Consider the following 113,885-nt stretch of genomic DNA (forward strand, 5'->3'; position numbering starts at 1 on the left):
GCATCCTGATGGAACCGTCGCGCGCCCTTGATCTTGCATCTGCGATAGAGGCAGCGTGGCCTATTCTGACCGGAGAGGCCGCCAGAGCCGCCATCCGCAAGGATTTCTCGACGAGGTCCCATACGGAGCCAGCGATGGTGCGCGCCTATTCCGAGGCCCTGGCCGCGCTTTAGAAATATCGCTCGGTTCAATCGAGCGCCTTGATCATGAGGTCGACGAATCGCTCTGGAGAATGCGTGTCACGTCTCGCAGCGATTGTGCGCCCGATGTACCGATAAAGCTCGGGATCATCCATCACCCGGCAAAGCGCATCGCCAAAGGCTGTCGCATCGACAGCTCGAGCAAGAACGCCGGTTTCACCATCTTCGATCTGTTCCCGCAGGCCACCGACGGGCGTCGCCACGACCGGCATGGCAGCTCCCAAGGCCATCGCAGCAATCCCCGATTGGCTCGCCTCGACATGGGAAAGCATCAACAGATGATGCGAAGATAGTGCTTTTGCCATCTCCTCGTCGCCGACCCAGCGATTGATGATATTTGCCCCCATCGCTGTCAGCTCGGCCTGCTCCGCCGCGAGATCTCCCTCGCCCATGACCGTAAGGGATATGCGCCGCCCTTGTGCGTTCAGGCGCTTCAACGCAGCGACGAGGAGAGGCAAGCCCTTGTAGGCCATGATGCGCCCGAGAAAGAGCACGCGCCAAGGCTCTCCCAAAGCCGGAGGTGGCAGATAAGACCGTGGCTCGCCGAGAACCGGGTGGAATAGCGTGACGTTGCGCGACGGATCGAGTCGACCAGCCTCGATGGCGTGTCTGCCGACAGAATCGCTCAGCGTGAAAACCTGGTCTGCAACAGCAATATCGCGCATGAGCAGGGGATGGGCCAGACCACGGTGGTCTCCCGGATGCCGCTGGGCATCGTGCAAGATAGTACAGTAGCGTGCCCCGGCAGCACGCAAGGCCGGCGCGATAGCCCACGACCAGACATGAGGCATCAGGGTTACAACATGCGTGATCCCCTCTTGCTTCACGCGCTGTGCGAGTTCCCGGCCAATCGAGCGCGCACGCCAGAACTGAAGCGCGCCAAGGCCGCGACGGAATGTATCAACGGGGATAAGACGCTCGCCCAAGTCGGCGAACTGCGCAAAATCGACGTTCTCACGAGAGACCGCAAGAAGTGCCTTGTGATCCGCGCGCTGAAGGAAGGCTCTAGTGATGGCAGAGGTGAAAGGAAACAATCCTTGCCGGCCAAGATAGATCAGCAGCACGGTCTTGGTTTGGGAAGCGACCCTCATGCGCATCTCTTGAGCCTATGGATGTTTCACGTGCGGAAAGAGCCCGACCGTCGCATGCCGACGAAGCCGCGATGTATCATGCTGCCTTATGCGAGATCGGGTTGCTAAGGAACCGATTGCCGCAAGTTTCCTCGTCCCTGTTCTGGACAACGCAATCGGTAAGCCTGCCCGCAATCCGGCATCTGTCTCGCTCCCGCAGGCGCCCCTGCGAACCGGAACATTCCCGCGACGGGAAAGACCACCTCCCCGATCGACTGATCCATCTTCATCACAGATTGCTTGGCGCCGGGGAAATCCATTCCCCAGGGCTCGCCGCATGCGCTCTGCGCCTGCAATCAATCCGGTTCGGAAAGTCCGCGCGCATTGGTGCTTTGCCAGCGCCAGGCATCAGCACACATTTCCGAAAGCGTACGACGCGCCTTCCACCCGAGCAGTTGTTCCGCCTGTGATGGATCCGCCCAGCATTCGGCAACGTCACCCGGACGACGATCGACAATCTCATAGGGGATCGTTCGACCGCTCGCACACTCGAACGCCCGAACCATCTCCAGAACCGATGAACCCTGACCGGTTCCGAGATTGATCGGGACGGCTCCGGACACGCGAGCAAGATAGTGAAGTGCCGCGGTATGGCCTTCCGCAAGGTCCATGACGTGGATGTAATCTCGAATTCCGGTGCCGTCCGGCGTCGGATAGTCGCCCCCAAAGACCGAGAGCACCTTCCGTTGGCCGGTAGCCACTTGTGCGACATAGGGCATCAGGTTGTTGGGTGTACCTTTCGGATCCTCGCCGATGAGCCCGCTTTCGTGGGCGCCGACTGGATTGAAATAGCGAAGCATCACGATCCGCCAGTTTGGATCCGCCCTCGCGCAATCTTCCAGGATCTGCTCTCCGAACAATTTGGTACGGCCATAGGGGTTCGTCGCGTGACGGGTCGCATTCTCACGTAATGGAATGCTCTCCGGCTCTCCATAGACAGTAGCAGAAGAGGAGAAAATCACTCTGAGCACACCGAAATGGTGCATTGCCGAAAGAAGATTAGTCATGCCGTTTATATTATTGTCATAATACTCAAGGGGTCTCGCGACCGAATCCCCGACGGCCTTCAATGCGGCGAAATGTATGACCGCCGTAATCGAATGAGCCTCGAAGACCCGTTCGATATCAGAACGATTGCGGACATCACCCTCGAACAAAGCCAAGCGATGGCCGGTGATGCGTTGAATTCGCTCAGCTATATTGCGGTTTGAGTTCGAAAAATTATCGATGACGACAGGCTCAAATCCGGAGGCCAGCAACGATATGCAGCAATGCGCTCCAATATACCCTGCTCCACCGGTAACCAATATTTTCGTCATCCGCAATCGGCTCCACTATCAATCAAAGCCTTGGGAGCATTTGATTATCCCATGACTGCCGTCCCGTGCGCGATGAACGCAAGCGGCAAGCGCAGCTACTTACAAGCCGACGCCGCCGTCAAGATAGTGCCGAATGCTGGCTTCAATGGCCCAAAATGCGTGCTCCGCTGGCCGAGCCCCATGCGGCAGGTGTCATGACCACCCCGACCGCCAGACCGCGAACTTCGCCTTAGTCTCCGCATTGGCCGGATAAAGTCCGAAAATGGTCTCGCCGGCGCGGACACGTTCTTCGACGAAATCTTCATAGGCCGTCTGCTCATAGGCCTCCTCAGCGATCTCATTGGCGAGATGGGCCGGGATCACGCAGACGCCCTCACCGTCCCCGACCACGATGTCACCGGGGAACACCGGCACATCGCCGCAACCGATCGGCACGTTGATATCGGCCGCGTGGTGGCGGATCAGATTGGTGGGGGCACTCGGCCGGTTGTGAAAGGCCGGGAATGGCATCTGGGCGATGTCGGGCGAATCCCGGAAGCCGCCATCAGTGACGACGCCGGCAACGCCCCGCTGCATCAACCGCGAGACCAGAATGCCGCCAGCCGATGCCGCACGCGCATCTTTGCGGCTGTCGATCACCATGACATGGCCGGCCGGACAGGCCTCGACCGCTTTGCGCTGCGGATGCTCGATATCGGCGAAGACGCCGAGATGGTCGAGATCCTCGCGCGCCGGGATGTAGCGCAACGTATAGGCCTCGCCGACCATCCGAGGTGCCGCGGTTCCGAGCGGCCGCACGTCCTGGATGAAAACATTGCGGAAGCCACGCTTGAACAAAGCAGTCGTCAGCGTAGCGCTGGAGACGCGCTTCAGCCTTTCGCGATTTTCAGGGGTCAGCACAGACGTCATCAGAAGGTGATCCTCATTCACTCAAAGGAGGCGGCATACGACGCAGTTGATCGCCGCCCCGGGTCGCACCGCACCGCCGCGCAGCCCCGGGTTGGCGCCCTTGCTCAGAACACGGCGATCGCGATTCACTCGATCTTTACGTTCGCCTTCTGCGCGACCTCGGCCCAGCGCTTAGTTTCGGCGGCGATATGGGCGGTGAAATCGGCCTGGTTCGAGCCGACCGGGTCGACCCCGAGCTTCCTGAGCTGCTCGACCGTCGCGGGCTCGCGCATGATCGCCTGTACCTCGGCAGAGAGCTTGTCGACGATCGGCTTCGGCGTTGCTGCCGGAGCAAAGAAGCCGTGCCAGGAGGTCGCGGCATAGCCGGGAATGAACTCGGCCAGCGCCGGCAGGTCCTTGGCGACGGCCAACCGTTCCGGCGTTGCGGTGGCGAGCGCTCTGATCTTGCCGGCTTCCACATGCGGCCAGGCAATGGTGATGTTGTCGAAGGAAAGCTGGATCTGGCCGGAGAGCAAGTCCTGCGTCACTTGCCCGCTCGAGCGATAGGGCACATGGGCCATGTCGGTACCCGTCGCGACCTTGAACAGCTCCGCCGCCATATGCGTGGAGGTCCCCGCCCCGGACGAGCCGAACGAGTATTTGCCCGGATTCTTTTTCAGCAGCTCGATGAGTTCAGGCACCGACTTCGCCGGCAGGTCGAGATTGACCATCAGGATATTCGGCACGCTCGCCACCTGCGAGATCGGCGCAAAATCCTTGATGTGGTCAAAGGGCATCTTGCTGTAGACGGCCGGGTTGATCGCATGGGTAGAGACCGTGCCCATGGTCAGCGTATAGCCGTCGGCCGGCGCCCTCGCGACAGCCGCGACACCGGTATTGCCGCCTGCCCCCGCCCGATTTTCGACGATGAACTTGCCATTGAGCCGCACAGCCAGCCGCTCGGCCAGGATTCGGCCGAGAAGATCGGTCGTGCCGCCGGCCGCGAAGGGCACCACGATGGTCACGACCTTCGAGGGATAGTCCGCCTGCGCCAGGGCAGCCGGGGCGATCATCAGGCAGGCGGCGGCCATTGCCGCGCGTCGCGTCAAACTCATCAGGTCTTCCTCCCTTATTGCAGCGCCCGCGCAATTCGCGCCGGCTCGACCCTTCTCGGGCTCCTTGCCGCAGGACATAGCACAGCATTTCAGATTTGAAATCTGAAATTTCAGACTTGTTCGGGCTTGATGTTTGTGATGTTTGATGCGGCGATGCAGGGAGGAACGCCGGAGCCCGATCGGGATTTCGGTGCCTCCCCCGCACATGCTGGGACTATGATGACCGAGACCACCACGATCGAGCCCGTCGCCCCTCACCTGCTGCGCTCCTTGCGCGAGCATGTGCATGAGCGTCTGCGTCGGGCGATCGTGGCCGGCAGCTTCCAGAACGGGGAGCGGCTGAACGAGCGTCAGCTCGCCGAAATGCTCGGCGTCAGTACAACCCCGGTGAAGGATGCGATCCGTAAGCTCGAAAGCGAAGGGCTTGTCCGCACAGAGGCACGACGCGGCGTCTTCGTGCTCTTCTCCGCGCGCCAGGCTCTGGAGATGGCGCTTGGCCGCGCCGCAATCGAAAGCGTGATGGCCCATATCGCCGCCAATCGCATCAGCGACGCCGAGATCCGCGACATGTCGCGGCTGATCGACGACATGGCGCACGCGACCGAGCACAGCGCACTCGAGGACCTCGTCAATCTGAACGAGGCTTATCACGGCGCGATCCACCGGATCTCGGGCTGCGCCTATCTGGAGCGCCGGCTGGACGGACAGCGCATGTATGATCACGCCCAGCGCATCGCACTGCTCGGCGAGCAGGACGAACGCCGCCAGGGTTTTGTCGAACACCAGGGAATCTTCGAGGCGCTGGCTGGGCGCAAGCCGCAGCTCGCCGAGCAGCGAATGAGGAGCCACATCGTGCGCTCGGCCAAGAGCCATGTGCGCCAGGTGTTCGGCTCGGATGCGGAGGGATTGGCCTATGACGAATGATCGCTTGCGGACCGCATTACGCGGGATTTCCGGTGTGCATGTCACAGCCTGGAAGGGCGACGGCGAAGCTGACTGGGCCCTGACCGGCCAGATCGTCCGGCACATTGCCGAGGCCGGCATCCACAATATCGTCTCGGCCGGAAATACCGGCGAGTTCTACCCGATGACCACCGACGAGGTTGTCCGCAGCCATGCTGTCGCCGCCGAAGCAGCGGCCGGCAAGGCGCTGGTCACGGCCGGCATCGGCCGCTCCCTTCGCGAGGCGATCGCGACCGGCAAACTCGCAGTTGCGGCCGGTTGCGATGCGGTGATGGTACATCACCCGCTCGATCCCTTTGCCGCGCCGCAATCGCAGGCCGATTACATTCTCGCCATCGCCGAAGCCCTGCCGATACCGGTCGTCGCCTATATCCGCTCCGACGCGATCGGCGTGAAGGACCTCGCCCGTGTCGCGACCCACGCCAATGTCGCCGGAGTGAAGTTCGCATCGGGCAACATGATGCTGCTGGCCGAGTGCGTGCGCGCGACCAAGGGCACCAGCGCGAACTGGATCTGCGGACTGGCCGAGGGTTGGGCTGCGCCCTTCCACGCGCTCGGCGCCCGTGGCTTCACATCAGGGCTGGTGAATGTCGTGCCCGAACGCTCCCTCGCGATCTGGCAGGCGCTGGAGGGCGACGACTATGAACTCGCCCGACGCCTCGTCGACGAGATCGCCGGCTTCGAGACGCTGCGCACCAGATACGGCAACGGCGCCAATGTGACCGTGGTCAAGGAGGCGCTCGGCCTGCTCGGCACGCCGGTCGGCCCCGTGCGCCTGCCCGGACTCCCCGAACTGAACGAGAGCGAGCGCGTCGAGCTGCGCCGTGTCGTCGCCAGTTGGGGCATGCAGCAAGCAGCCGCGGAATAGCCGCAAGCGTCATCGCGGAGCACCCCGACCAGGCGTGCATCCCGCATTGCCGCCAGCGGACCGCTTCGCGACGCGCGCAACGGCGGTCAGGACCACAAGCAAGAAACATCCGAGGAAACACCATGCCCCACCCCCGCAAGACGCCCGAGACGCTGCGCAGCAGGCGCTGGTTCGGCGCCAGCGATCTGCGTTCCTTCGGTCATCGCTCGCGGGCGCTGCAGATGGGCCTCAATCACGAGGAGTTCATGGGCAAGCCGGTCATCGGCATCCTCAACACCTGGTCCGAAATCAACCCCTGCCACACCCATCTGCGCGACCGAGCCGAGGCGGTGAAGCGCGCGGTCTGGGCCGCAGGCGGCTTTCCGGTCGAAATCCCGGTGATGTCGGCCTCAGAGCAGTACCAGAAGCCGACAACGATGCTCTACCGCAACTTCCTGGCGATGGAGGCGGAGGAATCGATCCGCTCCCATCCGCTCGACGGCGCGGTGCTGCTTGGCGGCTGCGACAAGTCCACGCCCGCCCTCGTGATGGGCGCAACCAGCGCCGGCCTGCCCTTCATCTTCGTGCCTGCCGGCCCGATGCTGCGCGGCAACTGGGCCGGCAAGGTGCTGGGCTCCGGCGCGGATGTCTGGAAATACTGGGCCGAGAAGGAAGCCGGCAACATCACAGACGACCAATGGCGCGAGATGGAAAGCGGCATCGCCCGCTCGCACGGCACCTGCATGGTGATGGGTACCGCCGCAACCATGATGAGCCATGCCGAGGTGCTCGGCCTCACATTGCCCGGCGCCTCCGCGATCCCCGCCGCAGATGCCGCCCATCCCCGCATGGCCGCGGCCGCGGGAAAGCGCATCGTCGAAATGGTCTGGGAAGATTTGACGCCCGACCGCATCCTGACCCGCAAGAGCTTTGAGAATGCGCTCACCGTCCATATGGCGGTAGCGGGCTCGACCAATGCGATCATCCACCTGATCGCGATGGCGGGCCGCGCCGGCGTGCCGCTGACACCCGAGGACTTCGACACCTTCTCGCGCACGGTGCCGGTGATCGCCAACCTGCGGCCGTCCGGTGACTTTCTGATGGAGGATTTCTTCTATGCCGGCGGTCTCCCCGCCCTATTGAAACAGCTTGAGAGCAAGCTGCATACCGACGCCATGACAGTGACCGGCAAGTCGCTTGCCGAGACGATCGCGCTCGCAAGGGTCTATGACGACAACGTCATTCGCCCGCTCGACAAGGCCGTCTCGACCGCCAACGGGCTTGCGGTCCTGAAGGGCAATCTTGCGCCCGATGGCTGTGTCATCAAGCCTTCCGCGGCGGAGCCCCGGCTGCTCAAGCATCGCGGCCCGGCTCTGGTTTTCGAGGATTACGACGCGATGATGCGCGCGGTGAACGACGAGGATCTCGAGGTCACCGCCGATCACGTCATGGTGCTGAAGAATTGCGGCCCGGTCGGCGGCCCCGGCATGCCGGAATGGGGCATGCTGCCCATTCCCAAGAAGCTGCTGAAGCAGGGCGTGCGCGACATGCTGCGCATCTCCGACGCGCGCATGTCCGGCACCAGCTACGGCGCCTGCGTGCTCCATGTCGCGCCGGAAGCTTATATCAAGGGGCCTCTCGCCGCGGTTCGGACGGGGGACATCATCGTCGTCGATGTCGAAGCTCGCAGTATCTCCGTCGAGCTTAGCGACGACGAAATCAGCGGTCGACTCGCCACTTGGTCCCCACCCGACCGCAATTATGCTCGCGGCTATGGCCGCATGTCCGCCGCCCATATCCGCCAGGCCGACAAGGGCTGCGATTTCGACTACCTGGAGGGCACGGCCAAGGTGGCGGAACCGGAGATCCACTGAGCGACCTCAGAACGACCGCGGCCGTGGACGCACCAATCCTCACAGGCCAATCCTGCCCTTGGGCCGACCGAGAGCCCAGGGCATTATCGATGCGAGCACCGAAGGCGCCGAAATGGCGTGGCCTGGGCGATGGGGCAGCTGATGACGATCGGATATGACGACACGCTCCCCTTCGACCCACGCCTTGCCTACGAGATGCCGACCAATTCGCAGATCGAGCAGGAGCGTTGGGTCTTCGCCATGTGCAATGGCAGGCGCGGCGGCCGCTTCGCCGAGATCGGCGCTTTCGACGGCGTCCTTCACAGCAACAGCTACTTCCTTGAAACCGAACATGGCTGGAAAGGTGTGGCGGTCGAGCCCAACCCCGAACTCTTTGCGAAGCTCCAGCAGAGCCGCACCGCGATTTGCTTGGAAAAGGCTGTCTATCGCGAGTCTGGCAGGGTCCTTGACTTCGTTGCCTCCCAGGAGATCGGCACCCTCGAGGAGTTCGCCGACAGCGACGGTTATGCCAGGCATCGTCGCCAGGTCGTCGCGGAGAAGGGCCTGATCCAGGTCGAGACCATCACCTTCAACGAGATCGCTGTGATGGGCGATTTCGCGTTAAGCGGCTTCGACTATGTCTCGCTCGATACGGAAGGCTCCGAACTCGATATCCTGCGCAGCATCGATTTGGCTCGCCACCGGATTCCGCTCTTCACCATAGAGCACAATTTCGTCGAGCCGCGCCGGGAGGAGATGCGGCTCCTTCTAGCCCAGGCAGGCTATGATCGGCTCAATATCGGCTTCGACGACTGGTATTTTCACCGGCAGTTCCTCTGCGAACGAAATCACGGCGCCTCGGTGGATCTCGACGGCATCAACCGGTATTTCAAGAGCCTCTACAAGGATTAGATGACATCCCGCCAGGCCAATGGAGCTCCTCCTCCCAGCTTGTGTTGACGGGTTTTCGCAAGTCTGGAACAAGCTCACGCACGAAACAGCCGCCCACGGGTTCGGCGTAAAGCGCGAGTGCAATGTGAATTCGGAAGCCGCGCAGCGCTTCATCGAGCGCACCCATGATCGCTCCTTGACCATCGGCATCATTGGCCTGGGCTATGTGGGCCTTCCACTCGTCTTGGCGGCGCTGCGCAAGGGCTTCAGCGTCATCGGCTTTGACATCGATCGCAACCGCGTCGCGCTGATCAATTCCGGCCAGAGCGACATCAAGCACATCCCGTCCCAGCCCATCGCAGAGGGCATCAGCAGCGGCCGGTTCGCTGCCACGACCGACTTCGATCGGCTGTCCGAGCCGGACGCTCTGCTCATCGCCGTGCCGACGCCGCTGACGCGGCACCGCGAGCCAGACATGTCCTATGTGGTCAAGACGGCAGAGGCGATCGCGCCCCGGTTGCAGCGCAGCCAACTGATCGTGCTGGAATCGACGACCTATCCCGGAACCACAGACCAGGTGATGCGTCCGATCCTGGAAGGCGTATCCGGGCTGGCAAGCGGGCAGGATTTCTTCCTGGCCTACTCGCCTGAACGCGAGGATCCGGGGAACCCCAGCTTCGGCACATCGGATATCCCGAAAGTGGTTGGGGGCGACGGGCCAGATGCCTTGGCAATGGCCGACGCGCTCTACGGCGCACTTGTGGTCAGAACGGTGCCTGTTTCATCACCCGCAACTGCGGAAGCCGTCAAGCTGACCGAGAACATCTTCAGGGCAGTCAATATCGCGCTCGTCAACGAGCTGAAGCAGGTCTACAGCGCGATGGACATCGACATCTGGGAGGTCATCGAGGCGGCGAAGACCAAGCCTTTCGGCTTCATGCCCTTCTATCCGGGCCCAGGCCTCGGTGGCCACTGCATCCCGATCGACCCCTTCTACCTGACGTGGAAGGCGCGCGAATACGACATCACGACGCGCTTCATCGAGCTCGCAGGCCAAGTCAACAGCCATATGCCCTATCTGGTGGTGAACCGCCTGGCGGAGCTGGTCGACACGCAGCGCCACAAGAATTTCAGCGATTCCCGTATCCTCGTGCTCGGCATCGCCTACAAGAAGAATATCGACGACATGCGGGAAAGCCCCGCACTCAAGCTGATTGAGCTGATCGAAAAGCGGGGCGCCCATGTCGAGTTCCACGATCCCCATGTGCCAGTGATCCGGCCGACGCGCGAATACCCGGAGCTGACCGGGAAGAAGGGGATTCCGGTTCTTGATGCGGAAGCACTGGCTGGCTTCGATGCCGTTCTGATCGCGACCGATCACGACATCGTCGACTACGGGCTTCTGGTCGAGCACGCCCAATTGATCGTGGACACGCGCAACGCCTGCGCGCGACACGGGATAAGTGGCGCAAACGTATTCAAGGCGTAACAAGCGAGGCAAACCGGCAGCCGGTCGATCCGGCTCAACGCCCCCCCAAGGCCTTTCTCAACTGCTTCAGCCAGATAGCGTTAGCGAAAGCCGGCTTCAGATCAGCAGGCGGCCGGAGCCCGAGGCATGAAGTACCGCCGGGCCAGCCTCTGGCACGGCGGCTATGACCTATGTTTGGGAAGCGAGGGGCCTTGCCCCTCGCTTCGACGGCCTCACGCCACCTTCGCCACCACAGCCGGCTTTTCCCATTCTTCGCCCCAGATCATCACGGCGTGGCCGGGTGAGACCTCGCGGAACTGGCGGATCGGCGGGACGTAGTCGGGCGCACGCACCGGACTCTTGATTTCGTCGTTCGAGACCGGGCGCTTCTCGAGGCGCCGTGCCGGATCCGGCACAGGCACTGCCGCAAGCAACCTCTTGGTATAGGGGTGTTGCGGATTGCCAAAAATGGCCTCGCGCGGGCCGATCTCGACGATCTCGCCGAGATACATCACCGCCACCCGGTGGCTGACGCGCTCGACCACCGCCATGTCATGCGAGATGAAGAGATAGCCGAGCTTCATCCGCTCCTGCAGTTCGAGCATCAGGTTGATCACCTGCGCCTTGACCGAGACGTCGAGCGCCGAGACCGATTCATCTGCCACGATCAGCCGCGGCTCGACCGCGAGTGCGCGTGCAATGCAGATGCGCTGGCGCTGGCCGCCTGAGAACTCATGCGGGAAGCGGCTCGCCATATCGGGCTGAAGCCCGACGCGGCGCAGCAGCTCGGCGACCTTGTCGCGGGCCTCCGAGCGGGTCGCGAGTTTGTTGATCAGCAGCGGCTCGGCAATCGCCGCGCCGACATTCATGCGCGGGTCGAGGCTGGCGAAGGGGTCCTGGAAGATCATCTGCATGCGCTTGCGCCGGTCGCGCAGGGTCCGCTGGTCGAGCTTCAGCACATCCTCGCCGTCAAGCAGCACCGAGCCGGAGAGCGGCTCGATCAGCCGCATCACCGAACGCCCCGTCGTCGACTTGCCGCAACCCGATTCGCCGACCAGCGCCAGCGTCTCGCCCGCCTGCAGGCTGAAGGAGACGTTCTCGACCGCGTGCACGCGGCCCTTGACGCCGCCGAGCAGCCCTGCGCGGATCTCGAAGCGGGTGGTGAGCCCGCTGACCTCGAGGACCGGCCGCTCGGCATGGGCCACTGTGTCGGACGTCTCGGTCGGAACGTCCGACAGGCCCGTTGCTCGGTCGACGACCGGGAAGCGCATCGGCCGCTTGTGGCCGATCATCGAGCCGAGCTTCGGCACAGCCGAAAGCAACGAGCGGGTATAGGGGTGCGTGGCGCGGGCGAAGATATCCTCGGTGGCCCCGGTCTCCACCGCCTGGCCGTTATACATCACCACCGTGCGGTCGGCGATTTCGGCGACCACGCCCATGTCGTGGGTGATGAAGAGGACGGACATGCCCTCCTCGTCCTGCAGGCTCTTGATGAGCTCGAGGATCTGCGCCTGGATCGTCACGTCGAGCGCTGTCGTCGGCTCGTCCGCGATCAGGAGCTTCGGCTTGCAGGCCAAGGCCATCGCGATCATCACGCGCTGGCGCATGCCGCCGGAGAAGCGGTGCGGGTACTCGTTGAAGCGCGACTTCGCCGCCGGAATACGGACCTTCTCGAGCAGCCGGATCGTCTCGGCCTCGGCCGCACTGCGCGACAGGCCGCGGTGCAGGATCAGCGCCTCGGCGATCTGGAAGCCGATGGTCAGCACCGGATTCAGGCTCGTCATCGGCTCCTGGAAGATCATCGCGACTTCGTTGCCGCGGATATGGCGCATATCGGCATCGGGCAAGGTCAGCAGTTCCTTGCCGCCGAGCTTGATCGAGCCTTCGATCTTGCTCGAGCCGGGCGGTGTCAGCCGCATGATCGAGAGCGCCGTCACGCTCTTGCCGGAGCCTGATTCACCAACGACGGCCACCGTTTCCTTCGGTCCGATATCGAAGGAGACGTCGCGGACCACGGAGCGCCACTGCCCCTCGACACGGAACGAGGTGGTCAGATGCGAAACGGAGAGAATCGGAGAGGTCATGCTGAAGCTTTCCAGTCTTTCCTAGATCACGCGGCGCGGGTCGAGCGCGTCGCGCAAGCCATCGCCAATGAAGTTGATCGAGAGAACGGTGAGGAAGATCGCTGCACCTGGGAACAAGGCCCAGTGCGGGGCGACATCGAGATGATCCTTGGCGTCGAACAGGATCCGCCCCCAGGTCGGGATGTCCGGCGGGAAGCCCAGGCCGAGGAAGGACAGGGTCGATTCGGCGATGATCGCGGACGACACCTCGATGGTGCCGGCAACGATGACCGGTCCCATCGCGTTGGGCAGGATGTGGCTGACGACCTGCCGCCATTTCGTCGCGCCCGACGCACGCGCCGCCTCCACGAACTCCTTCTCGCGCAGCGAGAAGAACTGGGCCCGGACCAGGCGGGCGACGGGCATCCAGCGCAACCCGCCGATGACGACGACGATCAGGACGAAGACGCCGCCCTCAAGCCCGAAAACGGCCTTGAGCTGTTCACGGAACAGATAGATCACCAGCAGCAGCAGCGGCAGCTGCGGCAGCGACAGGAAGAGGTCGGTGACCCACATCAGGAAGGAGTCGACATAGCCGCGCGACATGCCGGCGATCGCCCCGACGACGACGCCGACGAACGTGGCGACCACCATGGCGGCGAGGCCGACGGCGAGCGAGATGCGCCCGCCATAGATCATCCGCGCCAGAATATCCTGGCCGAGATCGTCGGTACCGAACGGATGGCTCCAGGACGGCGTCTGCAGCTGTGCCGCGAAGTCGATATCGTTGATCGCCACAGGCCAGAGCCATGGGCCAATGACGACGCCGAGCACAAGCAGGCCGAGCACGATCGTGCTGATCATTGCCAGGCGGTGTCGGCGGAAGCGGCGCCAGGTCTCGCGCGCTGGCGAGACCGACACGCTCCGCGCCGGCGAGCCGGAAGTCGGCTCAGCGGAAGGAGATACGAGGGTCGAGCCAGCCATAAAGGAGATCCGCAATGAGGTTGAAGAAAACGACGAGGCAGGCGAAGACGAAGGTCACCGCCATGACGACAGGGGTGTCGTTGGCGAGAATCGCCGTGATCAGCAGCGAGCCGATGCCGGGCACCCGGAAGATCTGTTCCGTGACGATGGCGCCGCCGAATACCGCCGGCATCTGCAGCGCGACCAGCGTGACGACCGGGATCAGCGCGTTGCGCGCCACATGCCGGATCGTCACCTTCGTCTCGCTGAGGCCCTTTGCCCGGGCGGTGGTGACATAGTCGAGCCTGACGACGTCGAGCACGGCGGAGCGCACATAGCGCGTATAGGAGGCTGCCTGAAAGAGACCGAGCACCAGGATCGGCATCAGCGCCTGCCGCATCATCTCCCAGTACCAGCGCCAGCCTGTCGCCGCGATATCGGAGCGATAGACGAAGGGCAGCCAGTCCAGCTTGATCGAGAACAGCAGGATGAAGAGCAGGCCGGTGAAGAAGGTCGGCAGCGAGAAACCGACGAAGGCGAGCGTGTTGGCGATCTGGTCGAAGACCGAATAAGGCCGCGTCGCAGCATAGATGCCGACCGGCAGCGCGATCGCAAGCGCCAGCAGCTGCGAGCTGCCAACGACGAAGAGCGTCGTCGGGACCCGCTGCAGGATGAGATCATCGACATTGATTCGGCTGGCGAAAGAAAAGCCCCAGTCGCCTTGGACCATGGCTGTCAGCCAGCGCACATAACGCACCATCACCGGATCATCGATGCCGAACTTCGCGCGCAGCGCCATTCGGACTTCGGGAGGCACATTGGGATTGGTCGCGAGCTCCTCGAACGGGTCGCCAGGCGCCAGCGCAAGAACCGTAAACAGGATCAGGCTGATGCCTAGAAGGCTCGGAATAGCGATGAGCAATCGCCTTATGAGGTAACTCGCCATGTACAGGTCTCTGTCAGCGTGCGGATCGGGACCGTAAACCGGAACCGAAGGATGCAGGGAGCGACGAAGATGCCCCTGCGATGATCCGGCTCCGGCCGGTCAATGAACGGTCGGTACTCCTCCTTAGCGAGAGCGCATTGCGCCTTCGCTAAGGGATTGCCGCTTCTACTAGCTGCGATACCAGCTCGCCAGTCGCCAGACGTCACTGTCCCAGCCGCTATATTTCGGCACTAGGTTGTTGGCCGCCGCAGCGACGCGCGTGCGCGACAGGAGCGGCAGGATGACATTGGCTTCGCAGAAGGCCTCATCGACCTTGATCAGCAGCGCGGCGCGCTTGGCCGGGTCGAGTTCTTTCTGCGCCGCCTTGTAGGCGTCGTCTGCTTCCTTGCTGGCGTAGCGCGAGACGTTGCGGCCGAGCCACTTGTTCTCCTTGTTGGCGATCTCCCAGGAGGTGAACTGGTTCAGGAAGCGCTCCGGATCAGGCTGCGGCTGCGTCGTGGTGTACATCTCCATGTCGCAGTAGAGCTTGGTGTAGGTGTCGGGGTTGGCGACGTCCGAGGAGAAGAACACGGACGCGGTCACCGACTTCAGCTCGAGATCGATGCCGGCGCGCTGGCAGGCCTGCTTGATGATCGCCTGGGTCTTCTGGCGCGGCGCATTGATCGAGGTCTGGAAGACGTATTTCAGCTTCTTGCCATCCTTCTCGCGGATGCCGTCGGCGCCCTTCTTCCAGCCGGCGTCGTCGAGGATCTTGTTGGCCTTCTCGACGCTGAACTCGTATTTTAGCTTCTTCGACTTGAACATTTTCGGCTCGTTGACGAAGCTCGCCGTCGCCGTGCCGCCGCGGCCATAGATGAATTTCTGGATCGAATCGCGGTCGATCAGCAGGTTGATCGCCTGACGCACGGCCGGATCGCTGAGCGTCGGATGCTTGGTCTTGACGCTCGAACGCTCGCCATCGACCTCGGTCCACGGATCCGTCGTGTTGAGGATGATGAACTCGATATTGCCGCTTGGAACCGCCAGCACGCGCCCGCGCCCACCGGTCTCCATGCGCTTGAGGATCTCGTCCTCGACCAGCATGTTCCAGGCATAGTCGAACTCGCCGGTCTGCAGCACGGCGCGCGCCGCCGAGACTGCGTCGCCGCCGCCCTTGACCTCGATCGTGTCGAAATGCGGCTGGTTCTTGACGTGATAATCGGGGTTGCGCTCGCCGGTGACGATGTCACCTGGCTTGAAGTCGACGAACTTGTAGGGGCCGGTGCCGACGGGCTTCAGATTGGCCGGAGCCTCGCGCGACTTGGCCCCCTTGAACTCGCCGAAATGGTGCTTCGGGATGATCATGCCGGCGACGCCGACGAAGGCATCGGCCCAGAACGGCGTTGCCTCGGCGAAAATGACCTTGACGGAGTGATCGTCGACCTTCTCGACCTTGATGTCCTTGTAGGAGCCGGTGGTGTAGGCGGCGGTGGCCGGATCGGCAGCATATTCCCAGTTGAAGACGACGTCGTCAGCGGTGAACGGCTTGCCGTCATGCCATTTGACGCCCTGCTTCAGTTTCCACGTCACCGACTTGCCGTCGGCCGAGAGACCGCCATTCTCCTTGGAAGGGACTTCGGCAGCGAGGCACGGAATGAGATTGCCTTCGGCATCCCAGCCGGCGAGCGGTTCATAGAAGACGCGCGAGGCCTCCTGGTCCTTGGTGCCAGAGGCGAAATGCGGGTTCAGCAGGGTCGGCGCCTGCCAGAGCAGGATCTTCAGCGGCCCGCCGCCACCGGCCTTGGTCGGCTTGTAGTCGTCGACCGGCTGCGCCATCGCGACGCCGTTCCAGGCCAGCATCTGGGTTGCGATCGGTGCGCTCAGTCCCAGCGCCACCATCTTCTGCACGAAGGAGCGCCGCGACTGGCCACCTTCCTTCACATCCGCGATCAAACCTCGCAGGTCGTGTTCGTTCATAAATACCCTCCGCCAATCGGCAACTGACAAAACTCCGGAGGTCTTGCGCCCCCTGCTCTTCCCTCAATCAGCCGCCAGCAAGGCATGTGCCAAAGAGCGCGTCAACCATGCAGCGCAGCGCCTTGCAGTCCCGCTTGGAACTGACTGGACGAGACTCTCCCGGCTTGCTCAAATGCCGAAACCCTTAGAAGCGAGATAAAAATGGACAATCGAAACGACCTCTGGCGCCAGGTTGACGCAAGCAAGGAGCGCTTCATTGCGCTGAGCGAACGGGTCTGGGGCATGCCCGAGGTCTGCTATACCGAAGAGCGCTCCGTGGCCGAACACGTCGCCGAGCTCCGCCACCAGGGCTTTCGAATCACCGAGAACGTCGCCGATATCCCCACCGCCGTCATCGGCGAGGCCGGCGAAGGCGGCCCGGTCATCGCCTTCCTCGGCGAGTATGACGCACTGCCCGGCCTCAGCCAGGAGGCCGGTATTGCCACGCACCAGCCGCTCCAGGATGGCGGGCATGGCCATGGCTGTGGGCATAACCTGCTCGGCTCCGCTGCACTGCTCGCCGCCACCGCGATGAAGAACTGGCTGGCCGAGAACAGGATTCCGGGGCGCGTGCGCTACTATGGCTGCCCGGCCGAGGAAGGCGGCGCAGCCAAGGCCTTCATGGTTCGCTCAGGCGCCTTCGACGACGCCGATGTCGCGATTTCCTGGCACCCGTCGAGCTTCTGGGAGGTCACCCCTCCCCTCTCGCTCGCCAACACGCGGGCCGATTTCATCTTCACCGGCCGCGCCGCCCATGCTGCGGCCTCGCCGCATCTCGGCCGCAGCGCGCTCGACGCCGTCGAGTTGATGAGCGTCGGCGTCAACTACATGCGCGAGCACATGCCAAGCGATGCGCGCGTGCATTACGCGCTGCTTGATACGGGTGGCATCGCCCCCAACGTCGTCCAGGCGCATGCCCGCGTCCGCTACTCGATTCGCGCGCGCGATTTGCCCGGCATGCTCGAGCTCGTCGAACGCGTCCGCAAGATCGCCGAAGGCGCGGCCTTGATGACCGAGACCAAGATGGAGATGCGCATCATCAGCGCTGTCTCGAACGTGGTCGGCAACACCCCGCTCGAAACGGCGATGCACGGCATTCTCGAGGAGCTCGGCGCGCCGCATTTCGACGAGACCGACCGCGCTTTTGCCCGCGATATCCGCTCGACGCTCTCGCCCCAGGAGATCGCTTCCTCCTGGCGCTCGATCGGCCTGCCTGAGACCGACGCTCCGCTGGCCGATTTCGTCGTCCCGCTCGACGCGCCGCGCAATCCAATGATCGGCTCGACGGATGTCGGCGATGTCAGCTGGGTCGTGCCGACGGTTCAAGCTCACGCGCCAACCGTCGCGATCGGCACGCCTTTCCACACCTGGCAGGTGGTGGCGCAGGGCAAGAGCCCGGCCGCGCACAAGGCCATGGTCCAGGTTGCCAAGGCGATGGCAGCGACCGGAGCCGCCGTGCTCTCGGACCCTGCCCTGATGGCTGCGGCAAAGGCTGACCTGAAGACCCGCGTGGGCAAAGACGGCTATGTTTCGCCGCTTCCCGCCGAAGTGAAGCCGCCGCTGAACATGTCGCGCGGCTGAGACAAAAAACAATCCCCAGCCGCCGCTGGCGGCTGGGGACAACTTTCGGATCCAAATCGTAGCGGATGCACGCCGCGACGAACAAGAACCTCAGAGAACCGGAGCGGCCTGCTGGCCCAACTCCTCGGCTGAGGGAATACGGCCGCCCTCGAACCAGTAGGCCGCCGCGGCACGCGACATTGCCGCGCCGTCATGGCCGATTCCGTTCACCGTGATCAACTGCCAGTTGCAGGGCAGCCCGAGCCGGGCCGCCTCGCGCTTGGCGAAGTCGAGCATGAAATGAGCCCGCCCGTAGCGATGCGGCCCCTGAGCCAGCGCCTCGGCCTGCGACGGCAGGTTCGGATCGGCGGTAGCGATGTCCTGGTCTCCCGCGAAAATGATCATCGGATAGGCAAGCCAACGCGCCAGCGCCGCCTGATCCAGTCCGAGCTCACCGAGGCCTTCCGGAAAACTCCTGTCGAGGCAAGGCAATGTATACCAGCCCGGATTGGAGGCCATCGCCGCCTCGAAGGGCTCCGCGCCTTGCGTCGCCAGCATCCGATGGACGAACTGACCGCCGGCCGAATGGCCGAAGATGCGGATCACCGGACGATCGATCACGCCGCCAGCGCGCAACGCCTCGAGCACGCGTTGCGGCACGGAATAGAGCCAGTTGTCGCGTGCCGCGATCGTATCGCCGGCCTCGAGTACGAGCCCGTTATTATAGCCTTCGGCCTGCGGAAAATACGCGTTGGAGAAGGTCGGAGCCACGATCAGGATGCCGTGCTTCTCCGCGGCATCGATCCAGAAGTCGCGGTATTCGTCGCCATTGCGCAGCATGCCGTGCTGCACGACCACCACCGGGTCGTTCGGCTTATGGCCGGCGGGGCGATAGATATTGACCTCGAGCGGCCTGTCGGGGTGGAAGCGATCGACGAATGGCAATGTGCTGCGGCCGATAGCGGGCGTGAGCGAAGCGGTGGTCATGCGGTCTCCGGGGCCTTGTGCAAATGGCATGCGGCGCTGCGGCCGGGTGCGATCTCGGTCAGCTTGGGCCGGACCTCGCGGCAAACGGGCATCGCGAGTTCGCAGCGCGGGTGGAACGGGCAGCCTGACGGCGGTGCGAGCGGCGACGGCAACTCGCCCTTCAACGGCTGGAAATCCCGCTTGCGACCGGCCGCGGACGGAATCGCCTTGATCAGGGCCGCGCTATAGGGATGGGCCGGTTCGGCGAAGATGGCAGTGGCAGATCCGATCTCGACGATCCGCCCGAGATACATGATCGCGACCCGGTCGCTGATATGGCGCACCAGTCCAAGGTCATGGCTGACGAAGAGATAAGTCAGCCCGTGCCGCTCGCGGACATCCATGAACAGGTTGACGACCTGCGCCTGGATGGAAACGTCGAGCGCCGAGACCGGTTCGTCGCAGACCAGGAAGTCAGGCTTCACCGCGAGCGCGCGGGCAATGCCGATGCGCTGGCGCTGGCCGCCTGAGAACTGGTGCGGATAGCGCTCGCGATAGGCGAGATCGAGCCCGACCTCGGTCAGCGCCTGGTCGACAGCAGCCTCGATCTCCGCCTTCGGCAGCAGCTTGTGGACGCTCAGCGCCTCGCCGACGATCCGGCTGACCTTCATGCGTGGGTCGAGCGAAGCGTAGGGGTCCTGGAAGATCATCTGGACCTTCAGCAGGAAATTGAGTCGATCCTTGCCCTTCAGGCCGACCACCGGCTTCTCTTCGTAGATGACCTCGCCCGAACTCGGCTTGAGGATGCCGGTGGCGACACGCGCCAGCGTCGACTTGCCGCAACCGGACTCACCGACGAGCCCGAGCACCTCGCCACGCTTGACGCTGAGATCGACGCCATCGACGGCCCGCAGCGCCGGCGGGGCCTTGCCGCGGCCGGTCGCCATCAGGATGCGTTCCGCCAGAGTGGGACTACGGCGGAAGTGTTTGGTCACACCCTTCAGTTCGAAGACGGGCGCGCTCATGCTGCCTCTCCCTGCGGAACCGGGTTGTGGCAGCGGAAACTGCGCTCGGCGGTCCCGGTCGGTGTCGGATCCTGCTCCGCGCAGATCGGTTGGACACGGTTGCAGCGGGGACGGAATGGGCAGCCGCTCGGGCGCCCATCGATCCGAGGTGCGACGCCGTCGATCTGGTTCAGGCGTTCACCCGGCTCGACCATCGCGGCCGAGGAATTCAGCAGACCAAGCGTATAAGGATGCCGCGGCTGATCGAGCACGGAGTCGACAGGACCGATCTCGACGACACGGCCGGCATACATCACGGCGACCCGGTCCGCGAGTTCGGCGACGACCGCGAGATCATGGGTGATCCACAACACCGCGGTACCGGTTTCACGGCTGAGCTTCTGGACCTCGAACAGGATCTGGCTCTGGATTGTGACGTCGAGCGCGGTAGTCGGCTCGTCGGCGATGATCAGGTCGGGTGCATTCAGCAATGCAGTCGCAATCGCGACGCGCTGGCGCATGCCGCCCGAGAACTCATGCGGGAACTGCTTGAGCCGCGCCTCCGGCGACGAGATGCCGACGCGTGCCAGCGCCTTGGCCGCCTCGCTCAGCGCCTCCGCGCGGCTGCACTGGCGATGCTCCAGGATCGCCTCGCTCATCTGCTCACCGATGCTGAGCACCGGGTTCAGCGTCATCAGCGGATCCTGGAAGATCATGGCGATACGGTCGCCGCGCAGCTTGCGCAGCCGCTCTTCGGACGCCTCGCGAAGATTCTCACCGGCGAAGGTGATCTCGCCGGCAACGATCTCGCCCGGCGGATCGATGAGCTGGACCAGCGAGAAACCGGTCACCGACTTGCCGGAACCGGATTCTCCGACCAGCCCGAGCACCTCGCCGCGCGCGACGCTGAGATCGACGCCGTCGACAGCCGGCCAGGCGCCATCGAGCGCGTGGAAGACGGTCCTGAGCCCCCGGACCTCGAGAAGCGGAGCACTCATGAGCGCACGTTGAAGCTGCGGCGCAGGCGGTCGCCGACAAGATTGAGCGACATGATGAGCAGCACCAGCGCGATGCCGGGGAATACCGCGATCCAGTATTCGCCGGAGAGGAGGAATTCGAAGCCGTTGGCGATCAGCAGTCCGAGCGAAGGCTGCGTCACGGGCACGCCGACGCCGAGGAAGGACAGGGTCGCCTCCAGCGTGATCGCGCTCGCGATGCTGATCGAGGCCACCACGAGCACCGAGCCGACCGAGTTCGGCAAGAGATGCGCCAGCATGATATGTCGGGTCGGCAGGCCGAAATTCAGCGCCGCCTCGATATACTCCTTGCGGCGCTCGACCAGGGCAGCAGCGCGCATCAATCGTGCATATTGCGCCCATTGCACCAGCACGATCGCGAAGATCACCTTGTCGACGCCGCGGCCGATCGAGGCGAGCAGCACGAGCGCAATCAGGATGGACGGAAAGCCAAGCATGAAGTCGACGACGCGCATGATCACGGCATCGACCGCGCCGCCGAACTGGGCGGCGAGCAATCCTGCAGTGATCCCGATGACGAGCGCGCCCGCGGTCGCCGTGAGGCCAACCATCAGGCTGGTTCGCAGCCCGTAGAGGATCGCGCTCAGCATGTCGCGGCCCTGGGCATCGCTGCCGAGCCAGTAAGTGATGCCGGTCATGCCGCTGTCACCAGGAGCCAGCCGGTTGTCCATCACGCTCAGCGCGGCGAGGTCATGCGGGTTCTGCGGCGCGATGACGGGAGCGAGCACAGCGAGCATGACAAGGATGCCGAGCAGGATCGCGGCGCCGCGCGTCGTCGGCCGGTTCCGGATCCGGCGCAGCACCTTCTCGCGCAGGGGCGTGTCGGCATAGGCCGGCACGACAGGGGCTTTCGCCGGCGCGCTCATGCCATGTCTCCAGTCAGCTTCACGCGCGGATCGAGCGCGGCATAGAGGATATCGACGAGGAAGTTCACCGTGACGAAGAGCAGGGTCGCCAAGAGCACATAGGCGACGACGACCGGCCGATCGAGCTGGTAGATCGAGTCGATCAGGAGCTTGCCCATGCCGGGCCAGGCAAAGACCGTCTCGGTGATGGTGGAGAAGGCGACGAGGCTGCCGAACTCGATGCCGACCACCGTCACGACCGGGATCAGGATATTGCGCAGCACGTGCCGACCGACGATGCGCTTGCGGCGCACACCTTTGGCACGGGCATATTTCACATAGTCCTGCGTCATCGTCTCGGTCGTGCCGGCCGCGACCAGGCGGATCATCAGTGCCGTATTGGGGATGGCGAGATTGAGCGCCGGCAGGATCAGATGCTGCAGCCCGTCCAGCGTGAGCAGGCTGGTCTGCACGCCGAGCACGGAGACGGTTTCGCCGCGACCCGCCGTCGGCAGCCAGCCAAGCACGACCGCAAAGAGCAGGATCAGCATCATGCCCTTCCAGAAATTTGGAAGGGAGTAGCCGAGCACAGTGCTGGCCATGATGATCCGCGATGGGCGGCTGTCGGGATCAAGTCCCGCGAGCAGTCCGAGCGGCACTCCGACCGTGACGGCCAGCGTCATCGCCAGCAGCACGAGTTCGAAGGTCGCGGGCAGACGGGCGAGGATCAGCTCGATCGCGGGCACGCCATGCACGAAGGAGCGCCCGAGATCGCCCTTCAGGGCATTGCCCATGAAGGTGAAATACTGCTGCCAAACCGGCAGGTCGAGGCCGAGCCGTTTGATCAGGGCCGCGCGCTCGGCGGCACTGACCTGTGGCGAGACCAGGAGCTCGATCGGGTCTCCGATGCCATAGACGGCGAAGAAAACCACGACCGAGACCGCGAGCAGAACGATGACGCTCTGGATCAGCCGCTGCAAAACATAGGCGGTCATTGCGTTTAATCGACTCTGCTACGCTTACTGGATGACTGGACTTACTTGGCGACCGGCTTCACCGACATCGCCAGCATGAACTGGTCGGCGCGGCCGGTGACATTCAGGTCGGACTTGAAGGCCCAGATGCCGCTTTCGAAATGCAGCGGGATGAACGCACCGTCGGCGAGCACCAGCTTGCCGGCCTCCTGCAGCAGTTCAGCGCGCTTGGCATCGTCGAGCGTCGTCACGGCAGTGCGGATCACCTTGTCGAACGCGTCGTTCTTGTAACCGCCATAGTTCGAGCCGCCGAGGGTCTTCTCGTCGTTCGGGGTCGGCGGCCACTGGCGCAGGAAGGACGCGGCCTCACCGGTGCCGGACCCCCAGCCGCCGAGCGCGACGCTGAATTCCTTCTTGGCGCGGCGCGGGAAATAGATCGCGCGCGTCATCGCATCAACCTCGGTCTTGATGCCGATCTGGGTCAGGTACTGCGCGACAGCCTGGGTGATCTGGCTGTCATTGATGTAGCGGTCATTGGTCGAGGACAGCGTCAGCTGGAAGCCCTTGGCATAGCCTGCCTCGGCCATCAGCTTCTTGGCGGCAGCCGGGTCATAGGCCAGCTTCGGCGGGTTCGGCAGCGTGCCGAACATGCCGGTCGGCAAGAACTGGTAGGCCGGCTCTGCCGCACCGTCCATGATCCGCTTGACGATCGCGTCACGATCGATGGCGAGCGACATCGCCTTGCGGACGCGGGGGTCCTTGAGCGGGTTCTTGCCGTCTTCGGCTTTGACGAAGGGGCTCTGGTCGCGGGCCACGTCGAGCTGGAAATACATCACGCGGGTCGAGGGCGTAACGACATGGCCGAAGCGCTTGTCACCCTTGATCCGGCCAAGGTCGCGTGCTGCGGGGTTCTCGATGACATCGTAGTCACCGGCAAGCAGTCCGGCGAGGCGCGGGCCGGCATTGGTCACGGGCAGCAGGCGCACGGTCGCCCAAGGTTCGGCTTTGCCCCAGTAGCTCGGGTTACGCTCGAGTTCGATCGACGAGCCGCGAACATAGGATTTCAGCTTGTAGGGGCCCGTGCCGATCGCGAGGCTGCCGTCATTGAAACCGCTCACGGCCGGCCAGGCGCCTGTCACGCCGCAGTTCTTGGGAACGTCATAGCTGATCGGGCCATGCTCGACGATCGAAGCCGAGAGAATGCTGAGGCTCGAAAGCAGGTTCGGCATCAGCGGTTCGGGATTGATCGTGTTGATGATCAGCGTGTGAGCATCGGGCGCCTCGACCGACGCGAAGTTCCCGGTGATATCGGCGAAGGAATCGGAGACCTTGGTCTCGTTCTTCAGCGTGCGGCAGAACGTGAAGACCACGTCTTCCGCGGTGAAAGGCTTGCCGTTCGAGAAGGTGACGCCCTGGCGCAGCTTGAAGGTCCAGCGGTTCTTGCCGTCATTCTCCCAGGAATTGGCGAGGCTGGGATGGAGCTTCTGCTTCTCATCCTGACGCACGAGCGAGTCGAAGATGTGCTGGGCCAGCGCATTGTTCGGCGTGAGATCATGGTAATGCGGATCGACAGCCGTCGGCTCCGAAGCCAGCGCAATGCGCAGGGTCTGGGCCCAGGCCGGCGCGGCGGCAAGACAGGTTCCGGCCAAAGCCGCAACCATTAAGGATTTACGCATGGTGATCTCCGCTCCCAATGTGAACCATTTTGACAGCTTCATTTTCGTTGGGTAGCAAACATGAAAATATTCGAACGTCAATCGGGTGGAGACGCATGTCCCAAGGCTTGAAGCCGACGACCGATCTCTCGAACCGGATCGCCCGGGTCTACCCGTCCTTGAGCAATGGGCATCGGCGCGCAGCCGATTTCGTGCTGCAGCACCCGCTCGACGTCGCCACCATGACGATCGAAGGACTTGCCGAAGGCAGCGGCACCTCCAACGCCACCGTCACACGCTTCGTCCGCGCTCTCGGCTATGGAAACTATGGCGAATTCCGTGCGGCCTTGTCTGCGGCCCTGAAATTCGCGCTCGATCCTGTCGACAGTTTTGCGGGCGCACGCTCGGCCGCGGGCTCGACCTTCGCCACCTTTGTCGACGCCCTCTCCGACCAGTCGGCCAATCTGCAGGCCGCGCGGGACGCCCTCGACGAGGCGACCACGACACGGGCGATCGAGGCCCTGCTCAAGGCGCGCCGCGTCTTCATCGCCGCCTCGGGAGCGAGCCATCATGTCGCATCCTTCCTTGAGGACGGGCTCGCGCTCTATCTCGACGCCGATGTGACCTTCGCGTCCTCGCGCACCGGACCGGAGCGCGCCATTCGTCACATGCTCTCGGCCAGGCCCGACGACCTCGTCGTCGCGATCTCGGTGCCGCGCTATTCGCGCACGACGCTCGACCTCGCCGCCTTCGCAAAGAAGCGTGGGTCGACTTTGCTGGCACTGACGGACGGCCCCACCTCCCCGCTCGCCCATATCGCCGACATCACGCTCTTCGCCCCGGCCAGGAACCGGCTTCTGCCGAACTCGCCAACCGCGATCTTCGCGCTGGCGGACGCCCTGATTACCGCGATCGCCCGCGAGCGACCTGATGCAGTCGAAGCACTGAAAGGCCTGAGCGAGAGCCTCCTCTGGACATTTCACCACTGAGGGGAGCTTCCCCGAGCTCCCGCCGGCAGGCGGAGATCAGGCAACAAGTCTACTCCTCGGCACCGACAATGGCGCTTCGCGCAAATGAAGAGGCGTCGCCAGACCAATTCAATCGAAATGAGAGCCATTCAGGCTCTCGCGCAGCAGCACGATGACAGTGCCACCATTCGATCCGGGCACGCCACGGTGTATCGGCGGCTTTGTCGTTAGGCGACCTAGACAAGAGTCGAGTCCGGCGAGGCCATTCATGGCGCAGAATTTCTACGCTATTTTAAAAACTATCTGACTCAAGAAAATTAAAAATCACGTCGAATTCTCGTCTATCGCCAGAACATTGGTATTGGCGCAAGAGCGAACAAATTGCTATTCTTCTAATCTGGAACACGCTGAAGACACGGCCTAGCACCGAGACGATCGCGCACTGGATCAATGCCACGATGGATTGTGGATGAATGACCGGGTGAATGACAAGTACACAGCAGGTTCCCAGACGCAGGGCGGAGGAACTGACACGACGGTTGGAGACGGAAAGAACTGGCGCTGGCCCGCCGCATTCCGCAACGCAATCCTGCAACGCTGGAACGCCCTCTCCCTCGAACGCCAGTTCCTCCTCACCGCCGCCTTGGCCGTCGGTCTGTCCATGGCTGCGCTCGGCTATTGGGTCGAGAGCCGAATTCGCTCCGGCTGGATTCAAGGCATGGCGGAAACGGGAGCGCTCTATCTTGAGGGATTTCTGTCGCCGCATGTGCAGGGGCTGGATGCCTCGAACGCATTGCCGCAGGAAAGCCGCGAGCAGATCGAGGCACTCCTCGTCAATACCAGCCTTGGCCGCCACGTCGCGATCATCAAGCTATGGGACCTCAACGGGAACCTGATCTTCAGCACGAGCAAGGTCGAGTCCCACGGGAAGCTGCCGGCAGGTGACATCAAGAGGATCATGGCAGGCAACGTCGTCGTCGACACCGACCTCGATGATGACGGTGACGAGCTCAGAGCCCTGAAGCTCAAGCCAAAGCTGATCGAGATCTATGCTCCGATCTACAGGGAGAAGACCAGGGACATCATCGCAATCGGAGAATTCTACGAGTTCAGCCACTTCATGAATCGAGAGATCTCCAGCGTCCGATACGCGACATGGTTCCTCATCGCGAATGTCGCCATCGTCATCGTCATCCTGCTGCATGTCATCGTCAAACGCGCAAGCCGAATCATCAGCAGCCAGCAGGCTCTTCTCGAACAGAACCTGGCGCGGGCGGAAGCCCTGGCGAAGCGGAACAATGCGCTCAGGCGGGCAGCGGACCGGGCCAGGCTCAACGCCACCGTTCTCAACGAGACCTATCTTGCCAGCATTGGCGCGGACATCCACGACGGGCCGATCCAGCTCCTCAGCCTGATGATGCTGAAGCTGCCCTCTACGGCAGATCGGGCGAGCGGGACCGTGGCGCCCGCAGCCCATGCTCACGGCGAGCTCGAACCCCTGATCCAGCAAGTCCTCTCGGATCTGCGCAACCTGTCGTCAGGACTGGCGTTGCCCGAGGCAGAGAATCTCTCTCTCGCAGAGACCATCAATTTGGCCATTACCCGCCATGAGCAGCAGACGGGCACACATGTCCTTCGCAACGTCGCCGAACTGCCTGCGCAGGTTCCCGTCGCCATCCGTTTCTGTTCTTACCGGATCGTGCAGGAGGCGCTGACCAACGCCTATAAACACGCCGGGGGGCGGGGGCAGAAGGTCGAAGCCCGCATTGGCGACGATATGCTCGAAATCTGTGTGTCGGACAGCGGCAGCACCTTGCCCATCCAACACCGTGACGCGCCACTCGGCGGTGGCGGCCTGGGGGTGCGGGGCATGGACAGCCGCATCAAGGCATTGCGCGGCCAACTCACCGTAAGCCGCCTGCCCTCAGGCGGAACAGAAGTGCGCGCCACGCTGCCCATGCGGTCCTGACGGCGCGATCTCAACCCTAGCGAGGCCTTGCCGGATCCCGCGCCTCCGCGCCCGGCGGAACCAGCCTTTGCGCCGCAATCACAACCTCCAGACGATTCCTGGCGTTCAGCTTGTGCATGAGGTTGGTCATGTAGCCCTTGATCGTTTTCTCGCTCAGCGAGAGGGCCCGGGCAATCTCTCGATTCTGCTTCCCGCACAGGAGAAGCCTCACGATCTGATCCTCCCGCACACTCAGCCGGGTGCTTTGCGCCGCCCTCTTTTCCAGCGCCTTGCTTTGCAGCGCACCGATCACCTTGGTGGCGAAGGCTGGCGTGATATAAATCTCGCCTCGCCGCGCCGCTTCGATCGCGTCGAAGAGATCATCGGCCGGACTGCCCTTGAGGACGTAACCGCTGGCGCCGGCGTCGAGCGCCTGAATGGCATGGTCGGTGCTGGTCGATGCGGTGAACACCACCATCTTCATGTGAGGCGCCGCCTTCGATGCGTCCGAAATTGCCTGAAAAGCGTCGCCGGCCATGTTCAGATCGACAATCATCGCATCAGGTTGATGAGTTTCCGTAATCGCGGTGATGTGATCGGCAGCCGAACCGGTCGCGACGAGCGAAAAGCCACCTTTGCGTTGCAGCAGCGCAACGATTCCTTCGGTCAGAAGCGGATGGTCATCTACAACCGCAATCGATATGCCATCCATCGCTGACCTCCCCCAATTCTATGCCGCGACGCTGAGAGCATGCTGGCTCATTTACAGCCGCCTGTAAATGACTTGGTGAACGAAGGGTTAACTTATGTTGTCTTCGCTCGAACGCTCGTCTCAGGAACCGCCCGCGCCTAGATTTTGCACGAATACCTGGGAATTAATGTGATCTAGGTCACAGACCACACTGGGTTAGCGCTGATCGCTTGATCCACTGCTTTGCCCCAACGCTTTGGCATTCCATTGGCTTGCCGTGTTCGTCTCGTGTATCGTATGCAGACATTAGCCTACAATGCATGGAATCCGGAGGGCCGGCATGGCGCGGAGCGACGAGACAATGCAATGGATCCGCCAACTCGATCCATCGGCAGGCCCACGTTACCTCCAGATCGTCGAGCTGATTGCCCAGGCCGTCGCAAATGGCACCCTGCGCCCTGGCGACCGGCTCCCACCGCAGCGGCAGCTCGCCAAACTTGTCGACGTCGATCTGACCACGGTCACCCGAGCCTATGCAGAGGCAAGACATCGCAATCTGCTCGACGCGGTAACCGGGCGCGGCTCCTTCATCTCGACGCGGAAGGAACAGTCGGGTCCGCTCATCGACCTGAGCATGAACATTCCCCCGCCCCCGAAGGGCATACGCCTTGCTGAGATGATGCAGCGAGGTCTCGCAGAGGTCCTGTCGCGATCCAGCGCCGATTTGCTGATGACCTATCATGTCGGAGCGGGTTCGCTGGCGGACCGGGCAGCCGGCTGTGCCTGGCTTGAGCCGGTTCTCGGGCGGATCGAACCCGCGAGGCTGCTGGTCGCCCCCGGCGCGCAGCCGGCACTCGTGGCACTGGTCAACCAGCTCGCAAGACCGGGCGAGGCCATTCTCGTCGAGGCCCTCGCCTATCCCGGCCTGCTTGCAGCGGCGAGGCTGGCGGGTCGGCGACCTGTCCCCGTCGCGACCGATGAAGAGGGTCTTCTGCCGGACGCCCTCGAACGGGCCATTGCTGAATCCGGAGCAAAGCTGCTTTGCGTAACGCCGACGATCCAGAATCCGACCACAGCAACAATGCAGCCTGCGCGACGCGATGAGATCGTGCGGATCGCGCGGGCAAAACACCTCAGGATCATTGAAGACGACCCTTACAGTTTGCTCGCCGGCGATGCTCCGCCGCCGCTGGTCGCCCTCGCTCCGGAGCGGACCTATCATGTGGCTACGCTGTCGAAGGTTCTGACGCCAGGGCTGCGTACCGCCTTCGTCGTCCTGCCGCCGGACGAGAACCGCGACGCGCTCGTCGCGATCCTGCGGAGCATTGCGCTCATGCCGCCGCCCCTGATGACGGCGCTTGCAACCCACTGGATCCGGATCGGTGCCGCTGGCGACCTGCTCGACGGGGTGCGCCGCGAGGCTGCGGCCCGCCAGGAACTGGCGCGCTCCATCCTGCCGGATTCGGCCCGGCATCACCCGAACGGTCTGCATATCTGGCAGCCGCTACCGGCGCATTGGGATCGCTACCGCCTGGTCGAGGCAGTTCGTCAGGAAGGCCTCGGCGTTACGCCATCGGATGCATTCAGCGTCGAAGGCGAGGCCCCAGACGCGGTCAGGATTTCTCTGGGTGGCGTGCCGGAACGCGGGCGTCTCGCCCATGCCCTGAAGACGCTGGCCGCGATCATGATCAATGAGCGCTCGCAGCATCAGTGGATCGTCTGACGAGGTCGGGAGCGCGCAAGCAAAGCGTCCACGACGCCGTCCCTTCCTCCGTGGTCAGGCCGGCGTCTTCTCGCCCTTGGGGCGAGCCAGCCGGCCTTCCTCTGCCTTGTGGAAGAACTGTGCCGCGACGAGCCAGCCCTTCAACGGCTGAAGCGGTGGGATGCAGGTCAGCAGGATCAGCGGCAAGGTGGTGACGAGATGAACCCAGGCCGGCGGCTCATAGGCCATTTCGAGCCAGAGCGCGAACACCACCGCCGGAATGCAGACGAACATCATTACAAAGAAGGCCGGGCCATCGGCAGGGTCCGCAAAGGAATAGTCGAGACCGCAGACCTCACATTTCGGCCGTAGCTTCAGAAAGCCTTGGAACAGGTGGCCCTGTCCGCAACGCGGACACCGTCCGCGCAGACCAGTCTGGGCAGGCGAGAGGGGTGGCCATTCATGGTCGGACACGAGAACAACTCCTTGAAGCCAGCATTGAGCCGCCAGCGTCGCACATTAAATGGCGACAGAAGCGTACAATGTCAAGATTGTACGCATACGCAGACAAAAAGCGATAGCCTGCGCCCTGCAAGTGCCCCATCCTCACGGCGGGGCAAATCGCGCCGGCAACAGGCTTCAGCCGCGCGGTGGAGCAAGTCTAGGGGCCTTGAAGTCGCGGGCTCGCCGTCAGATGAGATCTGACGCTACAGCGTTTCAGGGCGACGAGATGGGTGATCAAGGACCGCCGCGCGATCAGCTGCGCCGCGATGCCGCACCTGGCGCAGTGACCGACGCGGAATGCCGGGTCACGATTTCGGCTCCGGTCCATCGAGCTTCAACTCGACATGAACCGTATCGCCATCGGCATGTGTGACGCGGAAGCCCAGATCGCTCGCCATCTGCAGCATCGCGGCATTATGCGCCAGCACTTCGCCGAAGAGCCGCTGGTAGCCCTGCTCCCGCGCATGCGTGATGATTTCCGTCATGAGGCGATAGCCGAGGCCCCGCCCCTTCATGTCGGAGCGGACGAGGATCGCATATTCTGCCGTCTTGCGCTCCGGGTCGCCCGAGATCCTGACAACGCCGAAGATCGGCCCCATCCCATAGGGCGCACCCGGCTCGCCGGCGACCAATGCCATTTCCCGGTCATAATCGATCTGCGACAGCCGGGCTGCCGTTGCATGCGGAAAGATCTTCACCGGTCCCAGGAACCGCATCCGCAAGTCGTCCGGTGTACACAGCGCGACCATCTCGGCGAGAGCACTCTCGTCCTCGGGCCGGATCGGTCGCAAGTGCAGCTCCGTGCCGTCGCCAAGCGCGATCTCACGCTCGAGCTGATGCGGATAGGGGCTGATCGCCAGTCCGAGGCGGCGCTCCTTCTTGCCAGCGATGACGATCCGGGCATCGAGCGCGATGCAGCCTTCGTAATTGGCAAGAAGCGGATTGATGTCGAGCTCGATGATCTCGGGCAGCTGCACCACCAGCTCCGACAGGCGCACGAGGATATCGACCACCGGTTCGAGCGGCACAGCCGGGACGTCACGAAATCCCGCCAGCAACCGCGCAACCCGTGTGCGGGAGATCATGTCGCGCGCCAGGACCGAATTCAGTGGCGGCAGCCCAATGGCCCGGTCCCCGATCACCTCCGTCGCGGTGCCGCCGCGTCCGAACAGGATCACCGGCCCGAAGGTTTCATCCTGAGCGATACCGAGGATCAGCTCATGCGCCTTCGGTCGGGAGATCGTGGGCTGGATCGCAAAGCCATCGATCCGCGCCGTCGGGCGAAGCCGGCCCACGCGCTCCAGCATCTCGCGCGCTGCCGCCTCGACCTCGGCCTTGCTCTTCAGACCCAGGACGACGCCACCGACATCGGATTTGTGGATGATGTCATGCGAGAGAATCTTCAGCGCCACCGGACCCGCGATCGCCTCGAAACAGGCTCCGGCCTCCTCCGGCGTCGCCGCAAATCTCGTCTCGACGGTGGGAATGCCGAACAGCCCGAGCAGTTGCTTGGATTCCGGTTCCGTCAGCGAGATGCGCTTCTCGCGTAACGCCGCCTTGATGAGCTTGCGCGCCGCCTCGACCTGCCGGGTTGCAATGGCGACGCCAGCCGTCGGTGTTTCCAGCAGAAGCTCCTGGTTTCGCCGGAAGGCGGCGAGATGACTGAAGGCGCGAACCGCTTCTTCAGGTGTCGCGAAATTCGGAAGCCCGCCTTCCCGCAGATACGCCCTGGCGGCCTGTGCGAGCGTGCCGCCGAGCCAGCTCGTCATGACGGGAACATGCTTCTGTCGGGCGACGACCCGGGACACGGCACGTGCCGCCTCCGCGCCATCGGCGATGGCGGAGGGGCAGTTGATGACCAGGACGGCATCGCTCTCGCGCTCTTCGAGCAGCGCTTCCAGCGCAACCGCATAACGGTCTCCCGTAGCGTCCCCCAGGACATCGACGGGGTTCCCACGCGACCAGCCCTCAGGCAGCACGCTGTCGAGCTTGGCGATCACCTCCGGGCTGAGGGTCGCGACGCGGTTCCCCCGTTCCCCGACGGCATCGACGGCGAGGATGCCGGCGCCGCCGCCATTGGTCAGAATGGTCAGCCGGTCGCCGGAGACGCGCACTCCCTTTGCCAGGATCTCCGCCGCAGCGAAGAGTTCGTCGAGTTCGGCGACCCGCAACAGGCCAGCGCGCCGAAAGGCAGCGTCATAGACCGCGTCCGCACCTGCAAGTGCCCCAGTATGCGACAGCGCCGCCCGCGCCCCGGCGGCACTGCGCCCGGCCTTGACCACGATGACAGGCTTCATGCGCGCCAGCGCCCGTGCTGCGGACATGAACTTGCGGGCGTGAGAGATGTTCTCGACATAGAGCAGCACCGAGCGCGCGGTCGGATCCGTGCCGAGGTAATCAAGCATGTCGCCCGCGTCGACATCGCTGGTGTCGCCGAGCGCAATCGCATGCGAAAGGCCGATGCCGCGCCGGTCCGCCCAGTCGAGCAAGGCCGACATGATGCCACCGGACTGGCTGACGATGGCGATGTTGCCTGGCCGCGGCGTCAGATGCGCGAAGCTCGCATTGATCGCGCGCGGAGAGGAAATCAGGCCGAGACAGTTCGGCCCGACGATGCGCATCAGATGCGTCTTGGCCGCATCGAGCATCTGTTGCCGCAGCCCGTCCGTAGCCGTGGTGTCGCCAAAGCCGTTGCTGATCACGATCGCGGCTCGGCAGCCGCGTTGCCCGAGTTCGGATATCAGCGCGGGAACCGCCGCTGCCGGCGTCGCCAGGACGGCAAGGTCGGGCGTGACAGGGAGTTCGGCTACCGAGCGATAGCTCAACGCCGCGCGGATGGCCGTTTCATGCGGGTTGACCGCCATGATCGGCCCCTTGAAGCCCGCACCATAGAGGTTGGCGGCAAGCATCGCCCCGACCGAACCGGCCTGGTTGCTGGCCCCGACCAGGGCGATCGCGCGAGGATTGAAGAGCGCGTCGAAGTTCCGAATGCTCATGAGCGGAAACCAGGCTGAACGCGCCCGGTCTCAAGCCGGGAGTGGCTCAACCGTGCGTTTGCAGAGTTGAGCCATTTTCCCCGCCACGATCAATGGCACATGAAGAGCGGAACCTTGCTGTTCTTGAGCAGGGACTGCGTCACGCCGCCGAGCAGCCATTCGCGCAGGCGGGAATGGCGATAGCCACCCAACACGATGAAACCGGCGCCGAACTCGACCGCTTCGTCCTGGAGCGCTGTCGCGACATCGCGCCCCTTGCCGAGTGCCACCGTCTTGACCGTGACGTCGACGCCATGGCGGGCGAGATGAGGTGCCAGCTCGACACCGGGAACCGCGTTGGAAAGGTCCTTCTCGCCGGTGACCGAGACGATCTCGACAGCCTTGGCGGCTCGCAGGAACGGCAAGGCATCGGCCACGGCACGCGCCGCGCTGGCCCCGCCGTCCCAGGCGATGACGATGGTCTCTCCCGAGAAGCCGGGATGGCCGGGCGGAACGACCAGGACCGGCCTGCCGCTCTCGAACAGAGCCGTCTCGATCAGACCGCGGTCGACGGCGAGCGTCGTCGGCTCCGCATCCAGGATTGACAGGTCGTTGACGCGGGCGTGGTCGAGAAAGCGCTGCAGCAGGCTGCTGTAGATCAGTTGAGGGCTCTCGACCGTGCTGACCACGCCGGCAAGATTGGCCGCGAATCGAGCGTCGGAGGCCAGCTTCTGGGCGAGGCCGGCAATGCGCCGATTCTCCGACGCGACGATCGCGCCGCTGAAATCATCGATCATCGAATAGGGCACGGAGAACCGGCTTGCCGCCGCCTGCACCGTCAGATGCGCATTCGTCTGCCGCGCCAACGAAAGCCCGTAGCCGACAGCAAGGTTCTCCTCGGTCTGCCCCTCCTCCGTCACCGCGACCAATATGCTCTTGATGCCTTCGATCATGTCATCCTCCAGTACGCGAAAGAACCTCCATCGGCCCGGCAGAAACGTCCTTGCGCCAGATCAAACCGGACGCGCCCGAAATATGCGCGATTGATCGTGGCATGGATATCCAAGCGGCAGAAAGGACGGACGACCATCATGCTTTATGTCATCACCCTTCATCTCGCCCGGACGAGCGGCTATCCCGAAGGAAGCCCGCGGCATGGCTACGAGATTACCGCGCCGCTCGACCTTGACGGATATATCGATGCGGCTGGCTGGCAGGAGCAGCGCGATCTCTGCCGCGTCAGGCGCTTCTCGGTGGGGGAGCCGGATCGTCACGGCTGGCTCCTGCGCCGGGCCGGAGGCGCCGGCGGCGCGACCTGGTTCATCGACTATGACGATTCCGGCAGCGATGATGACGAGGCCGGCTACCGGCTCGACCGACACCGCTTCGTCGTCGGCGGCTATGTCTCTATCCGCGACGGTGACGACCACCTGCAGCCCTTCCAGATCATTGCCGTGAAACCGAGGGCCCCGGTCAAACCAGTCATCGCCTGAAGGCATCTACGGCATCTGCGCGGTGCCGGTGTGCAGGGGGGCGCCTTGCTCCATATCAATGCGTCCCTGCACACTGGGCTCGATCATAGACGCCACGGATGCGTCGAGATTTGGGGGACATGCGATGACAGCAACGGTGAAGGCGCAGGCGGGCTATGCCAGCATCATGGTGCCGCTCAACCTCGGCAGCGGTGCCGCCGATCGGGTCAAGCTGGCAGCCTCATTGGCCGATCGCTTTGGAAGCCGGCTGATCGGCATCGCCGCAGAAGACTTCATTCTCCCCTATGTCGGCGACGGTCTGGCGAGCGTCGACGCGCTCCTGATCGAGGAGAGCAAGCGCGCAGTCTCAGCAGACCTTGCGCGGGCCGAAGCGATATTCCGCAAGGCCGCCGGCGACATGAAGCACCTTGTCTGGCGCAGCGCCATCGAAACGCCGCGGAACTTCGTTCTCGACCAGGCCCGCGCAGCCGATCTCGTGGTGCTGGCCCGCCAAGCCCATCACGACCCCGTCCAGGGTGGGATGAGCCTCTCTCCGGGCGATCTCGTCATGTCGCTCGGCCGGCCGCTCCTCGTCGTACCGCCCGACGTCAGCTATCTATCCGGCAAGCATATCCTGGTCGCCTGGAAGGATACGCGGGAAGCGCGGCGCGCCGTGCGGGACGCCCTGCCGCTGCTGGCGCGGGCAGAATCCGTGACCGTCCTGTCGATTGGGCCGGACGCCGAAGATCAGGGCGCCGAAGACGTGCGCGACTACCTCGTTTTGCACGGTGTGGCGGCAAAGGCGGTGCTGCAGACCGACAGTGCCAAGCACGCAGTCAACGAGTTGATCGACTTTGCCACCGAGCACGGTTCCGATCTCATCGTTTCCGGCGCCTATGGTCACAATCGCATGCGGGAGTGGATGTTTGGCGGCATGACACGCGATCTACTGCAAGCTTCACCCGTCTGCTGCTTGATGTCACATTGAGACCGCGCGGGCTTCGCAGGCACCCGTCGCCCGCATGACATGACGAAGCCGGACCGGCTCGCACAGGAGATTCAGGCGGTGCCCCAGTCTCAAGCGGAGGCCCTGGCACAGCCCGCCCACGACAGCTGGGCGGGACGGATCTCCCGGCTCTGTCGCCAGTATCTCGACCTGCTGCTCGTCGGCATCGCCCTGGCCGGGCTCGTTGCCGGCGGCTGGCTCTGGTGGATCGGCATGGCATCCTTCGCCAGTCGCGCCTGGACTGTTGCGACCATCCCGGTGCTGCTGGCGCTCATCATCGAGATCGTCGGATCGCTGCGCCGCGGCGATGTCGGTCTCGATATCGTCGCGGCCCTGTCGATGTCGGCGGCGCTTGCCTTCGGCGAAAGCCTGGCCGGCAACGTCGTCGCGCTGATGTATGCTGGCGGCCAGCTGCTCGAGAATTTCGCCCAGGGCCGTGCGCGCCGGGAAATGTCGGCTCTCCTTGGCCGGGTCGCCTTCAACGCCATGCGTTATCGCGGCGAGACGCTCGAGGAGGTGTCGATCGCAGCGATCCGCCAGGGTGATCGTCTGCTGATGCGCACCGGAGAGGTGCTGCCGGTCGATGGCCATGTCGCGAGTGGCGTCGCCGTGCTCGACCTTTCGGCTCTGACCGGAGAGTCCCTGCCGAAAAGCCTGAGCCGCGGCGCCGAGGTGCTCAGCGGAGCAACGCTCCTCGGCGCCCCCTTCGATCTGATCGCAAGCCGGCCGGCATCCGAGAGCACCTATGCCGGGATCGTCAAGCTGGTGGAGCAGGCACAGGCGAGCAAGGCGCCGATGGCACGGCTGGCGGACCGTTACGCCATCGGCTTTCTCGCGTTGACGCTCGTCATCGCGGGCACGGCCTGGCTACTGAGCAGTGACCCGATCCGCGCCCTGGCGGTCCTCGTCGTGGCAACGCCCTGTCCCTTGATCCTCGCCGTGCCCGTCGCGATCATTTCGGGCATCTCGAAGGCCGCGCGGGGTGGGGCGCTGGTCAAGGACGGCAGCGTGCTCGAGGCCCTGGCGCGAGTGCGGACAGCCATCCTCGACAAAACCGGTACGCTCACCCAGGGGCGGCCGACGATCACCGAGATCCGCACCTGCAACGGCTTTGCCGCGACCGAGGTGCTGGCCCTGGCCGCAAGCCTCGATCAGGCATCGGCACATGTGGTGGCGATTTCACTGATCCGGGCCGCGTCTGATGCGGGACTGACGCTACTACCCCCTTCGGATATCTCCGAGACGCCAGGAAAGGGCATCGAGGGACAGGTCGGCACCAGGCGCATCGCACTGGGCGGCGGTTCCTATGTGCGCAGCCGCAGCCGGGGCGGTGATCCGGACGCGCTGGTTGCAGACGCCCCACAGGAAGCTTTGACCGTGGCGGTGGCAGCGGACGGGCTGCTCGCCGGCGTCATTCTGCTTCGCGACCAATTGCGCGACGATGCGCGCTCGACGCTTCAATCTCTCCGCACGGCCGGAATCGAGCGGATCGTGCTCGCGTCCGGAGATCTTGAGCAGATTGCCCGGACCGTGGGCGAAGATCTCGGCGTCGATCAGGTTCTGGGAGACCTGACGCCAGAGGGCAAGGTCGCCGTCGTGCGCCGAGAGGCCGAGAGCAGGGCCGTGATGATGGTGGGTGACGGTGTCAATGACGCACCCGCACTTGCCGCCGCCGATGTCGGGGTCGCAATGGGCGCGCGTGGCGCCGCCGCCTCGTCCCAAGCAGCCGGCATCGTAGTTCTGGTCGACGAACTGCAGCCGCTGGCGAAGGCACTCGTGATTGCCCGACGCACGCGCGGCATCGCGTTGCAGAGCGTCTACGTCGGCCTCGGGCTGTCCCTCGTCGGAATGCTTGTCGCTGCCCTCGGCTATCTTGCGCCGGTGCAGGGAGCCCTGTTCCAGGAAGCGATCGACATCGTGGTCATCCTGAACGCGCTCCGGGCCCTGCGCTGACGCGCAACGCGCGCCCGTTAAGTGGTCGTGCTTTAGTCTGGGACCTCGTGACAGCCGCCCGCCCCACCCCGAACCCACCCGGCAGCCAAGGCTTTGGCCGGCTCCGCTTCAGGACCGGCAAACCAACTTTCGAGCGCGACTTTCCGCCGGTTGTCAGTATCCTGCACCCTCGATGTCAGGGCCTGCCGGCCGCCGGTGCAGCTCGAGAGTGGACGGAGGCCCATGAGCCCGCTTGATATATTCGCCTGGATCGTTCTGGTCGTGCTCGTGTGCAGCACGGTCTTCGTCATCGTCTTCATGGCCATGCTTCCGGGCATGATCGCCAAGCGACGCAATCATCCCTGGGCCCAGGCCGTGGCTGTCGGCGGCTGGGTGACGCTGTTTCTGGGCTTCGTGCTGTGGCCTGCCGTCCTGATCTGGGCCTATGTCGACGTGCCCGCGCGTGTTGACGTGCCCGCGCGCCCGCAGGAGCTCGCCCGATGATCGTCGTCCTGCTCAATGTGTATCTCGCCCTCCTGTTTGTGCTCGTGAAATTGCGGATCGTACCGTTCAACCTGTTCTGGAAGGTCTCGCCGATCGTTGTCCTGCTTCTGCTGTTGATCGGCCTCTTCATCCCGATGAACTGGGGCGCGCCGCAAGGCCCGGCGCTGGCCATCCGGCAATCCGTCGCCATCGTCCCTGATGTCGCCGGCGAGGTGGTCGACGTCCCTGTCGAGCCGAATACGCCGTTGAAGGCGGGCGCTGTGCTGTTCAAGATCGACCCCGTGCCCTACGAGGCCCAGGTCAAGGCGCTGGAAGCGCAGTTCCAATTGCAGCAGCAGCGCCTGGCTCAAATGACCCAGCTGCAGAGCACGGGGTCCGGCCGCAGCTTCGATGTCGAGCAACGCCAGGCCGAGGTCGACCAGCTCAAGGCGCAACTCGAGGGCGCCAGGTGGAACCTCGAGAAGACGGTGGTTCGAGCTCCGGCCGCCGGTTACGTCACCAATGTCGCGCTGCGGAAGGGCGCACGCGTCGCCAACCTGCCGCTCGCGCCGGTCATGGCCTTCGTGGACACCGCGGAGACGGTCATCGGCGTCGAGATCCAGCAGATCGATGCCCGCTACATTGCGGCCGGCCAGCCGGTCGAACTGACGTTCAAGTTCGCCCCAGGGCAGGTCTTCACCGGCAAGGTCGAGAGCGTGTTGCAGGCGATCTCGACAGGTCAGGTGCAGACATCCGGGGCGGCGGTGACGCCGAAATCCATCCAGGCAGCCCCCTTTGTTGTGCGCGTGAAACTCGACGACCAGGCCTTTGCCGACAAGCTTCCGGCGGGTGCTGCCGGCGATGCCGCCATCTTCACCGATCGCGTCACGGCCGCACATGTCATTCGCAAGGTGCTGCTGCGGCAGATCGCGATCACCAACTACATCAATCCCCTCTGATGCGGACAATCCAGCCGGTGGAGTTCGGCGCGCCGCACCCGCCAGATCCTCTCGCGCCGGAGCGTTCCGGGCTCACGGCCAACAACGTGTCCCGATCGGAACGCCCGGATCGGCAACCGGCGCCGCGCTCGCCGTCCACATGATCTCGCGGCGGCGCGTTGACGCCGGCTGCTGCCGCCGGCTTTGATGCAGCGACACTATGCGACCGGCATCGCCCGCTCACGCGGCGGCGGGTTGTTCATCCACACGAAGGGTTATCCAGATGCCTAGCGGCGGTTCCATCACCACAATCAGCGCCGCGAGGGCCCCCCTTCGCCGGGCCTCCGCGGCCCTCGTCCTGATCGCCGCTCTCGCCGGCTGTACACAGCGCGAGCCCGTCGCGGCCAATGATGGGCCCGGAATCCCGATCCGTACGCCGCAGGAGCGCAGCTATCTCGATCCCGGCCCTGCACCGAGCGAAGGCGGCGGGCCGGCCTATGTCCGCGAGAACCGCCGCTCGCCCAATTTCGGCGATCGTTTCGGGGGCGATGTCCTGTCCCGCGCGCCGTACTGACCCCAAGCCCTTGCTGAATGACGCGCAGAGCGACCATGATCGCTCTGCTGCCTGGCCCTGCGACCTGGATGGCTTCTGCATGAGACGGCATGGGATGAAATTCGCTGCTGGGGCACTGGCGTTGTTGCTCGCCGGCTGCGCCGGCGACGTGCAGGGCGTGTTGGCACCGGTTACGCATGGCGCACCCGACGCCAGCAAAGTCACCATGCTCGTGGCCACGACGCGCTCGCCCGATCCGGATAACGGCATCCTGTTTTCCGGCGAGCGCGGCGTGAAATCATCCTTCGCCGAGATCACCGTCTCGATCCCGCCCGCGCGCGTCCGGAAGGTTGGCGAAGTCCAATGGCCAAGCCGCCTTCCTGGCGACCCGGAGCGCGAATTCGTGACGCTGAAGGTGGACCGTCTCGATCAGCCGGCCGCCTTCGCGCGCTTGCACTCAGCAGCACTGAAGGCCCCGAAGCGGCGTGTTCTCGTCTTCGTCCACGGCTTCAACAACCGGTTTGAGGACGCGGTCTATCGCTTCGCCCAGATCGTCCACGATTCCGATGCCAATGTCGTGCCGCTGCTCTTCACCTGGCCCTCACGCGGCTCGCTCTTCGCTTATGGCTACGACCGCGAAAGCACGAATTATTCGCGCCATGCGCTCGAGGCCACGCTCCAGGCGCTGGCGCGCGATCCCGCGGTCGGCGAGGTCTCGATCCTGGCCCATTCCATGGGCAACTGGCTCACACTCGAATCGTTGCGCCAGATGGCGATCCGGAACGGCCAGATCGCACCCAAGATCGCCAATATCATGCTCGCCTCGCCTGACGTCGATGTCGATGTCTTCCGGACCCAGATCGCCGAGATCGGCAAGAGCCGCGCGAAATTCACCCTCTTCGTCTCGCAGGACGACCGGGCACTGGCGGTTTCCCGCCGAGTCTGGGGCAGCACGGCACGGCTGGGCGCGATCAACCCGGAAGCCGAACCCTATCGCGACGAGCTGGCTGCCGAAGGCATCACCGTGCTCGACCTGACCAAGCTCAGATCGGACGACCGGCTGAACCACGGCAAATTCGCGGAGAGCCCCGAGGTCGTGCGGCTGATCGGCACCCGCCTCGTCGCCGGCCAATCCATCACCGATTCGCGCGTCGGCCTCGGCGACCGGCTGATGGCAGTCACCGCCGGTGCCGCTGCAACGGTTGGGACTGCGGCTGGTCTTGCGATTGCAGCACCGATCGCCATCGTCGACCCCCATACTCGCCGCAATTTCAATGGCCGCATCGAGCAACTCGGAGACTCGATCAGCGACGCGGCGAGCACGACCGGCGAAGTACTGACCACGCCGCTGGTGAACGCGGGCCAGAAACAATAGCCGGATCGCGCGCACCAATCTCCAAGCCGCCGAACGCCAATTTCATGCGGTCGCCCAGGCAAGCTGCGACGGCAAGTGCCGCGGAGCACATGTCAGATCACAGACGGCAACATCGTCGGTTTTGGCAGGTTCACGGTCACCCGCAGACCCGCCGGCTGGGCCGACGCCAGGGTAACGTCCCCGCCATGCGCCCGGATGACGTCCCGGGCAATCGTGAGCCCGAGGCCGGTGCCACCGGTCGCACGGCTGCGCGATCCATCGAGGCGTTGAAACGGAGCGAAAGCGCGCTCGATCTGGTCCGGCGCAATCCCTGGCCCGACATCCTGGAGAACAATGACAAGCGCCTGAGCTTCGTCGCGCAGTGTCACGCTGACCCGCTCTCCGTAACGCTGCCCATTGTCGATGAGATTTGACAGAGCACGGCGCATTGCCACGGGCTGGCAGGACAGCTGCGCATGGTCGGGGCCGACATAGGTGACATGCCCCCCCATATCCGTGGAGTTGTCGCAAAGGCTGATCAAGAGCGAGGCGATATCGACCACGTTGTGCGGCTCGCGCCGCGCATCGTCGCTGCCGAACGCGAGCGACGACTGAATCATGGTTTCCATCTCGGAGATATTGGACAGGACCTCCTGCCGCTGGTCCTTGTCGCGCACATACTCCGCCATGAGCCGCAGCCGCGTGAGCGGAGTGCGCAGGTCATGCGAGATCGCGGCAAGCATAGTGGTTCTCTCATCCACGAAATGGGTGAGGCGCGCCTGCATGTCGTTGAAGGCATGGGCGATCGCGGCATATTCCGGCAGGTCCATGTCACCGATCGGGGTCAGCGCCCGCTCCCGGCCGAGCCGTTCGGCCGCTCCGGCAAGCTGCGTCAGCGGCTTGACCAGACTGCGCGCCATCCAGACGGAGAGCATGCCGACAAACAACGCCCCGCCGATCAGGTCCGCCGCGTTCCGCACGTAGCGCGCGCTGGCCAGATCGCCGGCGCGCTGCGTCACGATCAGCCAGGACTGATCCGAGAGGCGGACGCCGATCTCGATCTCCGATGCCACGAGCGGGTAGTGCTCGACCGAATCCGCGGCGACGTTGGCCATCAGCGCCGGCAGGCCGGACAAAAGGACGACACCGGTCCTGACCTGACTGAGCAGGTTGCCATAGGGCGTGATATTGACGACGACAGCGTCCGCATCGACGCTCAGTTTCTTGGTGATCTGGGCCTGGAGCGTCGCACTCGATGCAGGCGAAGGGCCGCTCAGCGCTGCGGGTCTACGTTCACGGATCGCGAAATCGAGCCACTCCTTCGATTTGAGCGAGGACAGCGCCGCATCACGCCGGCTGGCATCAGCCGCCGCCACGGTTCGTTGAGCCTCGACCGTCGTATCGACAAGCCATTGCGTGTCGAACAACGCGAAATCCGAGGGTGGCACCAGCGCACGGAGCGCCTCGCCGAGCAGTTGTGTCCCGATGAACGTCAGGACCACTACAATAGCAATACGAGGGGCGAAGCCCACCCGCGACCACAGCCTTACCCTCATGGCGTTGCTTCGGGCGCATCGGCAGCCACATCCGCAGTCATGACATATCCCTCACTCCGCACGGTCTTGATGAGCAGTGGTTCCTGCGGATTGATCTCGATCTTGCGGCGCAGCCGGCTGATTTGGACATCGATGCTGCGATCGAAGATCTGGCTTGCCCGGCCGTGGGCCAGGTCGAGCAACTGATCGCGGCTGAGAACACGCTGCGGATGCTCCACGAAGGCCAGCAGCAGATCGAACTCGCCGCTCGTCAGATCGGTCAGGACATTGTCAGGAGACAGGAAGACCCGGCGCTTCGCGTCCAGCGTCCATCCCGCGAACCGGAAGGTCGACCGCACATGATCTCGCGCAGCGGTGGGTGAGACGCCCGTGCGTCGCAGAACCGCCCGCACCCGCGCCAGAAGCTCCCGCGGGTTGAAGGGTTTCGTCACATAATCATCGGCACCGAGTTCGAGCCCGACGACGCGGTCCGTGTCGGATGTCATCGCTGTCAGCAGGATGATCGGGATGTTGCTCGTGGCACGGACGCGCCGGCAAAGGCTGAGCCCATCCTCTCCCGGCATCATGATATCGAGGACGACGAGGTCGAAGCGCCCTGCTTCCAGGGCTTCGAGCATCTGCGTCCCGGCCTGGGCCTGAGTCACACGCACCCCATGCTCGCTCAGGAACCGCGCGAGGATCCTGAGAATCGTGGCGTCGTCATCGACGATCAGGAGATGAGGGCTGTTCGAGCGGGCCACGCGATAAAGCTCCGGCAGAGGAGTACCCTTGGCCCTCCGCATGCCCTTGGGGCAAGCCTCATTCTGTAACAGTCTGTTGCAAACCGAAATCCCGGAGACATCGCCCCACACTTGCTTAGCCCTAGAGATGAGCATCTCGCGAACGCGACTTGCGCATTGGGGTTGATGAATGACGTCGTTGGAGGCGCTTTGGCGCCATCTGCCGGGCCGCGTGGTCCTGGCCGCAACTGCCCTTGCGGTTATCTGCGCAACGGTTCCCGGTAATGCCTGGGCGCAGGGCCTTTTCGATCAGATGCCAACCATTCCCGGCGATTGGACCGTCACCTTGGGTGCCCAGGGCAAGCTTCTGCCTGAATTCGAAGGTGCCGGCCGCTCCCGCTTCGAACCCTTGCCGATCGTCTCCATCCGCCGGACCGGCAAGGTTGCGCGCTTTCGCTCCCCTCTGGACGGAGCCGGTCTTTCCTTGATCGACATCGGCGGCTTTCATGCCGGCCTCGTCGGCAAATACAAGAGCGCCCGTGACGCGGGCGACTACCCCAGACATTTGCGCGGGCTCGGCGATGTCGACGCAACGATCGAGGCTGGCCTCTTCGCCGAGTTCTGGCCCCGGGACTGGTTCCGCACGCGCATCGAAACGCGCCGCGGTTTCGGCGGACACAGGGGCTTCGTGGCCGAACTTTCCGCCGATGTCGTCGTTCCCGTCGGCGAACGCTGGACTCTGTCCGGTGGGCCGCGCCTGTCGTTGGCCGACAACAAGGCGACCGCGCCGTATTTCGTTGTCGACGCGGCCCAATCGCTGGCTTCCGGGCTTCCCCTCTTCAATGCGAAGGGCGGGCTGCATTCGATCGGCGCCGGCCTGCAGGCGCGATATCAACTGACGCCGCAATGGGAGGTCCGTGGCTATGTCGAATATGCCCGCCTCAGGGATGACGCGGCATCCAGCCCCCTGGTGACCCGCTATGGATCGCCGAACCAGACGACCGTCGGCCTCGGCGTGAGCTACTCGTTCGACATCAAACTCTGGTGAGGGGATGCCCTTCGACAGGCTCCGCGAGGGCAACGACGGATAGCGGCTGAAGGAAGAGCCGGCTCCGGCCGCGAAGGCAAAGCGAAGGACAACGGCATTTACGCTTCCAACGGGCGCGGGGGGCTGGCCATGATGATAGAACTGGCGAGCGCGCGAATGTCGTGCAAATCTCCTGGACCTCGCGATCATAGTGCCCCCAATTGCAGGCATCTACCGTGCCGGTTCGCTCCCCGAGACCAGACAAACCTAGTTTCGCGAGGCGGCGCAGGGGCGTTCTGCGCGTTCTATTGCTGGTTGTTGCATCAGCAGCCATTGCAGGCTTGGCTCTGTCCTACAGCACGGTGCGCGACTACGGCTCATTTCGAGCGTCGATACTGACGGGAGCGCCAGGCGGTGCCTATCATTCGCTCGCTTCGAACCTGGCGCAGCTGGCCAGGCGCGACCGAGGGCATCTCGAGGTTATCCCGACAGCGGGTTCGATCGAGAACGCCAAACGCCTGATGGCAGACCAGAAATCCTGCGCGGAGAAATTTGCCTTCGTTCAGGACGGCACTCCAGTGCCTGCCGATTCCGAACTGGAGCTATTGGGGCGCCTGCCCGAGCCGGAGTCGCTCCTCTTTCTGTCCCGGCGCGATCGGCCCTTCGGTAGCTTCTCCGACCTACGGGGCGCCTCCATCGGAATAGGCCCCGAGAATTCGGGAACGGCCTATCTCGTGCTCCAGCTGCTCGGCGATCCCGACCTGAAGAAGCTCGACATTCGAACGTCCTATCGCGAGCTGGAGGAGCAGGCTCAGCTTGTGGCGAAGGGCAATCTCGATATTGCCGCCTATGTCATGCGAAATGATGCTGAGTTCCTGCGCACGATCATCGGCCGCTATGATCTGGACATCATCGAGCTCCGAGATTTGAGAGGTTTGACCGACCGCTTTCCATGGTTGACGCTCGGACGCGTGCCGGCTGGCCGATACGACTTGATGCGCCTGGCCCCTGCGACCGACAAAATGGTGCCGCAGGTCAATACGCTCGTGTTGGCCAACGCCTGCGCGAAGAGAGCTGACCGCATCGAATTGCTGGTGCTCCTGGCGGCTGCGCTTCCGACTTTCGTGCGCAGCAACCCGCCGACCTCGACGAGTTCGGCGACCGCGGTCCCGCTATCCTCCGAAGCGAGGCAGTTCTTTCTAACCGGGGAACCGGAATTCGTAGACCGCTATTTTCCCTGGCTCGTGAACCTCATGTCGCCGGCCTACTGGATCTATCTCGTCATGGCCGTTACGGCGCTCTTCAACCTGCTGAAGGGCATCAGCCGCTTTCGTCTTTGGCGCCTTGATTCCGCGCGCGAAAAACTTGAGGCCGAAGCACGGCTCGTGGCGGGGGAGGCCGTCAGCCATGCACCTGACCTGCATCGCCCGACGAAACCCGCCTTGCCGGATGCGGACGAGCGCGACGCGATCAAGGACATTCTGGATCGCCTGGCCAGGCTGCGCGAACGGTGTCAGCGCTACGCCAACTCGTTCGCAACGCCGATGGGCGAGGAGATGTTCTATCGCTACCAGCAATTCCTGATCGACCGCACGACAGTCGAATTGAAGGCGCGACTTGGAGCGGGCTCATAACCCGTAGCTGCTCAACCATCCATCGCGTCTATGGAAACGGCCTGCCGGGCACGCCAATGGGCGCCCCAATTGGCTTGCAGATGTCCCCTCTCGCGGTGTCCGCCCGCAACCTGACCACGTCCCCATAGGCCCTCACGGCCACGTAGATCGGCTCCCCCGTCGGAACCTTTGCGTTCCATGCGCCAATCTCGCGGGCGAACCGTTCAGCCTGCTCGACCAACTCAGCGGCGTGGCACTATGAGCGGTGCGGCAGTTTGGATGACCGCAGGGCCATGCGGGCGAGCAAGCCTCCTTCGCCCGAAGACCTCAGGCACGGCTGCTGGATGAGATGATGGCGGCGGCACTTGTTCGATCAGGCGGCGCGACTTGGTGCCTTCTCAGACGGCATGCCATCTTTGATGGCCGCTTTGATTTGGTCCCGCAGTTCAGGCGTATCTTGATGCCCATGCACGGCAACAGCGTGCTGCACCGACGCCTCCACGAGTTCGCTCTCGTTGTCGGCGATGATCGTGACTGAGCAATTCATGTCGCTCGGGAATTCACGGCAGTCGATGAACTTGCGTCCCATAACGTCCTCCCCAATTGGGAGATCAAGCAACCGTCCATCACGTCGAATGAAGGCCGCCTACTTCACACACAGTACGCTTACGCGCGGGTACTGGCAAAATGATCCGGCGCCCGACGATCGAATGCAGCGAGATAATCGGAGCCTGCTGATGCGGGAGAATGTCGTTCGCCCCTGTGGGTCTCGATCCCACCCCGTTCGCCACTTCAGGCTAGCAGCCAAGGGCGTCACGACCGGCCGTTACGGCAATCATTTAAAATCGTTTAAAATCAAAATCTTAGGATGATGGCTGGGGCGCCAGGATTCGAACCTGGGAATGGCGGTACCAAAAACCGCTGCCTTACCACTTGGCGACGCCCCAACACGCTGCTGCGTTCTAGTGTGCGTCGCGGCTCTGTGCAACCATCGACAAGCGCTTCTCACAGGAGGCCGCATCCGACGCGACAGGTCCCCGGCGAGGCTCTGGAGAAATCCACACAAGAGGTGCTTAGCCCTGTTGCGCTGCGGCGCGACGCTGGCTATAAGCCGGCCACCAGTTGATCGGAGTGTAGCGCAGTCTGGTAGCGCACCACGTTCGGGACGTGGGGGTCGCAGGTTCAAATCCTGCCACTCCGACCAAAATTTCCCGAGATATTTCAGATAGTTACAAATAATGCCCTTCGGGGCTTTTTTGTTGTCTGGACAGATACCCGGGCAGTTTCCCGAATCTTCCGCCGCACGCTGGCGCCTTCGGGCGCGATTAACGCAGCTGCGACTTCTTCCCGGTACGGCCATGGTGCCGCGCGCGAGGCTCCTGTAGTCTCGCCCCAGGACAATGGGGCTCACTCTATGACGCGCTTTTCCCGAATCATCGGAATCATGAGCCTCGCCGTGCTGCTTTCCGGCTGCGACAAATGCGGGGAGTGGATGAAGCTCGATATGTTCGGCCAACCCGTGAAGACCTGCTCCGGCAATAATCCGCAAGGCTGAGCGCAAGCCCATCCGCCTCATGCGAATCGCTGGATCATCGGACCGGATCTCGTATCCGGTCCGATGATCCAGCGATTCGCGTTTGCATCGGCCCTGCCGAAAACCGCAATCCACGTCTCGGGCCGATGCCTTAGCGGCCGGCGCCAAAGAAAAAGCCGGGGCAAAGCCCCGGCTCGTTGGTCTCTGCCTCTGCTGCAGATCTCAGCCGCGGCGGCGCAGGAAGGACCAGCTTGCCCCGACAAGGCTGGCAGCCAGCGCCATCTTGAGCGCATCGCCGAGCAGGAAGGGCTGCACGCCGAAGGCGAAGGCCTTGGCGAAGCCGAGGCCGGTGGCACCGCTCGCCATCTGCGCCCCAAGAGCGAGCCACAGTCCGCCGAGGCCAAGAATCAACGTTTCCGCGACGACGAATCCCGCGATCAGGCGGAATACCGAGGCGCCGCGCTCGGCCGCCCAGCCAGCGACAGCTGCCGCAAGCACGAAGCCGACAAGGAACCCGCCGGTCGGACCGGCGAGATAGAACAGCCCGGCGGCAACCGGCGGCGTGTTGGTGAAGACCGGCAGGCCGGCGAGGCCATAGGCAATATAAAGCGCGACAGTCGCAGCACCGAGGCGCGAGCCATAGGCGGCACCCAGCCCGAGCACCGCCAGCGTCTGAAGGGTCATCGGCACCGGCCAGAACGGCACCTTGATCTTGGCTGCGAGGACGAGCAGCAGGCTGCCGGCCACGGCAAGGGCGACATTGCGCGCCAGCGCGGCGCGACGTCCGGAGACCTGGGGAAGGATCGCGTTGACCAGGGTCGGAGCGGAAAGGGGAAGCAGATCGGCCATGCGCTCTCATCCATTTTTCGAGGGCCGCGCTGCGCAGCCGGTTTTCCGTCTATAGAAAATGCTGCAATGCCCTACAAGGCGCGCGGCGGTGCGCGAAGCGGCAAGGCCGGGGCGCAATCTGCCCCGTGACGCGACTGGACCAGGCGACGGGACCCGTATGAGCGAAGACATCGAATTCGATCGGAGCGCCACCGCTCCTTCCGGCGAGGTGGTTGAATTGTCGCCGCTCGTCCGGCGTATCATCGCCGGGAATGGCGGCCCCATGACCTTCACCGGCACCTGTACCTATGTCATCGGCCGGGGCACGGTTGCCGTGCTCGATCCCGGCCCGGACGATCCCTCTCATATCGCGCGCGTCCGTGCAGCGCTTGCAGGGGAAACCGTCAGCCATATCCTTGTCACACACACCCATCGCGATCATTCGCCAGCCGTGCCGGCATTGAAGGCCGCGACAGGCGCCATCGTCGCCGGCTGCCTGCCGCATCGTGCGGCGCGCGAGCTGGCGCTTGGCGAGATCAATCCGCTCGATGCCGCGGCCGATCGCGACTATGCCCCCGATCTGCCAATGCATGATGGTGACACGGTCACAGGCCCCGGCTGGACGCTCTCGGCCGTCGAAACGCCAGGACACACCGCCAATCACCTCGCCTTCGCGCTCGCGGAAGAGGCAAGCCTGTTTTCAGGCGATCATGTCATGGCGTGGTCGACGAGCATCGTTGCCCCGCCCGACGGCTCGATGGCTTCCTACATGGCTTCGATCGAAAAACTGCGGACGATGGAGCACGCTGTCTACTGGCCTGGCCATGGCGGGCCAGTGAGCGAACCGCAGCGCTTCCTGCGCGGGCTCGTGCAGCACCGCCGCCAGCGCGAAGCCGCGATCCTCAACCGCCTCAGGGCTGGCGACGAGCGCATCGCGGAGATGGTGCCACCCATCTATCAGGGCTTGTCGGTCGCGTTGCACGGCGCCGCCTCGCTCTCGATCCTCGCCCAACTCGAGGATCTGGTCCTCAACGGCACGGTCATCTGCGACGAGGCGCTGCCGATGCTGGCGAGCCGATACAGACTGGCACGGGCCTGATGCAGCGGCGTCGATCCGCTCGTCGGATCGCGTCACGCCACTGCCACTGACCTAGCGTGCCTCGACCAGCAGTTCGACCTCCGCGGCAAAGGCGGCGATGCGGGCGGCATTTGCACCGAGATCGTGGCTTCCGATCCGCGAGGCCGAGCGGATATCGATGCGGCTGCCGTCGGCGCGCGGACGGACGCGGATCGTGATGTCCTCGGCAAGGCGCAGGATTCGGGTCCGCGCGACCGCCTCGATCCGCCCTGCCCCGCTGCGTCCGCCGGGGCGCGACGCTTCGAGCACCTGCCAACCCAGCGCGGTTGCGGCCCGGCGCGCGATGGTGAACGCCGTTTCGGCCGGGACCTCCAGCACGATCGGCAGAGTCTTCGGATAAGCCTGGCGCTGGATGCGCCGCTCTCCGGCCGCAACGTCGGGCGGCACCAGGCCATGGCGTGCGGTCAAGGCGGCCTGCGAGCGGCTGAAGCTCGGGGGATCGTCGATATCGGTCGAGATATCGCTCAATCGTGGCAGCACCAGCCATTTGAAGCCGCCATAGAGCACTGGGGCAAGCATGATGAGTGCAAGCACGAAGGCCTGCGCCGCCATGCCGACCCCGCGATGCCCCACCTGCCAGATCCGCATGAAGGCGAGCACCGCCAGCAGCAGCGCCAGCAGAACGAAGCCATAGGCACCGGCGATCGGCGCGAGCCCCTGCGCGGAAGGCTCGCCGAGCCGGGCGACGAGAATGGCCAGCAGCAGAACCGCGACAGAAAACCAGGCGAGCCGCCGGCTCCAGCGTGCGGCGCGCGAGACAGGTTCCTCGAAGACGATGCGGCGATGCATGATGATTACGTGGCGGGGTCCGGCACCGAAGGCAAGCCTCGCGGCTCAGCCTGTCGGCAAGCGATAGTCCTTGAACTGCTCGCGCAGCGCGGTCTTCTGGATCTTGCCCGTAGCAGTATGCGGGATCGCCTCGACCAGGACGACATCGTCCGGCAGCCACCATTTTGCGATCTTGCCGGTCATATAGGCCAACATCTCGTCGCGGCTCGGTGAACGGCCGGGTTTTGGAACGATGACCAGCAGCGGCCGCTCGTCCCATTTGGGATGGGCGACGCCAATCACCGCAGCCTCCGCCACATCGGGATGGCCGACCGCGAGATTTTCGAGATCGATGGATGATATCCACTCGCCGCCCGATTTGATCACGTCCTTGGAGCGGTCGGTGATCTGGAGATATCCGGCGGCATCGAGCGTGCCGACATCGCCCGTGTCGAAGAAACCGTGCTCGTCGAGGATCGCTTCATCCTCACGCCTGAAATAGGCGCCGGCGACGGACGGTCCGCGCACCTTCAGGCGCCCGAAGGTCTTGCCGTCCCAGGGCAGGTCCCGGCCGGCATCGTCGGTGATGCGGAACTCGACGGTAAAGGGCGGATGCCCCTGCTTGACCTTGAGATCGTAGAGCGCGTCTCCCTGCAGATGCCCATAGACCGGCTTGATCGAGCAGAACGAGCCGATCGGGCTCATTTCGGTCATGCCCCAGGCATGTGCGACCGTGACGCCGTACTTGCGTTCAAATGCCTCCGTCATCGCCCGCGGACAGGCTGAGCCACCGATCACCACGCGTTTCAGCGTCGAGAGGCGGGCATTGGTCGCCTCCAGATGCTGCAGCAGGCCAAGCCAGACCGTCGGCACCGCCGCGGTGCAGGTCACGCCCTCGCCTTCCAGCAATTCGAGCAGCGATGCACCGTCGAGCTTCGCGCCCGGCATGACCAGCTTGGCCCCGGCCATCGGCGCGGAATAGGCCAATGACCAGCTATTGGCATGGAAGAGCGGCACGACCGGCAGCACGCTGTCGCGCGAGGACAATCCGATATAGTCCGGCGCCGAGCAGGCCATGGCATGCAGCACGTTCGAGCGGTGCGAATAGAGCACCCCCTTCGGACCGCCGGTGGTGCCGGAGGTGTAGCAGAGCCCCGCGGCGGTATTCTCGTCGAACTGCTTCCAGGCGAAATCGTCATCGGCTTCGGCGAGCCACTCCTCGAAGGCAGTTGCTCCCTTCAGGCTGGTTTGCGGCATATGCGCCGCATCGGTCAGCACGATGTAGCGCTCGATGCTCGGCAGCCTGTCCTGGATCTGCTCGATCAGCGGCACGAAGGTCAGGTCGAGGAACAGCATCCTGTCCTCGGCATGGTTGATGATCCAGGCGATCTGCTCCGGGAACAGCCGCGGATTGACCGTATGCGTGATCGCGCCGATCCCGCTGATCCCGTACCAGAGTTCGAGATGCCGGTCGGTGTTCCACGCCAGCGTCGCGACCCGGTCGCCGAGCCGCATCCCTTCCCGCTCGAGGCGCCTGGCCACCCGCAGGGCGCGGCGGCGGATATCGGCATAGGTCGTGCGCCGCAGCGAGCCATCCTCCACCGCGCGGCTCACGACCTCGCGAGTGCCGTGCTGGACGGCGGCATGGTCGATGATCCGGTGCAGCAGCAGGGGCCAGTCCTGCATCAGGCCAAGCATAGCGTCTCTCCCCAAGATCATTCTTGCTGTTGTTGGGAGCAGCATAGACAGGCTGCTCCCCGCCAGGGAAGCAGGAGTTGAGCCAGAGCGGGAATGAAGGGCTCGCCTGGAGCCACGCGATAGTTTAGGGCAGAACTGACAGATCCTGAGAGTTGGAACCGTGTCAGCGCCCGACGCCCTACGCACCGATCCAGACCGCGTCTGGTTCCGCTTCATGCGGCTGCACCAGCGCATGCTCGGCCAGATGACGGCGCGCATCCGTACGCTCGGGCTCTCGATCCCGCAATTCGATCTGCTCTCCACGCTGACCGAGCGCGAAGGCATCAGCCAAAGCGAGCTGGCCGAGCGGCTCTACGTCACCAAGGGCAACGTCTCCGGGCTCGTCGATCGCCTGGTGCAGGCCGGCCTCGTCGAGCGCCGCGCCATCGCGGGCGACCGGCGCTCCTATGCAATGCATCTGACGCCCGAGGGGCGCAGGCTGGCGGAAGCCGGCATCGCTGCGCAACGCAGCTATGTCGCGACCACGCTCGGCAAGCTGCCGACCGGTGATCTCGCCGATCTCAACCGGCTCGTCCTGGCCTGGCGCGACCTCGCTCGCGCCGCGGACGCCGAATAGCGCCTTCATGTTCGCCGGGCTCGCCTTCGCCGGCGGCGGCAATCGCTGCTACTGGCAGGGTGGTTTCTATGAAACCGTGGCGCCACGCCTGGCGTTGTCGCCGCGCCGGGTCGTCGGTGTCAGCGCCGGCGCCTTCGCGATGCTCTATACGGCACTTGGTCTTGGCCCGACCGTACGCGAGCAGGTCAGGCTAGCCTGTCTCGATCGAACATCCGAGATGGATTGGGCAGCCTTCCGCCGGGGTGGGCGGCTCTTTCCGGTCGGCGAGCTCTATCAGAGCCTCCTCGTTCAGCTCTTCACGCCCGAGGCCCTCTCAACCTTGCGCCTGATGAGCGATTTCCGCATCGCGATCTCGCGCCCGCCGCGCTTCTGGCCCCTGCCGATTGCGGCAATGCTGGGGATCGGCGCCTACCAGCTGGAAAAGCGCCTCCGCCGGCCGGTCCATCCCACCGCCGGGCGCCGCCTCGGTTTCGTGCCCGACCTTGTCCGGCTCGCCGATTGTGCAACCGCAGAACAACTGGTCGCGGCCCTGATGGCGAGCGCTGCAGTGCCCCCCTTCATGCCGGCCGGGCTCGTCGGGCAACGCGCTGCGCTCGATGGCGGGCTGGTCGACAGTGCCCCGGCCTGGGCGCTCGCCGATCTGGAACAGGCCGGCGAGCAGACGCTCGTGCTGCTGACGCGCCCATTCTCCGCGGTGCCGCAGGCTCCGGGTCGAACCTATGCGCGCCCGTCCCGAACCATTCCGGTCTCGCAATTCACGATCCGCGACTGGGAGGGGATCCGCTTCTCCTACGAACTCGGCATCAGTGATGGCGAGAGCTTCCTTCGGCGGATGGAAGTCGAAGCGCGAACCGGCTAGGCAAGAGGCTGGTTCTTGCCAACCGACCGGACGTGCCGATGCCTGCGATCGATCTGACCGCCTCCGCGACCGACCTCCGCGAAGCCCTGCTGGCGCGCCGCTTCAGCGCGAGTGACCTGCTCGAGGCCAGTTTCGTTCGTATCGACTCGCTGAACCCGCTGCTCAACGCCATCATTGCCCAGGACCGCGACGTCGCTCGTGCCATGGCGGCAGAATCGGACCGGCGCCTCGCGAATGGCAGCGCCCGGCCGCTTGAAGGGCTGCCGATCACGATCAAGGACGCGTTCGACGTTGCCGGCCTGCCCTCTTCCGGCGGGCTGCCCGCCTACAAGGACCGCATTCCCACCGATGATGCCGCCCCCGTCGCTCGCCTGCGCGCCGCCGGCGCCGTCATTCTGGGCAAGAGCAACGTCCCGGTCTTCTCAGGTGATTTCCAGAGCTACAACCCCATTCACGGCGTCACCAATAACCCCTGGAATGCGGCCTTCTCGCCCGGCGGCTCGTCAGGCGGGGCCGCAACCGCGGTCGCGACCGGCATGTCGTCCTTCGAGCTCGGCTCCGATCTCGGCGGCTCGGCGCGCTGGCCGGCCCATGCCTGCGGCGTCTACGGCCTGAAGACGAGCTGGGGGTTGATCTCGACCTGGGGCCATCTGCCGCCACCACCCGAGCGCCGCATACCGCGCAATGCCGACCTCCTGGTCGCCGGACCGATCACGCGCGCGCCCGAGGATCTTGCGCTCATCCTTCCGGTGTTGGCCGGCCCGCGCGATCCGCATGTCGCGGGCGCCGCCCTCCCCCCTTCAAGGCTGGAGGAGCCCCGCGGCCTGCGCGTCGCGCTCTGGGCCGACGATGCCTTCGCTCCGACCGACCGAGAGGTCAGCGCAGCGATACGCAAGGCGGCCGATCTGCTCGCCGCACAGGGCGCAATCATCGACGAGACGGCGCGCCCGGCGATCCGCTTCTCCGAAGCCTTCGAAGTCTATGCGCTGCTCAATCATGCCGTCGTCGCCTATGGACTGCCGCCCAAGGTCAGGGCGCGTATCCAGGCGATGGCATCGCGCTTCAGCACCACCGATCTCTCGCATCAATCGCTGCAAGCGCGTGGCGCGCGCATGACGCCGGGGCTCTATCAGCAGCTTTCGCAGCGGCGCTTGGCTCTGAAACGGCAATGGACCCGCTTCTTCCAGACCTATGACGTCGTGCTCTGCCCGCCCGCCCCTGTCGCCGCGATCCCGCATGACCACACGCCGGACATTCACGCCAGGCGCCTTGTCGTGAACGGCGAGGCTCGCCCCTATCTCGATTTCCTGCTCTGGGCCTCGCTCGCGACCGGGGCCGACCTGCCTGCGCTGGTTGCTCCGATCTCGCAGTCGAACGCCGGTCTGCCGCTCGGCGTGCAGATCATTGCGGCGGCCGGCGAAGATCTGACGGCAGTCGCTGTCGGCGGCATGCTGGCAAGGGCGGGCGCAGGATATCGCGCTCCACCCGGCGCGGCCGGACCTTCCTGAGCCGACGCGGCCCGATACGCGCCAGAGTCTGCGTCGATCTGCGTGAAAATCGCTCAGTGCTTGCGCTGATCCCGGTCTATGCTCGCATAAAGGCCGCATAAAAACCTGGAGCTTGCGCCATGCTATCCAACCTCGCCGTCCGCGACATCGAGACCCTGGTCCACCCGTATACGAACCTGGCGACCCATCGCGAGACCGGCCCGCTGGTGCTGGAGAGCGGCAAGGGCGTCTTCGTCTATGACAGCGCCGGCAAGGAATACATCGAGGGCATGGCCGGGCTCTGGTGTACCGCGCTCGGCTACTCCAACCAGGAGTTGATCGACACGGCGACGGAGCAGATGAAGAAGCTGCCCTTCACGCATATTTTTGGCGGGCGCAGCCATGATCCGGCGATCGAGCTGGCGGAGAAGCTGAAAGAGATCGCGCCGGTTCCGATCTCGAAGGTGTTCTACGGCGCCTCCGGCTCCGACGCCAACGACACCCAGGTGAAGATCGTCTGGTACATGAACAATGCCCTTGGCCGGCCGCAGAAGAAGAAGATCATCTCGCGGCTGAAGGGCTATCACGGTGTCACCGTGGCCTCGGCCTCGCTCACCGGCCTGCCCAACAATCATATCGATTTCGACCTGCCGTTGCCGGGCATCCTGCACACTTCCTGCCCGCATCATTATCGCTTCGCCGAGCCTGGCGAGAGCGAGCAGGACTACTCATCGCGCCTCGCCGCCGAGCTGGAGGAGATGATCCTGCGCGAAGGGCCGGACACGGTCGCCGCCTTCATCGCCGAGCCGGTGATGGGCGCCGGCGGCGCGATCACCCCGCCGGATGGCTATTTCGAGAAGATCAACGCCGTTCTCGCCAAATACGACATCCTGTTCATCTCGGATGAGGTCATCACCGGCTTCGGCCGCACCGGCAACATGTTCGGCACCACGACCTATGGCATGAACGTCGACACGATCTCGCTCGCCAAGCAGATCACCTCGGCCTATTTCCCGCTCAGCGCCGTGTTGATGAACGACAAGGTCTACGAGGTCCTCGTCGACCAGAGCCGCAAGATTGGCACCTTCGGACACGGCAACACCTATGCCGGCCACCCGGTCGGCTGCGCGATCGCGGTCAAGACGCTGGAGATCTACCAGCGTGACAAGATCGTCGAGCATACCCGCAAGGTCTCCCCGACCTTCCTGCGGAGGCTCGAGAAGCTTGCCGAGCATCCGCTGGTCGGCGAAGCACGCGGCGTCGGCCTGATCGGTGGCGTCGAGATCGTCAAGGACAAGGTGACCAAGGCCCCGTTCGAGACCAAGAAGGGCGTCGGCCCGAAATCGGTCTTCTTCGCGCAGGAAGAGGGCCTGATCACCCGCGCCATGGGCGACCGTGTCGCCTTCTGCCCGCCGCTCGTGATCACCGAGGCCGAGATCGAGGAGATGTTCGACCGCTACGAGCGGGCCCTGAACAAGACGCTCGCCTGGGTCAAGGCCGAAGGCTTGCTCGCGGCCTGAGCCTGTTTGCTTAAGGGGAGATTAACCGAAGCGACGACATGATTGCGATCGAGGCCGAAAAGCCACGAAGAAATCACGATCACGCCGCTTCGTCGTCCCGATCGGACGTCACCTTCCCTGTGTCGACGGCCAGGAACCGCCGGCACCGTGCAACAAGTAAAGTCAGGACCGATGCCTTCCGCCAACCAGCGTCAGACGACGCAACGCAGTGCGAGCTTCCATGATGCCTCGGCCAAAGAGGCCTACGCATCGCACTTCCGCCCGATCGCATTTCGCGCAATCGCCGCGGGAACGAGACGTGCCTCGCCTGCGTCGGACAGGACGGCAGAGAGAAAACCGGCCCATCCTGTGCCGGCCGTTCTCCGCAACGGTTTTGACGACTGACTTGACGACTGCCAGACTGACTTTCGAGACCCTCCATGATTGACCGGCGCAGAGCTCTCCAAACTCTCGCCGGTCTTTTTTTGGCCGGCTTCGGCACTGGCGGCTATGCCTATGCCTGGGAGCCAACCCATCAGCGGGTGACGCACTACCGCTTCACGCCGAATGGCTGGCCCCAGTCGGGCCGCCTCAAACTCGCAATCGTCTCGGATCTGCACATTGGCGGGCCGCATATGCCGGTGTCGCGTGTGCGCGATATCGTCGCGATGACCAATGAACTGAAACCGGATCTCGTCCTGCTGCTCGGGGATTTCGTTGCGAGCCGGACGCGCCGCGCCTCCGACCCTCCCTATGCCGAATGGGCTATGGCACTCGCCGCGCTCAAAGCGCCGAACGGAGTCTACGCCGTACTCGGCAATCACGACTGGTGGCAGGACGAGCCGACCCAGAGGAACCGCAGCGGGCCGACACAGTCGGGCCTCGCACTCGAAGCGGCCGGGATCACGGTTCTCGAAAATCGGGCGCTGCGCCTGGAGACCGCTGCAGGTCCGCTCTGGCTTGCCGGCCTTGGCGACCAGATCGCCTTCGTGAAACGGTTACGCGGACAGAAAAATGGCGTCGACGACCTGCCCGGCACCCTCGCCCAGATTGCTGATGACGGCGCGCCCGTCATCATGCTGGCGCATGAGCCGGATGTCTTCGCCCGGATGCCGGCGCGGGTTGCGCTGACCTTGTCGGGCCATACCCATGGCGGACAGGTAAGACTGTTCGGCTGGTCGCCGATCGTGCCCTCACGCTATGGCAATCGCTACGCCTATGGCCATGTCCGCGAGGACGGGCGCGATCTGGTGGTTTCTGCCGGCCTCGGCACCAGCAAGCTGCCGCTCAGATTTGGAATTCCGCCGGAGGTCGTGCTGGTGGAGCTGGGCTAGAGCATCGGACCGAAAGGTGGAATCCGCTTTTCGGAAAAATCCGATGCTAAAGCAGAGAGCGAGATCGCCGCTCCTGCGCCCGAACGGACGCACGGCGATCTAGCGACGGCCGCCGCACGCTCTAATGGCCCGAGCACCTTGCTCTGCTCCATCCAGCTCGTTTGTCAGGAAAATGGCCAGGCGACGCCCTGGCGCCGACAGGCGGTGGCCGTCAGACCACCACCACCTTGGTCCCGATCGTCACCCGATTATAGAGGTCGATCACGTCGATATTGCGCATCCGGATGCAGCCGGAAGACGCCGAGCGGCCAATGGTCTCGGGCTCGTTCGTGCCATGGATGCGGTAAAGCGTGTCCTTGCCGTTCTGGTAGAGGTACAGCGCGCGCGCGCCGAGCGGGTTGTCCGGGCCGCCCTCCATACCGCCGGCGCGCGGAGCCAGATGCGGCCAGCGCTTGATCATCTCGGCCGGTGGGGTCCAGCGCGGCCACTCGGCCTTGCGCTGCATCGTGGCTTCACCCGTCCAGCCGAAGGCCTCGTCGCCGGTCGCGACGGCGTAGCGAATCGCCTTCTTGTTCGGCAGCACGAAGTAGAGAAACTTCTCGACCGTATCGACCTTGATGCTGCCGGGCGGCAGACCGGTCGGGTCCGTGATCTCGTAGGGCAACTGCGTGATCTGGTGCTCGAATTTCGGTACCAGCGCGATGTATTCTGCATCGCGCTCGGACAGTGCGGGAGCATTCACGCTCTTGTATTGGCACGCACCGAGAAGGGTCGACAGCGCCAGGGCAACGATTACGGTCTGTTTCATGCCTACCACCAGCGACGCCGCGAACACGCCATTTATGATGAATGAAAAATTAATATTCTATTCCCGCCCCGGGGGTTGGGGCGACGTCGAGCTACGCCGCTGCTCTATGCGGCAAACTGACATGGCGCAATGAAGTTCCAGCCGTGATGCAGGATTCGACGACTTCGACCGCGACCGTGGTAATCGCGCAACGGCAGTGCAACATGACGCGCGGCGACAAGCCCCGCGATGAGGGTGAGAACCAGTGACGACGCTTCTGATTACGCACCCGGCGAGCCTCCAGCACCTGACTCCGCCCGGCCATCCCGAGCGCCCCGACCGCATCCGCGTCGTCGAGCAGGCGCTCGAAGATGAACGCTTCGCCCATCTCGCCCGGGTCGAGGCTCCGCGTGCCGATCTCGACCTCGTCACGCTCTGCCACCCGCGCCACTTCTCGGAGGCACTGATCGCCGCCTCACCGGCAACGGGCCTCGTCGAGATCGAAGCCGACACGACGATGTCGCCCGGCTCGCTGGAGGCTGCGCTGCGCGGCGTCGGCGCAGCCGCCCATGCCGTAGACGAGGTGATGCAGGGCAAGGCGAGAAATGCCTTCTGCGCCACGCGCCCTCCCGGCCACCACGCCGAAAGCGTCAAGGCGATGGGTTTCTGCTTTTTCAACCAGGCTGCCATCGCAGCGCGCCACGCCCAGAAGGCGCACGGCGCAGAACGCGTCGCGATCATCGACTGGGACGTGCATCACGGCAATGGCACGCAGGAGATCTTCTGGAACGACCCGAGCGTGCTTTACGCCTCGACCCATGAGATGCCGCTCTATCCCGGCACGGGCGCTCCCTCGGAACGCGGCGAGCACGGCACGATCGTCAATGCCGCGCTGCGCGCCGGCGATGGCTCCGACGCCTTCCGGGATGCGTTCGAGACTGCGGTGCTGCCGCGTGTCGACGCCTTTCAGCCCGACCTCGTGATCATCTCGGCCGGCTTCGACGCGCATTGGCGCGACCCGCTCGCCAACATCAATCTGGTCGAGAGCGATTTCGCCTGGGCGACCCAGAAGCTGATGGCGATCGCGGATCGCCGCGCCGAGGGCCGCCTCGTCTCGATCCTGGAAGGGGGCTACGATCTCGAAGCCCTGTCGAAATCGACCGCAAGCCATGTCCTGGCACTGATGCGAGGCTAGCCGGCCTGGCGAGGAGCACAGCGCCGACGCAATCCAGAGACCGAGGCAGGCGGACCTGGATTGCCGCGTTCGCCTCCCAACGACGACTCAGTCGCTCACTCCAGCGGCTGCGTCTCAGCGATCTCTATACCGAAGCCGCTCAGGCCCACGAAGGAGCGTGGCGAGGACGCGAGATTGACGATCGAGGCAACCCCGAGATCACGCAGGATCTGGGCGCCGAGTCCGACCTCACGCCATTGCTGCGAGCGCTGGGCGTCCGAGCCGTCCTCGACGCTCTTGATCGGCACCCCCGCGGAGCCGTCGCGCAGATAGATCAGCACGCCGCGACCATCCTGCTGGAAGCGCCGGAGCGCGCACTGGATCGACTTCGCGCCGCCGAGCACGTCCGCCACGACGTTCGCCCGGTGCAGCCGCGCCGGGACCTTCTCGCCGTCGCCGACCTTGCCCATCACGAAGGCAAAATGCTGCGTGTCCTCGAAGGGCGTGACATAGACATGGCCGGTCATCTCGCCGAATTCGGTCTTGACCGGGAAGGAATGCACGCGCTCGACGAGCTTTTCGCGCGCCTGGCGATAGGCGATCAGTTCGGCGACCGTGATCTGCTGCAGCCCATGCGTCTTGGCGAAGGCCGTGATCTGCGCGCCCTTCATCACGGTGCCATCATCATTGGCGAGTTCGCAGATCACGCCGACCGGCGGCAGATTGGCGAGTTTGCAGAGATCCACCGCCGCTTCGGTATGGCCGGAGCGCATCAGAACGCCGCCATCCTTGGCGATCAACGGAAACACGTGGCCCGGCCGCACGAAATCCGTGGCGCCCATATTGCCATTGGCGAGCGCCCGCACGGTATTGTTGCGCTGCTCGGCCGAAATGCCGGTGGTCAGCCCGTGCTTGACGTCGACCGTCACCGTGAAGGCAGTGCCGAGCGGCGCATCATTGGACGAAACCATCGGGTCGAGCCGGAGCCGCCGCGCCTCGTCGGCCGTCAGCGGTGCGCAGACGATGCCGCAGGTATTGCGGATAATGAAGGCCATCTTCTCCGGCGTGCAGAGCGAGGCCGCGATGATCAGATCGCCCTCGTTCTCGCGGTCATCGTCATCGGTGACGATAACGATCTCGCCGCGGGCGAAGGCTTCGATGGCCTGAGTGACGTTCTGCTGCATGACAGCCTCCCGCGGCCCTTGCAGGCCCAGAAAATCATTGGGGGTGACGGCACCGTTCGTGGCGGCGGCGATGCGCTCGGCACTTTCGCGCGAGATCCAGGCGCTCTGGTCGTTGCAGAGCGCCGTCACGCTGGCCGGCGACAGGCCGACCTGCCGCGCGAAGGCGCTGCGAGCCATGCCATTTTGCCGGAGCCAAGTTTCGAGCTTCATGATGGCAAGCTAATACGCCCCCACTTCACTTGCAATGAAGCAGGGAAGAAATTTCAGTAATACTGAATACTAACGAGCAAAGGGCCAGCGCGGCTCCACCACGCCGACCTGGGCGCGATGCCGCAGGAACTGGTCCGCCAGCACGCAGGCGACCATCGCCTCCCCGACCGGCACGGCCCGGATGCCGACACAGGGGTCATGACGCCCCTTGGTGAACATATCCGCTTCCCCTCCGGTCCGCGTCACGGTCGCGCGCGTGGCGAGGATCGAGGATGTCGGCTTCACCGCGAAACGGGCGACAATCGGCTGCCCGGTCGAGATGCCGCCCAGGATGCCGCCGGCATGGTTGGAAAGGAAGAGCGGCTTGCCGTCATTGCCGGCCCGCATCTCGTCGGCATTCTCTTCGCCCGAGAGTTCGGCCGCAGCGAACCCCACACCGATCTCGACGCCCTTGACGGCGTTGATGCTCATCAGCGCCGAGGCCAGCTCGGCATCGAGCTTGCCGTAGATCGGCGCGCCGAGTCCGGCGGGAACGCCCTCGGCCACGATCTCCAGCACCGCACCGATCGAGGACCCGGACTTGCGGATGCCATCGAGATACTCGGCGAAGAACGCTGCCGCCTTGGCATCCGGGCAGAAGAACGGATTATTGCCGACCTCGTTCCAGTCCCAGTTGTTCCGGTCGATCTTGTGCGGCCCCATCTGCACCAGCGCGCCGCGCACGGTCATGCCTGGCACAACCTTGCGCGCGATCGCGCCGGCAGCGACCCGCATGGCCGTCTCGCGCGCCGAGGAACGCCCGCCGCCGCGATAGTCGCGAATGCCGTATTTCACGTCATAGGTGAAGTCGGCGTGGCCCGGCCGGTACTTGTCCTTGATGTCCGAGTAGTCCTTGGAACGCTGGTCGACATTGTCGATCATCAGCCCGATCGAGGTTCCGGTCGTCACCTGCTGGCCGCTCGCCTCATCGGGAAAGACGCCGGAGACGATGCGGACCTGATCAGGCTCCTGGCGCTGCGTGGTAAAGCGGGACTGACCGGGCCGGCGGCGATCGAGCTCGAGCTGGATTTCGGCCTCGCTGAGCGGGATCAGGGGCGGGCAGCCATCGACGACGCAGCCAATCGCCGGCCCGTGGCTTTCCCCAAAGGTGGTGACGCGGAAGAGATGGCCGAAGGTGTTGTGGGACATGGCATCCTGACGGGTTTCGCTCCGGGCTCATAAGCCGGATCGCGCCCGCGCGAAACCCCGCAGCGCGGAAACCACGCCCCAAAAGCCTGCCGCGCCTCGTCCCGCGCTCCGCATCCCCGGCAATACTGCGCTGCAACGCAAGTCTTGACAGCCGCCCGATCCGGCGGCTTCTAGGCCCGATGAGACGCAGGCCTGTCACCCAGCCGCGCTCCTGGCGCCCCGGGAGTGCCATCATCGCGGGCGCCTAGCCCCGAGCCATCCCAAGAGGAGCGGGTTCGGGGAGAGTGGCCTCAGGTCGGCCACGACGCCTGCCACGGCGTGCCGTCTCGGACCTGGCACAGCAACCTATCCCGGACGGGTTCGCGCAGGCGGTTCGCACCGCAAGCCCGCTTGTCCACGGTAGCCCGCCCCGCGCCTCGACATGTCGGCCCGGGAGCCGGCGACCGGTCTTTCGCATTCGGAATTCTCAGACCATGTCGCGACAATCCGGCCCCGACATGCCGGGATCCGTCAGCCTCGCGCGCGCCCTTTCCAAGCTCGGCTATTGCTCGCGCACCCAAGCCGAAGGCCTGGTTCTCGACAGGCGCGTCCGTGTCGATGGGCGCCTTGCCCTGAACCCAAGCCTGCGCCTCGATCTCGCGCGTGCCCGCATCAGCGTCGATGGCGAAACGGTCTCGGCCGAACGCCGTGTCTATCTGATGGTCAACAAGCCCCGCGGCGCGCTCACGACCCGGACCGACCCCGAGGGCCGCGCCACGGTCTATTCCTGCCTGGACGGCCTGGAACTGCCATTCGTCGCCCCGGTCGGCCGGCTCGACAAAGCGAGTGAAGGGTTGCTGCTCATGAGCAACGACACGCGTTGGGCGCAGCGCATCCTGGACCCGGCCTCCGGCGTCGAGAAAACCTACCATGTCCAGATCGACATGGTGCCCGACACCGCCATGCTGGCGCGGCTGCGCGCCGGCGCCGTCGACGGTGATGAGGCGCTCTCGACCAAGGCGGCGACGCTGCTACGCCATGGCCAAAGGAACGCCTGGATCGAAATGGTGATCGACGAGGGCCGCAACCGACAGATCCGGCGCATCGTCGAAGCAGCCGGCGCGCGGGTGCTGCGCCTGATCCGTGTCGGCATCGGGGACTTGCCGCTGGGCGACCTGCCGAAAGGCGCGGTCCGCGCATTGCAACCCGACGAGATCGCACTGCCGCTCGACAATGGCTGCGTCGGCGCTCCGCGACCTCCGGCCCGCTCTTCGGCCGGGGACCGCCTCGACGGGTAGAACCGCCGACCAGCCTTAGTGCGCCGCCGCCTTGGCCGGCACCGCCGGCGCACCTTCCCAGCGCGTATTCGCGGGCAGGTTCTCGCCCTTCATGATCACGGTCAGCAGGCCGATCTGCGCGTAGTCGCCGACATGGGTGTCGTAAAGCACCGTCGCCGCCGCGCCAACGCAGACGCCCTTGCCGAGATGCACGCGGCCGACCTTCATGACTCTGTCCTCATAGAGGTGGGTCTGCAGGGCCGAATGCGCGTTGACCGTGCAGTAGTCGCCGACCTTGATGCAGTCGAACTCGGTGATGTCGGTCGAGTCGAGCCAGACGCCCTTGCCGTATTTCGCGCCGAACAGCATCAGGAACCAGGGCAGGAAAGGCGTGCCACGCAGGTAGTCGAAGAGCACCTTGCCGCCCAGCCCCCAATACAGCACGGAGACTGCCTCGGTGCGCATCGCCCAGAATGACCACATCGGCTTCATCACCGGCTTGTAGACGCCCATCAGCAGCCATTTCATCGCGGCGCAGATCAGCGCCTGCGTGACCGCGATCAGGATGGACACGCCCATGAAGCTGAGCGCGAGCCCGACCCAGTCGCGATCGAAGATCTTCTGCTGCAGCACGAGGTCGACCGCGATGGTGCCGAACGTGATGAACAGCATCGCCGGGAAGGAGGTGTGTAGCGCCTCGAAACCGGCCCGCGCCAGCCTTTTCCCGAGCGAGGGCTTGTAGGTCCAGTCCGCACCGAGATCGACCTTCTGGCGCGTTGGCAGGCGGATCGGGGGCGAGCCGAACCAGGTATCCCCCGGCTGCATCTTCTCATTGGCAGGTGGCTTAGACTTAATGCCGATCAGCACCCTGTCCGGGATCACGGCGCCCGGCGCCACGACGGCGTCATTGCCGACGAAGACCTGATCGCCGGTCTTCGTCATGTCGAGACGCATATAGCCGCGGCGCATGTCCTCGTCGCCGAAGACGACCTCGTCGGCGATGAAGTTGCCGGCCCCGATCGCCGTCAGGTCGTAGCGACCAGACAGATTGGTCGAGATCTCCGCCCCTTTGCCAATGCTGGCGCCCATCAGCCGATACCAGAAGCGCATATAGATCGTGGCGAACAGCGAGGAGAGCGTCTCCAGTGTCACCTCGGTCGCCAGGGCCACCGTCCATTTGCGGGCATAGAAGCCGGAATGGATCGACCACGAGCCCGTGGTCACGCGCGGCAGGATCGCCCAGCGCAGGCCGGCCATCAACAGCACCGTGAAGGCGATGAGACCCATGGCCGTCGGCCAGGTCAGGATCGGCAGGTACCAGAGATAGCTGATCTCCGACCATGCCGCGAACTGGTCGTCGATCCTGTCGAACAGCCAGAAGGCCGGGAAGATCGGCAGCAGGCTGATCGGCGGCAGCACGATCAGCATGAGGACGTAGAAGACCGTCATCGCGAAGCGGCGACGCGTACTCGCCTCGGCCTGCGGAGGCAGCGAGTCGAGATCGACCATGCCGATCTTCCGGCCGGGTGTACCGTCCCAGATCTCGGCCTCGCCGACTTTCCCGCCAGCCGGAATCGCCGTCAGATCGCCAATCTCCGCATGGTCGCCGGTGACACTGCCATGGCCGAAGACCACGGAGGCGCCGGCATTCACGTCCCGGCCGATCTTGATGCGCCCCAGGATCAGCTTGTCGCCAACGGCTTCGCCATTGGCGAAGGTGGTCTTCGAGCCGAAGGTCGTGTAGTCGCCGATCTCGATGAGATCGAGCGCACCCGCCTCGTAATCCGAGATGATGACGTCGCGACCGACCTTGGCGCCAAGCAGGCGCCAGTAGAAGCGCATCACCGGCGTGCCCTGCAGCCATTTGATATGGACGAGCCCCGCGACGCGCGCAGCGAACCACCAGCGGAAATAATAGACGCCCCAGAGCGGATAAACGCCGGGCTTGGTCCGGCCGAGCACGATCCATTTCAGGACGATCGAGATCAGGCCGGTGACGATGGTGATCGCGACATAGACGCCGAGCAGGGTAAAGACCTGCGCCGGCAGCGACAGGTCCTCGCCGGAGATCAGCAGATAGGTGACGAAGATGCCGAGCCACTGCGCCGTCGCCAGGCTGATGATGATCGGCAGCACGGCGGCTTGCGCCAGCCCGCACAGGAAGCGGCGCCGGAAGGAAGGCGGAGTGAAGGAGAGATCCTCCGCCTCCGCGATCCCGCGCCCATCGAGCACCGCCGCCATGCCGCGCAGCGTTCGCGCGCCATAGACGTCCTGCAGCGTGATGCCGGCATAGGCAGGCGTTTCGCGCACGATTGAAATGAAGCGCGCGGCCAGCAGCGAATGACCGCCGAGATCAACGAAAAAATCGGCATCGAGTGGCAGGCTCGAGGCACCGAGCACGCGCTTGGCCGCCTCGAGCAGAGCGGCTTCCGTCTCGTTCCGCGGTGGCTCCTGCTCGCCGGCTGCGGCCGGCGCCGTCAGCGGCGCGGCCCTGAGCATCTTGCGATCGACCTTGCCCGAAACCATGCGCGGCAGGGAGCCGACGGCCTCGAAATGGGCGGGGACCATATAGGGCGGGAGCTGTTCCCTCAGCGCCGCGCGCAACACACCGGCGTCAACCGCAACGCCGGGCTCGCTGACCACGAAGGCGACGAGCCGTTCTATGCCGTCATCCTCGCGCAGCACGACCGCCGCCTGGTTCACGCCCGGCTCGTCTGCGAGCTTCGATTCGATCTCGCCGAGTTCGACCCGAAAGCCGCGGATCTTGATCTGGTCGTCGATACGGCCATGAAAGACGATGTTGCCAGCCGCATCGAGACTGACCGCATCGCCGGATCGGTAGAGAATGGGGTCGTCGATCCCGCCAAACGGATTGGCAATGAATTTTTCCGCCGTCAGTTCGGGACGGCCATGATAGCCCCGGGCGACGCCCGGACCGCCGATCAGAAGTTCGCCCTGCTGGCCAGGCGGCAGCAATTGCAGCTCTTCGCTGACGACATAGGCGGTATAATTGGCGATCGGCCGGCCGATGGTCACCACCTCGCCCGGCTTCACCTCGGTCGCGGTCGCCACCACCGTCGCCTCGGTGGGCCCATAGGTGTTGAGGATGCGTCTTTCGGGCTTCGCCCATTTCTGCACGATCGAGGGCGGCAGCGCCTCGCCGCCGAGCAGGATGAGCCGCAGCGAAGGCACGTCGGAAGGCAGAATACCGAGCAGCGTCGGCACGGTATCGATCACGGTGACGCCGGCGCCGTTCAGGATTTCCGGCAGCTTCTCGGCATCGCCTATCATCTCGGGCGAAGCGACGAACAGCGTCGCGCCGACGAGATAGGGTGTCCAGATTTCCTCCATCGACAGGTCGAAGGCGACCGACGCGCCCTGGAAGACGATGTCGTCGGGGCCCATCCCGTAGAAGGCGTTTCCGGAGCGCAGGAAGTGGCAGATGTTGTGATGGCTGATGACGATCGCCTTCGGCGTACCCGTCGAGCCGGAGGTATAGATCAGATAGGCGGGATGATCCTTGCTCAGCCCGGCCGCACGCGCCGGCAGGAGAGCGCCGTCGTCACGCGCCACGAGATCGGCGGGCGACCAGACCGGACGCCCGATCGCGGCCGCCTTGCCCTGCCAGGCGGCGCAGGTCACGAGCCCCTTGGCCTCGGCATCGTTCAGGCAGGTCGCGATGCGATCGACAGGTGCCTCGGCATCGAACGGCACCCAGGCCGCGCCGCTGAGCGTGATCGCGATCTGCGCGACAAGGAGGTCGATGCCGCGCGGCATCCACAGGCCGACCATGCTGCCGGGGCCGACGCCCGACAGGACAAGGCCGCGCGCCTGGCTGCGCGCCGCGGCCCAGACCTCGTCATAGCTCAGCCGGCGCTCGGCATCCGTCAGAGCCGGGTGCGCGCCGCGCGCGGCCACTGTCGCAGCGAAAATCTCGCCCAGAACCTCATCGCGGATCAGGTCAGGCCGCTTCTCGCCCGCGATCATTGCGAGCGGGGTGGCGCTCCGGGCGGTCTCGTCCGCCGACAGGATGCTGATGTCGTTCATGGTGCCCCGCTGCGGATCGGCCAGAGCAGCCCTGGCGGCACTCACCCCAAGGCGACCCTGCGGCGAACCGCACCTTCAAAACTGCTCCGGAATCCGCATCCTTCGATCCGGCTTCCGGCTGCCTCCCCCCGGCCGAGCGTGTCGCTGTTGCGCGCATCCCTGCTAGCACAACACTCCTTAAAGAGCACCCCTGAACCCGCGATGAATGTCTGCGACTGAACCTCGCGCTAGACCCAGGAGACGCGTCCGTCCGAGACCATCAGGATCTTGCCCTGCCAGATATCGACCATGGCGGCTTCCCCCGGCGCGACCGCGCCGACGAGGGCGAGCACGGCGCGCGCCACACCGCCATGGCTCACCATCACAGTCTCGCCCGTCAGCCCTTCCAGCACCGGCCTGATCCGCTCGGCCAGCATCCGGTAACTCTCGCCTTCGGGGGGAACGAAGCCCCATTTGTCGCGTTCGCGTGCCAGCGCCAACTCGCGCTCGGATTTGCGGACCTCGCGCCAGGTGAACCCTTCCCAGGTGCCGAAGGTCAGTTCGCGCAGGCGCTCATCGATACGGTAGCCCTTGGGCGGCAACCCCAGCCGATAGCGGAGGATTTCCATGGTCTCGCGCGCACGCTCCATGGGAGAAGCCACGAAATCGAGCCCGTCATAGCCCTGCACCAGCTTGCGCAGGCGGCCGGCGGCCTCAGCCGCCTGCTCGCGCCCGAGTTCGTTCAGCGGGATGTCCTTCGAACCCTGGAGACGGCCCTCCCGGTTCCAGTCGGTTTCGCCGTGACGGACGAGGAAGAGGCGGTGAGAGATCGTGAGCGGCAGCATGCTCCGGCTCATGCACGCTCCGCGCCCGCAGGTCAAAGCGTCAGAGGGGCACAGGGGCATGCGTATTCGCCATGGCAACCTGTCATCGCTTTCTGATGGCAGAGCGCGAGTGCGCTGTGTATAGGCGGCTCTCCGCTTCGGATGGATCCATGTCCCCGGCTCTCACTTTGCCAGACGGTCGCAGGCTTGCCCTCGGCACGACGCCTCTGCTCATGGGCGTCGTCAATGTCACTCCCGATTCCTTCTCGGATGGCGGCATGCTGAAGAGCGCCGACGAGGCGATCGCTCATGCCGAGACCCTGATCGCGGAAGGCGCCGACATCGTCGATATCGGCGGCGAGTCGACCCGGCCGGGGCACGCTGAAGTCGATGCCGAGACCGAGCGCGCCCGTGTCATCCCGGTGATCTCGCGACTCGCGACCCGGACACGCATCCCGATCTCGATCGACAGCTACAAGGCCGAGGTCGCCGAAGCGGCGCTCGGCGCCGGCGCAGCGATCGTCAATGACGTCTGGGGCTGCCAGCGCGAGCCGGCGATCGCCGATGTCGCGGCCCGCTTCGGCGCCCCGATGATCCTGATGCACAACCGCGACAGCATCGATCCCGCGCTGGACATCCTGGACGAGGTCTTACGCTTCCTCGAACGCTCCATCGCCATCGCCTTGGCAGCCGGCGTGCCGCGCGAGCAGATCGTGGTCGACCCGGGAATCGGCTTCGGCAAGACGCCTGCGCAGAACCTCGCGATGATCCGCGATCTCCGCCAGCTCGAACAGCTTGGCTGCGCCATCCTGCTCGGCGCCTCACGCAAATCGACCATCGGCCTGATCACCGGCCAGAAGGTCCCGGCCGAGCGATTGGCCGGCACGCTTGCAGCCCATCTCTACAGCGTCTCGCAGGGCGCCTCGATCATCCGCGCGCATGACATTCGTCCACATGCCGACGCCTTCAAGGTCTGGACCGCCATCGGAGACGCGCCATGAGCGAGACAGGCAGCATCCTGATCGAGAAGCTCGATATCTATGCCTATCACGGCTGCTTCTCCGAAGAGGAACGGCTCGGCCAGCGCTTCACCCTCGATATTGCGCTGGCGACCAATATCCACGCCTCGGCCATCAGCGACGACCTCGCGGATACGGTCGATTACGGCAAGGTCGTCGCCGTGGTGAAACAGACCTTCACCACCCGCCGCTACAATCTGCTCGAAGCGGCAGCGCGCGCCGTGGCCCAGGCGATTCTGGCCGAGTTCCCGCCGGTCAGCCGTGTCTGGATCACGTTGCGTAAGCCCGCGCCGCCGATTCCAGCAACGCTGGCAGCCGTCGGCATCCGTCTGGACTTCCGGCGTGAAGACTGAGGCCACTCTCTGCTTCGGCGGCAATCTCGGCGATCCGGTCATTGCCTTCGCCGCGGCGATCGAAGCCCTGGCGCGCCATCCTGCCGTGACCGTGCTGCGGATTTCGTCGGTCTATCGCACGGCGCCCTGGGGCAAGCTCGACCAGCCCGAATTCAAAAACATGGCCGTGATGATCGCAACCGATCTCGCGGCGGTCGACCTGCTAGCCTTCTGTCTGAGGATCGAACGAGAGCAGGGCCGCGAGCGCAAGGAGCGCTGGGGGCCGCGCACGCTCGATATCGATCTTCTGACCTATGGCGAGGCCGTCATCGACGAGCCGGGTCTTCAGGTTCCGCACCCGCGCATCGCTGAGCGCGCCTTTGTCCTGGCGCCGCTCGCAGAAATCGCACCGGCGCTCGTCATTGGCGGCAGGAGTGCGTCCGAGCTGCGCGACGCTCTCGCGAGCGAGGAAGTCAGACGCGACGATACGGATACGGCGCGCCTGCGGAACGCCAGCGCCGGCTGAGGCCGGCGCGCCCCGGGGTCACTCGCCCCGGATCACTCGCCCTTGTCGAGCGTGATGTCGGGTGCAGACGGCACCTTCATGCCGACGACATGGTAACCGGCATCGACATGCATGATCTCGCCGGTGATGCCGCGCGACATGTCGGAGACCAGGAAGACTGCGGTCTCGCCGACTTCCTCGATGGTCACGGTGCGACGAAGCGGTGAGTTGTACTCGTTCCAGCGCAGGATATAGCGGAAATCGCCGATGCCCGAGGCGGCGAGCGTCTTGATCGGCCCGGCCGAGATCGCGTTGACGCGGATCTTCGAGGGACCGAGATCGGCAGCGAGATACTGCACGCTCGACTCCAGCGCCGCCTTCGCCACGCCCATGACGTTGTAATGCGGCATCCATTTCTCGGCGCCGTAATAGGTCAGCGTCAGCATCGAGCCGCCATTGGTCATCAGCTTCTCGGCGCGCTGCGTGACCGCGGTGAAGGAATAGCAGGAGATCAGGAGCGACTTGGTGAAATTCGCTTCCGTCGTCTCGACATAGCGGCCGGTCAGCTCGTCCTTGTCGGAGAAGGCGATGCAGTGAACGACGAAATCGAGCTGGCCCCAGAGCTTCTCGACCTCGGCGAAGACAGCGTCGATCGTCGCCGAGTCGGTGACGTCGCAATGGCCGACAACGTGTCCGCCGAGCTCTTTCGCCAGCGGCTCCACACGCTTCTTCAGCGCATCGCCCTGATAGGTGAAAGCCAGTTCCGCACCAGCATCAGCCGCTGCCTTGGCAATGCCCCAGGCGATCGAACGATTGTTCGCGACGCCCATGATGAGGCCCCGCTTGCCCTTCAGGACATTGGCGGTGGAGGAAGCAGCGCTGGATTCGGGCATCTGGGACCTGCGAACTGGACGAAGCGGAAGGTCTCTTAGCCGAGCCAGCGCGTCAACGAAAGGCTCAGTTGCGCGCTTACTCGCTCCGCGCCTTCATCAGCGCCGTCAGTTCGGGATCCTTCTCCGGCATCTCGATGTCGATTGCGACGAAGAGATTGCCGTGATGGCCCTTCTCGCCTTTCAGCCCTTTGCCGCGCAGGCGAAACTGCTTCGTCGTACCGGTCAGCGGCGGAATCTTCATCTCCACGGCACCCGTGAGGGTCGGCACATGCAACGGACCGCCAAGTACCGCCGTCGCCAGCGGAACCGCCACACGGGTATGCAGATCATGGCCCTCGATCGTGAAGCGCGGATCGGGCTTGACCTTGATGGTCATCAGCAGATCGCCAGCCTCACCCGAGAAGGGATCGGTCTGGCCAAGGCCGCGCAGCCGCATGACCTTGCCGTCCGCAACACCTTCGGGAATCGTGACCTCGACCTCTCGCCCATGCGGCAGCTTCACCCGGCGGGTGGCGCCCGTGGCGGCCTCGGCAAGCGAGACGCTCAGCGAAAAGCTCTGCTCCGGCGGTTTCTGGGGCTCATGTCGAGCCCGGCCGGCGCCACGACGGGCGGCATCACCGAAAAGCGAACCGAATATATCGGCGGGGTCGAAGCCCTGCTCGGCACCGCCACGCCCGGAGGGCGCGCCGCCCTGGCCGAAATTGAACTCGAACCCGCCGGCACGCCCGCCGCGGCCGGCCCCCATGCCCTCGAAGCCCTGGAATTTCGGCTTGCCGTCGGCGTCAATCTCGCCGCGGTCGAACTGCTTGCGCTTGGTTTCGTCACCCAAGATCTCATAGGCGCTGTTGAGCTCCGAGAAGCGGTCCTGCGCCTTGGGATCATCCTGATTGCGGTCGGGATGCAGGTCCTTGGCACGACGGCGATAGGCTTTCTTGATTTCAGCTTCGCTGGCGCCACGGGCGACGCCCAGGACCTGATACGGATCGCGCATGCATGAACCCCAATCTTTGACGAGACGCCGTTTCCCGCGCCCGAGACGGCACGCCGGAACAGCTCCGCCCGCTATGTGGGGAGACTGTGGCGGGAATGCAACGTTTTCCGTCCCGGCTCGGCAGCGGGCCGGGTCGGGCCGCCTCTGCTAGCTCAACCCCTTCCAGGGTTGCGTTTCCTTGACCGCCCATTCTCCGCCGGAGGGACGGCAGGCCGTGCCCTGAAGCCGGACGGGGCTGGTCTGCGTCTGGACATGGGCGATGAAGGCGCGACAGATTTCGTCCGAGCGCAGGAACGGCCCGCCAACCGGCGTGAACGATCCCTTCATGCCGCTCTGCGGATTATCCCAGTTAACCGCTGCACCATTACCCTGCGGGTCAAGGGCCAGCGCCATCGCGCCATCGGCGCGGCGCAGATCCTCTGGGCCGAGTTCGGCGGAGAGGGAACCGAGGACGCTCGGTTTCGTCGTGCCCCGCGCCGGCAGGGTCGAGGTGGTTGTCATTGCCACCTCGTCTTCGGACTTGCTCGACAGGCCCAGGATCGGAAACGAGACCGAGCAGCCGGCGCTGGCGACGGCGAGCAGCAGCACGCTGGCAACAGCAGCCGGACGCATAGGCGCAGCGCGCCGATCGAGGCTTTGGTTCGCCGCCCGGGCTGGCCTATATAAACTCGCAGTCCAACACCAAATCACAGATTGCGCTCGCCCGACGCTTAACCAGAACTTGCCGAGGATTAGACACGTGGAACGGTTAACGCCGGGTGACTTCACCGAAGTCGATGAACCCTTCGCCCTGTTCGCGAGCTGGCTGGAGGAGGCCGCGCGCTCCGAGCCGAACGACCCGAACGGCATGGCGCTCTCGACGGTCGACGCCGAGGGCCTGCCCAATGTCCGCATGGTCCTGCTGAAGGGGCACGACCGCGACGGCTTCGTCTTCTACACCAACACCCAAAGCCAGAAGGGTGAGGAACTGCTCGGCCAGGGCAAGGCGGCCGCCTTGTTCCACTGGAAGAGCCTGCGCCGGCAGGTCCGTATTCGTGGCCCCGTGTCGGTCGTCAGCGATGCCGAGGCCGATGCGTATTTCCAGTCGCGCCCGCGCGACAGCCGCATCGGAGCCTGGGCCTCCCAGCAGTCGCGTCCGCTGGAAAGCCGCTTCGCGCTGGAGAAGGCCGTGGCGAGCTATGCCGCGAAATTCGGTCTCGGCACGATTCCACGCCCGCCGCACTGGACTGGATTCCGCATCGACCCGGTCTATATCGAGTTCTGGCGCGACGGCGCCTTCCGTCTGCACGACCGTGTGGTCTTCCGCCGAGCCTCGGCGGCCGAGCCGTGGACGCGAACCCGCCTTTACCCCTGAGGATCTGACCGCATGGCCATGCCGAAATTCGACTTCCCCAAGACCGAGGCAGGCAAGCGCCCGGTCATGCTGCTGACCGGGGCGAGCCGCGGGATCGGCCACGCGACCGTGATGCAGTTCGCCATGGCGGGCTGGCGCATCCTGTCCTGCTCGCGCCAGGCCTTCTCCGATAAATGCCCCTGGCCCTCAGGCGCCGATGATCATGTCCAGATTGATCTCGGCGACCCCGAGGACACGATGCGCGGCATCGCCGAGATCAAGAAGCGGCTGGCGGCCGAGGGCGGCAAGCTCAATGCGCTGGTCAACAATGCCGGCATTTCCCCGAAGGGGCCCAAGGGCATGCGCCTCGGCGCCGCGACGACCTCCTTCAATGACTGGCACCAGGTCTTCCAGGTCAACTTCTTCGCGCCGATCATGCTGGCGCGCGGCCTGCTCGACGAGCTAACCGCCGCCAGGGGTACGATCGTCAACGTCACCTCGATCGCCGGCTCCCGCGTCCACCCCTTTGCCGGTGCGGCCTACGCCACCTCGAAGGCGGCGCTCGCCAGCCTGACGCGGGAGATGGCCGCCGATTTCGGCCCGCTCGGCATCCGGGTGAACTCGATTTCTCCTGGCGAGATCGACACGGCCATCCTCTCGCCCGGCACCGAGAAGATCGTCGCGACGCTGCCTCTCGGCCGGCTCGGCAAGACGGAGGAAGTCGCGAAGGCGATCCATTTCCTTTGCACCGACGCCTCGTCCTATGTCACAGGCGCCGAGTTGCACATCAACGGCGGGCAGCACGTGTGAAGAGCCAAGGCGGCCAGGTCATCCGTTTTCCGACGCAGGCCAAGGCGGCGCGCCCGACTCTCGCCGCTTCCGTTGCGGTTTTCCGCGACGGCAAGGTGCTGCTCGCAACCCGCACCAAACCGCCGGCCGACCGGCTCTGGTCGCTCCCCGGCGGCAAGGTCGAAGCAGGCGAGACGCTTGAAGCGGCCGCACTGCGCGAGCTCGAAGAGGAGGTCGGGGTCAAAGCCGCCATTCTCGGCTTCAACCGGCATGTCGAGATTTTCGGGCGTGATGCCGCGGGCTCGGTGACGCATCATTTCGTCATCGCCTCATTCGTCGGCGAGTGGATATCCGGCGAGCCGCAGCCCGGCCCCGAAGCAGGCGCCGTGATGTGGGCCGATCCGCTGAAGCTTGGAGGCTTGGCGACGACACGCGAACTCGGTGACGTGTTGCGGCACGCCCATGCCATCCTGCAGAACGGCGGACATCGGCCGTGACCTGCGCTCGCTTCGCGGTCCTTCTCGCCTGGACATTGGCGATTGCGCCGATCGGTCACGCCGTTGCACAGGGCCAACGGCAGCAATCGGCGCCGCAACCGCCTGCCCAGGCCACTCCCGCCCCGGAAGCGCCGCCCCCGCCCTACGAGCCGCAACTGCTTGAACTGGCCGAGATCATGGGCTCGCTCGCCTATTTGCGGACCTTGTGCGGCGGCAAGGAAGCCGATGTCTGGCGCGAGCGCATGACCGCGCTGATCGAGGCCGAAGGCCGCACGCCCCAGCGGCGGGAACGGCTGATGAGTGCCTATAACGGCGGTTTCCGGGCCTATTCCGCGACACATCGGAGCTGTTCCGCCGGCAGCCAGGAGGCCGCGCGGCGCCTTGCCGCCGAGGGCGACCGCCTGGCGCGGTCGCTCGCCGGCCGCTATGGCGGATAGGTCACATCGGGACGAAACTGTGTCTTTCTCAAAACTCTCGCGGTCAAATTAACCTTTCTTAAACACCGTGGTAGCGCCCGCCTTCCCTGATGCGTATGAATCTGAGGCAGTCGATCGCCCCGGTGCAGGCCCGATTCTCGGGTACGCGCCGGTCCTTTGTGACCAGCCGCAGAGTCCGTGCCTTCATGTCCATCCGTCCTGACGATCTGCATCTCGATCCCATGCTCACCGACGAGCCGGGAGATGCACGCCGCGTCGCCTATGGCTATGTCGAGGACGCCTTCAACGAGGCGCAGCAGGACGGGCTCGACAGCGATGCGCTGGCTCACGCAGCCCTCTTCGCGGCCTTTCGCACGCTGGTCGAGACCTATGGCGAAGAAGCCACAGCTGTTTTCGCGGACACCCTGGCGGAAAAGGTGCGTTGCGGCGCCTTTACCATGGGCACCCGGCACTAGATCGCCGTGCGTCCGACCGGACGCGATGTGACGACCCAACTCTTTGCGCAGCATCGGATTTCTCCGACAAGTGGATTCCACCGTCCGGTCCGATGCTTTGGCCCTACCTAGGCGCCGCTAGCGGCCCGGCGCGCGTTCTCCGCACGAGCGAGCAACAATGTTCGCTCCTGCACATTCCTCGTCATCGCTGCCGCGCGCTCGAACTCGGCCTGCGCCTCGCCATGCCGATCGAGCTTCCCCAGCAGATCCGCGCGTACGCTTGGCAGCAGATGGTAGTTTTTCAGCGAAGGTTCTAAGATCAGCCTTTCGACCGCAGCGAGCCCGGCTGCCGGCCCCTCGGCCATGCTGATTGCCACCGCCCGGTTGAGTTCGACGATCGGCGAGGGGTTGATCGCAGCCAGCGCGCCGTAGAGCACAGCAATGCGGACCCAATCCGTCTCTTCCGTGGTGCGCGCCCGCGCATGGCACGCGGCAAGCTCCGCCTGGAGCAGATAGGGACCGATCGCGCCGCCGGTCGCCCGGGCCCGCTCGATCGCCGCAAGACCCCGGCCGATCAGAAGATGGTCCCAGCGGGCGCGGTTCTGATCGAGCAGCAGGATCGGCTCGCCGCTCGGGCCGACCCTGGCCCTGAGCCGCGACGCCTGGATCTCCATCAACGCCACGAGTCCATGGACCTCGGGCTCCAGCGGCGCGAGTTCTGCCAGGATGCGCCCGAGCCTGAGGGCCTCCTCGCAAAGCGCCGGCCGGATCCAGTCTTCGCCGGCTGTTGCCGCATACCCCTCGTTGAAGATCAGGTAGACGACCTCGAGCACCGATTCGAGCCTCTCGGCCAACTCCGCGCCATGGGGCACCTCGAAGGGCATCTTGGCGTCGGCAAGCGCCTTCTTCGCCCGCACGATCCGCTGGGCCATGGTGGGCTCAGGCACCAGGAAAGCCCGCGCAATCTCCTCCGTGGTGAGCCCGCCGAGCAGCCGCAGCGTCAGTGCAAGCCGCGCCTCCGTCGAGAGCACCGGATGGCAGGCCGTGAAGACGAGCCTCAGCAGATCGTCGCCGACATCGTCATCGAGCGCTGCGTCAAGATCGGGCATCGTCTCGGTTTCGAGCTCATGGCCAAGCTCCTGATGCTTGCGGGCGAGAAGCTTGTCGCGGCGAAGGCCGTCGACGGCGCGGTGCTTGCCGGCCTGCATCAGCCAGGCGCCCGGGTTGCGCGGCACGCCCTCCTCCGGCCACTGCTTCAGGGCGGCGACCAGCGCGTCCTGCGCCAATTCCTCGGCGCGCCCGACATCACGCGTGATGCGCGTCAGCCCGGCGATCAGCTTGGGAGCTTCGATTCGCCAGACAGTTTCAATGGTGCGGAGTGCATCGCTCGCCGACATGACGCGCGATACACACCATCAGTGGCATTTGTTGGCAAGCGGCTCAGGCGCCGCCCACAGGAGAGCGCATCAGCCCCTGTCTCCGATCTCACTCTTGAGACGCTGCCACGTGGCCTCGGTCTCGGGCGTCACCACCTCGCCGAAATCGGCCAGATCGCCGATGGGGCGGATCTCGATCTCGGACGGGCCCGGCATCGGATTGGGGCAACGCTTGACCCATGCGATCGCCTCGTCGAGCGACTTGCATTCCCAGAGCCAATAGCCGGCGACGAGCTCCTTGGTCTCGGCGAAGGGCCCATCGACGACAGACCGTTTGGCGCCGTCGAACTGCACGCGCGCGCCCCTTGAGCTCGGCTGGAGGCCATCGCCTCCCTTCATGATGCCGGCTTTCACCAGCTCCTCGTTATAGGCCATCATCGCTTCCATCAGCTCCCGGGTCGGCATCGCGCCGGCTTCGCTGTCAGCGGTCGCCTTGACCATGACCATATAGCGCATGACAGGTTCCCTTCAGTTCGTTGTGGAGGCGGATGGCCGGCGTCCCGTCCGCGGGTGCAATGCCGGCGGACATCCTGCCGGTCTGCCGTGATTTCAGGCGCCGCCGACGCCCATGTCGCGAAAGCGCTGTATGGCCTCGCCCTGCTCGAAATCATCGAGCTCGAACATCTGGCGGATCTCGATTTCGCTATCGCTCATCAAGGGATTGGGGAAACGACTCGCCCATTCCAGTGCCTCTTCCCTCGATGCAACGTTGATGATGGTGTAGCCGGCGATCAGTTCCTTGGCCTCGGCGAAGGGGCCGTCGACGACCGACTTCCGTCCGCCCCTCCATGCGATGCGCCAGCCCTTGTCGCTCGGCTGGAGACCGCCGGCATCAACCAGCACGTCGGCCTTGACGAGCTGCTCGTGATAGTCGGCCATCTGGGAGAAGACCTCCGCGTCCGGCATGACGCCGGCCTCGGAAGCGGACGTAGCCTTGACGATGATCATGTAACGCATGGATTTGCTCCTGGTGTCCGTGGCCCGGAGCCGGTCGGGGCCTCATGCCCCGCCGCTCCTATGGACACGTCGATCGACGCGTCGCGAAATCGACAGGTCAGCCGGATTTTTTCGCGGCCTCGGCGCGGATGCGCTCTTCCTGCTTGCGCAGCTCCGGCGTGAAGGCCTCTCCGAAATCCTCGGCCTCGAAGATCCGGCGGATCTCGATCTCGGAGTCGCCCTGCATCGGGTTCGGGCAGCGCTTGACCCATTCGACCGCCTCTTCCATCGACTTGCACTGCCAGATCCAGAAACCGGCGATCAGTTCCTTGGTCTCCGCAAAAGGTCCGTCGACGACGTCACGCTTGGGGCCTGAAAAACGGACGCGTGCGCCCTTGGAGCTGGGATGCAGTCCGTCACCGGCGAGCATGATGCCGGCCTTTACCAGTTCCTCGTTATAGGCGCCCATGGCGGTCAGCAGTTCCTCGCTCGGCATGATGCCGGCCTCGGAATCCTGGGTTGCCTTGATGATGACCATGAAACGCATCGATCTTCTCCTGGTGGGGTAGGTGGATTCTGATTTTGGTCCGGAGAGGGGAGAATTCCCACTCTCTGTCTTCACGTCGAACGGCGTGTTCCGAAATCGACAACGCGCCGAAACTTTTTTCAGACAGCGCTGAGATTTTTCTCGCGGCGGGCGATCTCGTCCTCGCTCGGCGTCTCAGGTGCGAAGGAACCGGTCGTGACCGCTCCGGCCCGACGATAGGTCGCCATGATGACGCCGGTGCTCGAAACCCTGCTGTCGACCAGTGTGAAAGCTCTGGGCATGGTGCCCTCGCCGAACAGCCGCTTGCCTGCGCCGAGCACCACCGGGAAGATCATCAGGTTGAACTCGTCGATCAGGTCTTTCGCCAGCAGCAGCTGGATCAGCTCGCTGCTGCCCTGGAGCAGGAGCTTGGGACCGTCTTGGCGCTTCAGCGCCGCGACCTCGGCGGCGATCTCGCCACACAGCGCGACCGAATTCTGCCAGTTCAGCGTCTTGGGCGTAGAGGTCGCGACATATTTGGTGCAGGCGTTGAACTTCGTGGCAACCGGATCGTCGCCGGCATGCGGCCAGTGCGCCGCGAAAATGTCATAGGTCCTGCGGCCGAGCAGCAGGTCGAATTCCTCGGCGAAGGCCTTCTCCATGACCTCGCCCATCGGCTCGTCCCAGTAGTGGAAGGTCCAACCGCCATGGCTGAAGCCCCCTGCGGTATCCTCCTCCGGGCCGCCTGGCGCCTGCATCACGCCGTCGAGGGACAGGAATGTGGCGGCAACGACGTTTCTCATTTCCGGATCTCCCGTTGGGCGGGAGCCGTACCCCCGCGCGATTGTCAGGAACTCCGCGGAAGCCGCAATGACCTGCGGCCTCCCCTGCTCCCTGCCAATACGTCGAACGGGGCAGCGCACGATCGACAGGATCGCGCGAAATAAATCAGCCGCGCGGCAGCGCCTCCAGGAAGCGCGCCGGTTCGCCCTGTGACGGCGTCACCACCTCGCGCTCCCACATCACCTTCCGGCCGCGCACATAGGTGCCGACCGGCCAGCCGGTCACGGTGACGCCGTCATAGGGCGTCCAGCCGCAGCGCGAGGCGATCCAGTCATTGGTGATGGTCTCGCGGCGCTTCAGGTCGACAATGGTCAGGTCGGCATCATAGCCCGCCGCGATCCGTCCCTTGCCCTCGAGCCCGAAGATCCGCTGCGGGCCATGGCTGGTCAGATCGACGAAGCGTTCCAGCGAAAGCCGCCCAGCATTGACGTGGTCGAGCATGATCGGGACCAGCGTCTGCACACCCGGCATGCCGGAATGGCTCGCAGGATAGGCATGATGCTTCTCCTCATGCGTATGCGGCGCATGGTCGGAGCCGAGCACGTCGACGATGCCCTGCTCCAGCCCCCACCAGATCGTCCGGCGATGGCTGTCGTCGCGGATCGGCGGATTCATCTGGGCATAGGTGCCAAGCCGCTCATAGCAGTCCGGCGCGACCAGCGTCAGATGGTTCGGCAAGACCTCGACGGTCGCGACGTCCTTGTGATCCCTGAGGAAGACCATCTCCTCGCCGGTCGAGATATGCAGGATGTGAACGCGCGCGCCGGTCTCGCGTGCAATCCGCACCAGTCGCTTGGTGCAGGTCAGCGCGACTTCGGGCGAGCGCCAGATCGGATGGCTCGACGGATCACCGTCGACGCGCAGGCCCATGCGCTCGCGCAGCATCATCTCGTCTTCGGAATGGAAGGCCGCGCGCCGGCGCGTGCGCTTCAGGATCTCAGCGACGCCCTTGTCGTCCTCGACCAGCAGCGAGCCGGTGGAGGAGCCCATGAAGACCTTGATGCCGGCCGCGCCCGGCAGGCGCTCCAGCTCCGGCACATCGGCAATGTTCTCATGCGTGCCACCGACCCAGAAGGCGAAGTCGCAATGCATCCGGTGCCGGCCGCGCCTGACCTTGTCGGCCAGCGAAGCCTCGTCGGTGGTCTGCGGGATCGTGTTCGGCATCTCGAAGACGGTCGTGACGCCGCCGAGCACCGCAGCGCGCGACCCGGTCTCGAGATCCTCCTTGTGGTCGAGCCCCGGCTCGCGGAAATGCACCTGGCTGTCGATGACGCCGGGCAGGATATGCAGGCCCCGGCAATCGACGGTCTCGCCTGCGGAAGCTTGCGACAGATCGCCGAGCGCCACGATCTTGCCGCCAGAAATTCCGAGATCGCGCTGGACGCGACCGTCGTGATTCACGACGGTGCCGCCCTTCAGAATGACATCATAGCTCTGCGGCATCGGAGGCGTCCTGCTGGTTGAGGATGAGGCTGAAGCGGCCTACCTATCGAACGGACCCGCGTCCAGCCCTTGGCAGCGATCAGAAACGAGCTTCACCATGCCTGCAACCCGATTGGTCGATCGCGGCGTCATTCGCGTCAGCGGCGAGGACGCACGCGACTTCCTGCAGAACATCGTCACCAACGAGATGGACGCGGTGACGCCGGACCGTGCCGGTTATGGCGCGCTCCTGACACCGCAAGGCAAGATCATCAGCGATTTCTTCGTGGTCGCGGTGCCGGAGGAAGAACGCGGAGGCTTTCTCCTCGACGTGCCGCTCCTGCAGGTTCCCGATCTGATGAAACGGCTGAAGCTCTACAAGTTGCGCGCCAAGGTCGCGCTCGACGATCTCACCGAGGTGGCCACCGTGGTCGCATCGAGCGGCGGCTTCTCGCTCCCCGACGATGCCGGCCTCGTCTACGCCGACCCCCGCCTGCCAGCGCTCGGCGAGCGCGCGATCACTGACCGCAACGACGTCGACACGCTCGTGAGCGCCGAACCCGATGCCTACCACGCCAGGCGCATCGCGCTCGGCATTCCCGATGGCGGCCGGGATTTCGTCTATGGCGACACCTTTCCGCACGAGGCGCTGCTCGACCAGCTCGGTGGCGTCTCCTTCAAGAAGGGCTGCTATATCGGCCAGGAGGTCGTCTCGCGCATGCAGCATCGCGGCACGGCACGGACCCGCATCGTGCCGGTGGTGTTCACCGAGGGATTGGTTCCCGAGATGGGCGTCGAGGCGACCGCCGGCAGCAAGACGCTCGGCCGGATCGGCTCCTGCGCCAAGGGGCGCGGCCTCGCCATGCTGCGGCTCGACCGTGTCGCTGACGCCATGGCTGCGGGTGAAAGACTCGAAGGCGGCGGCGTGGCCTTTACCCTGGCGAAGCCGGACTTTATCCGCTTCCCCTTCCCCGGCGAGCCCGGCTTTGGAGCAGCAGCATGAGCGGACGCGCAGCAGTCGAAGGCCCGGACGGCAAGTTCCGCTGCATCTGGCCGGGGACCGATCCGCTCTATCTCGCTTATCACGACACCGAATGGGGCGTGCCGGAATATGATTCGCGCGCCTTGTTCGAGAAGCTGATCCTCGACGGCTTTCAGGCCGGCCTCGCCTGGATCACCATTCTGCGCAAGCGCGACAGCTTTCGCTCGGCCTTCGCCGGTTTCGAGCCGGAGGCGATTGCCCGCTTCACCGAGACCGATGTCCAGCGGCTGCTCGGCGATGCCGGCATCATCCGCCATCGCGGCAAGATCGAGGGCACGATCAAGAGCGCTCGCGCCTATCTCGAAATCAGCGAACGGCGCGATTTCTCGGAATTCCTCTGGCGCCATCTCGACGGCCGCGTCCTCCAGAACGCCTTTCGTACCCATGAGGAGGTGCCGACCGAGACGGCGGTCTCCAAGGCGATCTCCAAGGAGCTTAAGGCCGCCGGCTTCACCTTCTGCGGCCCGACCATCGTCTACGCCTTCATGCAGGCCTGCGGACTGGTCAACGACCATCTGACCGGCTGCTTCCGCTACGAGGAATGCGCCGTGCTCGCCCGCGAAACCCGCGTTCCGGCCTGAGCATGGCCAAGGCGCCGCTTCCGCCGCGCGCCTGGCAGCGCATGCTGTCAGGCCGGAGGCTCGATCTGCTCGACCCCTCCCCGCTCGATATCGAAATCGAGGATATCGCGCATGGCCTTGCCCGCGTCGCCCGCTGGAACGGCCAGACGCGCGGCGAGCATTCCTTCTCGGTGGCGCAGCACTGCCTGCTGGTCGAGGCGATCGCGAGCCATCTCAATCCGGGCTGGTCAAAGCCCTGGCGACTGATGGCGCTGCTTCACGACGCTCCGGAATATGTCATCGGCGACATGATCTCGCCGTTCAAGGTGGTGATGGGCGACGCCTACAAGAGCGTCGAGCTCCGGCTGCTTGCCGCGATCCATCTGCGCTTCGGCCTGCCGGCGACGACGCCCGCCATCCTGGCGCGGAAAACCAAGGACGCCGACAAGATCTCGGCCTTCCTCGAGGCGACCGAACTCGCCGATTTCGATCGGGAGGAAGCTTTGATCTTCTTCGGCCGGCCGAAGCCGCTACCGCGCGAGGTCACGGACTGGCTGAAGCCACTATCGACCGAAGTCGCGCAAGCGCGCTTCCTGGAGCGCTTTCAGGCACTCGCTTAGATCATCGGCCCGGATATTGTGTCCAGCTCGATAGTCGAAGCTTCTCCGTCTGCATCGGCTTTTCCGAAATCCGCAATCCACGTTTCGGGCCGATGCTCTAGTGCCCCCGACTCAATCCGCCCCGACGACCGGGCGCATCATGAAACGCGCATCGCTGCCATAGCTCGCAAGCTTGGCCTCGAGCCGCGGGTCGGCGACGACCGAGAAACCCTGCTTGCCCCAGAAGCCGACGGAGGCATTGACCGCGACGAGCGATAGGCTCGGCAGCCGGAGTCTGCGGGCGAGCCTGAGCGCATCCGCGACCGCCTGGACAGCAGCGCCGGTGCCCCGTGCCTGCGGCAGCAGCGCGAGATCATGGATGTAGAAGGTGGCGGGAGCGGGCGGCAACGCGCCAAGCGGCGCGTTCAGGGGTGGGGGCTCAAGCTCGCGCCAGGGATGGCTCAGCAGATAGGCTGCGATCCCACTCCCCATGGCCAGGACCCGGCAGCCATCCCCAAACAGCTTCAGCCGCTCGGCGAAAATGGTAGCCTCCTCCGGAAACTCTGGATGAACTTCGGCTGCCACCGCGACGACGGCGTCGAGATCGGAAACGGTCATGGGCCGCCAGTGAAGTCCTGCTACCTTGGTCATCGCTGATACGTCCTGCCTTTCCGCGCTCCGATATTGCACGCACGCGGAACGAGGGTGAATGCTGATTTATTCTATTTTGGAAAAAGTCATCAAGCATTCCCACGGCTACAGGAGAAAGCGATTTCCTCCGATACTGCGCCTCGCCTCATCACCGCCGAACACGAAGGAGACCGCCATGTCGGACACCAAGACCCTGCCGAAGGGCGTCGTCATCAAGGGCGCGATGGGCCCGCGCTTCGACGAGATCCTAAGCCATGACGCGCTCACCTTCGTGGCCGACCTGCAGCGCCGCTTCAACGAGACGCGCAAGCGCCTGCTCGCCTTGCGCAAGGAACGTCAGAAGCGCTTCGATGCCGGTGAGACGCCCGATTTCCTGGCCGAGACCAGGCATATCCGCGAAGGCGACTGGAAGGTGGCGCCGATCCCTGCCGATCTGCAGGATCGCCGTGTCGAAATCACCGGCCCTGTCGACCGCAAGATGATCATCAACGCGCTGAACTCCGGCGCCAAGGTGTTCATGGCCGATTTCGAGGATGCCTCCTCCCCGGTCTGGGCCAATATGGTCGAAGGCCAGATCAATCTCAGGGATCGCTGGGCCGGCCGCATCGACTTCACCGAGCCGACCACCGGCAAGGCCTACAAGCTCAAGGACAAGCCCGCCGTCCTGATCATCCGACCGCGCGGCTGGCATCTGCCGGAACGCCATATCGAGATCGACGGCGAAATCGCCTCGGGCTCGCTGGTCGATTTCGGCCTCTATGTCTTCCACAATGCCAAGGCGGCGCTGGCGGCGGGCTCGGGCCCCTATTTCTATCTGCCGAAGCTCGAGAGCCATCTCGAGGCCCGGCTCTGGAACGATGTCTTTGTCGCCGCTCAGAACGCGCTTGGCCTCAAGACCGGCACAATCAAGGCCACTGTCCTGATCGAGACCCTGCCCGCCGCCTTCGAAATGGACGAGATCCTCTATGAGCTGAAGGATCACATGGCCGGGCTGAACTGCGGCCGCTGGGACTACATCTTCTCGTTCATCAAAAAGCTCGCCCGCAACCCGGCCTTCGTCCTGCCCGATCGCTCGCAGGTGGTGATGACCAAGGCGTTCCTGCGCGCCTATTCGCTGCTCCTGATCAAGACCTGCCACCGCCGTGGCGCTTTCGCCATGGGCGGCATGGCGGCGCAGATCCCGGTCAAGAACGACCCCGCTGCCAACGAGGCCGCCTTCGCCAAGGTCCGCGCCGACAAGGAACGTGAGGCCGGCGACGGCCATGACGGCACCTGGGTCGCCCATCCCGATCTCGTGCCGGTGGCGATGGAGGTCTTCAACCGGCTGATGCCGCAGCAGAACCAACTCGACAAGAAGCGCGAGGACGTCTCCGTCGGCCGCGAGCAACTGCTCGAGGTCCATGAGGGCACGCGCACCGAAGCCGGCTTCCGCGAGAACATCCGGATCGGGGTGCAATATCTCGAAGCCTGGCTGCGCGGCCGCGGCGCGGTGCCGATCTACAACATGATGGAGGATGCTGCGACCGCCGAGATCAGCCGTGCCCAGATCTGGCAGTTCATCCAGTACGGCGTCACGGTCGACGGAAGCACCACGGTCACCGCGGATCTCTTCAAGCGCTGCCTCACCGAGGAGATGGAGCGCGTGAAGGGCGAGGTTGGGCCTGAGAACTACGCCAAGGGCCGTTTCCCGGAGGCGATCGAGCTGTTCTCCAATCTCTCGCTCGCGCCTGAATTCGAAGAATTCCTCACTGTCCCGGCCTACAGCAAGTTGGGTTGAGTCCGACGACCGGCGCCGCCTGGACGGCGCCGGTCCTTGCCTATGCCCCGGCGATGCGGATCAAGAGATATGATCGCTTCGTCGCAAGGCGATGTTGATCTCGCGCAGGAACTGGACAAGCGAAGCGCCGAAGAGCCCAACGGCTACGATGAAGAGCACGGCCACACCCCGTTCATGCGCCGACCCAACGAAGGCAAACATGAATGCGAGGATCATCAGCAGGATCGTTGAAACGCCGCTTGAGATGGCAAGACGCATCGCGCTGTTGATGAGACGGGCGCGCCGCTCGAGGCGGGGAAGATCAGCCTTGAGTTCGTGAACGACAAGGCCGTCGCCCTGCAGACTGCTCACCATGCGCGACCGGTCAAGAATGCGCTCCAGGCGGCTGATCAGGACCGATATCAGCCCGACGACCGCGCCGAGCAGGAATGCCGGAGCGGTAGCCTGGCTGATGACCAATGAAAGCTGGTTCACGGACGGAAGCTCAGGAATCATGGTTTCTTCGCCTCGTCGCGAACGCCCTCGGCTGCCGAGCGGATTGACCAACCGGGTGCGATAAGGAGCCCCCAACCCCGTCGCAGGCCTAAGCGATCATGCTTGGTTAGAGCGAGACCTCATGAAACGCGCGGCCGACGCGCCTGTCTACGGCGATCCGCTGGTGACGATGGAAATGCTCCGCTGGGCCTCACCGACGCCGCGACACCCATTGCTGCCCGAGCGCCGCTGGCTTCCATCCTCAAGCAACGGGAGTGCCCGCACCGCTCGCGATGGCGAGGGCCATGACGAGCATTGCTCCAGCCAAGCCAAAGGTGACGTGCAATCCGGTCGCGACCATGTCCGGAGATGCGACGGCGCTCCCATCCGTCCCCGCGGCGAGAGCGAACACCGCACCCATCACCGAAGCGCCGGTGATCAGGCCGAGATTGCGGGCGAGGCCGAGCATTCCGGAGACAAGCCCGCGCCGTTCCGGGCCAGCGTCTTGCATCACGGCCGTGTTGTTGGCGGCCTGGAACAGCGCATAGCCAGGCGTGAGAACGATCAGGGGAACGGCATAGCCCACAATCCCGATCTGCAGCGGCATGAGCGCAAACAGAAACGATCCGACGGCCATGGCGGCCAGGCCCACGAAGCTCATGCGTTGCGCGCCGAACCGATCGACCAGGCGGCCGGCCGGCACGCCCGAGAGCGCCGTGGCAACCGGCCCCATCGCCATGACCAGGCCTGCGCCCGATGCATCGAGGCCGAGCGCCAGGGTGAGATGGAAGGGGCCGACGACCAGTGTCGTCATCATCACCGTCGCGACCAGCGCGCTTGTGGCGAGGCCTTTCCGCAGCCTGGGCTCGCGCAGCATCGAGAGGCGGATCAGGGGCGCCGCAACCCGCACTTGAACCAGTCCGAACAGGAGCGTGGCGACTGCCGCGGCGAGCAGGAGCCCGCCATTGAGCAGGCCGAATGCACCGCGGTTCCAGGTCATGGCGAGCGCATAGGCGACCAGCGCAGCGGCCAGCAGCAACGTGCCGAGCATGTCGAAGCGCGGTGTGTCTCCCCTCCTCCCGAGGCGCTCTACCGGAAGGCTCCGCAAGGCGATCATGAAGGCGACGACGCCGAAGGGGGCAGTGACAAGGAAGATCGCTCGCCACCCGAAGCCGTCGATGACAGCACCACCGAGGGAGGGGCCGAGTGCCGTGCCGACGGCCGACATGGTGCCGAGCAACCCCATGGCACTGCCGATCCTGTCCTTCGGCAGTGCATCGCCGACAAGGGCCAGGCTCAGCGTCATCATGACTGCGGCGCCAGCTCCCTGCGCGGCCCGCGCGGCGATCAAACCGGCGAGGCCGGAAGCAAGCCCGCACGCCACCGAGCCCGCTGTGAAGAAGGCTATGCCGGCCAGCAGAAGCGAGCGGCGTCCGACGAGATCGCCAAGTCGTCCGACCCCGACGCTCAGCGTGGTGATCGCAAGCAAATAGGCAAGGACCACCCACTGCGCCTGCTGGAAGGAGGCAGCGAAGGCCTGCGCCAGCGCCGGCAGGCCGACATTGGCAATGCTGGTGCCAAGCGAGGACAGCAACATGCAGAGGGATAGGCCGGCGAGCGTTAAACGAGGCGCGCCACGCTGGGCCGTCGTGGCTTCGGTGGGGGATAGCGGGTCAAGCGTCGCCTTCATCATCGTTGGAGCTCCGAAGCAGGGTTCGAAGCAGGTAGCCTCCATATGACACCTGGCGGAAGACGCAGCATTTGCACTCAATCAGTGCATCTGACGCCACATCATGGCGAGCTGTGCTAGTCTCGCCAGCATGACAAGAGCCGACCTCAACTTGCTCATCACCCTCGATGTCCTCCTCACCGAAGGCAGCGTGGCCCGCGCTGCCCGGCGCCTGCGGCTAAGCCCGTCCGCGATGAGCCGGGCCCTGGCGCGGCTGCGCGAGACGATCGGCGACCCGTTGTTGGTAAGGGCGGGGCGCGGCCTTGTGCCAACGCCGCGCGCACTTGAATTGAGGGAGCGCGTCGGTCCACTCGTTCAGGAAGCGGAGGCAATCCTGCGGCCGGCCGAGGCGCTCGATCTGCAACGGCTTGTCAGGACCTTCTCGGTTCGGGCGAGCGACGGCTTCGTCGAAGCCTTTGGGCCTCAGCTCATCGCGAGCACCCAGGCGCAAGCGCCCGGCATACGGCTGCGCTTCGTCCAGAAGCCGGACAAGGATAGTACGCTGCTTCGCGAGGGCAGTGTGGATCTGGAAACAGGTGTCATCGGGGCGGCGCAGAGTCCGGAAATCAGGACGCGGGCGCTGTTCTCGGATCACTTCGTCGGGGTCGTGCGGCGGGGGCATCCATTGGCCACAGGCGAGATCACCGCCGATCGCTTTGCTGCTGGCCGGCACATCCTCGTCTCGCGGCGCGGTCTCGACAAGGGGCCGATCGACGACGCGCTGGAGGCGATCGGATTGCAGCGGGACATCGCCGCGATCGTCACCGGCTTCTCGCCCGCGCTCTCGCTCGCGCGCGGATCCGATCTCGTCGCTGTTGTGCCCGAACGACACACTTGGACGTTGCGCGACGGCATGATCACCTTTCCGCTGCCGATCGCTGTTCCTGAGATCACCGTGTCGCTGCTCTGGCATCCCAGGCTCGATGCCGATCCTGCGCACCGCTGGCTACGCGAACGCGTCCGCCGAGTCTGCGGGACGCAGAAATCCTCCGATGACCCGTGAGGCGACAACAGAGACAGGCAACATCCAGGCGCCGTCCACAGACTGATCTCCTGCCGATCGCAGATGTTCAATGGCAGCTGTCCCGCTCTCACAAACCCGCTGAGACGCCGGGGTCCCGCAGCGCCAGGCTCAGAGCGCCATCGTTGCCCCGCAGAGCCTGATCGCAGAGCGGCTGAAGCAGCGCGCATATGGCATCTGGCTTGCGGCCGCCGGACCGCAGCATGTGGAAGACGGCGAAGCTCGTCAGCGCAAAGAGTAGGTCGACGATGTCGCGCTGCAACTGCTCGACGCGCCCACCATGACGCCCCACGAGCATAGCCAGCGCCAGCCGACGGCGCTCGTTACGCTCGGCCAGGCTCTCTGCCAGTTCGGCGTCGCCGGCCGCTGCGGCGAACAGCCCAACCAACCCGTCATCAGAGCTCCAGAAGCCGCAGAACACCGCGACCAGTGCCGACAGGGCTTCCCTTGGGTCCGGAATCGCCATTGCTCCGGCAAGATCAGCAATCCCACCGGCAGCCGCGAGAGTGTCGAAGGTCGCCTCCAGCAGCCCGCGCCGCGAGCCGAACTGGTTGTAGACGGTCAGTCGGGTCACGCCCGCCGCGGCGGCCACAGCCTCCAGCGAAAGCGTCTTTCCGCCCGGCTCCCGAAGCAAGGCAGCCGCCGCGGCGAGGAGCCGCTCGCGCGTTTCTGCCGTCTTTGCTTCCCTCTTGGCGCTCGCATAGCGCCTTGACGATCTCTCGTGACTCATGACTATACAGATTGTATATCCAATTTTGCCCCATTCAAGCGGGCGCTGTTTCGGAGCCTAACCTATGGAGCCCTTCCTGATCACTGTCATTGCCATGCATGTTCTCTCCTCGGTGTTCTGGGCCGGCACGACATTCGTGCTGGCGCGCACCGGTGCAAACGACGTCACGCGGCTCTTCCGCCCCCAGTTAGGCGCTGCCGTCATCGCAATCATCTCCGGTGCGCTCTTGTGGAGTTTTGTCCATGCCGGGGCCTTCGGAAACGCAGAAATGCTACTTGCCCTCGGCTCCGGCACCGCGCTGGCGGCCTTGGTGATCCAGGCTGTCGGGGTCCTGCGCGGTTTGCGCGCGACCGGCCAAGCTGCGCCCTGGCTGGGTCTCCTCTACCGGATCTCGGCCGGGTTGCTGTTCGTAACCGTGATCTGCATGGCGGTTTCACGCTATGTCTGAGCAACCGCCACCTATGTCCGACATCCCGATTTTCCCCGATCTCGCCGGCAAGACGGCGCTGGTCACGGGAGGTTCCGGCGGGATCGGCGCCGAAGCCGCGCGTTGGCTGGCGCGCAACGGGGTTTCTGTAACGGTAGCCGGGCGCGATCAGTCCCGGCTCGACGCCGTGCTGCGTTCCCTGGAGGCGATCTCCGCCGGGCATGCCGCCGTCCGGCTCGACTGCACCCGGAGCGAGGAGTTGGAGGGCGCACGTGCCGAGTTCGTCGCCCGGCACGACAAGCTCGACATTCTCGCCGCCTTCGCTGGCGGCGGGACCAGCAGGCCCGCTGCGTTGGAGGATGTCACAGAGGTGGACTGGCGCTCCAGCCTCGATCACAATCTGACCGCCACGTTCTTGACGCTCAAAGCCTTCCTGCCGAGCCTCAAGCAGGGCCGCGGCGGCGCCGTCATCACCATGGCCTCGACAGCCGGCCGCGCGCCTTCGCAGGCGCCGCTCGGCTATGGGGTTGCCAAGGCCGGCGTCATCATGCTCACACAACAGGCGGCTCACGACCTCGGTCCGTCCAGCGTACGTGTGAACTGCATTTCGCCATCGGCCGTATTGACCGACCGCACGGCAGTACACATGCCTCCCGCCGTCAGGGCGCAAGTGGTCCTCGCTCATCCCGTCCGGCGGCTCGGGTCTCCGGCGGACGTCGCTGCAGCCACGCTGTTCCTCGCCTCCGACAGCTCGGGCTGGCTGACAGGCGCGACCCTCGACATCGCCGGCGGACGGCTGATGCATTGATCGCTGGCGCCAAACCCGGAGCGATCACACGGAGCCCTTGCCCTTCTACAAATGGGCTGATGACAAGAGAGCGCATGGGGGCCCCCGCAGTGGAAATCAGCTTCCCCGCATGCGCCTCAGCCGCCCTCGCCGGGAATGAACACGGTGCCGTACTGGAGACAATCGCAGAGATCGCGATAGACCGCGGCCAATCGCTCACGTGATGGGCTGGCGCCGACTGCATCCTCGATCCGGCGGGCTAGGCTGCCATGCTTCAGAATGGTTGCCCAAATTGGTGTCCAGCGCGCTGGATCAATGCCCGAGCTGTCATCCATATTCTCCAGAATGTGCCGCCAGAGATCGGCGGCGCGACAGGAGTGACCGGGATAGTCGAACAGCCTGAGATAGGCCCGGTCGTCGATCATGGCGTCCTCGGCGAATATCACGCAGCTGTCGAATATCCGGGCCAGCTCCGCGGTGGACATATCGCCGCCGAGGCGCTCGGGATCGCCGTAGAGGCAATGGACTGCTCCAACGACAGCAGCCGCAACTGCAAGATCGGCTTCGGGGCACTCCTGGGTATCGATGACGCGAATTTCGATTGTGTTTCGGTCGAAGCGGGGGATGCAGCCCCTGGCATTGAGCCATGGGTGCCTGAGGATTCCGCCAGGATCGACAGATTCCATGACGGCATAGATCGGCTCGAGAATCGTATCTTCGTACGCGCGTTGACTGGAGACCGTGTCGGGAATGATCAGGCCGTTGATCAGGGGATAGGCCTTCGCATTGGCTCCGTAGGCCCTCATGCGGAAATCGCGATGGGCCGTGCGTTGGCCGTCGGCAATCGGCGAGCTCGCAGCCAGCGCTGGAATGATCGGGAGGACGCGGCGGATCGCTTCGTGAAGCCGCGCAAATTCATCGTCGTCGGCGAAGGGCAGATTCAGATGGAGACTCTGCAGGTTGGTCCACCCGTGCGATCTGGTTTCGAAGATGCGTTGATAGGTGCGGTAGATTCCATGGGGGTCGATTGGCCAGGCGCGCGCATCGCGCCGAGGATCCATCCACGGGTGCATAGCCGTCGGCATCAGGCATGCTTCGTGATTCAGCAGGGCCTTGTTCAAGGCGGCGACCTCACCTTGCAGGGGCTGGACGAGGTCTTCCAATCTGGCCGCTGGAACGAGATTCTTCGCTTCCAGGACATGAAGCACGAACTCGTTGGACCAGCCGATCAAGCCTCGCTCCATGGCCACGGCACCTGTGCCGGCGGCGTTCGCCAGGATGATGTCTGCAATGGAGCGGCATTCCAGATCGGCGGCTCCGACGATGGCGTATTCAATCTCGATTCCGAACCCTTCGAACGCATTGAGCGGCCTCATACCAGGGCCTCCGAAGAGCGGGGCATCATCTGACATGTGCACCGGGCCTGAATGGGATCGAGTGTGGCAGACAGCATGGGAGGGCTTTCATGGGAGCGACTCCCGGACACCCTAGGCTCGCAATCACCAGCAATTGCTTTCGCTGAAGCAGGAAGGAGCGCAGGACAGGACTAGGCAGTCATGCCGTTCCCGGGAAATCCAAGGTCGGGACGGGATTTCGGGGGCGGCGGCTGTCGCTCGTACGAAGGAACTGGCGACCGCCATCGCAATGATGAGACGCAGGCTGCCCCTGCGGTCCTCGATGGCCGGCTCTTCAGACGATAAATCCAGCGCCGGCGAACCGCCTTCTCGAAGTCCATGTACGTGGATGTTTAGTCCAACATCGCCAGTCTACAGGCCAGGCGTCCACATCCGCATATCCAGCACATCGACGTTGGAGAAATGACATGAACCCGATATCTGAACCGATCCTCACCTCCGGCTTTCCGCTCGGCAGTTCTGCGGGGTTGGTGACCGCCTTCGAATGGCTCGGCCAGCCCTATCGCCTCACCAGGGTGGATATGCTGGGAGAGATGCGCACCGACGCCTATAAGCGCCTGAACGGCCGGGTGGAGACGCCCGTGCTGATCACCGGGGAAGGCCGCGTCCTCACCGAGACAATGGCGATCGCCCTGTGGCTGGAGGCGCGAGACCCCGAGCGCCGCATCAGCTTCGAACCCGGCACGCCGGAGGCCGACCGGCTGCATCAATACGTCGCCTTCCTCAATACCGGCTTCACCGGTGCGTTCTTCCCGATGTGGGCGGCGCTGGAAGCGGAAGATGCCACGGAGGAGGACCGCGAAACGCTGCGCAAGTTCGGCCGCAGCTTTGTCGCCGAGCGCCATGAACAGCTCGAGGCGATGATCGGCGACAGCGACTATCTGTTTGGCGACAGGCCGACGCTCGCCGACGCCGTGTTTGCCGGCGTCGCGCGCTGGGTGGACTTCCACAAGGCCCTCGACCCACGCGACTATCCGCGCATCCTGGCACTGCGCAAGCGCATCGAGGCCGATCCCGCGTTCCGCTTTGCGGTAGCGATCGAGGACGGCAAGCAGGCCTCAGGCAGTGGCGCAATGAAGGGGCTCGTTCCACTCGCCGATGTCCTGCGCAAGGCAGACAGCGCGCTCGTGGCCTGAGACGCATGAGAACGGATTGCGCGCTATGGGTGGTGGCGCGCAATCCCGCTCCTCGATCAGGGCGTGCGGACGCTTTCGTTAAAGGCCCGGACTGCTGCAGCCGCGAGGTCGCCGACCGATCTGGAGGGATCGGACATCAAGCGAGCCACGATCCCGCCAAGTCTCGCCTTTGCAGCTTCGGCCTCATCTCTGGCAAGATGTGGGTCGCCTCTTACGGTTTCCCATGCCCGGGCGTGGATGGCCTCTGCGACAAGCATCTCTTTTGAATTCAAGACGCCGGGAACATGGAAATCGAGAGGCAGCATAGAAAGGGTCTCGGTGGAACCCGCGCTAGATAGTCCTCGCATTCCGAACGGCAAGGGACCCACCCTCCATCGCCAAGGCGGCGCGACTGGATTCCCGCTCTCCGCTGCAGCCGGGGTGGCGAGAATGCGAGAAGTTCGTCAATCGCATGAAGCCCCGCACAAGGGCGAGCCTGACCGGCCCCGAATGTGCATGATGCGGACTAAGGCTTTGACAGCACCGGGTGCGACGGGCTCAATCCCGCGGCAACCGGAAACCGTGCCATGCCTCGCCTTGCCTTGACGTCGACTGCTCTCGCCGCGGCGCTGCTGCTCGCGCTACCGGCGTCGTCCAAGACGCTGAAGCCCGTACGCAATGTCGAAGCGACCGAGGATTTTGCCGGCAAGAAGCCGGACAAGGCAGCCAAGGATGTCAGCGGCCTCGCCTGCCTGCCTGCAAATGGCGAGGAGCGGCGCTGCCTCCTGGCGAATGACGAGAACCGATCGGCTCAGTTCGCTATCCTGACCAAGGGGCGCATCAAGCCTGCCGGCGTGGTCGAGCTGATCGGGGACAGCCCCTCCCCCACCGCGCTCGGTGCGATCCCGGCGTCTCCCTGTCCGACGATAGGCGGTTATGGCGAATTCGACGGCGAGGCAGTCGCCTATGCCGCGCCCCATTTCTACGTCGCCGGGTCGCATGGCTGCTCCCGCAACAGCAGCGAGTTTCGCCTCTCCTCCTTCCAGCTCGCGCGGGTCAAGGTCGATACGGCCGGCAACCCCATCGGCCAGGTTGAGCTGACCTACCGCCTGAGTGATCTGCTGCGTCGTGCCGGCGAGGTTGCGCCCTTTTTCGGCAAGCCCCTGACGGATGGCAACGGCCTGAACATCGAGGGCATCGCGACCGCTCATGACAGGCTCTGGATCGGCCTGCGGGCGCCGTCGCTGAACGGCCGCGCCTTCCTGCTCGAAACAAATCCGGACGAGCTCTTTGCGCCCGGCAATGAACCCGCGCAGGGCACCCCGACTGTGATCGCCTTCCCGGCTGGCCCGAATCGCGGCGTGCGCGACCTTGCCGCGCTGCGCGACGGACGCCTGCTGGTCCTGGTCGGCCCTGCGCAGGAACAGGACGTTCCCTATGGCCTGCTGCTGCTTGACCCTGCCGCGCCCCAGTCACCGAGGGATCTCGGCACACTTGCACCGCCCAGGGACGCCAAGGCCGAGGTTGTGACCATTCTTGAGGAAAGACCTGGTCGCCTGCGCTTCCTGATCGGTTATGACGGCGTCAAGAATGGCCGATTCCAAGAATACGAGCTGCAACTGCCATGACAATGTCCTTCCGGTCTCGCCTTGAGGGCGTAGTGACGCGCTATCGCGCCGAGGTCGCCTCGCGGCGTGAGCATCTGTCGCTGTTGCGCTGGCAGATTGCCGCAGGGCATGCGCTCGACGAGCGCGACACCTTTCCGGGCCATGTCACCACCAGTGCGATCGTCCTATCGCCGGATCACGCCCAGGTGCTGCTGATCGACCATGTCGTCATCGGTCGCTGGCTGCAGCCTGGCGGCCACTACGAGGCAGCCGAAGCATTCAACCTTTCCGCAGCGCGCGAGGCCATCGAGGAGACCGGCGTCAGCAGGCTTGCGTTGCATCCCTGGCATCGCGGCGACGATCTGCCCTTCGTCATCGACAGCCATGACGTCCCCGGAAAGCCCTCGCGCGGTGAGCCGGACCATATCCACCACGATCTGCAATATCTCTTCATCGCCGATCCCGTGGTGCCACTCGTCGCGCAGCTCGAGGAAGTTCACGCCGCGGCCTGGAAGCCTGTCGCCGAACTCGCCAGCATTGCACCGCTCGTCGCGGCGCGCCTCGCTTCGGTCGCGGTGCGCTAGCATTGTCGCGGCAGCACAACATGTAACTTTATTGCAGTTAAGGAAGCCGGCACGGTCTCGTCATTCCCGACCAATTTCGCGAAGATTCTCCCCGCAACGATCCCGGCGACCAATTAACGCTCTTGCAAATCATTTGCAATTGATCGATCTTGGGCCATCGATATCCGGGGACTGACCGATGCTGCCGAAGATTGCCGCCGCTGCCGTTGCCCTGAGCGCTCTTTCCGCCAACGCCTTGGCAACCGACCTGCCTACCCGCAAGAGCGCGCCTGCCACCCAGCCGACGCTATCAGCCTGTACCGAGAGCGAAGGCATCCCGACCGACGCTTTCGGCTTCACCACCGGTTCGGACGTGGCGGATCTCGGTTCGTTCGGGCCGAGCCTGACCTATGGCGGCACCTTCGGCGCGCGCAGTGGCCGGTCGAACGCCCACGGCGCGCAGCTCCAGGGCTCCTATGGGCTCTTCCCCTGCTTCGAGATCGGCCCCTATCTGCTCGGTGGCTACACCAATGCCTCCGCCGGGGGGATCAGTGCGAATTCAAGCAATAATGGTGCCGGCGTCGAGATGAAATACCGCCTGCTTGGCCGTGACTTGCACGGCATCGGCCTGACGGTGGTGCTCGATCCCAGCGTCAATCGAACCGATCCGGACGGCGCGGGCCGCTTCACCACTTTCAATACCGGCATCCGCCTCTTCGCCGACAAGACGCTGGTGCCGGGCAAGCTCTATGCCGCGCTCAATCTCTCCCAGGACATGACCTGGGCCGGCCCCGCCCCCTATGGGCGCTCCTCGACCCTCACGGCCTCAGGATCAGTGGCCTGGCAGGTCGTCGACGGCCTCTATGTCAGCGGCGAGGTCCGCCATCTGCGGCGCTACAACGATCTCGGCTTCGGCAACGAAGCGGGCTACGCCACATTCGCCGGCCCCGGCATCTACTGGCAGGCGACGAAACAGCTCGCACTCTCGGCCGCCTACAACATCCAGGTCGCCGGCAAGGCCAAGGGTGAACCCCGTAATCTGGACCTCACCAATTTCAGCCAGCATCCCGTCAAGGTGAAAGCCGCTTACAGCTTCTGATCAGCCCACATTGATCAGCGCAGCAGCGAGCAGCCGGTCATCTCGTCCGGCTGCTTCAGCCCCATCAATGCCAGCAGTGTCGGTGCCACATCGGCGAGCCTGCCATCGGCCAGCGCCTTCGCCTCACTGCCGATCAGCATGACGGGCACCGGAAATGTCGTATGGGCAGTATGCGGCTTGCCGGTCACCGGATCGACCATCAGCTCGCTGTTGCCGTGGTCGGCCGTGACCAGCAGGGCGCCTCCCACCTGCTCGATCGCCTTGGCGATCCGCCCCAGGCCCGCATCGACGGTTTCGACCGCCTTGATCGCCGCCGAAAGCACGCCGGTATGTCCGACCATGTCGGGATTGGCGAAGTTCAGCACGACGAGATCGTATCGCCCCGAATTGATCGCCGCGACAGCGCGGTCCGTCAGCTCCGGCGCCGACATTTCGGGCTGCAGATCATAGGTCGCGACCTTGGGAGACGGCACCATCACCCGGTCCTCTCCGGGATAGAGGCGCTCCTCGCCACCATTGAAGAAATAGGTCACGTGCGGATATTTCTCGGTCTCCGCCATGCGGACCTGCATCCGCCCTGCCTTGGCGACCGTCTCTCCGAGACCGTTCGAGAGCGTCTGCGGCGGAAACAGCGCCGGCATGACCTTGTCCAGCTCGGCGCTGTAGGAGGTCATGCTGACCGCCTTGGAAAGCTTCGGCACGCGCGCCCGGACAAAGCCCGTGAAATCCGGGTCGAGCACCGCGGCCAGAATCTCGCGAATCCGGTCCGAGCGAAAATTGAAGCTGAGCAATCCGTCGCCGTCCCGCATGCCGGCATACCCGCCGATCACGGTCGGAACGATGAACTCGTCATTGACGCCCTGCGCATAGGCGCCGGCGACCGCCTCGCCGGCCGTCGCGAAGGCTTTGCCTTCGCCCAGCACCATGGCGCGCCAGGCCTGCTCGACGCGCTCCCAGCGATTGTCGCGATCCATCGCGAAATAGCGACCCGACAGGCTTCCGATCACCGCTCCCCTCGGCAAGGCTCCGGCGAAATCGCGCACATATTCTGCAGCCGATTGCGGCGGGGTGTCTCGTCCATCCGTGAAGACATGGACGCAGACCGGAATACCCTGCCCGGTCAGAATCCGGGCGAGCGCCACCGCGTGATCCTGATGGGCGTGCACGCCGCCGGGCGAGACGAGACCAAGCAGGTGGCAGGTGCCCCCTGTATCCCTGAGTTTCGCGACAAGCCCGGTCGCGTCCAGCGCCTGCGCAATCGACTTGTCCTGGATCGCCTGGTTGATCCGCGGCAGGTCCTGCATGACGACGCGCCCGGCTCCGAGATTGAGATGGCCGACCTCGGAGTTCCCCATCTGGCCTTCCGGCAAGCCGACATCGAGCCCCGAAGTCTTCAGGAAAGCGCGCGGCGAGCTGGTCCAATAGCGATCGAAATTCGGCGTGTTCGCCAGCTTCACCGCATTGTTGGTTTCATCCTCGCGCCAGCCCCAGCCATCGAGGACCATCAGCATCACGGGGCGGTTCGACATGCGGCAACCTGTGGGCATCAATGAAAAACTGCTTGTGCGGATATCACGCACCGCGCCAGCAACGCGAGTGCTAAGAAGAAGCACCGATCTCCGATGTCACGACAGGGGAACCGCCCATGGCGCTCAAGGCCCTCGTTTTCGACGCCTATGGCACCTTGTTCGACGTCCAATCGGTTGCCGTCGTCACCGACGAGGCGTTTCCTGGCCATGGCGAAACGATCACCCAGATCTGGCGGCTGAAGCAGCTCGAATACACCTGGCTCAGGGCGCTGATGGGCCGTTACGAGGATTTCTGGACGGTCACACGCGACTCGCTCGACTTCACGTTGGCGACCCTCGGGCTGGCGGCGACGCCCGATCTGATCGCCAGAATTGCGGCAGCCTATGACGCACTTGAGCTCTACCCGGAGGCAAGGCAAGCACTCGAGGAGCTCGCGGGCTTCCGCCTCGCCATTTTCTCGAACGGCAGCCCGGCCATGTTGAAACGCCTCGTCGCTCAGGCCGGCATCGACGGGTTGCTGGAAACCGTGATCAGCGTCGACGAGATCGGCGTCTACAAGCCGGATCCCCGTGGCTATGAGCTGGTGGAAAGGCGCCTGGGCCTTGCCCGCGAAGAGATCCTCTTCGTTTCCTCCAACGGCTTCGATATCGCCGGCGCCAAAGCCTATGGCTTCACCGTCGCGCGCATCGAACGCATTCCCGCAACAGCCCTCCGCGCCGAGCTGGCAAACACCAGCGGTATCGGCCCCACTGCTCTGTTCAAGGCCCTGCGCATGCAGCCGGAACGGCTCGGGGCGAGCGCCGACCTCACTATCGCCAGACTGACGGATCTTGCAGCTTACGCAACGAAGCAGCGGTAAGACCCGCTTGCCCCCCTGCGCCAGGAGACCCAATCGATGATCAAATTCTACTATCATCCGTCGCCAAATCCCGCGAAGATCGCGCTCTTCCTTGAGGAAGCAGGGCTGCCCTACGAGATGGTGCCGGTCGATACCCGGCGTGGCGACCAGTTCAAGCCTGAGTTCCTGGCGATCAATCCCAATGCCAAGACGCCGGCCCTGATCGATGGCGACGTCACGATCTTCGATAGCAACGCGATCCTGCTCTATCTCGCGGAGAAGACCGGCAAGTTCCTGCCTGAGAACACGCCCGCGGCACGAGGCCAGATGCTCTCCTGGCTGATGTTCGTTGCCACCGGCATCGGCCCCTATTGCGGGCAGGCCGTGCATTTCACCCGTTTCGCGCCTGAGAAGATCCCCTACGCGATCAACCGCTATTCGCGCGAGGCCGAGCGGCATTGGGGCATCATCAATGAGCAACTCGGCAAACATCGCTACATGCTGGGAGACAGCTACACACTGATCGACATGTCGGTCTGGGGCTGGTCGACGCGCGCGGCCTTCGCGCTCGGTGAAGAGGCCTTCGGCAAGCTGACCAACGTCAAGCGCCATCTCGATGAGATTTCCGCTCGCCCCGCCGCCCAGCGCGCCGTGGCATTGAAGGATCAGTTCGCCTTCAAGACGGAATTCGACGAGGAGGCACGCAAGTTCCTGTTCCCGCAGAACGCCCATCTCGTCGGGTGAGCCCAAGCCCGGGCGGGCCGGGTCACGCCGGTTCGCTCAGGCCGCGATCACGAAATCGAACCGGCCGAGACGCCCACCTTCGGCAGCGCGGATATCCATCAGCAGCGCGCGGTCGAAGATGCCGTCGCGCGCATTGCCGGGCTCGCTCGGGAAATAGAGCTGGGTCGTCAGGATCGGCCCCTGTCCCGCCCGAACCTTCACATGAAAATGCCGTGTCCGGCCGGGATAGAGGCCGGGCATGCGGGTGATGAACTGGTACCGGCCCTGCGCATCGGTGAACTGGTGCCCCCGAAACAGAAAGCCCGCATTGTCATAGTCGCCGCTCGCATTGGCATGCCAGAGATCGACCAGGGCTCCGCCGACCGGGCGACATTGCGCCGTCAGCACAAAACCGGACAGCACCAGCATCTCGCCTGGCCCATCTCCGCGCAAATCCTGCTTCAGCGGTGAGGATGGTGTGAAATACGGTCCCTCGGTCTGGCGCCTGGTCACCGCCACCCTGCCCTCGCAGGCAGGCGTCATCGGAAGTTCCGTTCCTTGGGCCCGGGCAGGATCGGGACGAGACAGCGCCGCGAGCCCGGCGGCAGCGAGCGCGGAAGCGACGAGATCGCGGCGGTTGAACCCAGTTTGCGGCATCGCGCACTCCCATCCCGGATCCTAGTTCAGCGCCCCTCCCTTCGGGTGAGGGCCGGAGCCTTGCCAAAATATGGACGCAGCGTTCCGGGAAAGCAGTGGCAGAATGGCCGGTTTCACGGCACTGTGACCGCCGATTCCGCGTGCTCCGGTCTGGGTCGCGACGCGGCGAAGGAAACCGTATGCCGACCGATATCGAAATTGCCCGCGCAACCGAACTCGCGCCCATCGCCAGCATCGCCGAAAAGGCCGGGATTCCCGAGGAGGCCCTTCATCCCTACGGCAAGTACATCGCAAAGATCGATGGCGCCGCGATCCCCGATTTCGAGCAACGTCCGAATGGAAAGCTGATCCTTGTCACGGCGATCAGCCCAACGCCCGCCGGCGAGGGCAAGACCACGACGACCGTTGGCCTCGGCGACGGGCTGACCCGTCTCGGCAAGCGCACCATGATCGCACTGCGCGAACCCTCGCTCGGTCCCTGCTTCGGCATGAAGGGCGGGGCCGCCGGCGGCGGCTATGCGCAAGTCGTGCCGATGGAACAGATCAATCTGCATTTCACCGGCGATTTCCACGCCATCACCAGCGCTCACAACCTGCTCGCGGCGCTGGTCGACAATCATATCTATTGGGGCAATGCGCTCGACTTCGACGCCCGCAATGTCGCGCTGCGCCGTGTCATGGACATGAATGATCGCGCCTTGCGCCAGATCGTGTCGTCGCTGGGCGGCAATGGCAACGGCTATCCACGCGAGGACGGTTTCGACATCACTGTCGCCTCGGAAGTCATGGCGATCTTCTGCCTCGCCCGTGACCATGCCGATCTCGAGGACCGGCTCGGCCGCATCGTCGTTGGCCGCAGCCGCGACAAGCGCGCGATCACAGCCGCCGAACTGAAGGCAACCGGCGCGATGAGCGTCCTGCTCAAGGACGCGCTCATGCCGAACCTCGTGCAGAGCCTGGAAGGGACGCCAGCCTTCGTCCATGGCGGCCCCTTCGCCAATATCGCCCATGGTTGCAACTCGGTGATCGCCACGCGCGCCGCGCTGAAGCTCGCCGATTATGTCGTGACCGAAGCCGGGTTCGGGGCCGATCTTGGTGCGGAGAAGTTCTTCGACATCAAGTGCCGCAAGGCCGGCCTCAAGCCGGCTGCTGCTGTCGTGGTCGCGACCGTCCGCGCGCTGAAGATGCATGGCGGCGCGGCCAAGGATGCGCTTGGCCAGGAGAACCTGAAGGCGCTCGAAGCCGGTCTCTCGAACCTGACGCGCCATGTCGTCAACATCCGAAAATTTGGCGTGCCGCCGATCGTCGCGATCAATAATTTCGACAGCGACACGCATGCCGAGCACGAGCTGATCCGACACTATTGCCGCAACCATCTCGGCGTTGAAGCCGTGATCTGCCGGCACTGGGCCGAAGGCGGTGCAGGCGCCGAGGAACTGGCACGCAAGGTCGCCACACTGGCCGACGAAGACGAGGCAGATTTCGCTCCGCTCTATCCCGATGCCATGTCGTTGCGCGACAAGCTGCAGACCATTGCCGAGGAGATCTACGGCGCGGCCGGCATCTCCCACGACGCCAAGGTGGGCGCCCGCTTCGCGGAACTCGAAGCTGCCGGGCATGGACACCTTCCCGTCTGCGTCGCCAAGACCCAGTACTCCTTCTCGGCCGATCCTACTCTGCGCGGCGCACCATCGGGGCACATCGTCCCGGTCCGCGAACTTCGCCTCTCGGCCGGGGCCGGCTTCGTCGTCGCGATCTGCGGGGACATCATGACTATGCCCGGCCTGCCCCGTGAGCCCGCCGCAGAACGCATCCATATCGATGCGGAAGGACAGATCGAGGGCCTCTTCTAAGCTTTTTGCGCCTGGATCATGCACTGGCTCGGGTGATTTCTTGCTTCACCCGTGCAAGCATTGTGACAGAAACAGGCCGAATCAAACGCGTCGAATCACGACATCCAGTTAGGTTCGGCAGAAGCTGTCGGGGCACTGCTCAGGATGAGGGCGAATATCGCGTGGCCGGCCCTCTCCTCGGGATTGAGGGGCCGGGTCCTCGTCCTGACCCTGGCCGCCCTGCTTGCGGTCGCGATCCCCTCGGCCGCAGCTTTTCTCTGGATCGTCAACGCGACGGTGGAGAAACTGGGCACGCTCTTCGCCGAGAAGCAGATCCTGTTCGATCGCTATCGCGGACTGGAATCCCTGATGCGGGAGGTCTCGCTGGCCGAAACGGTAGCGCGCTCTCCGGCAATCCTCGCCTGGGCGACAGATGAGAACGATCCCGAGAAATCCGAGCGCGGGCTCGCCGAACTCGAGCATTACCGGCTCTCGTTCAAGGACCGCAGCTATTTTGTCGTGCTCGACGGCTCCGGCAATTACTATTTCAACGACAAGCAGAACACTTACGAGACTGCCCGCAGGCGATACACCCTGTCGCGCGAGAACCCGCGCGACGGCTGGTACTACAAGACGGCGGCGCTCGGCTCCGGCTGCCACCTGAATGTCGACCACGACGACAATCTCAAGGTCACCAAGGTCTGGATCAACTGCATCATCAGCAAGGGGGACAAGCAGCTCGGCATCATCGGTACCGGCGTCGATCTCAGCCAGTTCATTCGCGAAGTCGTCGATATCCCGCAGATCGGCGTGCAGAGCATTTTCGTCGACCGCAATGGCGCGGTGCAGGCGCATCGCGATCCGCGCCTTGTCGACTTCCATAGCCTGACAAAGGACCTCAAATCCAAGAAGACGATCTTCGCGCTTGTCGACGAAGAAGCCGACCGCGCGGCTCTGACTGGGATGATGGCAGAGGTCGCGCGAGGGGGTGCCTCCGTCCGCTCACGCTTCATGACCGTCAACGGCCGCGAAACGCTCGTCGGCGTCGGCTATCTCGATCGCATGGGCTGGTTCAACATCAGCCTGATGGATGTCGATCAGATCATCGATCGAAAGCTGTTTCTCCCGATCGCATTGCTGTTGGCAACCATCCTGATGACTGCCGCCGCACTGATGACCTTGCTGTTCAAACGCAGCGTTCTCGACCGGCTGGCGCGGATGGAAGCCTCCGTCATGCGCGTCCGCGCAGGCTCGTTCACACCTTCCGAGACCGACGCCGGCCATGATGAGATCGGTCGCCTGTCGCGCGCCCTCGACGAGATGGCACGCGCGGTAGGCGACAACACCGACCGGCTTGAGGCCATGGTGCGGGAGCGCACTCAGACGCTCGAGCACCTTGCCCATCACGACCCGCTCACCTCGGTGCTGAATCGGCGTGGCTTTGAGGGGGCCTTTGCCCAGGAGCAGAACCGGGCCCTTCGCACCGGGCGCGCGACGGCGCTCGCCCTGGTCGATCTCGACGACTTCAAGACGATCAACGATACCTACGGCCATCAGGCCGGTGACCGGGTCATCGTCGAGGTCGTGCACCGCATGTCTGCAGTGCTGCGCAACTATGATATTTGCGCCCGCTGGGGCGGCGACGAGTTCATCCTGCTGATCGCCGACAGCTCGCTCGCTTCGCTTTCGGCGATTGCAGCCAAGATCGTCAGCGAGATCAGGGCAGCTCCGATCCCGCTGGATGGGACCCAGGCGATCACCGCGACCGTGAGCATCGGCGCCTGCATGGCCGGTCCGCTGGAAACCCTGTCGAGCGCCGCCGCCCATGCCGATGCCGCACTCTATGCCGCCAAGCATGGCGGCCGCGATACCTTCGTCGTCTACGACCCCGCGCTGCACGGCCAGGCGGGCCATCCGACGCTGCGGCTCGGATGATCAGGCGAAGGCGAGTTGCACCTTCATCGCCCGCGACTTGTCGCCAGCCAGTTCGAAGGCCTCGACGGCCCGCTCGACCGGGATCGACGCCGTTAGCAGCGGAGAGAGATCAACGCTGCCCGAGCCGATCATCGCCACGGCCCACTCGAACTCCTCATGAAAGCGGAATGAGCCGCGCAGGTCGAACTCCTTTGCCACCAGCACGTTCATCGGCAAGGTGAAGTTGCCGCCGACGCCGATCTGCACGATGATCCCGCCGGGCCGCACCACGTCGAACGCACCGGTCAGCGCATGCTGGTTGCCCGAGGCCTCGAACATCACGTCAAAAGCCCCTTTCTCCGCGCCGTACTCCGCCTTGAGTCGCTCCGGCTCCGCCATGACGTTGATGGCGCCGGTCGCGCCCATCTTCAACGCCATCGGCAAGGGACCGTCGACAACGTCGGTCGCGACGATCTCGGAGGCTCCCGCTGCCCTGGCGGCGACCACAGCGAGCACGCCGATCGGCCCGGAGCCGGTCACCAGGACTCGCTTGCCGAGGAGCGGACCGGCGCGCTTGGCGGCATGGAGGCACACCGAGAGCGGCTCGGCAAAGGCGGCCTGCGCCGCCGGCACATGCGCAGGCAGCTTCATCGCCTGTCGCTCCTCGACCACGAGCACATCGCGAAACCCGCCCTGGACATGGGGGAAGCGCATGGCGCTGCCATAGAACAGCATGTCGGTGCAGTGCTGCTGCTGACCTGCCTGGCAGTAGCGGCAGCGGCCGCAAGCCCGGCTCGGATTGACGGCGACACGGTCGCCCCGCCCGACGCGCGAGACCTCGCCGCCGACCGCCTCGACCGTCCCGGCGATCTCATGGCCGAGGATCATCGGCTCGCGCACGCGGATCGTGCCAAAGCCACCATGCTGGTAGTAGTGCAGGTCCGAGCCGCAGATGCCGCCCGCCTCGATGCGCACGCGCACATCCAGCGGCCCGAGTTCCGGCACGGGCCTCTCCTCGATCCGCAGGTCCTTCGCGGCGTGGATGACGACTGCGCGCATGGCGGTTCTCCCAGGGAAGACCTTGCCGGGTTCGGCTGATCTGCAATTGTCTAATCGATTGAAAGATGCTTACCCAAGCTATGCGGGCCCGCGCAAATCGAATTTGATGGGCCACCTGCGCCATTGAGGATACGCCATGTCGCTTTCGCTGTTCAGCCTTGAAGGCAAGATCGCACTCATCACCGGTTCGGGCCAGGGCATCGGCCTCGCCATGGCCGAAGGTCTGAGCGAAGCCGGTGCTCATGTCGTGCTCAACGGCCGCGACAAGGGCAAGCTCGAGACCGCACGCGCCGCGATCGCCAATTCTGGCCGCAAGGTCTCGATCTCTGCCTTCGACGTCACCGAGCAAGCGGTCGTCGAGGCGGCCATTGCCACGATCGAGGCCGAGGTCGGGCCGATCGACATCCTGATCAATAATGCCGGCACGCAGAAGCGGGCGCCCTTCACCGAGTTCCCCGCCGAGGACTGGCATGACCTGATCAACACCAATCTCCATTCGGTCTTTTATGTCACGCAGGCCGTGACGAAGCGCATGGTGCCGCGCGGCCGGGGCAAGATCGTCAATATCGGCTCGGTGATGAGCGAACTCGGCCGGCCGACCATCGTGCCCTATACCGCCACCAAGGGCGCGGTGAAGATGATGACACGCGGCCTCGCTGCCGAGCTCGGCAAGCATAACATTCAGACCAACGCCATCGGCCCCGGCTATATCGTCACCGAGCTTAACAAGGCTCTGATCGCCGACGAGACCTTCTCTGGCTGGGTCAAGAGCCGCACTCCGGCGGGGCGCTGGGGCGAGACGAAGGAACTGGTCGGTGCCGCGATCTTCCTCTCATCGGCAGCGTCCGATTACGTCAACGGTCATCTGCTGATGGTCGATGGCGGCCTGACATCTGTGGTCTGAGCCCCGGTTCAACCCGCGGCTTTGGCCTCGTTCTGCCGCATCCGGCTCGGCGGCAGACTATGGAAACGGCCCCAGGCGCGACGCAGTTGCCGAGGTGAAGCGAAACCGGCGCGTTCCGCGACCGCCTCGATATCGAGGCGGGACCCCGTCAACAGCTCCCGCGCGACTGCAACCCGCATCCGATTGACATATTCGGTGACGCTCATGCCCGCATGTTCATTGAACAGGCGCGAGAGATTGCGCGGGCTCGTTGCGGCGGCATCGGCAAGCGTAACCACCGACCAGTCGCGCACCGGGTCCGCCGCGACTGCATCCTGTGCCCGATGCACGGAAGGGTGGATGTGGTTGCGGCCTTCGAGCCACGGCGAAAGCTGCGGATCGGCGCCGGCGCGCCTGAGATAGACGACGAGAAAGCGCGCGACTGCGAGCGCGCAGGCATGCCCCGCCATCCCCGCCACGACATGCAGCATCAGATCGATGCCAGCTGTGATCCCGGCGCTGGTCAGGCGCTCGCCGTCCTCCACATAGAGCCGATTCTCAAGGATCCGGGCCGCTGGCGCAGCCTCCGCGAGTTCGCTGAGGCAGTCATAATGCGTGGTGCAGTCATATCCATCGAGAAGCCCGGCGCGGCCTGCGAGCAGAGCTCCGGAGCAGATCGAGATGAAGCGGATGCCCGGACGAACCACCCGCCGCAGCCATTCAACGATCTGCCTCTCTTGTACCGCCTCCTCCCGGCTCGAGCCCAGTTGGCCAAGGGGGATATCGGCACTGCCAGGCAGGACAAGCAGCGAGCCGTCCGGCAGAGCATCTGGCAAGGGACCGATGGCTGACACGCCAAGGCCGATCGAACTTCCGACGTCAGGCAGCGGCCCGACATAGCTCACGGCGAAGCGCAGGACGTCCTGTTCGAGATTGGCCCGGCGCAGCACCTCGATCGGTCCGGCGACATCGAGCAGCAGCACGCGCGGTGGTACGACCACGTAGACCGGCACCTCGACGGACTGCTGCGCGAGCCTCATGCTGCAAGCTTCTTGCTGCGCGGGGCGAGAGCTGTCTCCACAGTGGCGATGCGCGCAAAGCGATCGGCCAGAACGAGCTCCGTCCGCGCCCGGATTTCCGCTGCGCTCCATTGGCGGCCGGCGGCATCGGTCATCGGGAAGGTCAGGGTCGCCTCGCCGACATAATCGACCTCATAGCCGAGGTCCGAAGCGTGGCGCGTCGTGGTCTCGCAGCACTGCTCGGTACGGATGCCGGAGACGATCACGCGGCGAATGCCATTCTCGGTCAGCCAGACATCGAGCCCACTGCCGACGAGTGCGCTGTGCCGCCCCTTGCGAAAGACGGCATCCGGTTCGATAGCGAGCGGCGCGAGGGTCTTCACGTAGCCGGAACTCTCGGCGAAGGGACCGGTCGGGTCGACGTGGAAAATCTGGACGACGGGAATGCCGGCTGCCTTGGCTCCGTCGACGAGCGCCTGAAGCCGCGTGATGAAAGGCGGCACATAGGTCTCTTCGAAATAGGCACGTTGCCGGAAGGACTCTTGAACATCGATCACGAGCAAGACGGTATCAGAGGACATTTTGCATCTCCCACTTGAGGCATGGGTCCATGCTAAGCCGCTGGGTAACTGACGAAATACCAGATCGAGACGAAGGGCGGACAAATCACGCCACCACGATAGGCGACGCCCCGCTCTCCCGGCAAGCCTCAGCTAGCCCCCGTTCTTCTCCCTCGCCTTCCTCGCCAGCCTCTCGAACTCGGCCCGCATCGCTTCGAGCTTCTCTTCGTCGAGTTCCTCGAGGTCGAGCAGTTCCTCCCGAGCCCCTTCAAGCCGAAGGATGAGCTCGTCGAGCTTGATCTGCATCGCTGCGGTGTCGCGGTTCTGGCTGTTCTGGATGATGAAGACCATCAGGAAGGTGACGATCGTGGTCGAGGTGTTGATCACGAGTTGCCAGGTGTCATTGAAGCCGAAGAAGGGCCCCGACACTGCCCAGACGATGATGATCGCCAGCGCCAGGAAGAAGGTCTGGGGCTTCCCGGCCAAATGGGCCGTGCTCTGGGAAAGGCGCGTGAAGAAGGAGCGTTCCGCGATCGCAGAGCGGCTCGATGCCATGATTGCTCCCCCCGCACGCGGAACGGTTACGTTCATCAACACGGGGCGGGCCAGTCCGTTCCCGGCGCCTGGGAACGGCTGCGATCCACGTCAGGGGGTCAGGCGCTGGGCGTGCCAGGAGATATGCTGGGCCATGAAGGTGGAGACGAAATTGTAAGAATGGTCGTAGCCATCCCGCATGTGGAGTTCGAGCGGAATACCTGCGCTGACGCAGGCCACTTCGAGCAGCCAGGGCCGCAACCCCTCCTGCAGGAAGCCGTCGGCCGTACCCTGGTCAACCAGGAGATCCTTGACCCGGTGGCCGTCCGCGATCAGCGCAGTACTGTCGTAGCGCCGCCAGCGCGCCTCATCGGAGCCGAGATATTTTTCAAAGGCCGGCCGCGACCAACCCGCCGTCGAAGGCTGCGTGATCGGTGCGAAGGCCGAGACCGAGCGGAAGCGATCGGGATTCTTCAACGCGAGGGTGATCGCGCCGTGACCGCCCATCGAGTGGCCGAAGATGCCCTGCCTGCTCATGTCGACGGGAAAGTTGTGAGCGACGATCTCGCTCAGCTCTGCGAGGAGATAGCTCTCCATCCGGTAGTTTCGGGCATAGGGCTCCTGGGTCGCATCGAGATAGAAGCCCGCACCGGAGCCGAACTGCCAGTTGTCGGGTTCGTCCGGCACGCCATCGCCGCGTGGCGAAGTGTCCGGGCATATGATCGCGATACCGTTCGCGGCCGCGGCCGCGCGGTACTCGCCCTTGTCCATGACGTTCTGGTGCGAGCAGGTCAGCCCCGACAGATACCAGAGCACCGGAACCGGGCCATCCTCGATCTGCGGCGGCAGGAAGATCGCGAAGGTCATCGGACAGGCGCAGACCGCGCTCTCGTGTCGGAAAACGCGCTGCGAGCCGCCGAAGGCCTTGGAGTTCGAGAGCAGTTCCATGATGTCCCTTTCGGTCGTTCGCGACGCGCAGTCCAAGCCTGATCCGCATCATCATCCCTGCCGCAGCGAAGCGGGGATCAGGGATGATGGTGGGGTTTCCATGGAGGGTCGATGCGGCGGAAGAGCGGCCGGCTCAGTACACGACGACCGAACGAATCGACTTGCCCTCATGCATCAGGTCGAAACCGTGGTTGATCTCATCCAGGCTGAGCTTGTGGGTGATCAGGTCGTCGATGTTGATCTTGCCCTCCATGTACCAGTCGACGATCTTCGGCACATCGGTGCGCCCGCGCGCGCCACCGAAGGCCGTGCCCTTCCAGACGCGCCCGGTGACGAGCTGGAACGGCCGGGTCGCGATTTCCTTGCCGGCTTCGGCAACCCCAATGACGATGGATTCACCCCAGCCGCGATGGCAGCATTCCAGCGCCTGGCGCATCACGTTGGTATTGCCGGTGGCGTCGAAGGAGAAATCGGCGCCACCGCCGGTCAGGTCGACGATCGCCTGCACCACCTTGTCGTTGCCGATCTCGGCCGGATTGATGAAGTCGGTCATGCCGAACTTCTCGGCCATGGCGCGCTTGGCCGGATTGATGTCGACACCGATGATCTTGTCTGCGCCGACCATGCGGGCGCCCTGGATGACATTGAGGCCGATGCCGCCGAGTCCGAAAACCACGACATTGGCGCCTGGCCAGACCTTGGCGGTGTAGATCACCGCGCCGATGCCCGTCGTCACGCCGCAGCCGATATAGCAGATCTTGTCGAAGGGCGCGTCCTCACGAACCTTCGCCAGCGCGATCTCGGGCAGCACCGTGAAATTCGCGAAGGTCGAGCAGCCCATATAGTGGAAGACCTCGCCGCCATCGCAGGAGAAGCGCGAGGTGCCGTCCGGCATCACGCCCTGTCCCTGCGTGGCCCGGATCGCGGTGCAGAGATTGGTGCGGCGCGACAGGCAGCTTTTGCAGCTGCGGCATTCCGGCGTGTAGAGCGGGATGACGTGATCGCCGACCTTGAGCGTGGTCACGCCCGCGCCGACCTCGCGCACGATGCCGGCGCCCTCATGGCCGAGGATCGCCGGGAACTTGCCCTCTGAATCAAGCCCGGACAGCGTGTAGGCATCGGTATGGCAGATGCCGGTCGCCATCACCTCGACCAGAACCTCGCCCGCCTTCGGCCCGCCGATCTCGATGGTTTCGATGGTCAGCGGCTTTCCGGCCTCCCAGGCAACGGCGGCGCGTGTCTTCATGGTCATATCCTTGCAGAAGGCCAGCGCGAGCGGCGATGGCGCGTGGGCTGGAAGCCTGGTCAGTGGAGGCGTGTCCCGACTGCGAACTGCCTCGGCCAAGCACGAATAGGGCGAAGGGATGGAGGCTTTGTCAACGCGCCCCCTGGGGCCGGGAGCCTCGCAGCATGGCAAAGTTTCGAAATGCAGACGGCGCGGATCGATGACCCGCGCCGTTCTTTGCGAAGCTGGAGAACCAGTTGGTCAGTACTTGCGCACGACCGGCGCCTGGTAGGCAATCGGAGCCGGAGCAGCGCAGCAATCGGGATCGCCAAAATTCCAGCGCATGCCGATCCGGAAATCGTGGCTTTGGATGTCCTTGGCCTTGAGCGGACGGTAGCTCTCCGCAAGGAAGGCGTTTTGGAGAACCCCGGACTGCGCATCGCCGAGATTCAGGTAGCGATACCCGAGTTCAAGCGTCAGATTCTTGTTCACCTCATAGCCGAGACCGGCCATGAGCGCCCAGGCGAGGCCGGACTTGGTGCCTGTGCCCGCGGTTCCCAGCGTCGACGAGACGGGCCCGAACGGCTCGTTGGCGAAGACGATGCCCTGGTCGGTCAGTCCGCTGATGCGGTTCTGCGCGACACCGATACCGGCGCCGATATAGGGCGTCAGGCAGTTCCAGGTGCCGAGATCGACATAGGCGTTGAACAGGGCCACCATCGAGGACAAGTTGCCCTTGTAGGTGTTGGTCTGGTTGCCATTGGCGAACGGATTGAAGAGCTTGTCGCTGACGCCGATCTGCGAGGCGCCACGATACTCCCAGGTGCCGTCGACGCGGAACCAGTTGTTGAAACGATAACCGATACCGACACCGCCGAAGAAGGCCGATTCCTCGGTCTTCCCGAAGAACTGGCCGCCAAAGGCCTGGACGTCTTCCTGGTAGAATTTGTCGATAGACTGCACACCGACCCCGACATCGCCGCGCAGATACCAACCGGACCCGATCGTCCCGCGCAGGGCAACAGGCTCAGGCGGTGGAGGCAGCAGAGGGGCGAGGTCGGCAGCGGAGGCCATTGCGGAACCTCCGAAGGCCATGACGCCCGCCAGCGCGAGAATTTTCAGGCTGCCCATGGCAGAGTCCCTCGAGTTTGCGCGACGCGATACGCAGCTCGCGCGTGTTACCGACGGGAAGGACCCTGGCACGAATTCCTTAAACGACGCTTAACCTTACCGCTTAACCACGAACTCTCGTGCAAACGAGCAAACCCTGTGCATTCCAAAGATGGAATGCACAGGGACCTGCCCTCGTTTCAGGATGATCTTTGACCGAAAACGCAGCCTGCCTGCTACGTCAGGCTGCGGCCTTCGTCACCGCATCGACGATGTCGTCGACAGCGCGCATCACCAGGTCGCGGTCATCGCCTTCGGCCATCACCCTGATCACCGGCTCGGTGCCTGACGGACGAATGACGAGACGCCCGCTATCCCCGAGCATTTGCCTGGCGGCCTCGATTGCGTTGACGACCGGCTTCTCCGTCAGGGGCTGGCCCTGCTTGTAGCGCACGTTCTTGAGGATCTGCGGCAGCGGCTCAAAGCAGTGGCAGACTTCCGAGACCGGCTTGTCCATCCGCTTCACCACCGCGAGCAGCTGCAGCGCCGCCACGAGCCCATCTCCGGTGGTCGCATAGTCGGAGAGGATGATATGGCCCGATTGCTCGCCGCCAAGGTTGAAGCCGTTCGCCCGCATATGCTCGAGCACATAACGGTCGCCCACTGCGGTGCGCTCAAGGCTCAGGCCGAGTCCGGCGAGATAACGCTCCAGCCCGAGATTGGACATCACGGTCGCGACGATGCCAGGCGCCGAGAGACGACCGTCCTCCTGCCAGCTGCGTGCGATCACGGCCATCAGCTGGTCGCCATCGACGGCGTGTCCCTGCTCGTCGATGATCAGCACGCGATCAGCGTCGCCATCAAGGGCAATGCCGATATCGGCGCGCAGCTCGCGCACCTTCTGAGCCAAGGCATCCGGCTTGGTCGAACCGACATCCTTGTTGATGTTGAAGCCGTCGGGCTCGACCCCGATGGCGATGACCTCGGCCCCGAGCTCCCAGAGCGCCTCGGGGGCAACCTTGTAGGCGGCGCCGTTGGCGCAGTCGACGACGATGCGCAGCCCGTCGAGATTCATGTTGCGCGGCAAGGTGCGTTTGGCGAATTCGATATAGCGCGCATGGGCGCTGTCGATGCGCTTGGCACGACCAAGCATCGCAGCCTCAGAAAGTTGTGCTCCGAGATCTGAATCGATCAGGGCGGCGATCTCACTTTCGACCTCGTCATTGAGCTTGTAGCCGTCGGGACCGAACAGCTTGATGCCGTTATCCTCATAGGGGTTGTGCGACGCCGAGATCATCACGCCGAGATCCGCGCGCATCGAGCGCGTCAGCATCGCGACCGCCGGCGTCGGCATCGGACCGAGCTGCAGCACATCCATGCCGACCGAGGTGAAGCCGGCGATCAGCGCCGTCTCGATCATGTAGCCCGAGAGCCGCGTATCCTTGCCGATCACCACGCGGTGGCGGTACTCGCCGCGCCGAAACGCGATACCGGTAGCCTGGCCGACCCTGAGCGCCAGATCGGGCGTGATCACGCCATTGGCGCGGCCGCGAATGCCGTCGGTTCCGAAATATTTGCGCGTCATATCCAGTCGATCCAGATGGCGGCCATGATGGGAGCTTCGCGGACAACCGGGGCGCGGTTGCAACCAGCCCGCTCCCGGCCCTGTTGAGTTCTTCTATAGCGGGACATGCGTTCCGCCTTCTCACGTTTTATGACGAATTTTATCATGGGCGACGCCGCCGGAACGAAGACGGGAACGATCGCGCGGGTCTCGCCCGGTCACACGCAACAGCCCCACCTAACCATTGATCGCAGGCAAAGAAAAAGGCGGCCAACAGGGCCGCCTTCATGTGTCAGGTCCGACCGAGGCCGTTCAGACCAGCGGCTGCGGCTCTAGACCAGCGTCAGGCTCGTCGCGCTTACGGCCGCGGCCGGCACTCGGCACCGCCGAGCCACGAGGCGCCGACGGCGTATCGTCAGCATCGCGGGTCGGACGCTTGCCGGCGATCAGGTCGCGGATCTCGTCGCCGGTCAGCGTCTCGAACTCGAGCAGCGCCTCGGCCACGTGGACGAATTCCTCATGGTGTTCGTTGAGGATCTTCTTGGCGTCCAGGTAGCCCTGGTGGACGAGCTTGCGCACTTCGCTATCGATCTTCTGCGCGGTCGCTTCCGACACGCTCTGGGTCCGGCCCATCGACATGCCCAAGAAAACCTCTTCCTGATTGTCGCCATAGGCGACCAGGCCGAGTTCATCGGAATAGCCCATCTGCGTGACCATGGCCTTGGCCATCTTGGTCGCCTGCTGGATGTCGCCGGTGGCGCCAGACGTGATGTTCTCCTTGCCGAAGGTGATCTCTTCCGCGACGCGACCGCCCATGGCCACCGCAAGCTGCGAGGTGAACTCCTTGAACTTCATCGAATAGCGATCGCCCTCCGGCAGGAACTTGACCATGCCGAGCGCACGGCCGCGCGGGATGATCGTCGCCTTGTGGACCGGGATACCAGCGGGGACATACAAGCCCACGATG

Annotated in this window: 106 protein-coding genes and 2 tRNA genes (2 of these 108 running past the window's edge); 53 read left to right on the top strand and 55 right to left on the bottom strand. The window is 64.5% G+C overall.

Annotated features, from left to right (window positions below):
* Positions 1-173, top strand: the end of a protein-coding gene (locus AB4099_RS03315) for a glycosyltransferase (RefSeq protein WP_441477021.1). It extends 2,038 nt beyond the left edge of the window; 173 of the gene's 2,211 nt are visible here — the last part of the coding sequence; the start codon falls outside the window, past its left edge; the stop codon is at positions 171-173.
* A gap of 14 nt (positions 174-187) precedes the next feature.
* Here the strand turns inward: AB4099_RS03315 and AB4099_RS03320 are convergent, their stop codons facing one another.
* The 4 genes from AB4099_RS03320 to AB4099_RS03335 form a co-directional block, all read right to left on the bottom strand.
* Positions 188-1,291, bottom strand: coding sequence for a glycosyltransferase family 4 protein (locus tag AB4099_RS03320; protein WP_441477022.1), 1,104 nt, complete (start codon positions 1,289-1,291; stop codon positions 188-190).
* 335 nt (positions 1,292-1,626) lie between these two features.
* Positions 1,627-2,649, bottom strand: a complete 1,023-nt coding sequence (gene galE / locus AB4099_RS03325) for a UDP-glucose 4-epimerase GalE (protein ID WP_113510922.1) — start codon at positions 2,647-2,649, stop codon at positions 1,627-1,629.
* Between the two features lie 192 nt (positions 2,650-2,841).
* Entirely contained in the window at positions 2,842-3,561 is a 720-nt protein-coding gene (locus AB4099_RS03330; RefSeq protein WP_441477660.1) for a ribonuclease activity regulator RraA, read from the bottom strand.
* A gap of 122 nt (positions 3,562-3,683) precedes the next feature.
* The gene (locus AB4099_RS03335) at positions 3,684-4,652 is read right to left on the bottom strand and encodes a Bug family tripartite tricarboxylate transporter substrate binding protein (protein ID WP_113510924.1); all 969 of its coding nucleotides are present in this window, start codon (positions 4,650-4,652) and stop codon (positions 3,684-3,686) included.
* Between the two features lie 219 nt (positions 4,653-4,871).
* Here AB4099_RS03335 and AB4099_RS03340 point away from each other — a divergent pair, with 219 nt between their 5' ends.
* From AB4099_RS03340 to AB4099_RS03360, 5 genes are all read left to right on the top strand, one after another.
* Positions 4,872-5,576 carry a GntR family transcriptional regulator gene (locus AB4099_RS03340; RefSeq protein WP_441477023.1) on the top strand — a complete coding sequence of 235 codons (705 nt, stop codon included), beginning with the start codon at positions 4,872-4,874 and terminating at the stop codon, positions 5,574-5,576.
* On the top strand, positions 5,566-6,483 hold the full coding sequence (locus AB4099_RS03345; RefSeq protein WP_441477024.1) for a dihydrodipicolinate synthase family protein: 918 nt from the start codon (positions 5,566-5,568) through the stop codon (positions 6,481-6,483). The genes AB4099_RS03340 and AB4099_RS03345 overlap by 11 nt, the downstream gene beginning before the upstream one ends.
* Before the next feature lie 122 nt (positions 6,484-6,605).
* Positions 6,606-8,336, top strand: a complete 1,731-nt coding sequence (araD, locus tag AB4099_RS03350; protein WP_113510926.1) for an L-arabinonate dehydratase — start codon at positions 6,606-6,608, stop codon at positions 8,334-8,336.
* Positions 8,337-8,477: 141 nt separating this feature from the next.
* Positions 8,478-9,227, top strand: coding sequence for an FkbM family methyltransferase (locus AB4099_RS03355; RefSeq protein WP_441477025.1), 750 nt, complete (start codon positions 8,478-8,480; stop codon positions 9,225-9,227).
* 124 nt (positions 9,228-9,351) lie between these two features.
* Complete coding sequence (locus AB4099_RS03360; RefSeq protein WP_441477026.1) at positions 9,352-10,695, top strand: nucleotide sugar dehydrogenase; 1,344 nt, start codon at positions 9,352-9,354, stop codon at positions 10,693-10,695.
* A 212-nt stretch (positions 10,696-10,907) separates the two neighbouring features.
* Here the strand turns inward: AB4099_RS03360 and AB4099_RS03365 are convergent, their stop codons facing one another.
* The 4 genes from AB4099_RS03365 to AB4099_RS03380 all read right to left on the bottom strand — a co-directional run bounded on the left by AB4099_RS03365 (position 10,908) and on the right by AB4099_RS03380 (position 16,602).
* A complete protein-coding gene (locus tag AB4099_RS03365; protein ID WP_113510929.1) occupies positions 10,908-12,758 on the bottom strand; it encodes an ABC transporter ATP-binding protein in 1,851 nt (616 codons plus the stop codon).
* A gap of 21 nt (positions 12,759-12,779) precedes the next feature.
* Positions 12,780-13,721: an ABC transporter permease gene (locus tag AB4099_RS03370; RefSeq protein WP_113510930.1), complete on the bottom strand. Its 942-nt coding sequence runs from the start codon at positions 13,719-13,721 to the stop codon at positions 12,780-12,782.
* Entirely contained in the window at positions 13,687-14,646 is a 960-nt protein-coding gene (locus AB4099_RS03375; RefSeq protein ID WP_113510931.1) for an ABC transporter permease, read from the bottom strand. The genes AB4099_RS03370 and AB4099_RS03375 overlap by 35 nt, the downstream gene beginning before the upstream one ends.
* 168 nt (positions 14,647-14,814) lie before the next feature.
* A complete protein-coding gene (locus tag AB4099_RS03380; RefSeq protein ID WP_113510932.1) occupies positions 14,815-16,602 on the bottom strand; it encodes a peptide ABC transporter substrate-binding protein in 1,788 nt (595 codons plus the stop codon).
* A 201-nt stretch (positions 16,603-16,803) separates the two neighbouring features.
* On the opposite strand from AB4099_RS03380, the gene AB4099_RS03385 reads away from it, so the two are divergent.
* On the top strand, positions 16,804-18,222 hold the full coding sequence (locus AB4099_RS03385) for a M20 family metallopeptidase (protein ID WP_113510933.1): 1,419 nt from the start codon (positions 16,804-16,806) through the stop codon (positions 18,220-18,222).
* A 90-nt stretch (positions 18,223-18,312) separates the two neighbouring features.
* On the opposite strand, the gene AB4099_RS03390 is transcribed toward AB4099_RS03385, so the two are convergent.
* Genes AB4099_RS03390 through AB4099_RS03415 form a run of 6 tightly spaced genes read right to left on the bottom strand, consistent with a single transcriptional unit; the run spans position 18,313 to position 24,703 of the window.
* On the bottom strand, positions 18,313-19,188 hold the full coding sequence (locus tag AB4099_RS03390) for an alpha/beta hydrolase (RefSeq protein ID WP_441477027.1): 876 nt from the start codon (positions 19,186-19,188) through the stop codon (positions 18,313-18,315).
* Entirely contained in the window at positions 19,185-20,192 is a 1,008-nt protein-coding gene (locus tag AB4099_RS03395) for an ABC transporter ATP-binding protein (protein WP_441477028.1), read from the bottom strand. The genes AB4099_RS03390 and AB4099_RS03395 overlap by 4 nt, the downstream gene beginning before the upstream one ends.
* A complete protein-coding gene (locus AB4099_RS03400; RefSeq protein ID WP_069879500.1) occupies positions 20,189-21,169 on the bottom strand; it encodes an ABC transporter ATP-binding protein in 981 nt (326 codons plus the stop codon). The genes AB4099_RS03395 and AB4099_RS03400 overlap by 4 nt, the downstream gene beginning before the upstream one ends.
* Positions 21,166-22,074: an ABC transporter permease gene (locus AB4099_RS03405; RefSeq protein WP_113510936.1), complete on the bottom strand. Its 909-nt coding sequence runs from the start codon at positions 22,072-22,074 to the stop codon at positions 21,166-21,168. Before AB4099_RS03405 ends, AB4099_RS03400 begins: the two co-directional genes overlap by 4 nt.
* Entirely contained in the window at positions 22,071-23,048 is a 978-nt protein-coding gene (locus AB4099_RS03410; protein ID WP_441477029.1) for an ABC transporter permease, read from the bottom strand. The genes AB4099_RS03405 and AB4099_RS03410 overlap by 4 nt, the downstream gene beginning before the upstream one ends.
* Positions 23,049-23,089: 41 nt before the next feature.
* Complete coding sequence (locus AB4099_RS03415) at positions 23,090-24,703, bottom strand: ABC transporter substrate-binding protein (protein ID WP_113510962.1); 1,614 nt, start codon at positions 24,701-24,703, stop codon at positions 23,090-23,092.
* A 95-nt stretch (positions 24,704-24,798) separates the two neighbouring features.
* Between AB4099_RS03415 and AB4099_RS03420 the strand changes: the two genes are divergently transcribed.
* Together AB4099_RS03420 and AB4099_RS03425 are read left to right on the top strand one after the other, a co-directional pair.
* Complete coding sequence (locus tag AB4099_RS03420) at positions 24,799-25,671, top strand: MurR/RpiR family transcriptional regulator (protein WP_113510938.1); 873 nt, start codon at positions 24,799-24,801, stop codon at positions 25,669-25,671.
* A gap of 448 nt (positions 25,672-26,119) precedes the next feature.
* Positions 26,120-27,619 (top strand): sensor histidine kinase, encoded by a 1,500-nt coding sequence (locus AB4099_RS03425; RefSeq protein WP_441477030.1) that lies wholly within the window; start codon positions 26,120-26,122, stop codon positions 27,617-27,619.
* A 16-nt stretch (positions 27,620-27,635) separates the two neighbouring features.
* On the opposite strand, the gene AB4099_RS03430 is transcribed toward AB4099_RS03425, so the two are convergent.
* Complete coding sequence (locus tag AB4099_RS03430; protein WP_113510940.1) at positions 27,636-28,310, bottom strand: response regulator; 675 nt, start codon at positions 28,308-28,310, stop codon at positions 27,636-27,638.
* Between the two features lie 319 nt (positions 28,311-28,629).
* Here AB4099_RS03430 and AB4099_RS03435 point away from each other — a divergent pair, with 319 nt between their 5' ends.
* Complete coding sequence (locus AB4099_RS03435) at positions 28,630-30,012, top strand: aminotransferase-like domain-containing protein (RefSeq protein ID WP_441477031.1); 1,383 nt, start codon at positions 28,630-28,632, stop codon at positions 30,010-30,012.
* Positions 30,013-30,066: 54 nt separating this feature from the next.
* Here AB4099_RS03435 and AB4099_RS03440 read toward each other — a convergent pair whose 3' ends face one another.
* The 3 genes from AB4099_RS03440 to AB4099_RS03450 all read right to left on the bottom strand — a co-directional run bounded on the left by AB4099_RS03440 (position 30,067) and on the right by AB4099_RS03450 (position 34,423).
* Positions 30,067-30,465: a DUF983 domain-containing protein gene (locus tag AB4099_RS03440; protein WP_162767923.1), complete on the bottom strand. Its 399-nt coding sequence runs from the start codon at positions 30,463-30,465 to the stop codon at positions 30,067-30,069.
* A 335-nt stretch (positions 30,466-30,800) separates the two neighbouring features.
* Positions 30,801-33,491 carry a bifunctional acetate--CoA ligase family protein/GNAT family N-acetyltransferase gene (locus AB4099_RS03445; RefSeq protein ID WP_441477032.1) on the bottom strand — a complete coding sequence of 897 codons (2,691 nt, stop codon included), beginning with the start codon at positions 33,489-33,491 and terminating at the stop codon, positions 30,801-30,803.
* Positions 33,492-33,580: 89 nt separating this feature from the next.
* Positions 33,581-34,423: a universal stress protein gene (locus AB4099_RS03450; RefSeq protein WP_113510944.1), complete on the bottom strand. Its 843-nt coding sequence runs from the start codon at positions 34,421-34,423 to the stop codon at positions 33,581-33,583.
* Positions 34,424-34,561: 138 nt separating this feature from the next.
* Between AB4099_RS03450 and AB4099_RS03455 the strand changes: the two genes are divergently transcribed.
* From AB4099_RS03455 to AB4099_RS03485, 7 genes are all read left to right on the top strand, one after another.
* Complete coding sequence (locus AB4099_RS03455; protein ID WP_441477033.1) at positions 34,562-34,963, top strand: hypothetical protein; 402 nt, start codon at positions 34,562-34,564, stop codon at positions 34,961-34,963.
* Positions 34,964-35,087: 124 nt separating this feature from the next.
* Positions 35,088-35,930 (top strand): universal stress protein, encoded by an 843-nt coding sequence (locus AB4099_RS03460; protein ID WP_113510946.1) that lies wholly within the window; start codon positions 35,088-35,090, stop codon positions 35,928-35,930.
* 78 nt (positions 35,931-36,008) lie between these two features.
* Positions 36,009-37,901, top strand: coding sequence for a heavy metal translocating P-type ATPase (locus AB4099_RS03465; RefSeq protein ID WP_441477034.1), 1,893 nt, complete (start codon positions 36,009-36,011; stop codon positions 37,899-37,901).
* 222 nt (positions 37,902-38,123) lie between these two features.
* The gene (locus AB4099_RS03470) at positions 38,124-38,384 is read left to right on the top strand and encodes a DUF3302 domain-containing protein (protein WP_441477035.1); all 261 of its coding nucleotides are present in this window, start codon (positions 38,124-38,126) and stop codon (positions 38,382-38,384) included.
* Positions 38,381-39,322, top strand: coding sequence for an HlyD family secretion protein (locus AB4099_RS03475; protein ID WP_441477036.1), 942 nt, complete (start codon positions 38,381-38,383; stop codon positions 39,320-39,322). Before AB4099_RS03470 ends, AB4099_RS03475 begins: the two co-directional genes overlap by 4 nt.
* Positions 39,323-39,584: 262 nt before the next feature.
* Positions 39,585-39,875 (top strand): hypothetical protein, encoded by a 291-nt coding sequence (locus AB4099_RS03480; protein WP_113517776.1) that lies wholly within the window; start codon positions 39,585-39,587, stop codon positions 39,873-39,875.
* Positions 39,876-39,954: 79 nt separating this feature from the next.
* Entirely contained in the window at positions 39,955-41,229 is a 1,275-nt protein-coding gene (locus AB4099_RS03485; protein WP_441477037.1) for an alpha/beta hydrolase, read from the top strand.
* A gap of 92 nt (positions 41,230-41,321) precedes the next feature.
* Here AB4099_RS03485 and AB4099_RS03490 read toward each other — a convergent pair whose 3' ends face one another.
* The gene (locus AB4099_RS03490) at positions 41,322-42,710 is read right to left on the bottom strand and encodes an ATP-binding protein (protein ID WP_441477038.1); all 1,389 of its coding nucleotides are present in this window, start codon (positions 42,708-42,710) and stop codon (positions 41,322-41,324) included.
* A 50-nt stretch (positions 42,711-42,760) separates the two neighbouring features.
* On the bottom strand, positions 42,761-43,504 hold the full coding sequence (locus AB4099_RS03495; protein ID WP_441477039.1) for a response regulator: 744 nt from the start codon (positions 43,502-43,504) through the stop codon (positions 42,761-42,763).
* 169 nt (positions 43,505-43,673) lie between these two features.
* Here AB4099_RS03495 and AB4099_RS03500 point away from each other — a divergent pair, with 169 nt between their 5' ends.
* Both AB4099_RS03500 and AB4099_RS03505 read left to right on the top strand, forming a co-directional pair.
* Positions 43,674-44,531 (top strand): MipA/OmpV family protein, encoded by an 858-nt coding sequence (locus AB4099_RS03500; protein ID WP_441477040.1) that lies wholly within the window; start codon positions 43,674-43,676, stop codon positions 44,529-44,531.
* A gap of 320 nt (positions 44,532-44,851) precedes the next feature.
* Positions 44,852-46,144: a TAXI family TRAP transporter solute-binding subunit gene (locus AB4099_RS03505; protein WP_162768386.1), complete on the top strand. Its 1,293-nt coding sequence runs from the start codon at positions 44,852-44,854 to the stop codon at positions 46,142-46,144.
* Between the two features lie 352 nt (positions 46,145-46,496).
* On the opposite strand, the gene AB4099_RS03510 is transcribed toward AB4099_RS03505, so the two are convergent.
* Positions 46,497-46,712 (bottom strand): DUF1059 domain-containing protein, encoded by a 216-nt coding sequence (locus tag AB4099_RS03510; RefSeq protein WP_113517781.1) that lies wholly within the window; start codon positions 46,710-46,712, stop codon positions 46,497-46,499.
* A 283-nt stretch (positions 46,713-46,995) separates the two neighbouring features.
* Positions 46,996-47,070, bottom strand: a tRNA-Gln gene (locus tag AB4099_RS03515).
* Positions 47,071-47,250: 180 nt separating this feature from the next.
* On the opposite strand from AB4099_RS03515, the gene AB4099_RS03520 reads away from it, so the two are divergent.
* Together AB4099_RS03520 and AB4099_RS03525 are read left to right on the top strand one after the other, a co-directional pair.
* Positions 47,251-47,327, top strand: a tRNA-Pro gene (locus AB4099_RS03520).
* Positions 47,328-47,537: 210 nt separating this feature from the next.
* Entirely contained in the window at positions 47,538-47,678 is a 141-nt protein-coding gene (locus AB4099_RS03525) for a hypothetical protein (RefSeq protein WP_162768387.1), read from the top strand.
* Between the two features lie 201 nt (positions 47,679-47,879).
* On the opposite strand, the gene AB4099_RS03530 is transcribed toward AB4099_RS03525, so the two are convergent.
* Positions 47,880-48,506 carry a biotin transporter BioY gene (locus AB4099_RS03530; protein ID WP_441477041.1) on the bottom strand — a complete coding sequence of 209 codons (627 nt, stop codon included), beginning with the start codon at positions 48,504-48,506 and terminating at the stop codon, positions 47,880-47,882.
* A 157-nt stretch (positions 48,507-48,663) separates the two neighbouring features.
* Here AB4099_RS03530 and AB4099_RS03535 point away from each other — a divergent pair, with 157 nt between their 5' ends.
* The gene (locus AB4099_RS03535; RefSeq protein WP_113517783.1) at positions 48,664-49,584 is read left to right on the top strand and encodes an MBL fold metallo-hydrolase; all 921 of its coding nucleotides are present in this window, start codon (positions 48,664-48,666) and stop codon (positions 49,582-49,584) included.
* A gap of 51 nt (positions 49,585-49,635) precedes the next feature.
* On the opposite strand, the gene AB4099_RS03540 is transcribed toward AB4099_RS03535, so the two are convergent.
* A complete protein-coding gene (locus AB4099_RS03540) occupies positions 49,636-50,412 on the bottom strand; it encodes a DUF1499 domain-containing protein (protein ID WP_441477042.1) in 777 nt (258 codons plus the stop codon).
* A 45-nt stretch (positions 50,413-50,457) separates the two neighbouring features.
* Positions 50,458-52,089: a long-chain-fatty-acid--CoA ligase gene (locus tag AB4099_RS03545; protein ID WP_441477043.1), complete on the bottom strand. Its 1,632-nt coding sequence runs from the start codon at positions 52,087-52,089 to the stop codon at positions 50,458-50,460.
* Positions 52,090-52,303: 214 nt separating this feature from the next.
* Here AB4099_RS03545 and AB4099_RS03550 point away from each other — a divergent pair, with 214 nt between their 5' ends.
* The 5 genes from AB4099_RS03550 (at position 52,304) to AB4099_RS03570 (ending at position 57,884) form a co-directional block, all read left to right on the top strand.
* The gene (locus tag AB4099_RS03550) at positions 52,304-52,705 is read left to right on the top strand and encodes a MarR family winged helix-turn-helix transcriptional regulator (RefSeq protein WP_441477661.1); all 402 of its coding nucleotides are present in this window, start codon (positions 52,304-52,306) and stop codon (positions 52,703-52,705) included.
* A 7-nt stretch (positions 52,706-52,712) separates the two neighbouring features.
* Positions 52,713-53,564, top strand: coding sequence for a patatin-like phospholipase family protein (locus AB4099_RS03555; protein WP_441477044.1), 852 nt, complete (start codon positions 52,713-52,715; stop codon positions 53,562-53,564).
* Between the two features lie 38 nt (positions 53,565-53,602).
* Complete coding sequence (locus AB4099_RS03560; protein WP_441477045.1) at positions 53,603-55,072, top strand: amidase family protein; 1,470 nt, start codon at positions 53,603-53,605, stop codon at positions 55,070-55,072.
* A gap of 119 nt (positions 55,073-55,191) precedes the next feature.
* A complete protein-coding gene (locus AB4099_RS03565; RefSeq protein ID WP_113517787.1) occupies positions 55,192-56,571 on the top strand; it encodes an aspartate aminotransferase family protein in 1,380 nt (459 codons plus the stop codon).
* 419 nt (positions 56,572-56,990) lie between these two features.
* The gene (locus AB4099_RS03570) at positions 56,991-57,884 is read left to right on the top strand and encodes a metallophosphoesterase (protein ID WP_441477046.1); all 894 of its coding nucleotides are present in this window, start codon (positions 56,991-56,993) and stop codon (positions 57,882-57,884) included.
* A 211-nt stretch (positions 57,885-58,095) separates the two neighbouring features.
* Here the strand turns inward: AB4099_RS03570 and AB4099_RS03575 are convergent, their stop codons facing one another.
* Positions 58,096-58,692, bottom strand: a complete 597-nt coding sequence (locus tag AB4099_RS03575) for a L,D-transpeptidase (protein WP_113517789.1) — start codon at positions 58,690-58,692, stop codon at positions 58,096-58,098.
* A 244-nt stretch (positions 58,693-58,936) separates the two neighbouring features.
* Between AB4099_RS03575 and AB4099_RS03580 the strand changes: the two genes are divergently transcribed.
* Positions 58,937-59,866 carry a histone deacetylase family protein gene (locus tag AB4099_RS03580; RefSeq protein WP_441477047.1) on the top strand — a complete coding sequence of 310 codons (930 nt, stop codon included), beginning with the start codon at positions 58,937-58,939 and terminating at the stop codon, positions 59,864-59,866.
* A gap of 95 nt (positions 59,867-59,961) precedes the next feature.
* On the opposite strand, the gene ribB is transcribed toward AB4099_RS03580, so the two are convergent.
* The gene (ribB, locus tag AB4099_RS03585; RefSeq protein WP_441477048.1) at positions 59,962-61,239 is read right to left on the bottom strand and encodes a 3,4-dihydroxy-2-butanone-4-phosphate synthase; all 1,278 of its coding nucleotides are present in this window, start codon (positions 61,237-61,239) and stop codon (positions 59,962-59,964) included.
* A gap of 69 nt (positions 61,240-61,308) precedes the next feature.
* Positions 61,309-62,427, bottom strand: coding sequence for a chorismate synthase (aroC, locus tag AB4099_RS03590; protein ID WP_441477049.1), 1,119 nt, complete (start codon positions 62,425-62,427; stop codon positions 61,309-61,311).
* A 473-nt stretch (positions 62,428-62,900) separates the two neighbouring features.
* Between aroC and AB4099_RS03595 the strand changes: the two genes are divergently transcribed.
* Positions 62,901-63,704 (top strand): pseudouridine synthase, encoded by an 804-nt coding sequence (locus AB4099_RS03595; protein ID WP_441477050.1) that lies wholly within the window; start codon positions 62,901-62,903, stop codon positions 63,702-63,704.
* Between the two features lie 15 nt (positions 63,705-63,719).
* On the opposite strand, the gene AB4099_RS03600 is transcribed toward AB4099_RS03595, so the two are convergent.
* A complete protein-coding gene (locus tag AB4099_RS03600; RefSeq protein WP_441477051.1) occupies positions 63,720-67,730 on the bottom strand; it encodes a Pls/PosA family non-ribosomal peptide synthetase in 4,011 nt (1,336 codons plus the stop codon).
* A 227-nt stretch (positions 67,731-67,957) separates the two neighbouring features.
* Positions 67,958-68,566, bottom strand: coding sequence for a histidine phosphatase family protein (locus AB4099_RS03605; protein WP_441477052.1), 609 nt, complete (start codon positions 68,564-68,566; stop codon positions 67,958-67,960).
* 137 nt (positions 68,567-68,703) lie between these two features.
* On the opposite strand from AB4099_RS03605, the gene folP reads away from it, so the two are divergent.
* The 3 genes from folP to folK are packed head-to-tail and all read left to right on the top strand — an operon-like array spanning position 68,704 to position 70,410.
* On the top strand, positions 68,704-69,534 hold the full coding sequence (gene folP / locus AB4099_RS03610) for a dihydropteroate synthase (protein ID WP_441477053.1): 831 nt from the start codon (positions 68,704-68,706) through the stop codon (positions 69,532-69,534).
* On the top strand, positions 69,531-69,905 hold the full coding sequence (folB, locus tag AB4099_RS03615; protein ID WP_069879469.1) for a dihydroneopterin aldolase: 375 nt from the start codon (positions 69,531-69,533) through the stop codon (positions 69,903-69,905). Before folP ends, folB begins: the two co-directional genes overlap by 4 nt.
* The gene (folK, locus tag AB4099_RS03620) at positions 69,895-70,410 is read left to right on the top strand and encodes a 2-amino-4-hydroxy-6-hydroxymethyldihydropteridine diphosphokinase (protein ID WP_113517797.1); all 516 of its coding nucleotides are present in this window, start codon (positions 69,895-69,897) and stop codon (positions 70,408-70,410) included. The genes folB and folK overlap by 11 nt, the downstream gene beginning before the upstream one ends.
* Before the next feature lie 32 nt (positions 70,411-70,442).
* Here folK and fabI read toward each other — a convergent pair whose 3' ends face one another.
* From fabI to AB4099_RS03635, 3 genes are all read right to left on the bottom strand, one after another.
* Positions 70,443-71,282 carry an enoyl-ACP reductase FabI gene (gene fabI, locus AB4099_RS03625; protein ID WP_441477054.1) on the bottom strand — a complete coding sequence of 280 codons (840 nt, stop codon included), beginning with the start codon at positions 71,280-71,282 and terminating at the stop codon, positions 70,443-70,445.
* Positions 71,283-71,358: 76 nt separating this feature from the next.
* The gene (locus tag AB4099_RS03630) at positions 71,359-72,273 is read right to left on the bottom strand and encodes a DnaJ C-terminal domain-containing protein (protein WP_441477055.1); all 915 of its coding nucleotides are present in this window, start codon (positions 72,271-72,273) and stop codon (positions 71,359-71,361) included.
* Between the two features lie 147 nt (positions 72,274-72,420).
* Entirely contained in the window at positions 72,421-72,885 is a 465-nt protein-coding gene (locus AB4099_RS03635; protein WP_113517800.1) for an RT0821/Lpp0805 family surface protein, read from the bottom strand.
* Between the two features lie 127 nt (positions 72,886-73,012).
* Between AB4099_RS03635 and pdxH the strand changes: the two genes are divergently transcribed.
* The 5 genes from pdxH (at position 73,013) to AB4099_RS03660 (ending at position 75,784) form a co-directional block, all read left to right on the top strand.
* Positions 73,013-73,627: a pyridoxamine 5'-phosphate oxidase gene (gene pdxH / locus AB4099_RS03640; protein ID WP_113517801.1), complete on the top strand. Its 615-nt coding sequence runs from the start codon at positions 73,013-73,015 to the stop codon at positions 73,625-73,627.
* 12 nt (positions 73,628-73,639) lie between these two features.
* On the top strand, positions 73,640-74,416 hold the full coding sequence (locus tag AB4099_RS03645) for an SDR family NAD(P)-dependent oxidoreductase (RefSeq protein ID WP_052514014.1): 777 nt from the start codon (positions 73,640-73,642) through the stop codon (positions 74,414-74,416).
* A complete protein-coding gene (locus AB4099_RS03650; protein WP_441477056.1) occupies positions 74,413-74,892 on the top strand; it encodes an NUDIX hydrolase in 480 nt (159 codons plus the stop codon). The genes AB4099_RS03645 and AB4099_RS03650 overlap by 4 nt, the downstream gene beginning before the upstream one ends.
* Positions 74,889-75,329, top strand: coding sequence for a TIGR02301 family protein (locus AB4099_RS03655; RefSeq protein ID WP_441477057.1), 441 nt, complete (start codon positions 74,889-74,891; stop codon positions 75,327-75,329). The genes AB4099_RS03650 and AB4099_RS03655 overlap by 4 nt, the downstream gene beginning before the upstream one ends.
* Positions 75,330-75,514: 185 nt before the next feature.
* On the top strand, positions 75,515-75,784 hold the full coding sequence (locus tag AB4099_RS03660) for a hypothetical protein (RefSeq protein ID WP_441477058.1): 270 nt from the start codon (positions 75,515-75,517) through the stop codon (positions 75,782-75,784).
* 107 nt (positions 75,785-75,891) lie between these two features.
* On the opposite strand, the gene AB4099_RS03665 is transcribed toward AB4099_RS03660, so the two are convergent.
* The 6 genes from AB4099_RS03665 to AB4099_RS03690 all read right to left on the bottom strand — a co-directional run bounded on the left by AB4099_RS03665 (position 75,892) and on the right by AB4099_RS03690 (position 80,947).
* Positions 75,892-77,160, bottom strand: a complete 1,269-nt coding sequence (locus AB4099_RS03665; RefSeq protein ID WP_441477059.1) for an RNA polymerase sigma factor — start codon at positions 77,158-77,160, stop codon at positions 75,892-75,894.
* A gap of 69 nt (positions 77,161-77,229) precedes the next feature.
* Positions 77,230-77,655 carry a YciI family protein gene (locus AB4099_RS03670; RefSeq protein WP_113518535.1) on the bottom strand — a complete coding sequence of 142 codons (426 nt, stop codon included), beginning with the start codon at positions 77,653-77,655 and terminating at the stop codon, positions 77,230-77,232.
* A gap of 93 nt (positions 77,656-77,748) precedes the next feature.
* Positions 77,749-78,156: a YciI family protein gene (locus tag AB4099_RS03675; protein WP_113518536.1), complete on the bottom strand. Its 408-nt coding sequence runs from the start codon at positions 78,154-78,156 to the stop codon at positions 77,749-77,751.
* A 97-nt stretch (positions 78,157-78,253) separates the two neighbouring features.
* Positions 78,254-78,682 (bottom strand): YciI family protein, encoded by a 429-nt coding sequence (locus AB4099_RS03680; RefSeq protein ID WP_441477060.1) that lies wholly within the window; start codon positions 78,680-78,682, stop codon positions 78,254-78,256.
* 119 nt (positions 78,683-78,801) lie between these two features.
* Entirely contained in the window at positions 78,802-79,464 is a 663-nt protein-coding gene (locus AB4099_RS03685; RefSeq protein ID WP_441477061.1) for a dihydrofolate reductase family protein, read from the bottom strand.
* A gap of 145 nt (positions 79,465-79,609) precedes the next feature.
* Entirely contained in the window at positions 79,610-80,947 is a 1,338-nt protein-coding gene (locus AB4099_RS03690) for a dihydroorotase (RefSeq protein WP_441477062.1), read from the bottom strand.
* 97 nt (positions 80,948-81,044) lie between these two features.
* On the opposite strand from AB4099_RS03690, the gene ygfZ reads away from it, so the two are divergent.
* The 3 genes from ygfZ to AB4099_RS03705 are packed head-to-tail and all read left to right on the top strand — an operon-like array spanning position 81,045 to position 83,148.
* A complete protein-coding gene (gene ygfZ / locus AB4099_RS03695) occupies positions 81,045-81,929 on the top strand; it encodes a CAF17-like 4Fe-4S cluster assembly/insertion protein YgfZ (protein ID WP_441477063.1) in 885 nt (294 codons plus the stop codon).
* A complete protein-coding gene (locus AB4099_RS03700) occupies positions 81,926-82,549 on the top strand; it encodes a DNA-3-methyladenine glycosylase I (protein ID WP_441477064.1) in 624 nt (207 codons plus the stop codon). The genes ygfZ and AB4099_RS03700 overlap by 4 nt, the downstream gene beginning before the upstream one ends.
* 2 nt (positions 82,550-82,551) lie before the next feature.
* Positions 82,552-83,148: a YfbR-like 5'-deoxynucleotidase gene (locus tag AB4099_RS03705; protein ID WP_113518542.1), complete on the top strand. Its 597-nt coding sequence runs from the start codon at positions 82,552-82,554 to the stop codon at positions 83,146-83,148.
* 111 nt (positions 83,149-83,259) lie between these two features.
* Here the strand turns inward: AB4099_RS03705 and AB4099_RS03710 are convergent, their stop codons facing one another.
* On the bottom strand, positions 83,260-83,778 hold the full coding sequence (locus AB4099_RS03710; protein ID WP_441477065.1) for a GNAT family N-acetyltransferase: 519 nt from the start codon (positions 83,776-83,778) through the stop codon (positions 83,260-83,262).
* A gap of 175 nt (positions 83,779-83,953) precedes the next feature.
* On the opposite strand from AB4099_RS03710, the gene aceB reads away from it, so the two are divergent.
* The gene (aceB, locus tag AB4099_RS03715) at positions 83,954-85,555 is read left to right on the top strand and encodes a malate synthase A (protein WP_441477066.1); all 1,602 of its coding nucleotides are present in this window, start codon (positions 83,954-83,956) and stop codon (positions 85,553-85,555) included.
* A 60-nt stretch (positions 85,556-85,615) separates the two neighbouring features.
* Here the strand turns inward: aceB and AB4099_RS03720 are convergent, their stop codons facing one another.
* The gene (locus AB4099_RS03720; protein WP_441477067.1) at positions 85,616-86,050 is read right to left on the bottom strand and encodes a DUF2721 domain-containing protein; all 435 of its coding nucleotides are present in this window, start codon (positions 86,048-86,050) and stop codon (positions 85,616-85,618) included.
* A 241-nt stretch (positions 86,051-86,291) separates the two neighbouring features.
* Positions 86,292-87,722 (bottom strand): MFS transporter, encoded by a 1,431-nt coding sequence (locus AB4099_RS03725; protein WP_441477068.1) that lies wholly within the window; start codon positions 87,720-87,722, stop codon positions 86,292-86,294.
* Positions 87,723-87,849: 127 nt separating this feature from the next.
* On the opposite strand from AB4099_RS03725, the gene AB4099_RS03730 reads away from it, so the two are divergent.
* Positions 87,850-88,761: a LysR family transcriptional regulator gene (locus AB4099_RS03730; RefSeq protein WP_441477069.1), complete on the top strand. Its 912-nt coding sequence runs from the start codon at positions 87,850-87,852 to the stop codon at positions 88,759-88,761.
* An 88-nt stretch (positions 88,762-88,849) separates the two neighbouring features.
* Here AB4099_RS03730 and AB4099_RS03735 read toward each other — a convergent pair whose 3' ends face one another.
* The gene (locus AB4099_RS03735; protein ID WP_441477070.1) at positions 88,850-89,509 is read right to left on the bottom strand and encodes a TetR/AcrR family transcriptional regulator; all 660 of its coding nucleotides are present in this window, start codon (positions 89,507-89,509) and stop codon (positions 88,850-88,852) included.
* 64 nt (positions 89,510-89,573) lie between these two features.
* On the opposite strand from AB4099_RS03735, the gene AB4099_RS03740 reads away from it, so the two are divergent.
* Positions 89,574-89,957: a hypothetical protein gene (locus tag AB4099_RS03740; protein WP_441477071.1), complete on the top strand. Its 384-nt coding sequence runs from the start codon at positions 89,574-89,576 to the stop codon at positions 89,955-89,957.
* Positions 89,958-89,970: 13 nt separating this feature from the next.
* On the top strand, positions 89,971-90,744 hold the full coding sequence (locus AB4099_RS03745; RefSeq protein WP_441477072.1) for an SDR family NAD(P)-dependent oxidoreductase: 774 nt from the start codon (positions 89,971-89,973) through the stop codon (positions 90,742-90,744).
* 116 nt (positions 90,745-90,860) lie between these two features.
* Here the strand turns inward: AB4099_RS03745 and AB4099_RS03750 are convergent, their stop codons facing one another.
* Positions 90,861-92,135 carry a carboxylate-amine ligase gene (locus AB4099_RS03750; protein WP_441477073.1) on the bottom strand — a complete coding sequence of 425 codons (1,275 nt, stop codon included), beginning with the start codon at positions 92,133-92,135 and terminating at the stop codon, positions 90,861-90,863.
* Positions 92,136-92,545: 410 nt separating this feature from the next.
* Here AB4099_RS03750 and AB4099_RS03755 point away from each other — a divergent pair, with 410 nt between their 5' ends.
* The 4 genes from AB4099_RS03755 to AB4099_RS03770 all read left to right on the top strand — a co-directional run bounded on the left by AB4099_RS03755 (position 92,546) and on the right by AB4099_RS03770 (position 96,522).
* A complete protein-coding gene (locus AB4099_RS03755) occupies positions 92,546-93,274 on the top strand; it encodes a glutathione S-transferase family protein (RefSeq protein ID WP_441477074.1) in 729 nt (242 codons plus the stop codon).
* A gap of 566 nt (positions 93,275-93,840) precedes the next feature.
* On the top strand, positions 93,841-94,881 hold the full coding sequence (locus AB4099_RS03760; RefSeq protein WP_113518554.1) for a DUF3616 domain-containing protein: 1,041 nt from the start codon (positions 93,841-93,843) through the stop codon (positions 94,879-94,881).
* A complete protein-coding gene (locus tag AB4099_RS03765) occupies positions 94,878-95,444 on the top strand; it encodes an NUDIX hydrolase (RefSeq protein WP_441477075.1) in 567 nt (188 codons plus the stop codon). Before AB4099_RS03760 ends, AB4099_RS03765 begins: the two co-directional genes overlap by 4 nt.
* 178 nt (positions 95,445-95,622) lie before the next feature.
* Positions 95,623-96,522, top strand: a complete 900-nt coding sequence (locus AB4099_RS03770) for a hypothetical protein (RefSeq protein ID WP_441477076.1) — start codon at positions 95,623-95,625, stop codon at positions 96,520-96,522.
* A gap of 14 nt (positions 96,523-96,536) precedes the next feature.
* Here the strand turns inward: AB4099_RS03770 and gpmI are convergent, their stop codons facing one another.
* Complete coding sequence (gene gpmI, locus AB4099_RS03775; protein WP_441477077.1) at positions 96,537-98,051, bottom strand: 2,3-bisphosphoglycerate-independent phosphoglycerate mutase; 1,515 nt, start codon at positions 98,049-98,051, stop codon at positions 96,537-96,539.
* A gap of 116 nt (positions 98,052-98,167) precedes the next feature.
* Here gpmI and AB4099_RS03780 point away from each other — a divergent pair, with 116 nt between their 5' ends.
* A complete protein-coding gene (locus AB4099_RS03780; RefSeq protein WP_441477078.1) occupies positions 98,168-98,911 on the top strand; it encodes a haloacid dehalogenase type II in 744 nt (247 codons plus the stop codon).
* A 36-nt stretch (positions 98,912-98,947) separates the two neighbouring features.
* The gene (locus AB4099_RS03785) at positions 98,948-99,634 is read left to right on the top strand and encodes a glutathione S-transferase family protein (RefSeq protein WP_113518559.1); all 687 of its coding nucleotides are present in this window, start codon (positions 98,948-98,950) and stop codon (positions 99,632-99,634) included.
* Positions 99,635-99,670: 36 nt separating this feature from the next.
* Here the strand turns inward: AB4099_RS03785 and AB4099_RS03790 are convergent, their stop codons facing one another.
* A complete protein-coding gene (locus AB4099_RS03790; RefSeq protein ID WP_441477079.1) occupies positions 99,671-100,270 on the bottom strand; it encodes a dioxygenase family protein in 600 nt (199 codons plus the stop codon).
* Positions 100,271-100,449: 179 nt separating this feature from the next.
* Here AB4099_RS03790 and AB4099_RS03795 point away from each other — a divergent pair, with 179 nt between their 5' ends.
* Both AB4099_RS03795 and AB4099_RS03800 read left to right on the top strand, forming a co-directional pair.
* Positions 100,450-102,123, top strand: coding sequence for a formate--tetrahydrofolate ligase (locus AB4099_RS03795; protein WP_441477080.1), 1,674 nt, complete (start codon positions 100,450-100,452; stop codon positions 102,121-102,123).
* A 144-nt stretch (positions 102,124-102,267) separates the two neighbouring features.
* Positions 102,268-104,037, top strand: a complete 1,770-nt coding sequence (locus AB4099_RS03800; RefSeq protein WP_441477081.1) for a sensor domain-containing diguanylate cyclase — start codon at positions 102,268-102,270, stop codon at positions 104,035-104,037.
* Here the strand turns inward: AB4099_RS03800 and AB4099_RS03805 are convergent, their stop codons facing one another.
* Positions 104,038-105,075 (bottom strand): L-idonate 5-dehydrogenase, encoded by a 1,038-nt coding sequence (locus AB4099_RS03805; protein ID WP_441477082.1) that lies wholly within the window; start codon positions 105,073-105,075, stop codon positions 104,038-104,040.
* A 136-nt stretch (positions 105,076-105,211) separates the two neighbouring features.
* On the opposite strand from AB4099_RS03805, the gene AB4099_RS03810 reads away from it, so the two are divergent.
* Positions 105,212-105,979 (top strand): SDR family NAD(P)-dependent oxidoreductase, encoded by a 768-nt coding sequence (locus tag AB4099_RS03810; RefSeq protein ID WP_441477083.1) that lies wholly within the window; start codon positions 105,212-105,214, stop codon positions 105,977-105,979.
* A gap of 8 nt (positions 105,980-105,987) precedes the next feature.
* Here the strand turns inward: AB4099_RS03810 and AB4099_RS03815 are convergent, their stop codons facing one another.
* From AB4099_RS03815 to ftsH, 8 genes are all read right to left on the bottom strand, one after another.
* Complete coding sequence (locus tag AB4099_RS03815) at positions 105,988-106,998, bottom strand: GlxA family transcriptional regulator (RefSeq protein ID WP_441477084.1); 1,011 nt, start codon at positions 106,996-106,998, stop codon at positions 105,988-105,990.
* Positions 106,995-107,558, bottom strand: a complete 564-nt coding sequence (locus AB4099_RS03820; protein ID WP_441477085.1) for an isochorismatase family protein — start codon at positions 107,556-107,558, stop codon at positions 106,995-106,997. The genes AB4099_RS03815 and AB4099_RS03820 overlap by 4 nt, the downstream gene beginning before the upstream one ends.
* Positions 107,559-107,690: 132 nt before the next feature.
* Complete coding sequence (locus tag AB4099_RS03825) at positions 107,691-108,092, bottom strand: low affinity iron permease family protein (protein ID WP_113518567.1); 402 nt, start codon at positions 108,090-108,092, stop codon at positions 107,691-107,693.
* Positions 108,093-108,182: 90 nt separating this feature from the next.
* Complete coding sequence (gene fghA / locus AB4099_RS03830; protein ID WP_113518568.1) at positions 108,183-109,019, bottom strand: S-formylglutathione hydrolase; 837 nt, start codon at positions 109,017-109,019, stop codon at positions 108,183-108,185.
* Positions 109,020-109,152: 133 nt separating this feature from the next.
* Positions 109,153-110,265, bottom strand: coding sequence for an S-(hydroxymethyl)glutathione dehydrogenase/class III alcohol dehydrogenase (locus AB4099_RS03835; protein ID WP_441477086.1), 1,113 nt, complete (start codon positions 110,263-110,265; stop codon positions 109,153-109,155).
* Between the two features lie 240 nt (positions 110,266-110,505).
* Positions 110,506-111,375, bottom strand: coding sequence for an outer membrane protein (locus tag AB4099_RS03840; RefSeq protein WP_113513342.1), 870 nt, complete (start codon positions 111,373-111,375; stop codon positions 110,506-110,508).
* A 220-nt stretch (positions 111,376-111,595) separates the two neighbouring features.
* The gene (gene glmM, locus AB4099_RS03845; RefSeq protein WP_113513340.1) at positions 111,596-112,939 is read right to left on the bottom strand and encodes a phosphoglucosamine mutase; all 1,344 of its coding nucleotides are present in this window, start codon (positions 112,937-112,939) and stop codon (positions 111,596-111,598) included.
* A gap of 291 nt (positions 112,940-113,230) precedes the next feature.
* Positions 113,231-113,885, bottom strand: partial view of an ATP-dependent zinc metalloprotease FtsH gene (gene ftsH / locus AB4099_RS03850; protein WP_113513338.1) — the end only. The gene runs 1,271 nt beyond the window's last position; only the last 655 of its 1,926 coding nucleotides appear in the window; the start codon falls outside the window, past its right edge; the stop codon is at positions 113,231-113,233.

Source organism: Allobosea sp. 2KB_26, from assembly GCF_052115715.1.
Taxonomy (GTDB): Bacteria; Pseudomonadota; Alphaproteobacteria; order Rhizobiales; family Beijerinckiaceae; genus Allobosea.

Coding starts and splice junctions, on each gene's coding strand:
- AB4099_RS03705 (WP_113518542.1), top strand. CDS start 82,552: ATGGCCAAGGCGCCGCTTCCGCCGCGCGCCTGGCAGCGCATGCTGTCA.
- AB4099_RS03415 (WP_113510962.1), bottom strand. CDS start 24,703: ATGCGTAAATCCTTAATGGTTGCGGCTTTGGCCGGAACCTGTCTTGCC.
- AB4099_RS03500 (WP_441477040.1), top strand. CDS start 43,674: ATGACGTCGTTGGAGGCGCTTTGGCGCCATCTGCCGGGCCGCGTGGTC.
- AB4099_RS03790 (WP_441477079.1), bottom strand. CDS start 100,270: ATGCCGCAAACTGGGTTCAACCGCCGCGATCTCGTCGCTTCCGCGCTC.
- AB4099_RS03735 (WP_441477070.1), bottom strand. CDS start 89,509: ATGAGTCACGAGAGATCGTCAAGGCGCTATGCGAGCGCCAAGAGGGAA.
- AB4099_RS03635 (WP_113517800.1), bottom strand. CDS start 72,885: ATGCGTCCGGCTGCTGTTGCCAGCGTGCTGCTGCTCGCCGTCGCCAGC.
- AB4099_RS03410 (WP_441477029.1), bottom strand. CDS start 23,048: ATGACCGCCTATGTTTTGCAGCGGCTGATCCAGAGCGTCATCGTTCTG.
- AB4099_RS03530 (WP_441477041.1), bottom strand. CDS start 48,506: ATGGCCGATCTGCTTCCCCTTTCCGCTCCGACCCTGGTCAACGCGATC.
- AB4099_RS03765 (WP_441477075.1), top strand. CDS start 94,878: ATGACAATGTCCTTCCGGTCTCGCCTTGAGGGCGTAGTGACGCGCTAT.
- AB4099_RS03535 (WP_113517783.1), top strand. CDS start 48,664: ATGAGCGAAGACATCGAATTCGATCGGAGCGCCACCGCTCCTTCCGGC.
- AB4099_RS03595 (WP_441477050.1), top strand. CDS start 62,901: ATGTCGCGACAATCCGGCCCCGACATGCCGGGATCCGTCAGCCTCGCG.
- AB4099_RS03380 (WP_113510932.1), bottom strand. CDS start 16,602: ATGAACGAACACGACCTGCGAGGTTTGATCGCGGATGTGAAGGAAGGT.
- AB4099_RS03560 (WP_441477045.1), top strand. CDS start 53,603: ATGCCTGCGATCGATCTGACCGCCTCCGCGACCGACCTCCGCGAAGCC.
- glmM (WP_113513340.1), bottom strand. CDS start 112,939: ATGACGCGCAAATATTTCGGAACCGACGGCATTCGCGGCCGCGCCAAT.
- AB4099_RS03385 (WP_113510933.1), top strand. CDS start 16,804: ATGGACAATCGAAACGACCTCTGGCGCCAGGTTGACGCAAGCAAGGAG.
- AB4099_RS03795 (WP_441477080.1), top strand. CDS start 100,450: ATGCCGACCGATATCGAAATTGCCCGCGCAACCGAACTCGCGCCCATC.
- AB4099_RS03485 (WP_441477037.1), top strand. CDS start 39,955: ATGAGACGGCATGGGATGAAATTCGCTGCTGGGGCACTGGCGTTGTTG.
- AB4099_RS03660 (WP_441477058.1), top strand. CDS start 75,515: ATGTCCATCCGTCCTGACGATCTGCATCTCGATCCCATGCTCACCGAC.
- AB4099_RS03405 (WP_113510936.1), bottom strand. CDS start 22,074: ATGAGCGCGCCGGCGAAAGCCCCTGTCGTGCCGGCCTATGCCGACACG.
- AB4099_RS03805 (WP_441477082.1), bottom strand. CDS start 105,075: ATGCGCGCAGTCGTCATCCACGCCGCGAAGGACCTGCGGATCGAGGAG.
- AB4099_RS03545 (WP_441477043.1), bottom strand. CDS start 52,089: ATGCTTGGCCTGATGCAGGACTGGCCCCTGCTGCTGCACCGGATCATC.
- AB4099_RS03430 (WP_113510940.1), bottom strand. CDS start 28,310: ATGGATGGCATATCGATTGCGGTTGTAGATGACCATCCGCTTCTGACC.
- AB4099_RS03335 (WP_113510924.1), bottom strand. CDS start 4,652: ATGAGTTTGACGCGACGCGCGGCAATGGCCGCCGCCTGCCTGATGATC.
- araD (WP_113510926.1), top strand. CDS start 6,606: ATGCCCCACCCCCGCAAGACGCCCGAGACGCTGCGCAGCAGGCGCTGG.
- AB4099_RS03475 (WP_441477036.1), top strand. CDS start 38,381: ATGATCGTCGTCCTGCTCAATGTGTATCTCGCCCTCCTGTTTGTGCTC.
- AB4099_RS03600 (WP_441477051.1), bottom strand. CDS start 67,730: ATGAACGACATCAGCATCCTGTCGGCGGACGAGACCGCCCGGAGCGCC.
- AB4099_RS03700 (WP_441477064.1), top strand. CDS start 81,926: ATGAGCGGACGCGCAGCAGTCGAAGGCCCGGACGGCAAGTTCCGCTGC.
- AB4099_RS03750 (WP_441477073.1), bottom strand. CDS start 92,135: ATGTCAGATGATGCCCCGCTCTTCGGAGGCCCTGGTATGAGGCCGCTC.
- AB4099_RS03725 (WP_441477068.1), bottom strand. CDS start 87,722: ATGATGAAGGCGACGCTTGACCCGCTATCCCCCACCGAAGCCACGACG.
- ygfZ (WP_441477063.1), top strand. CDS start 81,045: ATGCCTGCAACCCGATTGGTCGATCGCGGCGTCATTCGCGTCAGCGGC.
- AB4099_RS03675 (WP_113518536.1), bottom strand. CDS start 78,156: ATGCGTTACATGATCATCGTCAAGGCTACGTCCGCTTCCGAGGCCGGC.
- AB4099_RS03755 (WP_441477074.1), top strand. CDS start 92,546: ATGAACCCGATATCTGAACCGATCCTCACCTCCGGCTTTCCGCTCGGC.
- AB4099_RS03820 (WP_441477085.1), bottom strand. CDS start 107,558: ATGTCCTCTGATACCGTCTTGCTCGTGATCGATGTTCAAGAGTCCTTC.
- AB4099_RS03390 (WP_441477027.1), bottom strand. CDS start 19,188: ATGACCACCGCTTCGCTCACGCCCGCTATCGGCCGCAGCACATTGCCA.
- AB4099_RS03320 (WP_441477022.1), bottom strand. CDS start 1,291: ATGAGGGTCGCTTCCCAAACCAAGACCGTGCTGCTGATCTATCTTGGC.
- AB4099_RS03395 (WP_441477028.1), bottom strand. CDS start 20,192: ATGAGCGCGCCCGTCTTCGAACTGAAGGGTGTGACCAAACACTTCCGC.
- AB4099_RS03810 (WP_441477083.1), top strand. CDS start 105,212: ATGTCGCTTTCGCTGTTCAGCCTTGAAGGCAAGATCGCACTCATCACC.
- AB4099_RS03450 (WP_113510944.1), bottom strand. CDS start 34,423: ATGATCGAAGGCATCAAGAGCATATTGGTCGCGGTGACGGAGGAGGGG.
- AB4099_RS03630 (WP_441477055.1), bottom strand. CDS start 72,273: ATGCGCGATCCGTATCAGGTCCTGGGCGTCGCCCGTGGCGCCAGCGAA.
- AB4099_RS03770 (WP_441477076.1), top strand. CDS start 95,623: ATGCTGCCGAAGATTGCCGCCGCTGCCGTTGCCCTGAGCGCTCTTTCC.
- aroC (WP_441477049.1), bottom strand. CDS start 62,427: ATGTCCCACAACACCTTCGGCCATCTCTTCCGCGTCACCACCTTTGGG.
- AB4099_RS03550 (WP_441477661.1), top strand. CDS start 52,304: ATGCGGCTGCACCAGCGCATGCTCGGCCAGATGACGGCGCGCATCCGT.
- AB4099_RS03745 (WP_441477072.1), top strand. CDS start 89,971: ATGTCCGACATCCCGATTTTCCCCGATCTCGCCGGCAAGACGGCGCTG.
- AB4099_RS03835 (WP_441477086.1), bottom strand. CDS start 110,265: ATGAAGACACGCGCCGCCGTTGCCTGGGAGGCCGGAAAGCCGCTGACC.
- AB4099_RS03605 (WP_441477052.1), bottom strand. CDS start 68,566: ATGAGCCGGAGCATGCTGCCGCTCACGATCTCTCACCGCCTCTTCCTC.
- AB4099_RS03420 (WP_113510938.1), top strand. CDS start 24,799: ATGTCCCAAGGCTTGAAGCCGACGACCGATCTCTCGAACCGGATCGCC.
- gpmI (WP_441477077.1), bottom strand. CDS start 98,051: ATGTCGAACCGCCCCGTGATGCTGATGGTCCTCGATGGCTGGGGCTGG.
- folB (WP_069879469.1), top strand. CDS start 69,531: ATGAGCGAGACAGGCAGCATCCTGATCGAGAAGCTCGATATCTATGCC.
- AB4099_RS03690 (WP_441477062.1), bottom strand. CDS start 80,947: ATGCCGCAGAGCTATGATGTCATTCTGAAGGGCGGCACCGTCGTGAAT.
- AB4099_RS03355 (WP_441477025.1), top strand. CDS start 8,478: ATGACGATCGGATATGACGACACGCTCCCCTTCGACCCACGCCTTGCC.
- AB4099_RS03460 (WP_113510946.1), top strand. CDS start 35,088: ATGACAGCAACGGTGAAGGCGCAGGCGGGCTATGCCAGCATCATGGTG.
- galE (WP_113510922.1), bottom strand. CDS start 2,649: ATGACGAAAATATTGGTTACCGGTGGAGCAGGGTATATTGGAGCGCAT.
- AB4099_RS03780 (WP_441477078.1), top strand. CDS start 98,168: ATGGCGCTCAAGGCCCTCGTTTTCGACGCCTATGGCACCTTGTTCGAC.
- AB4099_RS03400 (WP_069879500.1), bottom strand. CDS start 21,169: ATGAGTGCTCCGCTTCTCGAGGTCCGGGGGCTCAGGACCGTCTTCCAC.
- AB4099_RS03540 (WP_441477042.1), bottom strand. CDS start 50,412: ATGCATCGCCGCATCGTCTTCGAGGAACCTGTCTCGCGCGCCGCACGC.
- AB4099_RS03685 (WP_441477061.1), bottom strand. CDS start 79,464: ATGAGAAACGTCGTTGCCGCCACATTCCTGTCCCTCGACGGCGTGATG.
- AB4099_RS03525 (WP_162768387.1), top strand. CDS start 47,538: ATGACGCGCTTTTCCCGAATCATCGGAATCATGAGCCTCGCCGTGCTG.
- AB4099_RS03565 (WP_113517787.1), top strand. CDS start 55,192: ATGCTATCCAACCTCGCCGTCCGCGACATCGAGACCCTGGTCCACCCG.
- AB4099_RS03680 (WP_441477060.1), bottom strand. CDS start 78,682: ATGCGTTTCATGGTCATCATCAAGGCAACCCAGGATTCCGAGGCCGGC.
- AB4099_RS03555 (WP_441477044.1), top strand. CDS start 52,713: ATGTTCGCCGGGCTCGCCTTCGCCGGCGGCGGCAATCGCTGCTACTGG.
- AB4099_RS03370 (WP_113510930.1), bottom strand. CDS start 13,721: ATGGCTGGCTCGACCCTCGTATCTCCTTCCGCTGAGCCGACTTCCGGC.
- AB4099_RS03345 (WP_441477024.1), top strand. CDS start 5,566: ATGACGAATGATCGCTTGCGGACCGCATTACGCGGGATTTCCGGTGTG.
- fabI (WP_441477054.1), bottom strand. CDS start 71,282: ATGCCCGAATCCAGCGCTGCTTCCTCCACCGCCAATGTCCTGAAGGGC.
- AB4099_RS03570 (WP_441477046.1), top strand. CDS start 56,991: ATGATTGACCGGCGCAGAGCTCTCCAAACTCTCGCCGGTCTTTTTTTG.
- AB4099_RS03645 (WP_052514014.1), top strand. CDS start 73,640: ATGGCCATGCCGAAATTCGACTTCCCCAAGACCGAGGCAGGCAAGCGC.
- AB4099_RS03445 (WP_441477032.1), bottom strand. CDS start 33,491: ATGAGCATTCGGAACTTCGACGCGCTCTTCAATCCTCGCGCGATCGCC.
- AB4099_RS03365 (WP_113510929.1), bottom strand. CDS start 12,758: ATGACCTCTCCGATTCTCTCCGTTTCGCATCTGACCACCTCGTTCCGT.
- folP (WP_441477053.1), top strand. CDS start 68,704: ATGTCCCCGGCTCTCACTTTGCCAGACGGTCGCAGGCTTGCCCTCGGC.
- AB4099_RS03510 (WP_113517781.1), bottom strand. CDS start 46,712: ATGGGACGCAAGTTCATCGACTGCCGTGAATTCCCGAGCGACATGAAT.
- aceB (WP_441477066.1), top strand. CDS start 83,954: ATGTCGGACACCAAGACCCTGCCGAAGGGCGTCGTCATCAAGGGCGCG.
- AB4099_RS03670 (WP_113518535.1), bottom strand. CDS start 77,655: ATGCGCTATATGGTCATGGTCAAGGCGACCGCTGACAGCGAAGCCGGC.
- AB4099_RS03800 (WP_441477081.1), top strand. CDS start 102,268: ATGAGGGCGAATATCGCGTGGCCGGCCCTCTCCTCGGGATTGAGGGGC.
- AB4099_RS03760 (WP_113518554.1), top strand. CDS start 93,841: ATGCCTCGCCTTGCCTTGACGTCGACTGCTCTCGCCGCGGCGCTGCTG.
- AB4099_RS03470 (WP_441477035.1), top strand. CDS start 38,124: ATGAGCCCGCTTGATATATTCGCCTGGATCGTTCTGGTCGTGCTCGTG.
- AB4099_RS03375 (WP_113510931.1), bottom strand. CDS start 14,646: ATGGCGAGTTACCTCATAAGGCGATTGCTCATCGCTATTCCGAGCCTT.
- AB4099_RS03840 (WP_113513342.1), bottom strand. CDS start 111,375: ATGGGCAGCCTGAAAATTCTCGCGCTGGCGGGCGTCATGGCCTTCGGA.
- fghA (WP_113518568.1), bottom strand. CDS start 109,019: ATGGAACTGCTCTCGAACTCCAAGGCCTTCGGCGGCTCGCAGCGCGTT.
- AB4099_RS03740 (WP_441477071.1), top strand. CDS start 89,574: ATGGAGCCCTTCCTGATCACTGTCATTGCCATGCATGTTCTCTCCTCG.
- AB4099_RS03665 (WP_441477059.1), bottom strand. CDS start 77,160: ATGTCGGCGAGCGATGCACTCCGCACCATTGAAACTGTCTGGCGAATC.
- AB4099_RS03425 (WP_441477030.1), top strand. CDS start 26,120: ATGAATGACCGGGTGAATGACAAGTACACAGCAGGTTCCCAGACGCAG.
- AB4099_RS03340 (WP_441477023.1), top strand. CDS start 4,872: ATGACCGAGACCACCACGATCGAGCCCGTCGCCCCTCACCTGCTGCGC.
- ribB (WP_441477048.1), bottom strand. CDS start 61,239: ATGAAGCTCGAAACTTGGCTCCGGCAAAATGGCATGGCTCGCAGCGCC.
- AB4099_RS03720 (WP_441477067.1), bottom strand. CDS start 86,050: ATGATTCCTGAGCTTCCGTCCGTGAACCAGCTTTCATTGGTCATCAGC.
- AB4099_RS03710 (WP_441477065.1), bottom strand. CDS start 83,778: ATGACCAAGGTAGCAGGACTTCACTGGCGGCCCATGACCGTTTCCGAT.
- AB4099_RS03785 (WP_113518559.1), top strand. CDS start 98,948: ATGATCAAATTCTACTATCATCCGTCGCCAAATCCCGCGAAGATCGCG.
- AB4099_RS03815 (WP_441477084.1), bottom strand. CDS start 106,998: ATGAGGCTCGCGCAGCAGTCCGTCGAGGTGCCGGTCTACGTGGTCGTA.
- AB4099_RS03435 (WP_441477031.1), top strand. CDS start 28,630: ATGGCGCGGAGCGACGAGACAATGCAATGGATCCGCCAACTCGATCCA.
- AB4099_RS03455 (WP_441477033.1), top strand. CDS start 34,562: ATGCTTTATGTCATCACCCTTCATCTCGCCCGGACGAGCGGCTATCCC.
- AB4099_RS03480 (WP_113517776.1), top strand. CDS start 39,585: ATGCCTAGCGGCGGTTCCATCACCACAATCAGCGCCGCGAGGGCCCCC.
- AB4099_RS03575 (WP_113517789.1), bottom strand. CDS start 58,692: ATGAAACAGACCGTAATCGTTGCCCTGGCGCTGTCGACCCTTCTCGGT.
- AB4099_RS03825 (WP_113518567.1), bottom strand. CDS start 108,092: ATGGCATCGAGCCGCTCTGCGATCGCGGAACGCTCCTTCTTCACGCGC.
- AB4099_RS03730 (WP_441477069.1), top strand. CDS start 87,850: ATGACAAGAGCCGACCTCAACTTGCTCATCACCCTCGATGTCCTCCTC.